The organism is Sphingomonas sp. (assembly GCF_003248515.1).
Lineage (GTDB): Bacteria > Pseudomonadota > Alphaproteobacteria > Sphingomonadales > Sphingomonadaceae > Sphingomonas_I.
Window position 1 is genome coordinate 1 of record NZ_QFOB01000005.1, and the last position, 115,343, is coordinate 115,343.

The 115,343-nt window shown below is 64.4% G+C and carries 95 protein-coding genes, 2 tRNA genes, 1 other RNA gene and 3 pseudogenes (1 of these 101 running past the window's edge); 51 read left to right on the forward strand and 50 right to left on the reverse strand.

Annotated features, from left to right (window positions below; translation table 11 throughout):
* On the reverse strand, positions 1 to 348 hold a 348-nt coding region (locus tag DI605_RS09680), incomplete at its 3' end, for a poly-beta-hydroxybutyrate polymerase N-terminal domain-containing protein (protein ID WP_293972624.1).
* Positions 349 to 462: 114 nt separating this feature from the next.
* Positions 463 to 1,137, reverse strand: coding sequence for a TetR/AcrR family transcriptional regulator (locus tag DI605_RS09685; protein WP_293972627.1), 675 nt, complete (start codon positions 1,135 to 1,137; stop codon positions 463 to 465).
* 396 nt (positions 1,138 to 1,533) lie between these two features.
* Between DI605_RS09685 and DI605_RS09690 the strand changes: the two genes are divergently transcribed.
* The 3 genes and pseudogenes from DI605_RS09690 to DI605_RS21490 form a co-directional block, all read left to right on the forward strand.
* On the forward strand, positions 1,534 to 2,664 hold the full coding sequence (locus DI605_RS09690; protein ID WP_293972630.1) for a LuxR C-terminal-related transcriptional regulator: 1,131 nt from the start codon (positions 1,534 to 1,536) through the stop codon (positions 2,662 to 2,664).
* A 323-nt stretch (positions 2,665 to 2,987) separates the two neighbouring features.
* Positions 2,988 to 3,098, forward strand: coding sequence for a PEPxxWA-CTERM sorting domain-containing protein (locus tag DI605_RS09695; protein ID WP_293972633.1), 111 nt, complete (start codon positions 2,988 to 2,990; stop codon positions 3,096 to 3,098).
* A 128-nt stretch (positions 3,099 to 3,226) separates the two neighbouring features.
* Positions 3,227 to 3,313, forward strand: a pseudogene (locus tag DI605_RS21490) (hypothetical protein); the annotation flags it as partial.
* A 204-nt stretch (positions 3,314 to 3,517) separates the two neighbouring features.
* On the opposite strand, the gene DI605_RS09700 reads toward DI605_RS21490, so the two are convergent.
* The 4 genes from DI605_RS09700 to DI605_RS09715 all read right to left on the reverse strand — a co-directional run bounded on the left by DI605_RS09700 (position 3,518) and on the right by DI605_RS09715 (position 10,675).
* Positions 3,518 to 5,050 carry an MFS transporter gene (locus DI605_RS09700; protein ID WP_293972636.1) on the reverse strand — a complete coding sequence of 511 codons (1,533 nt, stop codon included), beginning with the start codon at positions 5,048 to 5,050 and terminating at the stop codon, positions 3,518 to 3,520.
* A gap of 141 nt (positions 5,051 to 5,191) precedes the next feature.
* On the reverse strand, positions 5,192 to 7,246 hold the full coding sequence (locus DI605_RS09705) for a glycoside hydrolase family 97 protein (protein ID WP_293972639.1): 2,055 nt from the start codon (positions 7,244 to 7,246) through the stop codon (positions 5,192 to 5,194).
* 10 nt (positions 7,247 to 7,256) lie between these two features.
* Entirely contained in the window at positions 7,257 to 8,855 is a 1,599-nt protein-coding gene (locus DI605_RS09710) for an alpha-glucosidase (protein ID WP_293972642.1), read from the reverse strand.
* Positions 8,852 to 10,675 (reverse strand): alpha-amylase family glycosyl hydrolase, encoded by a 1,824-nt coding sequence (locus DI605_RS09715; protein WP_293972645.1) that lies wholly within the window; start codon positions 10,673 to 10,675, stop codon positions 8,852 to 8,854. Before DI605_RS09715 ends, DI605_RS09710 begins: the two co-directional genes overlap by 4 nt.
* 154 nt (positions 10,676 to 10,829) lie before the next feature.
* On the opposite strand from DI605_RS09715, the gene DI605_RS09720 reads away from it, so the two are divergent.
* Positions 10,830 to 11,852: a LacI family DNA-binding transcriptional regulator gene (locus DI605_RS09720; RefSeq protein WP_293972648.1), complete on the forward strand. Its 1,023-nt coding sequence runs from the start codon at positions 10,830 to 10,832 to the stop codon at positions 11,850 to 11,852.
* 254 nt (positions 11,853 to 12,106) lie between these two features.
* On the opposite strand, the pseudogene DI605_RS09725 reads toward DI605_RS09720, so the two are convergent.
* The 4 genes and pseudogenes from DI605_RS09725 to moaA all read right to left on the reverse strand — a co-directional run.
* Positions 12,107 to 14,767, reverse strand: a pseudogene (locus DI605_RS09725) (TonB-dependent receptor); the annotation flags it as partial.
* A gap of 1,053 nt (positions 14,768 to 15,820) precedes the next feature.
* A tRNA-Asn gene (locus DI605_RS09730) sits at positions 15,821 to 15,895 on the reverse strand.
* Between the two features lie 154 nt (positions 15,896 to 16,049).
* Entirely contained in the window at positions 16,050 to 16,826 is a 777-nt protein-coding gene (locus DI605_RS09735; RefSeq protein ID WP_293972651.1) for an NAD kinase, read from the reverse strand.
* On the reverse strand, positions 16,823 to 17,824 hold the full coding sequence (gene moaA / locus DI605_RS09740; RefSeq protein ID WP_293972653.1) for a GTP 3',8-cyclase MoaA: 1,002 nt from the start codon (positions 17,822 to 17,824) through the stop codon (positions 16,823 to 16,825). The genes DI605_RS09735 and moaA overlap by 4 nt, the downstream gene beginning before the upstream one ends.
* A gap of 176 nt (positions 17,825 to 18,000) precedes the next feature.
* Here moaA and DI605_RS09745 point away from each other — a divergent pair, with 176 nt between their 5' ends.
* The 3 genes from DI605_RS09745 to DI605_RS09755 are packed head-to-tail and all read left to right on the forward strand — an operon-like array spanning position 18,001 to position 20,632.
* Positions 18,001 to 18,717, forward strand: a complete 717-nt coding sequence (locus DI605_RS09745; RefSeq protein ID WP_293972656.1) for a DUF969 domain-containing protein — start codon at positions 18,001 to 18,003, stop codon at positions 18,715 to 18,717.
* Entirely contained in the window at positions 18,714 to 19,640 is a 927-nt protein-coding gene (locus DI605_RS09750) for a DUF979 family protein (RefSeq protein ID WP_293972658.1), read from the forward strand. The genes DI605_RS09745 and DI605_RS09750 overlap by 4 nt, the downstream gene beginning before the upstream one ends.
* Entirely contained in the window at positions 19,637 to 20,632 is a 996-nt protein-coding gene (locus DI605_RS09755) for a DUF2891 domain-containing protein (protein ID WP_293972661.1), read from the forward strand. The genes DI605_RS09750 and DI605_RS09755 overlap by 4 nt, the downstream gene beginning before the upstream one ends.
* Positions 20,633 to 21,021: 389 nt before the next feature.
* Here the strand turns inward: DI605_RS09755 and DI605_RS09760 are convergent, their stop codons facing one another.
* The 6 genes from DI605_RS09760 to DI605_RS09785 all read right to left on the reverse strand — a co-directional run bounded on the left by DI605_RS09760 (position 21,022) and on the right by DI605_RS09785 (position 23,693).
* Entirely contained in the window at positions 21,022 to 21,240 is a 219-nt protein-coding gene (locus tag DI605_RS09760; protein WP_293972664.1) for a DUF4170 domain-containing protein, read from the reverse strand.
* A gap of 134 nt (positions 21,241 to 21,374) precedes the next feature.
* Positions 21,375 to 21,977, reverse strand: coding sequence for a phospholipid-binding protein MlaC (locus tag DI605_RS09765; RefSeq protein ID WP_293972667.1), 603 nt, complete (start codon positions 21,975 to 21,977; stop codon positions 21,375 to 21,377).
* A gap of 103 nt (positions 21,978 to 22,080) precedes the next feature.
* Positions 22,081 to 22,527 carry a hypothetical protein gene (locus tag DI605_RS09770; RefSeq protein ID WP_293972670.1) on the reverse strand — a complete coding sequence of 149 codons (447 nt, stop codon included), beginning with the start codon at positions 22,525 to 22,527 and terminating at the stop codon, positions 22,081 to 22,083.
* Complete coding sequence (locus tag DI605_RS09775; RefSeq protein WP_293972673.1) at positions 22,524 to 22,832, reverse strand: hypothetical protein; 309 nt, start codon at positions 22,830 to 22,832, stop codon at positions 22,524 to 22,526. The genes DI605_RS09770 and DI605_RS09775 overlap by 4 nt, the downstream gene beginning before the upstream one ends.
* 13 nt (positions 22,833 to 22,845) lie before the next feature.
* Positions 22,846 to 23,172: a phage holin family protein gene (locus DI605_RS09780; RefSeq protein ID WP_293972675.1), complete on the reverse strand. Its 327-nt coding sequence runs from the start codon at positions 23,170 to 23,172 to the stop codon at positions 22,846 to 22,848.
* Between the two features lie 8 nt (positions 23,173 to 23,180).
* On the reverse strand, positions 23,181 to 23,693 hold the full coding sequence (locus DI605_RS09785) for a hypothetical protein (RefSeq protein ID WP_293972678.1): 513 nt from the start codon (positions 23,691 to 23,693) through the stop codon (positions 23,181 to 23,183).
* Between the two features lie 133 nt (positions 23,694 to 23,826).
* Here DI605_RS09785 and eno point away from each other — a divergent pair, with 133 nt between their 5' ends.
* The 4 genes from eno (at position 23,827) to DI605_RS09805 (ending at position 30,388) form a co-directional block, all read left to right on the forward strand.
* Positions 23,827 to 25,104, forward strand: coding sequence for a phosphopyruvate hydratase (gene eno, locus DI605_RS09790; protein ID WP_293972681.1), 1,278 nt, complete (start codon positions 23,827 to 23,829; stop codon positions 25,102 to 25,104).
* Positions 25,105 to 25,263: 159 nt separating this feature from the next.
* Positions 25,264 to 25,905: an alpha/beta hydrolase gene (locus DI605_RS09795; RefSeq protein ID WP_293972684.1), complete on the forward strand. Its 642-nt coding sequence runs from the start codon at positions 25,264 to 25,266 to the stop codon at positions 25,903 to 25,905.
* Between the two features lie 555 nt (positions 25,906 to 26,460).
* Positions 26,461 to 28,302: a ribonucleoside-diphosphate reductase subunit alpha gene (locus tag DI605_RS09800; protein ID WP_293972687.1), complete on the forward strand. Its 1,842-nt coding sequence runs from the start codon at positions 26,461 to 26,463 to the stop codon at positions 28,300 to 28,302.
* A 223-nt stretch (positions 28,303 to 28,525) separates the two neighbouring features.
* Positions 28,526 to 30,388 carry a sensor domain-containing diguanylate cyclase gene (locus tag DI605_RS09805; RefSeq protein ID WP_293972690.1) on the forward strand — a complete coding sequence of 621 codons (1,863 nt, stop codon included), beginning with the start codon at positions 28,526 to 28,528 and terminating at the stop codon, positions 30,386 to 30,388.
* A 132-nt stretch (positions 30,389 to 30,520) separates the two neighbouring features.
* On the opposite strand, the gene DI605_RS09810 is transcribed toward DI605_RS09805, so the two are convergent.
* The 4 genes from DI605_RS09810 to hrpB all read right to left on the reverse strand — a co-directional run bounded on the left by DI605_RS09810 (position 30,521) and on the right by hrpB (position 36,620).
* Positions 30,521 to 30,826 carry a WYL domain-containing protein gene (locus tag DI605_RS09810; RefSeq protein WP_293972692.1) on the reverse strand — a complete coding sequence of 102 codons (306 nt, stop codon included), beginning with the start codon at positions 30,824 to 30,826 and terminating at the stop codon, positions 30,521 to 30,523.
* Positions 30,827 to 30,972: 146 nt separating this feature from the next.
* Positions 30,973 to 33,630 carry a M1 family metallopeptidase gene (locus DI605_RS09815; protein ID WP_293972694.1) on the reverse strand — a complete coding sequence of 886 codons (2,658 nt, stop codon included), beginning with the start codon at positions 33,628 to 33,630 and terminating at the stop codon, positions 30,973 to 30,975.
* Positions 33,631 to 33,831: 201 nt separating this feature from the next.
* Positions 33,832 to 34,131, reverse strand: a complete 300-nt coding sequence (locus DI605_RS09820; protein ID WP_293972697.1) for an NADH dehydrogenase ubiquinone Fe-S protein 4 — start codon at positions 34,129 to 34,131, stop codon at positions 33,832 to 33,834.
* Positions 34,132 to 34,163: 32 nt separating this feature from the next.
* On the reverse strand, positions 34,164 to 36,620 hold the full coding sequence (gene hrpB / locus DI605_RS09825; protein WP_293972700.1) for an ATP-dependent helicase HrpB: 2,457 nt from the start codon (positions 36,618 to 36,620) through the stop codon (positions 34,164 to 34,166).
* 125 nt (positions 36,621 to 36,745) lie between these two features.
* Between hrpB and DI605_RS09830 the strand changes: the two genes are divergently transcribed.
* Together DI605_RS09830 and DI605_RS09835 are read left to right on the forward strand one after the other, a co-directional pair.
* Positions 36,746 to 38,611 carry a DUF885 family protein gene (locus tag DI605_RS09830; protein ID WP_293972703.1) on the forward strand — a complete coding sequence of 622 codons (1,866 nt, stop codon included), beginning with the start codon at positions 36,746 to 36,748 and terminating at the stop codon, positions 38,609 to 38,611.
* A 4-nt stretch (positions 38,612 to 38,615) separates the two neighbouring features.
* Complete coding sequence (locus DI605_RS09835) at positions 38,616 to 39,194, forward strand: thymidine kinase (protein ID WP_293972705.1); 579 nt, start codon at positions 38,616 to 38,618, stop codon at positions 39,192 to 39,194.
* Between the two features lie 127 nt (positions 39,195 to 39,321).
* On the opposite strand, the gene DI605_RS09840 is transcribed toward DI605_RS09835, so the two are convergent.
* Together DI605_RS09840 and DI605_RS09845 are read right to left on the reverse strand one after the other, a co-directional pair.
* The gene (locus DI605_RS09840) at positions 39,322 to 40,140 is read right to left on the reverse strand and encodes a bifunctional 2-polyprenyl-6-hydroxyphenol methylase/3-demethylubiquinol 3-O-methyltransferase UbiG (RefSeq protein ID WP_293972708.1); all 819 of its coding nucleotides are present in this window, start codon (positions 40,138 to 40,140) and stop codon (positions 39,322 to 39,324) included.
* Between the two features lie 17 nt (positions 40,141 to 40,157).
* Positions 40,158 to 41,168 (reverse strand): polyprenyl synthetase family protein, encoded by a 1,011-nt coding sequence (locus tag DI605_RS09845; RefSeq protein WP_293972711.1) that lies wholly within the window; start codon positions 41,166 to 41,168, stop codon positions 40,158 to 40,160.
* 97 nt (positions 41,169 to 41,265) lie between these two features.
* Here DI605_RS09845 and DI605_RS09850 point away from each other — a divergent pair, with 97 nt between their 5' ends.
* Positions 41,266 to 41,550 carry a chorismate mutase gene (locus DI605_RS09850; RefSeq protein WP_293972714.1) on the forward strand — a complete coding sequence of 95 codons (285 nt, stop codon included), beginning with the start codon at positions 41,266 to 41,268 and terminating at the stop codon, positions 41,548 to 41,550.
* Between the two features lie 135 nt (positions 41,551 to 41,685).
* A complete protein-coding gene (locus tag DI605_RS09855) occupies positions 41,686 to 42,186 on the forward strand; it encodes a GAF domain-containing protein (protein WP_293972717.1) in 501 nt (166 codons plus the stop codon).
* A 55-nt stretch (positions 42,187 to 42,241) separates the two neighbouring features.
* Here DI605_RS09855 and DI605_RS09860 read toward each other — a convergent pair whose 3' ends face one another.
* The 4 genes from DI605_RS09860 to DI605_RS09875 all read right to left on the reverse strand — a co-directional run bounded on the left by DI605_RS09860 (position 42,242) and on the right by DI605_RS09875 (position 45,098).
* Complete coding sequence (locus DI605_RS09860; RefSeq protein WP_293972720.1) at positions 42,242 to 42,772, reverse strand: NUDIX hydrolase; 531 nt, start codon at positions 42,770 to 42,772, stop codon at positions 42,242 to 42,244.
* A 61-nt stretch (positions 42,773 to 42,833) separates the two neighbouring features.
* Positions 42,834 to 43,502, reverse strand: a complete 669-nt coding sequence (locus tag DI605_RS09865) for a hypothetical protein (protein WP_293972722.1) — start codon at positions 43,500 to 43,502, stop codon at positions 42,834 to 42,836.
* A complete protein-coding gene (locus DI605_RS09870; protein ID WP_293973386.1) occupies positions 43,502 to 44,407 on the reverse strand; it encodes a TPM domain-containing protein in 906 nt (301 codons plus the stop codon). The genes DI605_RS09865 and DI605_RS09870 overlap by 1 nt, the downstream gene beginning before the upstream one ends.
* Before the next feature lie 100 nt (positions 44,408 to 44,507).
* Positions 44,508 to 45,098 (reverse strand): LemA family protein, encoded by a 591-nt coding sequence (locus DI605_RS09875; RefSeq protein ID WP_293972725.1) that lies wholly within the window; start codon positions 45,096 to 45,098, stop codon positions 44,508 to 44,510.
* A gap of 148 nt (positions 45,099 to 45,246) precedes the next feature.
* On the opposite strand from DI605_RS09875, the gene mscL reads away from it, so the two are divergent.
* Both mscL and ssrA read left to right on the forward strand, forming a co-directional pair.
* A complete protein-coding gene (gene mscL / locus DI605_RS09880; protein ID WP_293972728.1) occupies positions 45,247 to 45,699 on the forward strand; it encodes a large conductance mechanosensitive channel protein MscL in 453 nt (150 codons plus the stop codon).
* A 23-nt stretch (positions 45,700 to 45,722) separates the two neighbouring features.
* Positions 45,723 to 46,078: a transfer-messenger RNA gene (gene ssrA, locus DI605_RS09885) on the forward strand.
* 164 nt (positions 46,079 to 46,242) lie between these two features.
* Here the strand turns inward: ssrA and DI605_RS09890 are convergent.
* The 4 genes from DI605_RS09890 to gyrA all read right to left on the reverse strand — a co-directional run bounded on the left by DI605_RS09890 (position 46,243) and on the right by gyrA (position 50,807).
* Positions 46,243 to 46,977, reverse strand: coding sequence for a hypothetical protein (locus DI605_RS09890; RefSeq protein ID WP_293972731.1), 735 nt, complete (start codon positions 46,975 to 46,977; stop codon positions 46,243 to 46,245).
* Between the two features lie 153 nt (positions 46,978 to 47,130).
* Complete coding sequence (locus DI605_RS09895) at positions 47,131 to 47,481, reverse strand: DUF952 domain-containing protein (RefSeq protein WP_293972734.1); 351 nt, start codon at positions 47,479 to 47,481, stop codon at positions 47,131 to 47,133.
* A gap of 5 nt (positions 47,482 to 47,486) precedes the next feature.
* Positions 47,487 to 47,990 carry a hypothetical protein gene (locus DI605_RS09900; protein ID WP_293972736.1) on the reverse strand — a complete coding sequence of 168 codons (504 nt, stop codon included), beginning with the start codon at positions 47,988 to 47,990 and terminating at the stop codon, positions 47,487 to 47,489.
* 30 nt (positions 47,991 to 48,020) lie between these two features.
* Entirely contained in the window at positions 48,021 to 50,807 is a 2,787-nt protein-coding gene (gyrA, locus tag DI605_RS09905; RefSeq protein WP_293972738.1) for a DNA gyrase subunit A, read from the reverse strand.
* A 360-nt stretch (positions 50,808 to 51,167) separates the two neighbouring features.
* Between gyrA and DI605_RS09910 the strand changes: the two genes are divergently transcribed.
* Positions 51,168 to 52,424: a hypothetical protein gene (locus DI605_RS09910; protein ID WP_293972741.1), complete on the forward strand. Its 1,257-nt coding sequence runs from the start codon at positions 51,168 to 51,170 to the stop codon at positions 52,422 to 52,424.
* 88 nt (positions 52,425 to 52,512) lie between these two features.
* On the opposite strand, the gene DI605_RS09915 is transcribed toward DI605_RS09910, so the two are convergent.
* Positions 52,513 to 52,992, reverse strand: a complete 480-nt coding sequence (locus DI605_RS09915) for an Lrp/AsnC family transcriptional regulator (protein WP_293972744.1) — start codon at positions 52,990 to 52,992, stop codon at positions 52,513 to 52,515.
* A gap of 141 nt (positions 52,993 to 53,133) precedes the next feature.
* Between DI605_RS09915 and DI605_RS09920 the strand changes: the two genes are divergently transcribed.
* A complete protein-coding gene (locus DI605_RS09920) occupies positions 53,134 to 54,609 on the forward strand; it encodes a hypothetical protein (RefSeq protein ID WP_293972747.1) in 1,476 nt (491 codons plus the stop codon).
* A 69-nt stretch (positions 54,610 to 54,678) separates the two neighbouring features.
* Positions 54,679 to 54,754, forward strand: a tRNA-Ile gene (locus DI605_RS09925).
* Positions 54,755 to 54,802: 48 nt separating this feature from the next.
* On the opposite strand, the gene DI605_RS09930 is transcribed toward DI605_RS09925, so the two are convergent.
* On the reverse strand, positions 54,803 to 56,023 hold the full coding sequence (locus DI605_RS09930) for an NAD(P)/FAD-dependent oxidoreductase (RefSeq protein ID WP_293972749.1): 1,221 nt from the start codon (positions 56,021 to 56,023) through the stop codon (positions 54,803 to 54,805).
* A 159-nt stretch (positions 56,024 to 56,182) separates the two neighbouring features.
* On the opposite strand from DI605_RS09930, the gene DI605_RS09935 reads away from it, so the two are divergent.
* Complete coding sequence (locus DI605_RS09935; RefSeq protein WP_293972751.1) at positions 56,183 to 56,635, forward strand: tRNA (cytidine(34)-2'-O)-methyltransferase; 453 nt, start codon at positions 56,183 to 56,185, stop codon at positions 56,633 to 56,635.
* A gap of 376 nt (positions 56,636 to 57,011) precedes the next feature.
* Here the strand turns inward: DI605_RS09935 and DI605_RS09940 are convergent, their stop codons facing one another.
* The 6 genes from DI605_RS09940 to DI605_RS09965 form a co-directional block, all read right to left on the reverse strand.
* Complete coding sequence (locus tag DI605_RS09940) at positions 57,012 to 57,782, reverse strand: IclR family transcriptional regulator C-terminal domain-containing protein (RefSeq protein ID WP_293972754.1); 771 nt, start codon at positions 57,780 to 57,782, stop codon at positions 57,012 to 57,014.
* Between the two features lie 220 nt (positions 57,783 to 58,002).
* Positions 58,003 to 59,160: an iron-containing alcohol dehydrogenase gene (locus DI605_RS09945; RefSeq protein ID WP_293972757.1), complete on the reverse strand. Its 1,158-nt coding sequence runs from the start codon at positions 59,158 to 59,160 to the stop codon at positions 58,003 to 58,005.
* A 95-nt stretch (positions 59,161 to 59,255) separates the two neighbouring features.
* Positions 59,256 to 59,879 (reverse strand): NAD(P)H-dependent oxidoreductase, encoded by a 624-nt coding sequence (locus tag DI605_RS09950; RefSeq protein ID WP_293972760.1) that lies wholly within the window; start codon positions 59,877 to 59,879, stop codon positions 59,256 to 59,258.
* A 25-nt stretch (positions 59,880 to 59,904) separates the two neighbouring features.
* Positions 59,905 to 60,645 (reverse strand): SDR family NAD(P)-dependent oxidoreductase, encoded by a 741-nt coding sequence (locus tag DI605_RS09955; protein WP_293972763.1) that lies wholly within the window; start codon positions 60,643 to 60,645, stop codon positions 59,905 to 59,907.
* Positions 60,646 to 60,713: 68 nt separating this feature from the next.
* A complete protein-coding gene (locus DI605_RS09960) occupies positions 60,714 to 61,223 on the reverse strand; it encodes a nuclear transport factor 2 family protein (RefSeq protein ID WP_293972766.1) in 510 nt (169 codons plus the stop codon).
* 52 nt (positions 61,224 to 61,275) lie between these two features.
* The gene (locus DI605_RS09965) at positions 61,276 to 61,629 is read right to left on the reverse strand and encodes an SDR family oxidoreductase (protein WP_293972769.1); all 354 of its coding nucleotides are present in this window, start codon (positions 61,627 to 61,629) and stop codon (positions 61,276 to 61,278) included.
* Between DI605_RS09965 and DI605_RS09970 the strand changes: the two genes are divergently transcribed.
* Together DI605_RS09970 and DI605_RS09975 are read left to right on the forward strand one after the other, a co-directional pair.
* Positions 61,554 to 62,297 (forward strand): CocE/NonD family hydrolase C-terminal non-catalytic domain-containing protein, encoded by a 744-nt coding sequence (locus DI605_RS09970; RefSeq protein ID WP_293972771.1) that lies wholly within the window; start codon positions 61,554 to 61,556, stop codon positions 62,295 to 62,297. The two genes, DI605_RS09965 and DI605_RS09970, sit on opposite strands and share 76 nt — an antisense overlap.
* A 43-nt stretch (positions 62,298 to 62,340) precedes the next feature.
* Positions 62,341 to 63,390, forward strand: a complete 1,050-nt coding sequence (locus DI605_RS09975) for a LysR family transcriptional regulator (protein ID WP_367120040.1) — start codon at positions 62,341 to 62,343, stop codon at positions 63,388 to 63,390.
* 6 nt (positions 63,391 to 63,396) lie between these two features.
* Here DI605_RS09975 and DI605_RS09980 read toward each other — a convergent pair.
* Positions 63,397 to 65,475: pseudogene (locus tag DI605_RS09980) on the reverse strand (TonB-dependent receptor); the annotation flags it as partial.
* A gap of 236 nt (positions 65,476 to 65,711) precedes the next feature.
* Here DI605_RS09980 and DI605_RS09985 point away from each other — a divergent pair.
* The 4 genes from DI605_RS09985 (at position 65,712) to DI605_RS10000 (ending at position 71,236) form a co-directional block, all read left to right on the forward strand.
* Entirely contained in the window at positions 65,712 to 65,924 is a 213-nt protein-coding gene (locus DI605_RS09985; protein ID WP_293972777.1) for a hypothetical protein, read from the forward strand.
* Positions 65,925 to 66,576: 652 nt separating this feature from the next.
* Entirely contained in the window at positions 66,577 to 68,775 is a 2,199-nt protein-coding gene (locus tag DI605_RS09990) for a TonB-dependent receptor (RefSeq protein WP_293972780.1), read from the forward strand.
* A 119-nt stretch (positions 68,776 to 68,894) separates the two neighbouring features.
* Positions 68,895 to 70,391 carry a CoA-acylating methylmalonate-semialdehyde dehydrogenase gene (locus DI605_RS09995; RefSeq protein WP_293972783.1) on the forward strand — a complete coding sequence of 499 codons (1,497 nt, stop codon included), beginning with the start codon at positions 68,895 to 68,897 and terminating at the stop codon, positions 70,389 to 70,391.
* 182 nt (positions 70,392 to 70,573) lie between these two features.
* On the forward strand, positions 70,574 to 71,236 hold the full coding sequence (locus DI605_RS10000; protein WP_293972786.1) for a hypothetical protein: 663 nt from the start codon (positions 70,574 to 70,576) through the stop codon (positions 71,234 to 71,236).
* A 243-nt stretch (positions 71,237 to 71,479) separates the two neighbouring features.
* On the opposite strand, the gene DI605_RS10005 is transcribed toward DI605_RS10000, so the two are convergent.
* On the reverse strand, positions 71,480 to 71,980 hold the full coding sequence (locus DI605_RS10005) for a hypothetical protein (protein WP_293972789.1): 501 nt from the start codon (positions 71,978 to 71,980) through the stop codon (positions 71,480 to 71,482).
* A gap of 117 nt (positions 71,981 to 72,097) precedes the next feature.
* Between DI605_RS10005 and DI605_RS10010 the strand changes: the two genes are divergently transcribed.
* The 7 genes from DI605_RS10010 to DI605_RS10040 all read left to right on the forward strand — a co-directional run bounded on the left by DI605_RS10010 (position 72,098) and on the right by DI605_RS10040 (position 79,717).
* Entirely contained in the window at positions 72,098 to 74,332 is a 2,235-nt protein-coding gene (locus tag DI605_RS10010) for a TonB-dependent receptor (protein WP_293972793.1), read from the forward strand.
* 102 nt (positions 74,333 to 74,434) lie between these two features.
* Complete coding sequence (locus tag DI605_RS10015; protein ID WP_293972796.1) at positions 74,435 to 74,731, forward strand: muconolactone Delta-isomerase; 297 nt, start codon at positions 74,435 to 74,437, stop codon at positions 74,729 to 74,731.
* A 10-nt stretch (positions 74,732 to 74,741) separates the two neighbouring features.
* Positions 74,742 to 75,038 carry a muconolactone Delta-isomerase family protein gene (locus DI605_RS10020; protein ID WP_293972798.1) on the forward strand — a complete coding sequence of 99 codons (297 nt, stop codon included), beginning with the start codon at positions 74,742 to 74,744 and terminating at the stop codon, positions 75,036 to 75,038.
* 161 nt (positions 75,039 to 75,199) lie between these two features.
* Complete coding sequence (locus DI605_RS10025; protein WP_293972801.1) at positions 75,200 to 76,888, forward strand: FAD-dependent oxidoreductase; 1,689 nt, start codon at positions 75,200 to 75,202, stop codon at positions 76,886 to 76,888.
* 76 nt (positions 76,889 to 76,964) lie between these two features.
* A complete protein-coding gene (locus DI605_RS10030; RefSeq protein WP_293972804.1) occupies positions 76,965 to 77,708 on the forward strand; it encodes an SDR family oxidoreductase in 744 nt (247 codons plus the stop codon).
* A gap of 279 nt (positions 77,709 to 77,987) precedes the next feature.
* Complete coding sequence (locus tag DI605_RS10035) at positions 77,988 to 78,794, forward strand: SDR family NAD(P)-dependent oxidoreductase (protein WP_293972806.1); 807 nt, start codon at positions 77,988 to 77,990, stop codon at positions 78,792 to 78,794.
* Between the two features lie 125 nt (positions 78,795 to 78,919).
* Positions 78,920 to 79,717 (forward strand): IclR family transcriptional regulator C-terminal domain-containing protein, encoded by a 798-nt coding sequence (locus DI605_RS10040; protein WP_293972809.1) that lies wholly within the window; start codon positions 78,920 to 78,922, stop codon positions 79,715 to 79,717.
* A 15-nt stretch (positions 79,718 to 79,732) separates the two neighbouring features.
* Here the strand turns inward: DI605_RS10040 and DI605_RS10045 are convergent, their stop codons facing one another.
* The 4 genes from DI605_RS10045 to DI605_RS10060 form a co-directional block, all read right to left on the reverse strand.
* Positions 79,733 to 80,434, reverse strand: coding sequence for a TetR/AcrR family transcriptional regulator (locus DI605_RS10045; RefSeq protein ID WP_293972811.1), 702 nt, complete (start codon positions 80,432 to 80,434; stop codon positions 79,733 to 79,735).
* Entirely contained in the window at positions 80,431 to 81,549 is a 1,119-nt protein-coding gene (locus DI605_RS10050) for a M24 family metallopeptidase (RefSeq protein WP_293972814.1), read from the reverse strand. Before DI605_RS10050 ends, DI605_RS10045 begins: the two co-directional genes overlap by 4 nt.
* Positions 81,550 to 81,665: 116 nt before the next feature.
* Positions 81,666 to 82,955: an MFS transporter gene (locus DI605_RS10055; RefSeq protein ID WP_293972817.1), complete on the reverse strand. Its 1,290-nt coding sequence runs from the start codon at positions 82,953 to 82,955 to the stop codon at positions 81,666 to 81,668.
* The gene (locus DI605_RS10060; RefSeq protein WP_293972819.1) at positions 82,952 to 83,914 is read right to left on the reverse strand and encodes an SMP-30/gluconolactonase/LRE family protein; all 963 of its coding nucleotides are present in this window, start codon (positions 83,912 to 83,914) and stop codon (positions 82,952 to 82,954) included. Before DI605_RS10060 ends, DI605_RS10055 begins: the two co-directional genes overlap by 4 nt.
* Before the next feature lie 224 nt (positions 83,915 to 84,138).
* Here DI605_RS10060 and DI605_RS10065 point away from each other — a divergent pair, with 224 nt between their 5' ends.
* Genes DI605_RS10065 through DI605_RS10090 form a run of 6 tightly spaced genes read left to right on the forward strand, consistent with a single transcriptional unit; the run spans position 84,139 to position 89,081 of the window.
* Positions 84,139 to 84,846: a dienelactone hydrolase family protein gene (locus DI605_RS10065; protein WP_293972822.1), complete on the forward strand. Its 708-nt coding sequence runs from the start codon at positions 84,139 to 84,141 to the stop codon at positions 84,844 to 84,846.
* Positions 84,833 to 85,540: a class II aldolase/adducin family protein gene (locus tag DI605_RS10070; RefSeq protein WP_293972825.1), complete on the forward strand. Its 708-nt coding sequence runs from the start codon at positions 84,833 to 84,835 to the stop codon at positions 85,538 to 85,540. The genes DI605_RS10065 and DI605_RS10070 overlap by 14 nt, the downstream gene beginning before the upstream one ends.
* 58 nt (positions 85,541 to 85,598) lie before the next feature.
* Positions 85,599 to 86,522 carry a 3-keto-5-aminohexanoate cleavage protein gene (locus tag DI605_RS10075; protein WP_293972828.1) on the forward strand — a complete coding sequence of 308 codons (924 nt, stop codon included), beginning with the start codon at positions 85,599 to 85,601 and terminating at the stop codon, positions 86,520 to 86,522.
* A complete protein-coding gene (leuC, locus tag DI605_RS10080; RefSeq protein WP_293972831.1) occupies positions 86,519 to 88,012 on the forward strand; it encodes a 3-isopropylmalate dehydratase large subunit in 1,494 nt (497 codons plus the stop codon). The genes DI605_RS10075 and leuC overlap by 4 nt, the downstream gene beginning before the upstream one ends.
* Positions 88,013 to 88,032: 20 nt before the next feature.
* Positions 88,033 to 88,425 (forward strand): VOC family protein, encoded by a 393-nt coding sequence (locus tag DI605_RS10085; RefSeq protein WP_293972834.1) that lies wholly within the window; start codon positions 88,033 to 88,035, stop codon positions 88,423 to 88,425.
* Positions 88,422 to 89,081, forward strand: coding sequence for a glutathione S-transferase N-terminal domain-containing protein (locus tag DI605_RS10090; RefSeq protein ID WP_293972837.1), 660 nt, complete (start codon positions 88,422 to 88,424; stop codon positions 89,079 to 89,081). Before DI605_RS10085 ends, DI605_RS10090 begins: the two co-directional genes overlap by 4 nt.
* A 199-nt stretch (positions 89,082 to 89,280) precedes the next feature.
* Here DI605_RS10090 and DI605_RS10095 read toward each other — a convergent pair whose 3' ends face one another.
* On the reverse strand, positions 89,281 to 90,423 hold the full coding sequence (locus DI605_RS10095) for a beta-propeller fold lactonase family protein (protein ID WP_293972840.1): 1,143 nt from the start codon (positions 90,421 to 90,423) through the stop codon (positions 89,281 to 89,283).
* A gap of 170 nt (positions 90,424 to 90,593) precedes the next feature.
* Here DI605_RS10095 and DI605_RS10100 point away from each other — a divergent pair, with 170 nt between their 5' ends.
* Both DI605_RS10100 and DI605_RS10105 read left to right on the forward strand, forming a co-directional pair.
* Complete coding sequence (locus tag DI605_RS10100) at positions 90,594 to 93,467, forward strand: TonB-dependent receptor (protein WP_293972843.1); 2,874 nt, start codon at positions 90,594 to 90,596, stop codon at positions 93,465 to 93,467.
* A gap of 14 nt (positions 93,468 to 93,481) precedes the next feature.
* Positions 93,482 to 94,705 carry a hypothetical protein gene (locus DI605_RS10105; protein ID WP_293972846.1) on the forward strand — a complete coding sequence of 408 codons (1,224 nt, stop codon included), beginning with the start codon at positions 93,482 to 93,484 and terminating at the stop codon, positions 94,703 to 94,705.
* 511 nt (positions 94,706 to 95,216) lie between these two features.
* On the opposite strand, the gene DI605_RS10110 is transcribed toward DI605_RS10105, so the two are convergent.
* The 3 genes from DI605_RS10110 to DI605_RS10120 form a co-directional block, all read right to left on the reverse strand.
* On the reverse strand, positions 95,217 to 98,267 hold the full coding sequence (locus DI605_RS10110; RefSeq protein ID WP_293972849.1) for a TonB-dependent siderophore receptor: 3,051 nt from the start codon (positions 98,265 to 98,267) through the stop codon (positions 95,217 to 95,219).
* A 408-nt stretch (positions 98,268 to 98,675) separates the two neighbouring features.
* On the reverse strand, positions 98,676 to 100,880 hold the full coding sequence (locus DI605_RS10115; RefSeq protein WP_293972852.1) for a PQQ-binding-like beta-propeller repeat protein: 2,205 nt from the start codon (positions 100,878 to 100,880) through the stop codon (positions 98,676 to 98,678).
* Positions 100,881 to 100,894: 14 nt separating this feature from the next.
* Positions 100,895 to 101,398, reverse strand: coding sequence for a CHRD domain-containing protein (locus DI605_RS10120; RefSeq protein ID WP_293973389.1), 504 nt, complete (start codon positions 101,396 to 101,398; stop codon positions 100,895 to 100,897).
* Positions 101,399 to 101,579: 181 nt separating this feature from the next.
* Between DI605_RS10120 and DI605_RS10125 the strand changes: the two genes are divergently transcribed.
* The 9 genes from DI605_RS10125 (at position 101,580) to DI605_RS10165 (ending at position 112,925) form a co-directional block, all read left to right on the forward strand.
* A complete protein-coding gene (locus DI605_RS10125) occupies positions 101,580 to 102,536 on the forward strand; it encodes a cupin domain-containing protein (protein WP_293972854.1) in 957 nt (318 codons plus the stop codon).
* A gap of 124 nt (positions 102,537 to 102,660) precedes the next feature.
* Positions 102,661 to 103,764: a lactonase family protein gene (locus DI605_RS10130; protein WP_293972856.1), complete on the forward strand. Its 1,104-nt coding sequence runs from the start codon at positions 102,661 to 102,663 to the stop codon at positions 103,762 to 103,764.
* A gap of 232 nt (positions 103,765 to 103,996) precedes the next feature.
* Positions 103,997 to 106,183 (forward strand): PQQ-binding-like beta-propeller repeat protein, encoded by a 2,187-nt coding sequence (locus tag DI605_RS10135; RefSeq protein WP_293972859.1) that lies wholly within the window; start codon positions 103,997 to 103,999, stop codon positions 106,181 to 106,183.
* A gap of 226 nt (positions 106,184 to 106,409) precedes the next feature.
* Positions 106,410 to 108,410, forward strand: coding sequence for a PQQ-binding-like beta-propeller repeat protein (locus DI605_RS10140; protein WP_293972861.1), 2,001 nt, complete (start codon positions 106,410 to 106,412; stop codon positions 108,408 to 108,410).
* A 53-nt stretch (positions 108,411 to 108,463) separates the two neighbouring features.
* Positions 108,464 to 108,880 carry a cytochrome c gene (locus tag DI605_RS10145; protein ID WP_293972864.1) on the forward strand — a complete coding sequence of 139 codons (417 nt, stop codon included), beginning with the start codon at positions 108,464 to 108,466 and terminating at the stop codon, positions 108,878 to 108,880.
* Between the two features lie 37 nt (positions 108,881 to 108,917).
* Positions 108,918 to 109,709, forward strand: coding sequence for a GntR family transcriptional regulator (locus DI605_RS10150; RefSeq protein ID WP_293972867.1), 792 nt, complete (start codon positions 108,918 to 108,920; stop codon positions 109,707 to 109,709).
* Between the two features lie 117 nt (positions 109,710 to 109,826).
* On the forward strand, positions 109,827 to 110,984 hold the full coding sequence (locus tag DI605_RS10155) for a CoA transferase (RefSeq protein ID WP_293972870.1): 1,158 nt from the start codon (positions 109,827 to 109,829) through the stop codon (positions 110,982 to 110,984).
* Positions 110,981 to 111,760 carry an enoyl-CoA hydratase gene (locus tag DI605_RS10160; RefSeq protein WP_293972873.1) on the forward strand — a complete coding sequence of 260 codons (780 nt, stop codon included), beginning with the start codon at positions 110,981 to 110,983 and terminating at the stop codon, positions 111,758 to 111,760. The genes DI605_RS10155 and DI605_RS10160 overlap by 4 nt, the downstream gene beginning before the upstream one ends.
* Positions 111,761 to 111,776: 16 nt before the next feature.
* Positions 111,777 to 112,925, forward strand: coding sequence for an L-lactate dehydrogenase (locus DI605_RS10165; RefSeq protein WP_293972876.1), 1,149 nt, complete (start codon positions 111,777 to 111,779; stop codon positions 112,923 to 112,925).
* Positions 112,926 to 113,709: 784 nt separating this feature from the next.
* On the opposite strand, the gene DI605_RS10170 is transcribed toward DI605_RS10165, so the two are convergent.
* Together DI605_RS10170 and DI605_RS10175 are read right to left on the reverse strand one after the other, a co-directional pair.
* Positions 113,710 to 115,020: an MFS transporter gene (locus DI605_RS10170; protein ID WP_293972879.1), complete on the reverse strand. Its 1,311-nt coding sequence runs from the start codon at positions 115,018 to 115,020 to the stop codon at positions 113,710 to 113,712.
* A protein-coding gene (locus DI605_RS10175; protein ID WP_293972882.1) for an amidohydrolase family protein crosses the window boundary here: on the reverse strand, positions 115,017 to 115,343 show its final stretch. Its footprint extends 1,023 nt past the window's final position; the window shows 327 of its 1,350 coding nt (coding positions 1,024-1,350); the start codon falls outside the window, past its right edge; its stop codon occupies positions 115,017 to 115,019. Before DI605_RS10175 ends, DI605_RS10170 begins: the two co-directional genes overlap by 4 nt.

Sequence of the window (115,343 nt, forward strand, 5' to 3'; positions counted from 1 at the left end):
GGTCAGCAGAAATGCCTGCACGAGAAGATCATAGGGCTGTTCCCGCCAGGCAGGGTCGTCGAAGCGGCGGTCCTGGGGCAGCGGCTCGATTGCGGGAAGCGTGTCGGGATCGCCGGCACGCCGGGCTGCATAATCAGCCAGTCGCATATATTTGCGACCCAGCTTGGCAGCCAGTTGCAACTGCTTGCCCGGAGAGATGGCGAGATGGAGCGCCCAGTCCGACCATGCCTGAACCAGCGTTGCCGGAGACAGGCCATGCGTGGCCTGCGCCATCATCGCAGCCGCTGCATGATCGAGCGTTTCAGCGATGCCGTCGAGGGGGTCGGTTTGGTGCTTATCGATCGACATGCTCGGTCTCCTGCAGCAGAGCTGCCATGCTCACACGCGGCCCAAACCCGCCTACCGCGTTTTCCGCGGGCGTTCTGCGGCCTCCAGAAAGGTCGAGTGACTCCGCTTTGCTGTTTATCGCTGTGGAGGGCATGGCTCGCCGTGAAGCAAAGTTTCGATAATGGTTTCCGCGATGAGAATTCGGGCGGCGTCCTCGGGAATCTCAGGGGCAAGAGATCGCAGGACCGTAGGAAAGCTGGCGGGTTGATTGGCGGCGGCGCTCAGCAACGCGAAAAAGAGCGCAGGGTGACTCGCCCGGATTATGCCTTGCGCGATTCCGGCCTCGTAAAGCGTCCGACAACTTTCATAGGCAGGATGGATCAGTTGTTCCGTAACCAGTGTCGACCGCTCAGACCTATCCGCCGCGTGCCGAACGACAAAATCCCTGACATAGGGGTGGTCTGAATAAAAATAGACTATACGAGGAATGGCATCACAAAGACGGTCGTAAACTGATCGGCTTTCGTCAGAGGCGATTCTGGATATATCGGATATTATCCCAGACGCACTTTTAGTTATAGCGTCAAGGCAGGCATTCCAGAGTTGAGTCTTGCTTCCAAAGTGCACGCGGATCAGGTTTTGACTGACACCGGCCGCCGATGCGATTCCTCTCAGATCCGCGCGCTCAAATCCGTCATGCGAAAATGCGCAGATGGCGGCGGCCAGCAACTCCTGCCTGCCACCGGCCATATCCTTTGGCCTGCGCCCGCGGGGCGGAGCAACAGCAGGGAAGGCGGCCTCGGTCGGCATAAACGGTCCATGATATGTTCAACTGAACATATATGATGGAATGCTCCGGCACAATATTTGTTTCGGGTGCAGTTCGAACGCGAAGCCGAGCCCGGGCTGCCGGGTTGCGGCCTCGCCAGGCGCTCCCAATGGGGCACGGACTGGGCACCCTGGCTCTTTCAGCTTGTCTTCGCCGGAGTCGCATCGCGGGTGATGATGCTTCTCCGTGGAATCTGCCGCCAGCTGCCTCGGCTCTCCGGCAGAGGCGGTAATTGCGGAGCGAGTCGATCAAATGCGACAAGCGCCGCCACCGTCACCTCCGGGCTCTGGTCGATGAGTCCCGACCATAATAGGTTCTACCTCCCTTTTCATGATATCGGATCTGATATCCTGCTGTAAGACTTCAGGAGGTGACCGTTGGCGTTCGCATCCTACAGATCGACCCTCGAAATCATTTATCACGCGGCGCGCGATCCGAGCGGCTGGTCAAACGCGCTCGAGCAGACCGCGGATTATGTCGGCGGCACGGGGGCGTTGATCGCGCATCACGACTTGTCCCGGAACGAGGGCTCGCTGATTGTTGGGCGGCTTCGCGAGGATCTCTCGGAATTGTACTTGCGCCGCTATGGCCGCAATCCGTTCAGTGTCGGCATCGTCCGTTATCCGCCCGGCAGCGTGCAGATCGCTGGACGCCTTGCCGATCCCGCAGCCGTCCGGAAGAGCGCCTTTCACGCAGATATCCTGGCGCCCCAGCGTATCGTCGAGAAATTGATGTTTGCCCATGCGCCGTTCATGACGCAGACGCACACCGGCGGCTTTGCGGTGACCTTGGACCATCGCGGCGCAGACGATGTTGAGCGTCGACGCAGACGAATGGCACGACTGGCGCCGCATCTGTCGACCGCGCTCGAATTGAATCACCTCGTGGCCGCACTTGCGACCAGCGGTCGACAGCTTCAGGCCGTGCTGGAGGCGATGCCGCTCGCAGCGATGATCGTCGATATCAGAGGGCGGATTGAAGCTCTCAATGCCGCCTGCGAGGACATACTATCGCGGGGCGACTGCCTGCGCGTCGAGCCTGGGCTGATCGTGACAACCGTCGATCCTGCCAATGCCGCCGCAATAGCTGCGCTGATAACGTCGGCATCTGGTCCCGATTCTGCTTCGCGCGTCTGTCGCCTCTACGGCACATCGGGCGCTCTCCTTCTCGTCAAAGGCTCACCGCTGCCCGACAGCGTCGTCGAGGCCTGGGAAGGCCGGCCACACGGCGGCCGCGTGCTCCTGCAGATCATTGCCCCCTTCGGTGATCGTGACAATCCTCTCGACCGCAGTTGGCGCGACCTGTTCGGCCTCACGCGATCCGAGGCGCGCACCGCCACCCTGTTCGGGCGGGGGCTCTCTGCCGTCGAGACCGCAGATCGTCTGGGCGTTAGTGTCACGACCGTCCGCACCCACATCGCGCACTGCTTCAGCAAGACCGGCGTGCACTCCCAGGCGGCATTGGCGCGGCTTATGGTCGCAGTCCAGCAACTCGACCGAAGGCCCTGAGCCTCGTTCTGGTCTCAGATTGTGCGTGTCGTCTCATCAGATCTGATGAGGGGTTCCGAAGCGGTTGCTGGCAGGATCGATCATATCGGTCGATCCGGAATCCACGGGGGTCGCCCGCGGATTGTCTGAAAAGGGGGCGGCTATGAAGCGGGGTAGCATGACTGTTGGACGATATCGTTCGGGTTTTCGCCGGGGCATAGGCGCGACGCTTCTCGCAATCGCGCCGCTTGGCATGGGGTTTGGACTGTCCGCACCGGCGGCTGCAACGTCGCTCCTCGAACAGATCTCGCCGACGCCGGCCGTTTATACGCTCAATACGGATTATGCTCTTTCGGGTTCCCGAGCCTGCTTCGTGGGCGATGATGCTTGTAGGTTTCGCCGCGATCGGGACGGCCTTCCGCCGACGAGGAGCGTTCATCGCGCACGCGGCCTGAGCTCCTGCTTGTTCAGCGTGTTTCGCGCCGGCCGCGCGATCAAATCTAGCCTGCGGTGGACTCGGGGCCGCCGCATCGAGTGGCGATTACATCGTGCCCGGCAAGGTGCCGCGGAACGGCTATTTCGAAGCCTTAATGGCCGCCTGCGCGACGAACGTCTCAACGAGACGCTATTTGCGTCTTTGAGCCATACCCGTTCGGTGCTGAGAAATTGGGCACGACCATGACAACCATGTGAGGTAGCGTCGCGATATGGGGGGCTGACGCCCGCTGATGCTGCCAGACGGCCCGTGCAAGCCCGCCCAGATGGACACCATTTCGACTTATAATCGAAGAAACACGGGGAGCACGCCAGCGACCAAGCGGCGCGGCCAGCGCTTGCACGGATTCCCGATCAGTTCGGGAGAGCAGGGCTCAGATTATGTCTTCACTCTCAAGTCAGTGCCCATGCTCAGGATTGTGATCGCCGCAAGCAGCATGACAGCACCGGCAAAGGCCATGGTCCAGATCGGTTCGGCCGGAAAGAAATGATGCATGATCGTGCCCATCACCGTCGCCACCAGCAGCTGCGGAATGACGACGAAGGCGTTGAACAGCCCCATATAAATGCCGAGCTTGGCTTGCGGCACGCTGGATGCCAGCATCGCGTAGGGCATGGCGAGGGTCGACGCCCAGGCGATACCGATCGCTACTTCCGACAAGAGCAGCGCCCGCGCATCGCGCAGAACGAGGAAGGAAAGGAAACCGACCGCACCGAGGGTCAGCGCCAGCGCATGAGTCTGTGCCTGGCCGATGCGGCGGGCCAGTGGCTGAAGCAGGAAGGGGGCGGCAAAAGCGGCGACGCCATTATAGGTGGCAAAGAGGATGCCGACCCAATTGCCGCCCTCATTGTAGGCGGGGCTGCTCGGGTCGGCCGAACCGAAGAAATATTGGGCGACGACAGGCGTGGTATAAATCCACATGATGAACAGCGCCGACCAGGTAAAGAACTGGACCAGCGCCAGCTTCTTCATCATCGCCGGCATGGTCGCGAAATTGCCGACGATGTGGTTCAGCAGATTGTCGGTCCGCCCGCGGGCATGTAGCCTCCGGGCGACGATGCGGGCGATGCCATAGGCTGCGAGCAGGCAGCCGAGCAGATAGAGTTCCTTTTCCAGCGCCCAGCCCCGGACTGCGGCCACGATGGCAAAGCCGGCGATGATCCATAGCGGACCGCCGGCGGGGACAGGTGGCGCTTCCTGCTCGGTCGTCGTTTCAGTCTCGCTGGCAAAGCCGGCCATCTGTTCGGGCGAATATTCGCGGGTGCTGAGCACTGTCCAGAGCACGGCGAGAAAGAGCGCCGCGCCGCCGATATAGAAGCTGATGCGCACCGTGTCGGGGATCATGCCGGCGGACGCGACATTGGAGACGCCCATCTGGTCGAGCAGCCAGGGGGTGGACGAGCCTACCACCGCGCCCGTGCCGATGAAGGCGGTCTGGATAGCATAGCCGGCCATATGCTGCTCCTTTGCCAGCATGTCGCCGACAAAGGCACGGAACGGCTCCATTGAGACGTTGAGCGAGGCGTCGAGAATCCAGAGCATCACAGCGGCGGCCATCAGGCCGGGCGCATTGGGCATGCCGAACAGGGCGAGCGCTGCGAACAGCGCGCCGGCGAAGAAATAGGGCCGGCGCCGGCCGAGGCGGCACCAGGTGCGGTCGCTATAATGACCGATGATCGGCTGGACCAGCAGGCCGGTCAGTGGTGCGGCGATCCACAACAGGGCGAGATTGTCGAGATTCTCCCCCAGCGACTGGAAGATTCGGGACATGTTGGCGTTCTGCAACGCAAAGCCGATCTGGATGCCGAAGAAGCCGAAGCTGATATTACACAGCCCCCGGAAGCCTTGTCGGGGCCGGCCGTCGGACGTCGCTGTCCCCTGTGCCAGCCGCGTTTCATTCATCCCAGCCATCCCCATCCTTCGCCTTAAATTCTTACGTTTGCCGCGCATTTTGACATTTATTTGCCTGCAGATGATCCCGTCGGAGAGTGAGGCGGGCAGAGTGACGAGGCCAGTCTGTAGGGATGCGGCCTCGTAGGAAGGCCATGACCCTCACTGTCTGCGCTTCTCGCCGCTGGCAACGAAGCGGATCGCCTGACCGCCGCCGGGTGCAAGGTCGAGGCTGAGGACGTCGCCCTTCTTCACCTGCTTCTTTTCGATGACGATCGCGTGGCGGGCATCGGTGCGATAGGTGGCACCGGGGCCATCGCGATAGATTTCCGCGGTATAACCGCGGCCCGCGTCGAGGAAGTCGAGCGTCACCTTGCTGGAGCGTGCCTGTTCATCGCCCACGGCGCCCAGATACCAGTCGTCGCTGCCCTTCGCCTTGCGCGCGATGGTGGCATAGTCGCCGACCTCGCCATTCAGCGCCCGGGTGTCGGACCAGTCGGTCGGTACATCCTTGATGAACTGGAAGGGGCCGGGATATTTGGCGTAATTTTCCGGCGTGTCGGCCGCCATCACCACAGGTGAATAGAGGACGACATAAAGAGCGAGTTGCTTGGCGATGGTCGAATGGATGGCGCTGCCTTCCGAGCCCGACAGGCTGAGAACGCCGGGGGTGAAGTCCATCGGGCCGCCCAGCAACTGGGTGAAGATCAGGTTCGCCTCATGCTCGGGCGGGTTCTTGCCGCCGACCCAGGCATTATACTCCATGCCCCGTCCGCCTTCGCGCGCGATCCAATTGGGATAAGTGCGGCGCAGGCCCGTATCCTTGACCGGTTCGTGGCTGTCGATGCTGACATGATATTTGGCGGCGGTCTGCACGACGCGCAGATAATGGTTCACCATCCACTGGCCTTCATGCCACTCGCGATGCTTCGAGCCATCGGCGTCGACCCGCTCGATCTGGCCCGCATCGGTGACATAGCCGGTCTTCACCACTTGCTCGCCATGGTCGGCCGCCCATTTGAACGCGGTGTCGAGCTGGCCGTCATAGTGGCTGGCCGAGCCGCCGGTTTCATGATGGCCGATCAGGGCGACGCTCTTCGACTTCGCATAGGTGGCGAGGCTGTCCGCATCAAAATCTTCGGTCGGCTGCGAGAAGTTCATTTGATTGCCATTGCCGAACCAGTTTCCGTCCCAGCCGACATTCCAGCCTTCGACCAGCACGGCAGGGATGCCGCTGGCGGCGGCGAAATCGATATAGCGACGGACATTGGCAGTGGTGGCGCCATGCTTTGGGCCGCGCGCCCAGGTCCATTCGCCCTTGATCATGTTCCACCAGACGCCGACGAACTTGCCCGGCCTGATCCAGGAAACATCCCCGAGCTTGTTCGGTTCGTTGAGGTTCAGGATCATGTGGTTCATGTAGAGGCCGGGGGCATCGTCGGCGACGGCGATGGTGCGCCAGGGGGTAGAGAAGCCGGCGTCGCGTGACACCTTGGGCGCGCCCGAACCGGGCGTCAGCGCGGCGCGGAAGGTATTCCCTTCGGCGCGGGCGAGATTCATGCCGGCATAGTCGACCAGAGCGGCCTCATGCAGCGCGACATGGGTGCCGTCGGCCAGCTTCACCGTCATCACTGTCTGGGCGGTGCCGACAGCATCGAGTGGTGTGCGGTTGTAGAGATATTCCTCGCGGTTCCACTCATAGGCGGGCTTCCACCAGGCGGTGCCGCCCTGCGCGAAGGCGAACTGGGTCAATTCCTCGGCGATATTGGCGTGATGGAGGTGGGCCTGGTCGGGCAGCGTGTAGCGGAAGGCGACGCCGTCATCGAACAGGCGGAAGGTCACGTCCATCTCGCGCTGGAGATCGCCCTTTTCGTGGAAGACCAGCTTCAGCTCATTATGATGGTCGCGGATCGTGGTCCATTCGCCCCAGGGCTGCGTCCAGCTGCTGTCGCTGCCCGCCTGCTTGCTGTCGGCCAGCGTCAGGTTGCGCTCGATCTTGGGTGCGTCGGTGAACATGAAGCCCAGGCGACTGTCGGCAATCAGTGGTTTGCCGTTGCGCTGCACGGCATAGCTGGGGCGTCCCTCGCCATCGAGACTGATGGTGAGGGTGATATGGCCGTCGGGCGAGGATGCCTTGGCCACCACGTCGGCGCGCGCGGCGGCGGGCGCGAGCGCCAGGGCGATGAGGGGCAATGCGAGCGCGGTCAGTCGCGTCATGGGGACGTCCTTAAACGTGGAAGGCGGCGACGAGGCCGGATGCGGGGGCGAAATTCCAGTCGGTGATGCGGCCGGTCGACAGTTCAACCTGCCAGCGTGCCGCATCGGCCGGGCGCCAGGCGATGGGGCCGGTGCCGAGATTGAAGATGCAGAGGCGCTGCTGCCCGTCCTGTATCCGTTCGAAGGCGAGCAGATCGTCGGGCGTGTCGAGGAAATCGATTGTGCCGCAGCGCAACGCTGGGGTGGCGTTGCGCAGGGCCAGCACTTCGCGCGTCCAGTGGAGCAGCGAGGCGGGGTCGCTCTCTTGCTCATCGACGGCGAGCGCGCGATGCGCCTCTCCCACCGGTAGCCAGGGTTTCCTGTTGGAGAAGCCGAGCCAGGGCGCCGCGCCGGCCCAGGGCATCGGTGTCCGCGCGCCATCGCGCGACAACGTCAGCGGCCAGTTGGCGATCGCCTCGGGATCCCGCAGATCCTCAAACGCGATATCGACCTGCGGCAGGCCCAGTTCCTCGCCATAATAGAGGAAGATATTGCCACGCAGGCAGGCGAGCAGCAGCATCTTCATCCGGCAGTAGACATGGACGTCGATGTCGCCCGCCCAGCGCGAGATGGCGCGCGGCGCGTCATGGTTTTCAAACGCCCAGCTTGGCCAGCCGATCCCCTGTTCCGCCGGCCAGCGCGACAACGCGGCCTTCAGGAAAGGCGCAGTCAGCTTGGGGGCGTAGAGAAAGTCGAAGCCATAGGCAGTGTTGAGGCGGTGATCTCCTTCCGTGAAGGCCTTCATCTCCGCATCGCTGTCATCCCCACCGACTTCGGCGACGGTGAAGCGATCGGGATATTCGTCGAACACCGCACGCACCTTTTCCAGGAACAGCGGAATGTCCGGATGGCTCTGGCTGTAGCGCTTGATCTGGAAATCATAGGGGCGTGTGCGGGTGCGGCCGTCTTCCGGTGCGGGTGGATTGTCGCGCAGATTCGGGTCGGGCATCGAATGGTTGATCGCGTCAATGCGGAAGCCGTCGACGCCGCGATCGAGCCAGAAGCGGACGATGTCCAGCACCGCGGCCTGCACCTTGCCATTGTGCAGATTGATCTGCGGCTGTTCCTTGAGGAAATTGTGCATGTAGTATTGGCCACGCCGCGCGTCCCAGGTCCAGGCCGCGCCGCCGAATACCGACTGCCAGTTGTTGGGCGGGGTGCCGTCCGGCTTTGCATCGGCCCAGACATACCAGTCTGCATGAGCATTGCCGCGGCTGGAGCGGCTCTCGATGAACCAGGGATGTTCGTCGGAGGTATGGGCCCAGACCTGATCGACGATGATGCGCAGTCCGAGGTCATGGGCGCGGGCGATCAGCGCATCGAAATCGGAGAGCGTGCCGAAGATCGGATCGACATCGCAATAGTCCGACACGTCATAACCGAAATCGCGCATCGGGCTCTTGAAGAAGGGCGACAGCCATATGGCATCGACGCCGAGCGAGGCGACATAGGAAAGATGGGCGGTGATGCCGGCGAGATCGCCGACGCCGTCGCCGTTCGAGTCGGCAAAGCTGCGTGGATAGATCTGGTAGATGGTGGCGCCGCGCCACCAGGGGGCCGTGTCGGTCATTGCGGAACATTGCTCCGTACAGCGCAGACGCTGTAGCCAAGGGGGGGGAGGTCGAGGGTGAGACTGCCGGGCGCAGAGGCGCGCGGGGCGCAGGCCACGCCGGCAAGTGTCTCGAAGGCCATGGAGGCGGTGTCCACCTGAACCTGAGCCTTGATCGGGGCGGTCGACGTGTTGAAGGCGATCAGATATTCGGCGCCTGTGTCGGGATCGAAACGCGAAATGGCGAACAGGCCCGGCTCATCGCCGCGTGCGCGGATCGTCTCGTCGCCCCGACGAAGCGCGGCATGGCCGGTGCGCAGCTGCGCGAGCGCCGCAATCTCGCGATAGAGTGGGTGGGTGGGATCGAAGTGTGGCGTGGCGGTGGTCGCATCGCTGCCGAGCAGGCGATTATCGTTGAAACTCGCGACCCGACTGCCGAACATGTCCTCGCGCGCGTCCTGATCGCCGCCGTCGCCAACGAAGCCCTGTTCATCGCCGTAATAGATTGTCGGCACGCCGCGCAGCGTCAGCAGCATGACGTTGGCGAGCATCACCCGGCGCAGCACTTCGTCCTCGCCGGCCTGCGGAAAGGCACGGCGGACGAAGGTGGCAAAACGGCCGGCGTCATGGTTGCTGATGAAGGTGGGAAGTCGGCGCGCGGTGGCGCTGCCGCCCTGGTAGAGGGCGTCACCGGCCAGCATGTGTTCCCAGGTGGCGGTCGCCGCCTTGCCCGCAACGGTTTCCAGCGCGGCCTGGCGGAAGGCGAAGTCGAGCACGGCGGGTAAGCCGCCTTCGCGGGTGTGCCAGGCGAGCGGACCGGCATCGACGGCTTCGACATAGACTTCGCCGAAGATATGGAAATTGGGGATGCCGCGCGCCTTGGCCCGTGCCTGCATGGCGGGAACGAACTGCTGCCAGAAGTGCGGGTCGACATGACGGGCGGTGTCGATGCGGAAGCCGTCGATGCCGAAGCGATCGATCCAGCCGCCGAAAATGTCGATCATGCCGGCGATGACGCGAGGATGCTCGGTCATCAGATCGTCGAGGCCGGCGAAATCGCCCATGGTCGTGCTCTCGCCCGAATAGGTCGTCTCGCCGCGATTGTGATAGTAGCGGACATCGTTCAGCCAGACCGGGTTCTTTACGGTCTGCTCACCCTTGGGCACGAAGGGGGTGTAGGCGTAGGACGGGTCGGTGAGCTTGCCGAAATTGGCGTCGCTATGGTCTGTGTCGCCAGTGAAGCCGGGATTGATCGCCGCGCCCGCAACTCCGCCGCGCCTTTGATAGGGATAGTCGGCGCGCGAATGATAAGGACAGGGTTTGTCCGTGCATTCGCGATACTGGATGACGTCGGCTGTGTGGTTGACGATGATGTCCATATAGACCTTCATCCCCCTCCCATGGGCGGCCTTTACCAGTGCAGCGAAATCAGCATCGGTGCCGAAATGTGGGTCGACATGCTCGAAATCGGTGATCCAGTAGCCGTGATAGCCCGCGCTTTCCTGCCCCTGGGGGCCCTGCACCGGCTTGTTCCGGAAAATCGGGCCGATCCAGATGGCCGTGGCGCCCAGACCCTGAATATAGTCAAGGCGGCGGATCAGCCCCTTGAGGTCGCCGCCGTGGTAGAAGCCCTTGGATGCAGGGTCATAGCCGGTCCGGAGCCGGTCGCCCTTCAAGCCGCCCTTGTCATTGGCAGGATCGGCATTGTCGAATCGGTCGGGCAGGATGAAATAGATGACTTCATCTTCGGGCAGGCGGGCCAGAAACGCCTGATCCCGAGCTATTGCCGGGGCAGAAAGTACGCACAAGACTGCCAGCGGGATTGCCGTTCGTCCGCGCATCCTTTCACCCTCTCGTTTCCACGTTTGCCTGATTGATACAACTTTCTGACCTTATTAGTCGGCGGGATCGAGTTGGGCCAAGGAGGCAGCATACGTATTCAGGGCGAGCGGCCGCTCTATATGCAAGCCTGCCGCGCTGGCGTATTATTGGGCGATGGGAACGAACGACAAGCCGACCTCCTTCGATATAGCCACGCTGGCCGGCGTCTCCCAACCCACCGTGTCACGCGCACTCCGTGGCGACAAGACGGTCAGAGAAGGAACGCGAAAGCGTATCGAAATGATCGCCCGCCAACTAAACTATGCCGTCGATAAGAATGCTTCGTCGCTGCGCCGCGGAAAGAGTAATACGCTGGCGCTTCTGTTTTTCGAGGATCTTCTGCCAGGCGAAAGCTGGATCAATCCATTCTTCTTATCGATGCTTGGTCCAATTCTTCATACCTGCGCCAAGCGTGGATATGACTTGCTTACAAGCTTCCAGCAACTGTCGACGGACTGGCATGTCGATTATGAGGATAGCCGCAAGGCTGATGGGATCATCCTGCTCGGCTATGGCGATTACGAAATCTATCGCACCCGACTGGAGCAACTGGTTGCGCAGGGCACGCATTTCGTGCGCTGGGGATCTGTAGACCAGCGTGCGCTGGGCATGACGATAGGCTGCGATAATCGGCGCGGTGGGCGCGATGCCGGCGAGCATTTGATTGCGCGGGGATGCAGCCGGATTGCCTTCCTGGGCGACGCATCGAGCCATTATCCCGAATTTCGTGACCGTTATGCCGGCCTGTCCGAAGTGCTGCGCGAGGCCGGCCATGGGGTGGATCCCGGCCTGCATGTAGATGCGCTGTCGACCGAGCAATCGGGCTATGAGGCTGCGAGCCGGCTGATCGCGCGTGACGTGACGTTTGACGCGATCTTCGCCGGATCGGACCTGATCGCGATCGGAGCGATGCGGGCGCTCGATGAGCATGGCCTGTCGGTTCCCGGCGACGTTGCGCTGATCGGCTTCGACGACATTCCCGCCGCGGGCCTGACCAGACCGCCGCTGACCACCATTGCCCAGGATTATCTGCGCGCGGGCGAGGTGCTGGTCGATGCGCTGATCGGCCAGATCGACCGAACGCCAGTGATGCCGACCCTGTTGGCGCCACGGCTTGTGACGCGAATGACAGCTTAATAGCGTCCCAGACGCACCCGTGGATCCGTCATCCCGGTGAAGCTGAAATTTTGTGAGTGTGAACGAGGCCGCAGGGAGCCTGCCTTCGTCGGCGTTGCATGGAGGGCGCCCAACTGCCCTATCCCTCAAAAAAACAGGCTGACGCCCCCCCCTGTGTTGGAGGGGGCGCAGGGCTCCGCCAAGGATTGCCCGCGTGCGGTCGGGCAATCCAGGAAGGCGTCAGCAAGAATTTCCCCTATCGGCTCGAAGGCCGATCAGAACTTGTAGGACAGGCCCAGATAATAATCGCGCCCGTATCGCTGATAATCGATGACCTGGCGCTTGTCGTCATTCTGATAGGTGACGAAGGGTTGGTCCGTGAGGTTCTTGCCCTGCAGCAGGATCGACAGGCCGGTCAGCGGACCCGACTGGAATTCGTAGCCGATCTGTGCGTCGAGAATGCCCTCCGCCTTGGCGGTTCGGAAGGTCGGTGCGGCCGAGAGGCCGGCAACTTCGCCCAGGAAGGAGGAGCGATAGCGATAGGAGATGCGCGCCTGGAAGCCGCTCTTTTCATAATAGGCGGTTCCGCTGGCGACCCATTTGGACAGGCCGGGCAGCGTGACAGCCTCGTTCGGATTGCTGCCATATCTGACTTCGCTGTAGGTGTAAGAACCGCTGGCGAAGATGCCGAATCCGTCGAGACTTTTGCTGAACACCTTGAACGGCAGCGACGCGGTTCCCTCCATGCCCATGATCGTCCCCTTGCCGGTGTTGGCCGGGGCCTTTAGCAGGCCAATGTAGCTGCGGTCGGCGATAATCTGGTCGCGGATGCTGGCGGGCAGCGAGGCCAGCACGTTCGAGAAATCATAGGCGATGTTGTTGTTGGGGTCGACGAAGTCGGTCAGATTCTTGAAGTAACCCGCGAGCGAGAGATAGCCGCCACCCGAGAAATATTTCTCGATCGAAAGGTCGATGTTGGTCGACTGATAAGGACGCAGCGCGATGTTGCCACCATTCGAGCTGAACGGGCTGTACTGCGGATCGGAGCCCAAGCCCACATTGGCCAGGTTGAAGCTATATTCCTGGTTGACGCGTTCCTGATCCATACGCGGACGGACCATGGTCTGGGCCGCGCCCATCTTCACGAAGAAGCCCGGCTCCAGCTCAACCGAGAGTTGGGCGCTGGGCAGGAAGTTGGTGAAACTGTCCTTGCCCGAAGCCGGGACGACGGTGACCACGCCATTGGAGAAGTTGGAGATGGTGCCGGTCGACGCTTGGCGGGTGTGGATCACCTGCATACCAATCGCGCCCTTCAGCGGCTTGCCGCCCAAGTCGCCGTCCAGCGTCATCTTCGCATAGCCGGTGAAGACATCTTCCTTCACGACATTGTCGCGGACAAGTGAGGACGGCCGGTTATCATATACGGCATCCAGCACGTTATTGTAGAGATAGAGCGGGTTCAGCGTGAGCATCGCCGGCACGCCCAGATAATCGAGCGAAACATTGGAGCCAAGCAGCGCCGCCTGCGGCACGGGTGTCGATCCCGGCGTGCCGCCCGCGATGGTGCAATCCGTGCCACCGCTCGGGCATAGGAAATAGCTGGTATAGGCGCTGGTTTTCTTGCGCCGACTGTAATTACCGCCGATTTCCCAGTGTTTGAAGATGCTGCCCGAAATGTCACCGATCAGATTGGTACGGAACGACTTCAAGTCGTCGATGAACTTGGGTCGGTTAAGGAATCCTGCCTGCACGACCGCGGTAGTGCCGTTGTAGCCCCAGCCATTGGGATCGGTCAGGCTGATGACGTTGGTATTAGTATAGTCGAGCGTCGGCACGATGCTGAACAGGCCGTTCGACTGGCGCTCGACGCGCACGGTGTCGGACACACCCGAACGCAGATAGCCGGTGCCCGAATAGGTTTCGAGCAGGAAGTCGGTGCGCTTGGCATGCGACCAGCTGGCATCGACGTTCAGCTTCAGCCGATCGTTCAGGTGAATGTCGTTGTTCCAGCCGAGCGAGATCGTGTCGGCCTTGCGCTTGTTATAATCGTTGCGCTGGACGCCATAGACATTCGAGAAAGTGGCGCCGGTGACGAAGCCGTTTTCGACCGTCGTGTTGCTGACGCCGACATCGGTGCCCCAGACCAGGGGGAATTCGATGCCGCGCAGGCGCTGCACTTCTTCGAAGTGTGAACCGAGGACGTCGAAGGTCGAGTGGAAATTGTCGCTCGGCTGCCATTCCAGCGTGCCGACCATGCCGTAGCGCTTCAAGAGGTTCGACTGCACATAGGGCTTGGCACCGCCGATGATGAGGTCGCCGCTTGCATCGGTCGGATAACCCCAGGCGTTGAAGCGCTCATTCTGCGAAGGGGTCTGCGAGGCCGCGAAACCCAGCGACAGGCCCAGCGTGTCGTCGGCGAACTGATCGACATAGGTGGCCGAGGCGCGATAGCCGTAGCGTTCGCCATCGGGGTTGAGCTTGTCCATGCCATTCATCTGGCCGCGCAGAGACACAGCGAGAATACGATCATTCTTGTCGAGCGGGCGCAACATGCGCAGATCGACCGTGCCGGAGATGCCGGCAGCGATCAGCGCGGCGTCGGCGCTCTTGTAAACATTGACGTTCTGGAAGAATTCCGACGGATACTGATCGTATTCGACGCCGCGATTGTCGCCGACGGTGACTTGTTCGCGCCCGTTGAGCAGGGTGGTCGAGAAATCGGGGCCAAGGCCGCGGATCGACAGGCGCTGGTCACGGCCTTCGAGGCGCTGGGCGGTGACGCCGGGCAGGCGGGCGAGCGAGTCCGCGATCGACACGTCAGGCAGTTTGCCCACATCTTCGGCCGAGATGGAATCGACGATCAGGACGGATTCCCGTTTCGTCTTGGCGGCGGATGCAAGCGAGGCCCGAATGCCGGAGACGACGATGTCTTCTGTTGATGCCTGGGTTTCGGGCTGTGTTTGATCTTGGGCAAGCAATGGTGCTGGTAAAAAAGCCCCAAACATAAGCGCAGTGCACAGGAAGGGATTGTGGAAATTTTGCATTAGATGAAGTCCTCCCCAGACCACTTTACTTGTCTTGGCCGTTACGGATTTTCGACCAGCATAATTATCACCCCAAAGCGTGCATAGCTTTCAACATACGTATTCAGTGGCATGGGCTGTCATGAATGTGGCCGTCGAGCAGGTGGTCTGCGATTCGATATGGCACGGCTTAAGATTACGCCGTCTCCCGGCAGCAGAAGCCGCCAATGGGATCTGTCCGGCAGGCTGACGAAGAAGGTGGCGACGGTGGCGAGGACGCCCGTCAGCCGTGTCGACACCATATTCAGGGCAAACACCGCATCCCGCATACGTTCGGGCACGGCAGTTCGATTGTGAGCCGTGGTGTCGGAACCGGGACCCGGACTCAGCCTGCTCGACGGCGTCTAAGCTGGGTGATGGAGGCTTTCCCCATCGACACCAACGTGGCGCAGGGTATTCGCAAGCCGGAGGATAATGTCCGGGAGCGCCGAGTGAGCGAAGCCGAACACAGCATCCCCGGCAAGATTCTCACGAAAGCCGACGCGGACGACCCATATATAATGGTCGACCGGAAAGGAGTGGATATCGACGGAAGCAGCTTCTTGGTCTGTCGACAGCAGGGACGGAAGGTCGGTCCGGCAGCTCGACCAGTTGGCGGTCGAGCATTTCGAGAAATGACGAGACGGGCATGTGCGCTGTCTCAGGCCACGCGCCCCTCGGTGTCACCAAGCTCTACGTCAAGGCGAGCCGGGAAAGGGAGGTGAGGATCGCCGTGTGCAGGCGCGAGCATATCGTGTTGCTTACGGTTGGCCGGGATTGACCGACGAAACGAATCGATATCGTAAATTGGCCGATTTCGCCCGCGTGGTCACCGGAACGACCGGCGAATATCTAAACGCGTGTCCAAATGGGCATCAGGCAAGCCTCCACCGTCGGCTAAAAGCGCATTAAAACCACGGTGTAGGATGGCTCCCCGAGCAGGATTCGAACCTGCGGCCATTCGATTAACAGTCGAATGCTCTACCGCTGAGCTATCGGGGAACAACGGGAGCGGCGCCTATATGGCGAGCCGGCGTGGCAGGCAAGCCTTGGCGAGCACCTAAATTTCAATTCTTGCCCTTCGAAGCGGAGAAGGCACGGCAGCGCCATGATCGGGCACGGGCGGGAGGATCGGGCGGAAGCACCCGGCTACGGCTCAGAAGGCGAATTGCTCGCGCGCGATGCGATCGTCGAGCGCGTGTTCGGGATCGAACATCAAGGTGAGCTGCGTCGCGCGATCCACCGACACGTCGATTCGCGCCACGTCCCGCACTTCGCGCTGGTCCGCCACGGCGCTCACCGGCCGCTTGACCGGATCGAGCACGCGGAAGCTCACCTTGGTCCGGTCGGGCAGGATCGCGCCCCGCCAGCGGCGCGGGCGGAAGGCGCTGATCGGCGTCAGCGCCACGAGCGAGCTGTCGAGCGGCAGGATCGGTCCCTGCGCCGAAAGATTGTAGGCGGTCGATCCCACCGGCGTGGCGACAAGCACGCCATCCGCCACCAGTTCGGGCAGAACGACGCGGCCGTCGATCGAGATTTCGATCCACGCGGTCTGCCGCGTTTCGCGCAGCAGGGAGACTTCGTTGATCGCAGGGATGGAGATGCTGGTGCCTTCCACCGTGATCGCGTCCATGCGCAGCGGCTGCACCTTCACCGTCTTCGCCCGCGCGAGCCGGTTTTCCAGCAGATCCGGGCTGAACTCGTTCATCAGGAAGCCGACGGTGCCCAGGTTCATGCCGAAGATCGGCAAGGCGCGCCGCCGGTCCAGCATCGAATGGAGCACCTGCAGCAGGAAGCCGTCGCCACCCAGCGCCACGACGATCTCGGCCTCCGCCATCGGCACCCATTCGTAGCGGTGCTTCAGTTCCTCCGCGGCGGCCTGCGCGGTCGGGCTGGGGGATACGGCCAGGGCCAGCCGGGGTTCTCCGCTCATCCGCCCGTTACGCTCATATGTCGATCCACGGCGGGCGCCGCGCCACGCGCGTCGATGTGGAAATCATGCGCGAGCGGCTTGGCGGCGAGCGCGCGATCCAGCGCCGCGTCTATCCCCTCGCGCCCGCCCTCTCGCCACGCCGCGCGCAGATCCACCTTCCGTTCGCTGCCCAGGCACATGAATAGTTCGCCCGACACGGTCAGCCGCACGCGATTGCAGGTTGCGCAGAAATTCTCGCTGAGCGGCGTGATGAAGCCCAGCCTGATGCCCAGATCATCCATCCGCACATAGCGCGCCGGGCCGCCCGTCCGGTCGCCAAGCGGCGTCATCGCATGGCGCTCCGCCAGTTTCGCCTTCACGCCGTCCAACGGAAGGAAACGATCCACGCGATCCTCGTCCATCGCGCCAAGCGGCATCGTCTCGATCAGCGTCAGATCATGGCCCCGGGCCGCGCACCAGCGCAGCATCGGCTCGATCTCGTCCTCGTTCAGGCCCTTGAGCGCCACCATGTTGATCTTGATCGAAAGGCCCGCCCCGCGTGCCGCGTCGATACCCGCCAGCACGGGATCCAGATCTCCCACGCGGGTGATGTGGCGGAAGCGCGCGGGATCGAGGCTGTCGAGGCTCACATTGATACGGCGCACGCCGGCCTCGCGCAGCGTGATGGCATGATCGGCCAGCCGCGTGCCGTTGGTCGTAAGCGTCAGTTCGTCCAGCCCGTCGCCCAGCCGCGCGCCGATCATCCGGGCCAGTTCCGGCACGCCCCTCCGCACGAGCGGCTCGCCACCCGTCAGCCGGATGCGCCGCACGCCACGATCGATAAACGCGTCGGAAATGGCGGCGATTTCCTCCAGCGACATTACGGCGCTCCGGGGCAGGAACGTCATCTTCTCGGCCATGCAATAGCGGCAGCGCAGATCGCACCGGTCGGTCACGGAGATGCGGACATAGGTGATGTGCCGGCCAAATGCGTCGATCAGGGCGGGGGCGGCGCTCACATGCGGTAGCTAGGGTGGCATCGGCTTCGCGGCAAGGGTGGGCCGGGCGGGGACGGAAGGGGGCGGGGCAAAAGGAGGGGTGGGGCAAAAGGCGCACGCGGGGGCAGGCGCCTGTTGCGCGCGCCGCGCGGGGCGGCCATCCTTCGCGCGATGCCTCATTTCCGCACCCGGATCCGATGATCGCTCTCTCCGGCCTTGCCGTGATCCTGATCGGCTTCCTGCTCCGTCTCCAGCCCCTCCTCGTCGTCGCGGTCGCCGCTGCCGTCACCGGGCTCGCTGCGGGCATGGGGCCGATCGCGATCCTCGCGGCCTTCGGCAAGGCCTTCAACACGAACCGCTACGTCACCGTCGTCTATGTTCTGCTGCCCCTGATCGGCCTGCTGGAGCGCAACGGGCTGCAGGAGCGGGCTCGGGCCGTGGTGGCGAATATGCGGGGTCTTTCGCTGGGGCGGCTGCTGGCGGGCTATATGCTGCTGCGCCAGCTCACGGCGGGGCTCGGCCTCACCTCGATCGCGGGCCATCCGCAGACAGTGCGCCCGCTCGTCGCCCCGATGGCGGAGGCCGCCGCCGATCCCGAAGGCACGATGGCCGGGGCCGAGCGCGAGAAGATCCGCGCTCTCGCCGCCGCGACGGACAATATCGCGCTCTTCTTCGGGGAGGACGTGTTCATCGCGATCGGATCGATCCTGCTGATGAAGGGCTTCCTCGAACAATATGGCATCATGATCGAGCCGCTGTCGCTGTCCGTCTGGGCGATTCCCACGGCGATCTGCGCTTTCCTGATCCACGGCGGAAGGCTGATGCTGTGGAAGCGGAAGGCCGCCCCTTCCGACCATGCCGGCTCTGTGACAGGAGCGGCCCGCACGGAAGAAGGGGAGGGGGGCGCCCGATGATCTCCCTCGGCTTTCCCTATGCCGTCGCTGGGCTGATGTTCTCGGGGTTCGCGGCCTGGTCGTGCGCGCGCGCCCGCTGGCTGAACGGGCTGATGTGGGCTCTGCTCGCGCTGAGCTTTCTTGCTGGCGATTGGATCGGCGATGTCGGCAATGGCGTGCTGGTGCTCGCCCTCGTGACGGTCGCCACGATCGGCATCAGGCGCCCCGCGCCGTGCCCCGCTCTCGCGGAGGCGCGATCCGCCTCCGCCGCGCGCCAAGGCAATCGCCTGTTCCTTCCCGCGCTGGCCGTGCCGGTCATCACGATCGGCGGCACCTTCCTGTTCAAGGCGATGCCGTCCCTGTTCGATCCGAAGCAGGCCACGCTCATCGCGCTCACGGTGGCGGCGATCGCGGGGCTCGGGCTTGCGACATGGCTGTTCCGCGCCTCGGCGCTGGAGCCGCTGGAGGAAGGCGCGCGGCTGATGGATTCGGTCGGCTGGGCGGCGATCCTGCCGCAGATGCTGGCCGCGCTCGGCGCGCTGTTCGCAGCGGCGGGGCTGGGCGAAACGATGGGCAGTATGCTCGGCGCGATCCTGCCGGAGGGCAGCCTGATCGCGGCGGCGCTTGTCTATATGGGCGGCATGGCGCTGCTCACGATGGCGATGGGCAATGCCTTCGCCGCATTTCCGGTGATGACAGGGGCGGTCGGCCTGCCGCTTCTGGTGCATGTGCATCATGGCAATCCGGCAGCGGTGGCGGCACTCGGCATGCTGTCGGGCTTCTGCGGCACATTGCTCACGCCGATGGCGGCCAATTTCAATATCGTGCCAGCCAATCTCCTCGATCTTTCCAGCCGCTATGCGGTGATCCGCGCGCAGGCACCCACCGCGATCCTGCTGTGGATCGCCAATCTCCTGATCCTCTTTCTGCTGGCTTTCCGATGACCGCTCTTACTGCCGAAACCGCCGCCGCCTTCGCCCGCCTCACGCTGGGGCATGTCGGGCGCGAATATCCCTACAAGATGGATCATGTCCTGTTGGGGGATGGGGATGCGATGCCGCCGCGCCTGCTCCACCCGATCTTTCACGGCAGTTTCGATTGGCACAGCTGCGTCCATGGCTGGTGGCAGTTGCTCACGTTGGCGCGCCTCCATCCGGAGATGCCGGAAGCCGCCGCCATCGCCGTGCGCGCGGATGAGATGCTGGTGCCAGGCAAGGTGGCGGGCGAACTGGCCTATCTCTCCCGTCCGCTCTCGGCCGCGTTCGAGCGGCCTTATGGCTGGGCGTGGCTGCTCGCCCTGCATGGCGAGGCATCCCGCCACATGGCGGCAGGCTGGGGCGATGCCCTCGCGCCGCTGGCCCATGCCTTCGCGCGCCGCTTCGCGGATTATCTGCCCAAGCTCACCTATCCCTTGCGCGTGGGCACGCACGGGAACAGCGCCTTCGCACTGATCCACGCCGCGCGCTGGGCGCGGATCCACGATCCCGATCTGCTCGCCCTGATCGCGGCGCGAGCGCAGCATTGGTATGCGGGCGATCGGGCCGCGCAGGCATGGGAGCCGGCCGGCGACGAATTCCTGTCGGGCACCTTGTGCGAGGCGATGCTGATGTCAGAATTGCTCGCGCCCGATCCGTTCCGCCTCTGGTTCGATGCGTTCCTGCCCGATGTCGCGGCGGGGCGGCCCGAAACCCTGTTCACCCCCGCCTTCGTCTCGGATCGAAGCGACGGGAAGATCGCGCATCTGGATGGCCTGAATCTCAGCCGTGGCTGGTGCTGGCGCACGCTGGCGGATCGGCTCGGCCCGGCGCATCCGGCCCATGCCGGCGCGCTTGCGACGGCCGATGCGCATATCGCCGCCGCATTACCGCATCTGGCGGATGATTATGCCGGGGAACATTGGCTGGCGACATTCGCGCTGCTCGCCCTCACGGCCTGAGGGCCGGTGTCGTCCTGCGCGGGAAGGCGCATTTCCGGGCGGATTCTCAGCAGATCATCCTGTCGCCATGGCGGGCGCATGGGAGGGGAATCCAGATCGGATCGAAGATCGCCGCAGGCGAGTATGCCCCGTTTCCGTCGGTGGGCAGCGGGGGCAAAAGGATCGTTGCCGATGCAGCCGCCGGGCGATCCGGCGGGGTGGCGTGGCGTGCGGCGATATCAGGCGCTCCGGGCTCCCGCCGCATCTCCGGCGGGGTCATGAAGGCTGATATCGCCACAAACGCAACGAATACACCAAACATGGTGTGTTAACGCCATGTAAGGCTCCAGGTTCCCGAAAAGAGGAAAGATTTTCGGGAGGGGGGTGTGGAATGCCGCCCCCGCCGGCGATCAATCCTTCAGATCGGGCTCGAGCAACCGGTGCATGTGGGCGATCACATAGCGCATCTCGGCATCGTCGACCGACTTCTGCGCCGCGCCGCGCCAGGCATCCTCGGCGGACTTGTAGTCGGGATAGAAGCCCACGACATCGAGCGCCGAGAGATCGACGAAATCGAGGCCGCGGGGATCCTTGACCCTGCCGCCGAAGACGAGATGGAGCTTGCTCAACTGCGCGTTCCTTCCTTGAACGTAAAGTGAGCCTGACCCACCTTTGTCGCGGAGGCAGAGCGCGTCTGTCGCGGCAGCCCGGATGCTCCCGCGACAAAGGTGGGTCAGGCTCTCCTGCCGCGCGAACCGTCGGTTCAGCCGCGCGCCTTCATTCGTTTGACCAACGCGTCGAAACCTTCGCGTTGAATGACGCTGTCGAAATCCGCCGCCTGCGCCATGGCGACGTTAATGCCCGCCACGCGCAGATTCGCAACCTTCCATGCGCCACCAACCTGAGAAACCGACCAAACGGCGGCCATCGGCTGGCTTCCGGGCTTGATGACCTGCGTCATCACGTCCACCCCGCCGCCGGGCGCGGGCTGCGCCCGGACCATCTTGATGGTCGCGTCCGCATATTCGAACAGGCGATCGGCATAGGTGCCCACGATATAAGCGGGCAGCGCGGCCTTGTACGCGGCCTTCTGGGCGGGCGTGATCGTGGGCAGCCAGCGGCGGATCAGCCGATCGCCGATCTGGTCGACCGCGACATGGCTGGCCAGCAGGGTGCGAAACTGGGCCTTCGCGGTCGTCTTGTTGCCGGATTTCATCGCGGCGAAGCCGTCCGCCGTCAGCGTCTGGATGAAGCGCTGGGGATCGGAGGAATCCACCGCGGCCTGCGCCGGTGCGATGGCGATCGGCGCGCTGAATGCGGTGACGGTGAAGGCGAGCGCGGTCAGGAGCGAACGTGGGGAGGGCATGAAAAAGGGTCTCTCGGATGAAGATCTGGGAGAAAGCATGAGGCAAGGCTAGCGTTCCCGTCGTGAACGCCAGCCGAACCGTGATTCGCGGCGAAGGGTGGGATCAGCCGGAGACCTTTTCCCGGCCGGCGGCCAGAGCGGCCACACCCGCCGCGCTGGCGGCCTTGGCGGCATCGCCGAAGAGGCTGCTCACCTGGCTGCGCAGCGCTTCCTTGTCGAGCGCGGTTCCCTTCACGGCATCCAGGCCCGCGTCGCGCCCGGCGGTGATCGCGGCCGCCGCCGCCGCCGCAAGCTTGTCGCCCAGCGGCGCGAGCAAAGCCTTTTCCTTCTCGCCGCGCGGGATCAGGGCGCCTGCCGCCGCGCCCAGCGCGATCCCGCCGAGCAGGGCGGCGAGCGGATTCGCCTCGATCAGCGAAACGGTGGAGTGCACGGCGCCCGTGGCCTTCTCGCGCGCGGCTTCATAGGCGCTTGTCACCTTCGTCGCGGCGGTCTTGCCTTCCGGGGCCGCCGCCGTCGCGGTCTTGGCGGCCTTCTTTTCGGTCTTGCTCATGAAGCATCTCCTTGTCTCGATTTGCGACGTCCCGATTTCGGGCGCTTCGATTTCCTGTGAAACAGGCGTGCGCCGATGAGGGCGCCGATTCCCGCCACGATGGCGGATGCGGCGATCGGACGCTCACGCACCGCCTCCACCGCATCGACCGCCACTTCACCGCTCTTGCGCTTGATGCTTTCGATGGCGTCGCTCGCCAGGCTGGCCGGGCGAAGCCGTGCCTCCACCTCGCGGATCACCGCGCGCAACTGATCGCGCGCGGCGGCGGCGCGCGCGCGGGCGGCGGCGAGTTCCGGATCGGTCATGCCGCGCATCCGTTCACTTCAGCATCTCGCTGAACCGCTTCGCGGCGAGCCAGCCGAGCAGGCCGGCCACGATCAGCGCGATCAGCGCGGCCACAGCGAGCCCGCCCGCCGGGCCGATCCATCGCGCCAGCGCCATGCCCAGCGCCGCCACCAGCACGATCACCGCGGCATTGGCGAGGATCAGCGCCACGATGATGAGCGCGGCGCCGATCTTCGCGGCGCCGGCCCACGCCGCCACCGTCTTGCGGACCAATGCGATCTCGGCCTGCGCGAAGGCGCGGCCGGCCTCGATCAGCCGCGCGAGAAGCTCGCGCAGCGATGCTTCGTGACTTGCCCCCACGTCGTGCGTCAGGCCGAAGGCGCGTCTTTATCGGAAGTGGATCCGGTATCGACGCCGGCCCTGGCGAGGCGGGCGATGATGAAGCCCAGCGCCGCCGCCGTGCCCACCGCCACCGCCGGGGCCTTGGCCACCATGTCGCGCGCCTCGTGGAACAGATCGTCCACGTCCTTGCCCTTCAGCGCATCGTTGAAGGAGGCGATGCCATCGGCGGCGCGGCGGGCATAATCGCCATATTGGCTGCCGACCTTTGCATCCACCTGGCCGGCGGCGTCGTTGATCAGGCGGATGAATTCGTCGAGCGCGCCGGTCGTCTTGTCCTTGCTCAGCAGCGCATATTCGCGCGCCCGGTCGTAGCCCTGCGTCTTCACCTCGTCGAATCGCTCGAAGAAGGCGCCGCGCGTCGCGCCCGCCTCGCCGGTGGTCGATCCTCCGGTGCTTGTCGTCGTCTCTTCGCCGGTTTCGCTGGCGCCGTTGATGATGTGATCGGTGCCTTCCGGCAGGGGCGTTTCGGCTGCGGCCATGGGCTGTCTCCTTCTTCGCTTCCAATGCATGGCCGCGCGGGCGCGTTCCATGTCTGCGCTGGCATTATTGCCCTTTTCCGGGGCGCCCGATAGAGGCCGTCCCATCTTTTGAAACTGACCGGAGACCGCCCAAATGACCGCGATCGTCGACGTCCACGCCCGCACCGTGATCGACAGCCGGGGCAACCCCACGGTCGAGGTTGATGTTACGCTGGAGGATGGCAGCTTCGGCCGCGCCGCCGTGCCATCGGGCGCGTCGACTGGCGCGCGCGAGGCGGTCGAGAAGCGCGATGGCGACAAGAGCCGCTGGCTCGGCAAGGGCGTGGATGCCGCCGTCGATGCGGTGAATGGCGAAATTGCCGAGGCGGTGGAGGGCCTGGAGGCTGAGGATCAGGCCGAGATCGATGGCGTGATGATCGAGCTGGACGGGACGGACAACAAATCCCGCCTGGGCGCGAACGGCATTCTCGGCGTCAGCCTCGCGGTCGCCAAGGCGGCGGCCGAGGCGCGCGGCCTGCCGCTGTATCGCTATGTCGGCGGCGTGGCCGCGCATCTGCTGCCCACGCCGATGATGAACATCATCAATGGCGGCGCGCATGCCGATAATCCGATCGATTTCCAGGAATTCATGATCATGCCGCTGGGCGCCGAAAGCCTGCTGGATGCGGTGCGCTGCGGCGCGGAGATCTTCCACACGCTGAAGAAGGAGCTTCACGACAAGGGGCTCGCCACGGCGGTGGGCGACGAGGGCGGCTTCGCGCCGAATCTCGCCAGCCCGAAGGCCGCGCTGGATTTCATCATGCAGTCGATCGAAAAGGCCGGCTATCGCCCGGGCGAGGAAGTGGCGATCGCGCTGGATTGCGCCGCGTCCGAATTCTTCAAGGGCGGCGTCTATGATCTGGAAGGCGAGGGGCGGAAGCTCTCGTCGGCCGAAATGGCCGATTATCTGGCGGAACTGGCCGCCGGCTATCCGATCGTCTCGATCGAGGATGGCATGGCCGAGGATGACTGGGAGGGCTGGAAGATCCTGACGGACAAGCTGGGCGGCAAGGTGCAGCTGGTGGGAGACGACCTGTTCGTCACCAATCCGGCGATCCTTTCGGAAGGCATTGCCAAGGGGCTCGCCAATTCGCTGCTCGTGAAGGTCAACCAGATCGGCACGCTCTCCGAAACGCTGGCCGCCGTCAGCATGGCCCAGCAGGCCGGCTACACCGCCGTCATGTCGCATCGTTCGGGCGAGACGGAGGATTCCACGATCGCGGATCTCGCCGTCGCCACCAACTGCGGCCAGATCAAGACGGGCAGCCTCGCCCGTTCGGACCGGCTCGCCAAATATAATCAGCTCATCCGCATCGAAGAGGAACTGGGCGCGATCGGCCGCTATGCGGGGCGCAGCGCGCTCAAGATCTGATGTCTTCCGTCTTCCGTCTTCCGGAAGCGGGACGGCCCGTTTCCGGAAGACATGTATTTCGTGCACGCAAGCCGAACTGTGCCCCGGTTAAGCCACAATTCGTTGTCTGGCGTTCAGGTTCGGATATCCTTGCAGGCTCCCCGTTTGGAGTCGCCCGCGATGATGTTCGAGGAAGATCTGCGTCGTTCCCCCACCTGTCTGATCGTGCCCGGCCTCGGCAATAGCGGCCCGGCCCACTGGCAGACCATCTGGGAGCAGGAGCGCGCCGATTGCACGCGGGTGGAGCTTGGCTGCTGGGATGCGCCCGTGCGCAATGTGTGGATCGGCCGGATCGATCAGGCCGTCCGCGCGGCCGCCGGACCGGTCGTGATCGTCGCGCACAGCCTTGGTTGCGCCGCCGTTGCCTGGTGGGCGGGGCTATTGGGGCAGGATGTCACAAGCCGTGTCGCGGGCGCTCTTCTGGTCGCGCCGCCGGATGCCGATCGCTACGAATCGAATGACGTGATTGCCCGCTTCGCACCGGTTCCTCTGGCGCCGCTGCCGTTTCCGGCGCTCGTGGTGGCGTCGACCGACGATCCCTATTGCCGGATCGATCGCGCGCAGGAGATGGCGGCCGCCTGGCTGGCCGATTTCGTCATGCTGGAGGATGTGGGCCACATCAATGCCGCGTCGGGGCTTGGTCGCTGGGGCGAGGGGCAGGCGTTGCTCGATCGCCTGCTGGAAGGCGATGTCCGCCGTCGCAGCGCGGCCCGCCCGCCGATCCTTCAGGCCGCTCTTCCGAAACACGCCACGATGCGGTGATCGGGTGGGGCCGATCCGGCCGTGATCCCGTCCGCGGGGATCGCGGTCGCGTCGATCGCGATATCGCTGGGTTTGTGAGCGAACTTCTCGCAATTTCCCCGAGATGAGCCTCAAGCATATGGAAAATCGTGAGTTTGTGCCGATATGGAATGACGAACAAAATGTTAACATGTGATGCGGCCGCGCTGCGAAAGCATGAGCGCGGGCTGCGCTAAGCCCTCGATTTTGCCCGGCTCATCGCACGTCAAGACGCTGAGGCCCCTCGTTGAAAAAATTTACGCCTTGCGCCCGGAATCCGGCGATGACACTATCCGTTGTGTCGAAGCCATGTGGCCGGCACACCAGATTGAGTTTTCCGGGGCGATCACCATATCGTATCCGGCGTGCCGTCCTCGTGGAAGCGGGGGTGAACGGGTCCGCATGCGTGGGCCATGACTCGTCCGTGCCGCTCGCTGGTGTAGGATCGGGGGGCATATTCCCGAGTCGAACGGATAGAGAACACGGGGGCAGGCAATGGATCTCTCGGGTAGCGCAAGCGAAGGACAAGTGAACGACATGGCGACTCTGCTCGAGCCCGAAGCCAAGGTGGCGGCACGCGGCAAGAACGCGCCCTATCCGCTGGATGTCGATCATGGCCGTGACGCGCTCCTCACCGATTTCGGCAAGGAGACGCTGAAGGATCGCTATCTTCTGCCCGGTGAGAGCTATCAGGATCTCTTCGTGCGCGTCGCCTCGGCCTATGCCGACGATGCCGCACACGCCCAGCGCATCTACGATTATATCTCGAAGCTGTGGTTCATGCCCGCCACGCCCGTTCTTTCGAACGGCGGCACGGGCCGGGGCCTGCCCATCTCCTGCTTCCTCAATTCGGTGGACGATAGCCTGAACGGCATCGTCGACACCTGGAACGAGAATGTCTGGCTCGCGTCGCGCGGCGGCGGCATCGGCACCTATTGGGGCCATGTGCGCGGCATTGGCGAGCCTGTCGGCCTCAACGGCAAGACGAGCGGCATCATTCCCTTCGTGCGCGTGATGGACAGCCTGACGCTCGCGATCAGCCAGGGATCGTTGCGGCGCGGTTCGGCCGCCGTCTATCTCGATATCTCGCACCCCGAGATCGAGGAATTCCTCGAGATCCGGAACACGACCGGCGACTTCAACCGCAAGGCTCTGAACCTGCACCATGGCGTGCTGGTGCCCGATACGTTCATGGATGCGGTGCGCGAAAATGCCGAATGGGAGCTGAAGAGCCCGAAGGACGGCTCCGTGCGCGGCAAGCTCAATGCCCGGTCGCTCTTCCAGAAGCTGATCGAGACGCGCCTGCGCACGGGCGAGCCCTATATCGTGTTCCAGGACACGGTGAACCGCGCCATGCCCAAGTTCCAGCGCGATGCCGGGCTCAAGGTTTCCACCTCGAATCTGTGCTGCGAGATCACGCTGCCTACGGGGCGCGATCAGCATGGCAAGGATCGCACCGCCGTCTGCTGCCTGTCGTCGCTCAATCTCGAGACGTGGGATCAGTGGAACGGCGACAAGCGCTTCATCGAGGATGTGATGCGCTTCCTCGACAATGTGCTGGACGATTTCATCGCGCGGGCCGAGCCCGGCATGGAGCGCGCCGCCTATTCGGCCGGGCGCGAGCGTTCGGTGGGGCTGGGCGTGATGGGCTTCCATTCCTTCCTCCAGGCGCGCGGCCTGCCGATGGAAGGCGCCATGGCCAAGAGCTGGAACCTGCGCATCTTCAAGCATATCCAGGCGCAGGCCAATGAGGCTTCGATGGCGCTGGCGATCGAGCGGGGGCCTTGCCCCGACGCGGCCGACATGGGCGTGATGGAGCGTTTCTCCTGCAAGACGGCGATCGCGCCGACTGCATCGATCAGCATCATCTGCGGTGGCACCTCGGCCTGCATCGAGCCGATCCCGGCCAACATCTACACGCACAAGACGCTGTCGGGCAGCTTCTCGATCAAGAATCCCTATCTGGAGAAGCTGCTTTCGGAGAAGAGCAAGAATTCGGATGGCGTCTGGAATTCGATCCTCGAGAAGGGCGGCTCGGTCCAGCATCTCGATTTCCTCACGCCCGAGGAGAAGGACACCTACAAGACCAGCTTCGAGATCGATCAGCGCTGGCTGCTCGAACTGGCTGGCGATCGCGCGCCCTATATCGATCAGGCGCAGTCGCTGAACCTGTTCATCCCGGCCGATGTGGAGAAGTGGGATCTGCTGATGCTCCACTTCCGCGCATGGGAACTGGGCATCAAGTCGCTTTACTATCTCCGCTCGAAATCGATCCAACGCGCCGGATTTGCGGGTGGCGTCGAGGCTGACAATACGCCTGATCTCAAGCAGATAGAGCTTGAGGTTAAGGATTATGACGAATGTCTAGCCTGCCAGTGATCCCCCCGTTTCCGGCGTGACCTCCTGTCGCGGCCGCCCGTGATCGGGCAGTCGCCGGGATGGCATTGCCGGCGGGGCTAGTTGCTTCCGGTCGCACGGAGGCCCGCTTCTGCCCCAAAATGATGGATTAGGGGTGAGATATGGCGCGGCGCCACGTTGAAGGACGGCGGCGGCTCGTATAAGGATTTGCTCGCGATTAACCGTTCGAGCGTATCGGGCCGCCATGCCTGTAAGGACCGCCTCTGCAAAAGACGATGACGTCGAGGCGTTCGCGAAGGCGATCCTCGTCGGCATCCTCTATTTCTGCGCCGCCACCTTCTCTCTGGAATTGAGCCACGGGCTGTTCGGCTTCGCGCCGATCTGGCCCGCCAATGCGATTCTTCTGGCAGCGGTTCTGCGCGGCGGCGGCCAGGCGCGCCGCTATCTGGCGATCAGCGCGATCGCGAGCCTCGCCGCTAATTCGCTGGCGGGCGCCGGCTGGCTGCTGTGCGCCGGCTTCACCGTCGCGAATCTCGCGGAGCCCCTGCTCGCCCGCATGCTGGTTCGCAAGCTTGGGCTCCGGCCGGGCGCTCCCACCGTATCGGGCCGCGAACTCGCCCTTTTCTGCGTCGTCGCGGCGGCTGCCGCCTCGGTCAGCGCGTTCGTCGCCACGCTCTTCGCGCCCGATGATCGGGGCATCTTCTTCGCATCCTGGTTCCTCGCCGATTTTCTCGGCATGCTCATCATCACGCCGATCGCGATCATGGCCGCCGATGCCGTCAACGATGGCGCCTGGCGGCGCGTGCCCGCGCGCATGATCGAGGGCGTCTCGCTGCTGTCGCTCGTGACGGTGCTTACCCTGATCGCCTTCCTCAACAATCGCTTCCCGATGCTTTTCCTGCCGCTGGCCGCGATGATGCCGGTGGTGGTGCGACTGGGCACGATCGGTGTGTCGTTCGGCGTGGTCGTCATCGCCGCGATCGCGGCGATCGCGACCGGGCTCGGCAGCGGCCCGGTGGTGATGGTGCATGTCGGCCGGCTGCAGGAGGCGATGTTCGTCCAGGTCTATCTCTTTGCGCTCTACGCGGCCTGCCTGCCTTCGGCCGCCCTGCTGGGGGCGCAGCGCCGGCTGCTTGAGGATCTGCGCGAGAATAACCGGATGCTGAACATGGCGGAGGCGTCGGCGCAACTCGGCCACTGGCGCTTCCGGGCGAGCGATCGGCATCTCTACTGGTCTTCGGAAACCTATCGGATCCACGGCATGGATCCGGCCGGTCCTCCCCCGGCGCTGGACGCGATCTTCGACGCCTATGTCGAGGAGGATCGCGCCCGCGTCCGCGCGATCGTCGAACGGGCCATCGCGGAGGGATCCTCCTACGAGTTCCGCTCGCGAATCCGCCGCCCTGATGGGGCGATCCGCCACATCTTCGCGCGTGGCGAGATAGATCGCGATCCGAACGGGGAGATGATCTCGGTCTTCGGAATGATCCAGGACTGCACCGAACAATCGGAGCAGGAGCGCGCGCTGGATCATGCCCGCATCGCGGCGGAGGAGGCGGCGGCGGCGGCGCGGCTCGCTTCGGAAACGGATCCGCTCACCGCCCTGCCCAATCGCCGCCAGCTTCTGATCGTGCTGGATCGCGCGCGGGAACAGGCGACGGAGCAGCGCCAGGCACTGTCGGTCGCGATGCTGGATATCGATCACTTCAAGCGCGTGAACGACACATATGGCCATGTGGTGGGCGATCGCGTGATCCAGCGGATCGCGCAGGCGGCCTCTTCGGCCCTGCGCGGGACGGATGTGATCGGTCGCTTCGGCGGCGAGGAATTCATCATCGTCCTGCCGAACGCATCGCTGGATGTTGCCGAGACGATCGCGGGTCGCGTGCGCGCCGCGATCGAGGATGATGTGATGGAGGGCTTCGGCGATTGGCCCAACGTCACGGCCAGCCTGGGCGTGGCCGGCTGGAACCGGGGCGAATCGGTCACCTCGCTGCTCCAGCGCGCCGATGAGGCGCTGTACGAAGCCAAGCGGAGCGGGCGGAACAAGGTGTGCAGCGCGCGCCGCCCGATGCCGGCGGGAAAGCCTGGCGCGGAGGTCCGCTAGAGCGGCTTCGCGGCTGGGTAGAATTACCTGCCGGCCTGTGGAAATAGCGTCCGGCCGGGGATCGTTTCAGGAACCGGCGGCAGAGGCGGCGTGCTTGGGCCGCTCAGGCTCGGGCCGGGTGAGGCGCGCCTCTCAGTTCAGCTCGACCGCGAACAGCGTCACGCCCTGATATTTCTCGTTGCGGGGATCGAAGATGCTGTCCGGCTCGAACGGGCGGTCGGCCACGGCCAGCTCCTGGAGCCCGGTCAGCTTGAACGTGCCCAGCTTCACCTCGCGCGGCGGCTGCCCGTCGCGCTCCACCGTCACCGCGTCGAGGTAAAGCTCGTCGTGGCGCGTATAGAGGATGTGCGGGGCGAGGCGGACCTTCGTCCGGTTGTAGGTGGCCTCGACGCACTGCTTGAGCGCGATGGCCTGGAGGACGAGAGCATTCTGGGACATGGCTGTCCCGTTACTCCCTGCCGGCGGGTCGATTCAAGCGGCTCTTGTGCGTCGCAGCATCCTCCCGCGACGAAATGACCTGTTCCCCGCCATTTATCCCGCGCGGATTTCTTCCTGAATGCCGCGCGGGAGGGTGGATCGCCCGCTCAGCCGGCGGAAGCGGCCTTCAGCGCGGCCGAAACCTCGCCGGCCTTGGCGGCCTTCAGGTCTCCACAATGGCGAATCTCCTCCACGGTGCGCGCGAATTCCAGTTCGCCGGCGCCCATCGCCTTCACCTTCGGGCCCAGCTTCGCCTCGATCTCTCGCGCGCGATCGGCCGAGCATTGCGTGCCCAGCACCTGCGGGAGGCGGCTCGTGATGAAGATGCCGTTGCCTGCGGCGATCTTGTCATAATTGGCGAGCAGCCATTCGGCGGTCATGTCGCGCGTGTCGCGGGTCACGGCGAGGCCGCTGATGAGCGCGATCCGCTCGGTCGGCCGCAGCCGCTTGTCGACCAGCGAGAAGACCCATTTGGCGATGTCGGGATCGCCCGCCGTGGCGATCGCCTGGATGGCGCGCGGGCGGAAGACCGGATCCTCGCTGGTCAGCGCCTTTTCCAGCATCGCGCGCGCGCTGGCGAGGCCGCCTTTCTCCACCGTCAGCGCGAGGGCCGGCGCCAGGAAGGCCTGGTCTACCGCGCCCGCATTGCCCGCCAGATAGGCATCCCCCGCGGCGAGCAGCTTGGCGCGCACCGCATCGTCCTTAGCCTGCAGGGCGAGCAGGCGCACCAGATCCTGGCGCAGCTTCTGCCGGTCCGGATCGTCGGCCTTGTGCGCGCCTGCGGCAGGATCGAAGCCGATCGCGGCCAGCTTCGGCGCGTAGATCGCCTCGATCAGCCGGCGATAATCGGGCAGCGCCGCATCCTCGATCAGCCCGGTCGCGCGCAGCCCGCTCAGGCGGAAGCCGCCATCCACCGCGACGTTGGAATCGCTGGCCGTCGCCATCGTCCGCGCCGCTGCGATCAGCGTGGCCATGTCCGCCTTGCCCGCGCGGAACGCTGCCCACAGGCTGTCGTCGGCCGCCAGCGCCTCGCCCGCCGGTAGCATCGGCCCGGCGGCGATCAGCGCGGCCCAGTCCTGCGTGGAAAGGGTGAAGCGGTAATAGCCGGCCCCGCCCGCATTGGGCATGATCGGGCCGGATCCGGCCGGGCCGATAGCCATGCTCGGCTTGTCGAGCAGGGAGCAGGTGCGTGCCGTACCGGTGCGCACGCACAGCGGAATCGTCCAGGTCAGCGGCGGAGGCGTGGAGCCGAGGAAGGCATAGCGCGACTGGCTGGCGATCAGCTGGCCACCCTGCCGCCTGATATCGACGACGGGCACGCCCTGCTGATCGACAAAGCTCTTGAGCGCGGGCAGCACGCGCTGGTCATGCGCGGCATCGGCCAGCGCCTGGAAGAATTCGTCGGAGGTGGCATTGCCGTAGCGATGGCGCGACAGATGCAGGCGCACGCCGTCGCGGAATTCCTCGTCACCCAGATAGGCCGCGATCATCGCCACCACCTGGCCGCCCTTGCCATAGGTGATCTGGTCGAAGGCGCTGTCGATCTGGCTGTTCTCGCTGATCGTCTGGTGGATCGGGCGGCCCACTTCCAGCGCATCCGTATCCATTGCGGAGAGGGCCTCGTCGATCGCTCCCACGCCGATGTTCAGCTCCGGCCGCCATTCATTGCCGATGCGATAGCCCATCCAGTTGGCGAAACTCTCGTTCAGCCAGATGTCGTCCCACCAGGCCGGTGTCACGAGATCGCCGAACCACTGGTGCGAAAGCTCGTGCGCCACGACCATGCCGAAATTCTGCTTGCGGCGGGTGGTGGCGTTGCCGTCCAGCAGCAGGATGTCGTCGCCATAGATGTCGGCGCCGGCATTCTCCATAGCGCCCGGCATCACCGGCGATCCGATCTGGTCCAGCTTGGGGAAGGGGAAGGGCTGGCCGAAATATTTTTCCAGCAATTCCACGATGCGCGGGCTTTCGGCCAGCGCATAATCCAGCTTCCCGGCCTGTGCCTTGGTGCCGATGATGCGCAGCGGCAGCGGCGCCGTGCGCGCGCCCTCGGCCGGCGCGGCGCCGTCCGCCGTCAGGAACGGGCCTGCCATCATCGCCACCAGATAGGTGGGCAGCGGCAGGGTCGGCTGGAACTGGTGCTTCTCCAGCCCGCCAACCTTCGTCACCTGCGTCTCGGGCGCGTTGCTCACCGCCTTGAAGCCGGGTTTGGTGGTGATCGAAACGGTGAAGGGCGTCTTGAAGCCGGGCTCGTCGAACGAGGGGAAGGTGCCGCGCGCATCGATCGATTCGAATTGCGTCCAGGCGTAGAAATCCGGCCCCACCTTCACATGATAGAGGCTGGAAGGGCTGTCGCCGAAGGCGGCATCATAATCGAAGGCCAGCGTCACCTTGCCGGCCGGCAGCGGCCTGGCGAAATCCAGCCGCGCCGTGCCGGTCTGGTCCACCTGCGCCCATTTGCCCGGCACTTTCCGGCCGCCCACGATCGCGACGGCCTTCGCCATCCTCAGGTCGCGCCCGTGCAGATAGAGGCGGCTGGTTTCCGCCTTCACGATCGTGTCGATCTCCACATGGCCCGAAAAGCGTGGCCGATCGGGAATGATCGTCAGATCGAGGCGATAGGCGGTCGGGCTCGCCTGATCGGGCAGCTTGCCCTTCGGCGCCTGCGGATCGGCGACGATCGCCGTCGGCGCGGGCGGGGCTGCCGCCGTCGCGATGGCGAGCGGGGACGCGAAGGCGAGGGTGGCGAGCAGGAAGGCGCGCAACAGAGATCTCCGGCGAAGTGTATTGCAGGGATAATACATCCCTTGCGGGGAGCCGCAACCTCGAACGGAGGAAAACGGCATGACACGCCTCCAGAAAGCCGGCCTGTGCCGTGATACGGCAGGGACTGGCGGGGGCTGCGTGATATGCGGCTCGGTTATGTCCGCCCGTGCGGACGGGCGAGATGGAAGCGCATTCGCCCGTCAGGCGATGTCGGGGCCCTTGAAATTGTCGGCATAGGCCTGGATCTTCAGCGTCCGGCCGCTTGCGGCGGCGCTGACATGATAGGCAAGACCGTTGCGATCGGCATAGTCCCTAGCCGCCTCCAGCGTCGGGAAGCCCAGGCGCACCTGATCGCGCGTGTCGCCCGATCCGGCCCAGCCCGTCAGCGGATCGGGAAGCTTCGCCTCGGCAGGCTCATATTCCAGGATCCAGGCGCCTTCACGGAAGCGACCGGATTGCATGCTGCTCTTCGCGCGCGGGTGGATACGGGCCTGGATCATGGAGGAAATCCCTATCGTCATCACCGGCCTCGTCAAGAGCCGGAAGCACGCTTCGTGCGCAAAGTGGGCGCGGCGCCGGCCGGATCGTCGGGCCAGGGGTGGCGCGGATAGCGGCCGCGCATCTCCTTCGCCACAGCCGCCCAGCTGCCCGCCCAGAAGCCGGGCAGGTCCCTGGTGGTCTGGATCGGCCGGCCGGCGGGCGAGGTGAGGCGCAGGGTGAGGGGCGTCGTGCCCACCATCGGATGGCGGGCGAGTCCGAACAGTTCCTGCACGCGCAATTCCACCGCGGGGCCGCCGTCCGCCGCATAATCGATCGCATGGCGGTTGCCGAGCGGCGAGGTGAAATGGCCGGGCGCCGCCGCATCCAGCGCGCGCTTGCCATCCCAGCCCAGCAGGGTCTCCAGCGCCTCGAAGAGGGCGGAGGCCGCCACGTCCGCCAATTTTCGCCGGCCGGAAACAAAGGAGGGCAGCCATTCGTCGATCCGCGCGATCAGCGCCGCATCCGAAAGGTCCACCGCCGCCCCCGCATAGGCGGCGCGCTGGCGGAGCGCCGTGGCCGATGCGGGCCAGGGCAGCAGATCGATTCCGTGATCGCGCACGCCCGCCACCAGCGCCGCCCGGATCGCCTCCGGATCGGGCTCCGGATCCGGCCCGCCCGAAAGCCGCGCTGCGCCGAGCCGCCTTTCGCGGGTCGCAACGATCCCGCCCGCCGCGCGATCGAATCGCACTTCACGCTTCGTCTCGATCCGGTCGGCGAACAGGGCCTCGATCGCTTTTGGTTCGATCGGGGCTGCGGAAAGGATGCGCGCGCCCGATGCCGACCCCTGCGTCTCCGCCACGGCGAGCCACTCGGCGCGGGCGAGCGACGAAGCGGTGTCCAGCCGGAAGCCGCGCCCGCCGGCCGAAAGCCAGTCCGCCCCGTCGCCGCCGCGCCGCCGCGAAACACGATCGGGAAAGGCCAGAGCGATGCAGGCGCCCAGATCGTCCGCCGATCCCCCGGCGTCCCGTGCGGCCGGGCCGGCATCCCGCGCGGACGAGGATGCGAGTCGCGCCCAGCGTTGGGCAAGCTTGCGCGCACCTTCCGCCCGCTGGCCGCGCTCGCTCCGCCAGCGCCGCAGCCGTACCTCCAGATCCGGATCGGTGCCGCCCAGCCCCTGTTCGGAGAGCAGCACCGCCGCCTCGGCCGCGATGCCCTCCATGCCCTGTTCGCCCGCGCGCACCAGCATGTGGCCGAGCCGCGGCCCCACCGGCAGCGCGGCGACCTGCCTGCTATGCGCGGTCGGCCGCCCGTCCGCGTCGATCAGCCCGAAGGCGGTGAGCCGCAGGCGGGCTTCGGCGATGGCGGGGGCGGAGGGCGGATCGATCCAGCGCAGGCTGGCTGGATCGGTCACGCCCCACAGCGCGCAGGCCAGCATCAGGCCGGAAAGATCCGCCTCCAGCATCTCGGGCGGATCGTGCGGGGGAAAGCCCGCCATCGCCGCCTGCTCCCACAATCGATAGACGGTGCCCGGCCCCTGTCGCCCGGCGCGCCCGGCGCGCTGCGTCGCGGCGGCCTGACTCACGCGCTCGGTCACGAGCCGGGTCAGCCCCGCCGCCCGATCGTAGCGCGGCCGGCGGGCGAGGCCGCAATCCACCACGATCCGCACGCCGTCGATCGTCAGGCTGGTCTCGGCGATCGCGGTGGAGAGCACGATCTTGCGCCGCCCGTCGCCCTCGGGCTGGATCGCGGCGCGCTGCGCCTGTGGCTCGGCACTGCCCGAAAGCAGGTGGAGCGCCACATCGCCGGGCAATCCCTCCAGCCGCTCGGCCGTGCGCCGTATCTCTGCCACGCCGGGCAGGAAGGCGAGGATGCCGCCTTCGCCTTCGGCCAAAGCGCGGCGGATCGCGGCCGCCATATCGTCCTCGATCCGCCCGCCCGATCTGCCGGGATAGACATGATCGATCGGAAAGCTGCGCCCCTCGCTCTCGATCACCGGCGCATCGCCCAGCAGGCGGGAGAAGCGATCCCCGTCCAGCGTGGCGGACATCGCCACGATGCGCAGATCGGGCCGCAGCGCCTCCTGCGCGTCCAGCGCCAGCGCCAGCCCGAAATCGCCGTCCAGGATGCGTTCGTGCACCTCGTCGAACAAGATGGCGGAGATACCGGAAAGCTCGGGATCGCTCTGGATCATCTGCACGAAGATGCCTTGCGTCACTGCCAGCAGCCGCGTGGCTTCGCTTTGCCTGCTGTCCAGACGTGTCGCATAGCCGATCCGCCCGCCCACCTGTTCGCCCGCATTGGCCGCGATCCGCTCGGCCGCCGCGCGCACGGCAAGGCGGCGCGGCCCCAGCAGCAGCACACGCCCCTCGCACCAGGGGCGATCCAGCAAGGCGGGCGCCACGGCCGTCGTCTTGCCGGCGCCCGGCGGCGCGACGAGCACGGCATTCGGCGCCGCATCGAGGGCAGCCAGCAATTCGGGCAGCACGGACAGGATCGGCAGGTCGGCCATCGCCCCGCCTTTAGGCGCAGGGGCGGCCGGTTGAAATGGTGACCGTTCCTTATCCGTCATGCCATCGTACCTGGCTTCCCCCTCCGGCGATCCGGTTCTAGCGTCACCGCAAAGGGAGCCATTTGATGCACGATTTCTCACGGCGCGAATTTCTGGCCTCGGGTGCGGCCATCGCGGCGCTGGCTGCGCTTCCGGCCTGGGCTCAGGCGGCTGGGGCAGGGGCTGCGGGGGCTCAGGGCGCGGGCGGCGATGCGGCGGCCGAAAGCCTGCTCGCCACGATCGCGCAGGAACTGCTGGCCCAATATCCAGACAATGCCAGCTATTATGGCCTCGATACGGGGGCGGGGGCAGCGCTGAAATCGCGCCTCGCGGATCGATCGATGGCGGCCGAAAAATCGCGCGCCGCCTGGGCCGCGCGCCGGCTTGCGGATCTCCGGGCGATCGATCGCGGCTCCGTTTCGCCCGGAACGGCGCTGGATCTGGATGTCGCGCAGACATCGTTCGATCTTGCCGTGCGGGGCTGGGCCTTTCCCTTCGGCGAGATGGGCGTGCTCAACGGGCAGAACAGCTTCCGCAATTCGCCCTATGTCACGTCGCAGCTGTGCGGCGCTTTCGTCGACGTCCCGGATTTTCTCGACAGCCGCCATGTGATCGAGACGGCGGCCGATGCCGATGCCTATCTCGCCCGGCTCGAGGCCTATGCCGGCGAACTGACGGCCGAAAATGCGCGGATCGCCGCCGATGCGGCGCGCGGCATCATCCTGCCCGATTTCCTGCTGGATATCACGCTGGGCCAGCTCACCATCGCGCGCGCCCAGCCGATCGAGCAATCGGGGCTGGTCCGTTCGGTCGCGGATCGCGCGGCCAAGGCGGGATTGGCGGGTGATTATGGCGCGCGCGCCACGGCGATCGTGCGCGACAAGGTGCTGCCCGCGATGGACGGGCAGATCGAGGCGCTGGGCGCCGCCCGGCCGTCCGCCACGCCCGATGCCGGGGTGTGGAAGCTCAGGGAGGGGCCGGCCTGGTATGACTGGGCGCTGCGCTTCGCCACGACCACGACGCGCACGCCCGAGGAGATCCACGCGATCGGCCAGCAGCAGATCAGGGAATTGCAGGCGCGGATGGACGTGATCCTCCGCAAGCAGGGGATGACGCGGGGCAGTGTGGGCGAGCGGCTGGATGCGATCGGCAAGCGCCCGGATCAGCTCTTCGCCAATGACGACAAGGGCCGCGCCGAGCTGCTCGCCTTCCTGAATGGTCGCATCGCGGACGTGCGCACGCGCCTGCCGCGCGCCTTTGGCACGCTGGTGAAGGGCAATCTCGTCATCAAACGCGTGCCGCCCGCGATCCAGGACGGCGCGCCCAATGGCTATGCCTCGGCCGGCTCGATCGACGGCACCCGGCCCGGCAATTATTATATCAATCTGAAGGATACGCGCATCTGGCCGCGCTATTCGCTGCCCACCCTCTGCTATCATGAAGGGATACCGGGCCATGTCTGGCAGGGCGAATATGCGAACCGGCTGCCCCTGATCCGCACCTATCTCACCTTCAACGCCTATTCCGAAGGCTGGGCGCTCTATGCGGAACAGCTGGCGAGCGAACTCGGCGTCTATGAGGGCGATCCCCTCGGCGAACTGGGCTTCCTCCAGTCGATCGCCTTCCGCGCCTGCCGCCTCGTGGTCGATACCGGCATCCATGTGAAGCGCTGGACGCCTGCCCAGGCGGTCGACTGGTTCCAGGCCAATACCGGCATGCCGCGCGCGCAGCTCGTGAGCGAGGTCAATCGCTATTGCGCGATGCCGGCGCAGGCATGCGGCTACAAGATGGGCCATAACGAGATGGTCCGCCTGCGTGAAAAGGCAAAGGCGGCGCTGGGCGCGCGCTACGATCTGCGCGGCTTCGATGATGTGCTGGTGGGATCGGGCAACGTGCCGCTCACCCTGCTGGAGCGCGTGGTGGACGGCTATATCGCGAAGGCGCGCGGCTGAAGCGATGGCCAAGCTCTATTTCTATTATTCGTCGATGAATGCGGGCAAATCCACCACCCTGCTCCAGGCGAGCTTCAACTATCGCGAGCGCGGCATGCGGACGATGCTGTGGACGGCCGCGATCGACGATCGCTATCGCGCAGGCACGATCACCTCGCGCATCGGGCTGGAGGCCGAGGCATCCGTCTTCGCGGTGGATACGGATCTGCGCGCCGCCGTGGAGGCGCGGCATCGCGAGGCGCCTCTTGCCTGCGTCCTCGTCGATGAGGCGCAATTCCTGACGCGGCTCCAGGTGCTGGCGCTGGCGGGCCTGTGCGACGAGCTGGATATTCCCGTGCTGGCCTATGGCCTGCGCACCGATTTCCAGGGTGAGCTGTTCGAGGGCAGCCGCTATCTGCTCGCGCTGGCCGACACGCTCAGCGAGATCAAGGCGGTGTGCGAATGCGGTCGCAAGGCGACGATGAACCTGCGCGTGGATGGCGCGGGCAAGCCGGTACGCGAGGGGGACCAGACCGAAATCGGCGGGAATGATCGCTATGTCGCTCTCTGCCGCCGGCACTTCATGGCCGCGATGCGCGGATAGGGCGCGCGCACGATCCGTCCCCGGGCCGGTTCGAGCTTGTCGAAAACCGGCAGGGATCGGGCGTGACTGACAGCCCGTGCCCCGCGTCCCGCTTTTGCGCGGCGCGAATGGAGCCGGGGAGAAGGGCCTAACCCTCCAGCACCAGCCCGAAGCTGGTCATTTCATAACCCCGGAACAGCAGTTTCACATGGGGATCGTCATTGTAGGGTGGCAGGTCGATATGGCGGTCCACCTCGCCTTCGCCCCGGCTCCAGTTCACGGTCGTGCCGAAGCCGCATTCCTCCGCGCGCGCGAAGATCCGTTGCAGATCGCGTCGCCGGTAGAGTACGGTCGCGCCGCGCCGTCGCGTCCGCCATGTGTCGTTGAGGTTATGTTCGGTCGTGTGCACGGCCAGACCGCCCGGTTTCAGCGCATCCAGCGCCGCGATCACGAAATCGGCGCCGGCCTTCAGCGTGCCGAGATGCTCGAAGGCGCAGGAGGAGAAGACCACGTCATAGTCGCGGAAATGCTTCGGGATCGCGCGCATGTCGGCATGTTCGTGGCGCACGTTCGCGGCGAAGACATGCGGATCGCAGATGCCGCGCCCGTTCAGCGCCGCCAGATCGGGCGCATGCTGGCTCGTCTCGATCCAGGCGCCCGCAGCCGCCGCGTCCGGCGCCAGATCGGTCGCGGTCACCTCCAGCCCGTGCGCCGCCAGCACCGCCGTCAAAGGATCGAAACCCACGCCAAAGCCCAGCGCGCGCACGCCGGGGCGCAGCAGCCCCCGGCTTTCCAGCACGCGCAGGATATAGATGAATTCCCATTGCTTGCGGTGGGTGCGCACGGGCTCGCGGATCGCGTCTGCCCAGCGCGCATATTCGGGCTCGGCGAATTGCGCGGCGGTGCAGGCCTGCGAAACGGGCGCCGCCAGGGTCGGTTCGCCCGATGCTTCGTGAATGGCGGCCATGCCGGAAATGCGCGGGTTCAGTAAGCGCGCGCCACCGCGAATTCCACCGCCTCCACCAGCGCCGCGCGGGCCGTGCCGGTGCCGAGCCCGCTCAGCGAATCGATCGCGAGCTGGCCGTAATGGCGCGCGCGTGCCTGCGTGTCGGCAATGGCGTTGGTCTCGGCCAGCAGGCGCATCGCATGAGCGAGATCCTCGTCGCTCGTGCGGCGACCCTCCATCGCCTCGCGCCAGAATTTCCGGTCCGCGTCGCTCCCGCGCGCATGGGCCAGGATCACCGGCAGGGTCACCTTGCCGTCGCGGAAGTCGTCGCCGGCATCCTTGCCCATCGTCGCTCCGTCGGAAACATAGTCGATCGCGTCGTCGACGAGCTGGAAGGCGATGCCCAGATTGCGGCCATAGGCATCCAGCGCCTCTTCCACCTGTTCGTCGCGCTCCGCCACCACGGCGGCGATGCGGCAGGCGGCGGCGAACAGCGCGGCGGTTTTCGCGCCGATGATCTCCAGATAGCGCGCCTCGCTCGTCGTGATCTGCCGCTGGGCGGTGAGCTGGTTCACCTCGCCCTCCGCGATCACGCTGGAAGCGTGGGAAAGGATGCGCAGCACGCGCAGCGATCCATCCTCCACCATCAGTTCGAAGGCGCGGCCGAACAGGAAATCGCCGACCAGCACGCTCGCCGGATTGCCCCAGATCAGATTGGCGGTGCGCCGTCCGCGCCGCGTGTTCGATCCATCGACCACGTCGTCATGCAGTAAGGTGGCGGTGTGGATGAACTCCACAGCGGCACTCAGCTTGTGATGGCGCGTGCCCTGATATTCCAGCAGGCGCGCACAGGCCAGCGTCAGCATGGGGCGCATCCGCTTGCCGCCACCGGCGATCAGGTGGCCGGCCAGCTCCGGAATGAGCGGCACCTCCGACTGCATGCGTTCGAGAATGACCGAGTTCACGCTGTGCATGTCGCTCGCGACGAGTTTCATCATCGGATCGAGCGAGGCGGGCTGGGCGCGGCGGAGGGGAGTGACTTGTCCCATGTGCTGCCCTTGGAGCGGCGGCGGCGCAAAGGCAACAGCCGGTGCTTGCGCTCGGGGCCTCGCGACCACAAAAGGCGGCGGAACGAGGAGTAATATCGTGAGCGATGCACAGCTCGACGCCTACCGCCAGAGCATAGACAATATCGATACCGCGCTGATCTGCCTGCTCGCCGAGCGATTCAAGATCACGCAGGCGGTGGGCCATTACAAGGCGAAGGCGGGCCTTCCCCCGGCCGATCCCTCCCGCGAGGCGCGCCAGATCGAGCGACTCCGCACGCTCGCCAAATCGGCCCAGCTGGATCCCGATTTTTCCGAAAAGTTCCTGCGCTTTATCATCGATGAGGTGATCCGCCACCACGAACGGGTGCGCGAAGGCGTCTGATTCGCTCTTCGGAACGCCGGATTCTCAGGTTTACAAGTCGTAAAGTCCGCATTTCTCGCGATTTGCCGGATTTCCATCGGAATTTTAGAGCGTTTCGGCTTACATTTTATCGGAATACTGTGCTAGCGTCGCTGAATGGCCAGTGCAGTGAACAGCCAGCCTTATATGGCGCTCTCCTTCGAGGCGGATCGCCAGCGCGCGGTCGATCGGAGCGGCGTGCTGGGCGGCTGGGGCGCCGGCGACCTCCAGCGGATTGTAGAGCGCGCCGCCAAGATATTCCGCACGCCGATGGCCGCCATCTCGATCATCGATCAGGAGCGGCAATGGTTCGCCGCGCGAGAAGGGATCAAGGTGACGGAAACACCGCGATCCCATGCCTTCTGTGCGCATACCATCCATCGCCCGGGCGAGCCGCTCGTGGTGACGGATGCGATGCAGGATCCGCGTTTCGCCGAGAACCCGCTGGTTACGGGCGATCCCGGCGTGCGCTTCTATGCGGGCATCCCGCTGGTCGATCGCATGGGCTATGCGATCGGCGCGCTCTGCGTGGTCGATACGAAGGCCCGGCCAGAGCCCGAAAACCTGATCGAGCTGACCTTGCTCGCGCATGAGGCCGAAAGAGCGCTTCGGCGCTGAATCGCCCCTTTCGCCGCAGGGCGCGCGCGATGATCGCGCGCTGGCATCGCCCGGCTCAGCCGAGCAGCCCCGGTCCCAGCAGGGCGAGCAGCTTCACATCCATGAACATGCCCTCTGCGCGTCTCGCCGCAACGAACGCAGGCACCTCCGGCAGCGCCACCCGGTGGACGATGATATCCTCGTCGTCCACGCCGCCGCCCGCGCCCATCTTTTGCAGATCGTGCGCGCGCACCAGCGTGAAGGTTTCGGAGACCATCCCCGGCGAGGAGGCGAAACGGCCGATCACCTCGATCCGCCCGGCGCGATAGCCGGTTTCCTCCTCCAGTTCGCGCGCGGCGGCGATTTCGATCGCCTCGCCCTCCGTCTCGTCGCCCACCAGCCCCGCCGGCAATTCCAGGCAGCGGGCGCCCAGTGGCACGCGCGGCTGATCCACCAGCAACACGTGGCCGTCATCGATCGCGAGGATCACCGCCGCATGGATGCCGCGCGCACGGCCGACAAATTCCCAGCGTCCCTGCTTCCTGGTGACGATGAACTTGCCGGTCCACATCGTCTCGATGGGCTGGTCGCTGTCGGGAAAGTCCATGTCGGTCGATCTTTCGCTGTTCCGGGCCGTGCTCCCGCGTCGGCGGGGTGCCGGCTGACCGCTAAAGCACGATCAGCCGGTCGGGTAGCTCGTTGGGATCGTCGCCGCGCGGGAAATGGGTGGCAAGGACATCGCCGATCCGGCCGATCGCGGCTGCTATTCCCTCGCCTGGCCGATCCTCGCGCACGGCCGCGATCAGCACGGCCATCGCCTCGCCCCACAGGGCCGGATCCACCTTCGCGTGGATCGCGGCATCAGCCACGATCTCGGCGCGATGCTCGGCCAGGCTCAGATAGAGCAGCACGCCGGTCGCGCTCGCAGTGCGCTGTTCGGTACCGGTGCGAAACAGCATGATCGCGCGGCGGCGCACGCGCCGCGCTTTTGTCGCGGCGGGCGTCAGCGCCATGCGGATTGCGGGGCGCCCGATGATCCAGCGCGCGATCAGAAACAGGGCCACCGTCTTCACGAGCAGCAGCGTGAGCAGCAGGCGCAGGTCCGGCGCTTCCTCCCATCCGCCCGTCACCAGTTCCAGCCCCCGCAGCGCGAGCGAAGGGAAGGCGGCGGCAATGCTGAGCGGCAGCAGCGCGATCAGCAGTGACCAGTGCAGCACCACATCATGATAGCTGTCGGAGCTGGCCGCCACGATCGCGGCAACCTCTCCGTCGGTGCGGGCCTCGGCCGCGCGGATCGCCTCGGCGACAAGCCGCGAATCGCGTTCGGTGAGCTTCATCACCAGTCTCCCGAGGCGCCGCCGCCTCCGAAATCGCCGCCACCGCCACCGGTGAAGCCGCCGCCGCCCCAGCTGCCGTCCGATCCGCCGCCACCGCCACCCCAGCCGCCGCCGTCATTGCCACCCCAACTGCTGCCGGAGGATCGGTTGCCGCGGCTGGCATGATCCAGCAATTCGCTCGCCGCCCACAGCCAGATCCAGCCATTGCCGTCGCCGCTGCGATAACGCCGCTGGCCCCACGGTCCGGCGGCCCGGTTGGCGCTGCCGCCACGGCCCCGCCGCATCGCGAGGATCACGAAGATCACCACGAAGCCCCAGAAGATCAGGCCGAAGGGCACGCCCCCGCCGCTGGACGATCGCCTGTGCGCCTGATCGAATTGCTTCGCGGCCTTGGCGGCCTCCGCCCTGGCCTGATCGTCCGGCGCGCTCAATTGGGCGATGATCGCATCCGTGCCGGCCTCGATCCCGCCGGCCATGTCGTCATTCTTGAAGGCGGGCACGATGCGGTTGCGGATGATGATGCTCGAAAGCGCGTCGGTCATCACCGGCTCCAGCCGGCGGCCCACCTCGATGCGAACCTTCCGCTCCTTGGGCGCGACGATCAGGATCACGCCATTGTCGGCATCCTTCAGGCCCACGCGCCAGCTCCGGCCGAGCCGATAGCCATAATCCTCGATCGCATAGCCCTGAAGGTCGGGAATGGTGGCGATCACCAACTGGCGCTGCGTCTGCTGCTGAAAGGCCTCCAGTTTCGCTTCCAGCGCGGCCTTGCGATCGTCGGGAATCACGTGGGCATCGTCCACTACCAACCCCGTCAACTTGGGGAAGGTCTGGGCGATGCCGGCCGACGGAACAAGTATCGTCAGGGCGAGTGCGAGCAGGGCGAGGATGGCGGCCAGCCCCACTCCGGCGAAGGTCGGAATGCGGAGCTTCGGGCGCAACGCCTGCGGCCCTGAACCCCGGCCGCCGCCGGGATACGGGGGGAGGGGGGTCACCCGATCGCCCTTAGAAATTCACCTTCGGGGCTTCCTCCGCGCCCGCGCTGGTCGCCTGGAAGGTCGCCATCGGCTTGGCGCCGTAGAAGATCTTGGCGCCCACCGCGTCAGGGAAGGTGCGGATGCGGGTGTTATAGGCCTGTACCGCCTGATTATAATCGCGCCGGGCGATGGTGATGCGATTCTCCGTGCCTTCCAGCTGGCTTTGCAGCGTCTGGTAGCCGGCCTGGCTTTGCAGTTCCGGATAGGCTTCCTGCATCTTCTGAAGCGAAAGGCCCAGCGTGCTCTGCGCGCGATCGAACTGGGCCAGCTTGGCCGGATCGGTCAGGTCGTTGGCGGAAACGCGCACCGTATTCGCCGCGGCGCGCGCCTGCGTCACCTCGACGAGGATGCTTTTCTCCTGTGCGCCGGCGGCCTTCACCGTCGCCACGAGATTGGGCACCAGATCGGCGCGGCGCTGATATTCGTTCTGCACATCCGCCCACTTCGCCTTGGCATTTTCCTCGGCGGTGGGGATGGTGTTGATGCCGCAGCCGGCCAGCGCGAGCGCGGCGATCGGTGCTGCGAAAGCCAGACGGGTCTTGGTGGAAAGCGACATCATGGGTCCTCGAAGGGATTGTTTAGGTTGCGCCGTCTTACTTGGGTAGCACACGGGCGGCAATCAAGATCGAAGCGTTAGCCGGGGTTGATCCCGCGCGCGGGAGCGCGGAGAAGAGATGGGGGGACGGGAACGGCCGGAAGGAGTTTCGATGTTTAAGGAGTTCAAGGCATTCATCAATCGCGGCAACGTGATGGATCTTGCCGTCGCGGTCATCATCGGTGCTGCCTTCGGCAAGATCGTGACCAGCCTGACCGACGATATTATCATGCCGATCATCGGCAAGATATTCGGCGGACTCGATTTTTCGGGCTATTTCCTCACGCTGGGGCCGATCCCGGCCGATTATAAGGGATCGCTGGCCAGCTATGCCGATCTGAAGAAAGCGGGCGTGCCCCTGCTCGGCTATGGCGAATTCGTGACGCAGATCGTCAATTTCCTCATCGTCGCCTTCATCATCTTCCTCCTGCTGCGGACCGTGAACAAGGCGATGGCAGCGGTGGAGCGTGAAAAGGCGCTGGAAGCCGCCGCGCCCGCGCCGGACAGCCCCGAAGTGGAACTGCTCCGCGAAATCCGCGACGAACTGAAAAGCCGCGCGAACTGATCGCAGAGGGGCGGCCCCGCGCCGCCCTTCACATTGGCGAGCCGCCTGCCTATATCGGCCGGGCCGGGGTTCGCCCCGGCTATGGCGATAAATGGTGCGACGTTTCGAAGCAGCGGACCCGGGGGCGGTACCCGGCGGCTCCACCAAAACCGGCCTTGTCCCTCCTGGGAGAAGGCCGGCTCTGAAGGGGCCGAACTAGGATCGACGTGTTTGCGGGATGCGTATTTTCGCCCGGGCTGAGTAACCCGTTAAAGGCTCAAAACCACAAGTGCCAACGACAACGAGGCGCTCGCGATTGCCGCGTAATCAAGGCCTAACGGCTTAGATTACAAGGCTTGAACGCGGTTCGGGCCGCACCGGGCAACAGAAGCGGATTCCGGCGGCCGCCGGGGGGGCCGAGCAACAGAACCCCCCGGACTTTCCCTTTTTCGATCCGGGCTCCGCCCATGCCCGCACCGGGCATTCCATTTGGGATATCCTGCCTGCGGAGCTGGGGGAGCGCGTCGGTGCGCGAATGGCTTGGGCTGATCCCCGAAAGGGCTTTCAGCGCGCGAAGGCCAGCCGCAGCGACATCGTCGCGCGCAGATCCCGGCGCTGCCGCATATCCAGCGCGCGCTGGTCATTCGCATCGATCGTCATCGCCCCCGTCTCGACGCCGAAGGTCATGCCACCGGCCCTGCCGCCCGGCGTGAATTCCGCTTTCAGTCGCGGCCCGCGTTCGGCGATCGACGCGCCGGATGCGATCGTGATCGCCCGGTCGATCGGGCTGCGGCCCGAAACCGATCGATTTTCGAACCAGCCGCCGTCGATCAGGAAGCGTTCGTCATGCTGCCAGCCGATGGAGATGGCGCGGGCGCTGGAGCCCAGCCAGCGCGCCCGATCCAGCGGGATGGTTGGTTTGCGGCGATCGGAAAGGAAGGATGCGCCGATCCGCACGGCCTCATGATCGAACGGGCGCATCAGATAGGCGACGTCCATCCGCCAGCGCGATGCGGCCTGCTGCACCCGGATGAGATTGCGGCTGCGCCCGATGCCGGTCCGCGCGTGGCTCGCGTCCAGCGTCAGCTCGCCGAAGCCGCTGTCGATCGCCAGATGCTGGGATCGTTCGAGGGCATAGGGGTTCTGCTTCGGGATCTGCCGGAAATCGGCGGGCAGGGCGATGCGGGGGTATCGGGGCGGAAGCAGCGGTTGTTGCGCGCGGCCAGCCGCCCCCTCGGCCCGCGCACCGCTTGCGATCAGGATGAGAAGCGCAAAGCCCCCCGGCTTCTTCCAATCCATCCGCGACCCCCCTGCGGGTTGCCCCTCCGCCCCGATTCCATGACGGGGCGGCGCGGGGATTCCCGCACGCGGAGCGGGGGCAGGCGTGTCGGCTTTCGAATTTTGCAGAAGTCGATGCCGGTCCCGCGCCCGTTCGGGGGCGGGGCGGCTGGTTCAGCCCGCGACGGGCAGCGCCACCATGCCATCTGTGTGCCGCTCCAGCGGGCCATAGGCGATCACCACCTCCAGGCTCAGCGGCTGGCCGTAAAGGTGCGGAAAAAGCTGGCCTCCCCGCGATTCCTCCCAGCGGATCGCATCGCCCAGCGCCTCGAGATCGACGGCGGCAACGTGCAGCCCATCCTGCCCCGCAAAATGCTTGTCGACCGTTTCTGTCAGCTGGGCTGCCGTGGAAAGGTGGATATAGCCGTCCGCCAGATCGATCGGTGCGCCGGCGAAGCTGCCCTCATGCTCCAGCGTGTCCATCTGCGCGCTGGTCAGCACCTTGTAGGCGATCGGATCGGCCATGGTCGTCATTCCTTGCTGTGCCTGTCCAGCACCGCGAGACAGGCATCGCGGGCGCGCGCCAGCTTCGGATCATCGATCACCGCCAGCGCATTGCGCGTATGGACCTCGAATACCTTGTCGTCGATCGGCCGCGTATCGATCCGCTGGTAGCAGATATCCTCCGCCCGGATGGCCGGGCCCATCATACCGAGCACGCCGGGGGCGTTGCGGCGCAGCGCGGTGGAAAGCGCGCCGAGCAGGGAATCCCCGGCCGGCCCGTTCGCGCCGGGGCGGAGTGACGCGGCAACGCGCAGCCAGCCCGCGTCCCCGCTCTCGATCGCGATCATCAATATGTCCCAGCGGCTGCCCCGGCCGGTCCCGTCGGCGGAGAGATCGGCCACGGCGCGGGCGGGGCCCTCCGTCTGGATCTGGCGCTCCACCACGGTGCGCCGCTCCGGCGACATGGCCTCGATCAGGCAAGCGCCGACGCAGGCGAAGCCGGAGGCGACGGATCCGGGAGCGAACATCATCGCAAGCCCCGCGCCGCCGCCACCACGGCCCTATTCGCCTTCGCCGCCATCGGCGAGATCGTCGCCCGTATCCGCATCGGGCACCGGATCGGTCGCGGGCGCCGTGACATCGCCTTCCTCGCGCACATCCGCGTCGGCTTCTTCCTCGGCCTCCTCGATCCGGGCGGCGGCGACGACATGTTCGTCGTCGGCCACATGGAACAGGCGCACGCCCGCCGATCCGCGCCCGATCACGCGCGTATCGCCCACGGACATGCGGATCAGCTTGGCCTGATCGGTCACGAGCATCAACTGCTCGCCCTTGTGCGCGGGGAAGCTGGCCACGACCGGGCCGTTGCGCTCCAGATTGTCGATGTTGGTGATGCCCTGGCCGCCGCGCCCGATCCGGCGATATTCATAAGCGGAGGAACGCTTGCCATAGCCGTTGGCGCAGACCGTCATCACGAATTCCTCGGCTTCGGCGAGCTGCGCCATCCGCTCGGGGCTCAGCGTGGGTTCTGCCTCGTTTTCCTTCCACGGCGCCGCGCGCAGATAGGCTTCGCGCTCCTCCGTGTCGGCGTCCGATCCTCTCAGGATCGAAAGCGAGATCACCTCGTCCGTGCCGAGCAGCTTCGCGCCGCGCACGCCGGATGCGGTGCGGCTCTGGAATTCGCGCACGTCCGTCGCGGCGAAGCGGATCGCCTTGCCGTTGCGCGTGGCGAGCAGCACGTCATCCTCTTCGGTGAGCAGGGTCACGCCGATCAGGTGATCGCTCGCATCCTCGCTCTCCTCGTCCGTGCCGAAACGCATCGCGATCTTGCCGGCCGAGCGGATGTTGGTGAATGCATCCATCGAATTGCGCCGCACCAGGCCCTTCGCCGTGGCGAAGAGGATGTGGAGCTTGCCCCATTCCGCCTCGTCCTCGGGCAGGGGGAGCACGGTGGAGATGGTTTCGCCCGGTGCCAGCGGCAGCAGGTTCACCATCGGCCGGCCGCGCGCCTGCGGGGCACCCTCCGGCAGCTTCCACACCTTCATGCGATAGACCTTGCCGGCCGTGGAGAAGAACAGGACGGGCGTGTGCGTCGAGGTGACGAACAGCTTGGTGACGGCGTCCTCGTCCTTGGTCGCCATGCCGGAACGGCCCTTGCCGCCGCGCGCCTGCGTGCGAAAGGCATCGAGGTTGGTGCGCTTGATATATCCGCCGAGCGTCACGGTCACGACCATGTCCTCGCGCTCGATCAAATCCTCGTCGTCGATATCGTCGCCGGCGGGCGCGATCTCGGTCTTGCGGGGCGTGGCGAAGGCGGCGAGGATCGCGTCGAATTCCTCGACCATGATCTCGTAGAGCTTGGCGCGATTGCCGAGGATCTCCAGCAGTTCGCCGATCGAGGTGGCGAGCTGCTGGAGCTCGCCGCCAATCTCGTCGCGGCCCAAAGCCGTCAGGCGATGCAGGCGCAGGTCGAGGATCGCGCGCACCTGGATTTCGGACAGGCGATAGGTTTCGCCCGAAACCTCTTCCTCCACCGCCTCGACGAGGCGGATGTACGGGGCGATTTCGGCGATGGGCCATTCGCGCGCCAGCAGGGATGCGCGTGCCTCGGCGGGCGAGGCGCTGCCCCGGATGATGCGCACCACTTCGTCGAGGTTGGTCACCGCCACGACGAGGCCGAGCAACACATGCGCCCGCTCGCGCGCCTTCAGCAGCTCGAACTTGGAGCGGCGGGTGATGACCTCCTCGCGGAAGCCCACGAACGCCTCGATGATGTCGAAGAGCGAGAGCGTCTCGGGCCGGCCGCCGCGCAGGGCAAGCATGTTGGCGGGGAAGCTCGTCTGCGCCTGCGTGTGGCGCCACAGCTGGTTCAGCACCACTTCGGGCGTCGCGTCGCGCTTCAGGTCGATCACGATGCGCACGCCGAACCGGTTCGATTCGTCGCGAATGTCGCTGATGCCCTCGATCCGCTTGTCCTTGGCGGCCTCCGCAATGCCCTCGACCAGCCCGGCCTTGCCGACCTGATAGGGGATTTCGGTCAGCACGATCGATGTGCGGTCGCCGCGCTTGGTCTCGATCTCGTGGCGCGAGCGCATCACGATCGATCCGCGCCCGGCCGTATAGGCGTTGCGCACGCCGCCCTTGCCCAGGATCAGGCCGCCGGTCGGGAAATCCGGCCCCGGCACGATCTCCATCAATTCTTCGATCGTCAGCGGATCGCCGCCGGAAAGCATGCGATCGATATACGCCTTGCAGGCCGCGATCACCTCGCCAAGATTATGCGGCGGGATGTTGGTCGCCATGCCGACGGCGATACCGCCGGCACCATTGACCAGCAGATTGGGGAAGCGCGCCGGCAGAACCAGCGGCTCCTCGCGCGAGCCATCATAGTTCGGGCCGAAATCGACCGTGTCCTTCTCGATATCCTCCAGCAGGGACATCGCCGCCTTGGAAAGGCGCGCCTCGGTGTAGCGCATGGACGCCGGCATATCCGGGTCCATCGATCCGAAATTGCCCTGGCCATCGATCAGCGGCACGCGCATCGCCCAATCCTGGGCCATGCGGGCGAGCGCCATGTAGATGGAGCTGTCGCCGTGCGGGTGATAATTGCCCATCACGTCGCCGACGATCTTGGCCGACTTGCGATAGGCGCGGCCGGGGACGAAACCGCCCTCCTGGCTCGCATAGAGAATGCGGCGGTGGACGGGCTTCAGGCCGTCGCGCACGTCAGGCAGCGCGCGCGCGACGATCACCGACATCGCATAGTCGAGATAGCTCGACTTCATCTCGTCGACGATGTTGATGGGCGAGATGTCGCTGCCCTCGGGCGGCGGCGGGATGGTGGCCAAGGATGTTTCCGTTTTGGTTGCGGGGGGAGGGGCCGTTCGGCCGGCCCGTGATGACCGTTTAGCGACAGGATCGCGCTTAGGCCAGCCCGCGCAGGCGCGTGTGCGCGAGGCTCATGCGCCGCGGGAGCGGATCCGTCCCGTCTCGCGCAGGGCTTCCCGGACGGCGCGTCGTGAACGAAGCGCCGGGCGGGCGCCGCGAGGCGCCTTCGCTCCCCATTCCGAAACAAAATATGTCCTGAGCGGGTTCAAAGGGCGTTCAGCCGTGCGGAGCCAGCTTGCATGCTTGTCGGCGCCGTCCGCCGGGGTTAACGACGCGACGCACTTACTCGGCCAAGCGACGCCAAGAGGAGATGAAGCCAGATGAAGATGCTTTCCACCACCGCGCTCGGTCTCGCGCTGGCGTTCGGCGCGGTAACGGTGGCCGCGCCCGCCTTCGCGAAGGAAAAGGAGGCCAAGCCGGCTCCGATGGAGCTTTCTCCCAAGGTTCGCACGGCGGCGGTCGCCGCGCAGGGCGCGATCGCCAAGAATGATTTCCCCGGCGCCAAGACAGCGCTGGATGCCGCCGAGCCGGAGATCAAGACGGCCGACGATAAATATATCATGGGCCAGCTCTATCTGCAGGTCGCGCAGAAGGGGCAGCAGCAGGATCTGTTCCCCAAGGCGGTGAACATGATGATCGACAGCGGCAAGGCGCCGCCCGAAATGGTCGCCCAGTTGCAGATGGTGAAGGGCAAGATCGCCTATCAGGCGAAGGATTATGCCACGGCGGAGCAGGCGCTTACCGCCGCGCAGGCCGCGGGCAGCACCGATCCGGATCTGATCCCGGTCCTCGTTTCGTCCCAGCATGAACAGGGCAAGGATCTGATCGCGCTCCAGGCGCTGACGGCCACGATCGACAAGCAGCAGGCGGCGGGGCAGGCGGCTCCCGAAGCCTGGTATCAGCGCGGCATCGCGATCGGTTATGGCGCGAAGCCCGGCCCGGACAAGGCGGCGATCAACGGCATCACTGCGGATCTCGCGAAGAAGTGGGTCTCGGCCTATCCGACGAAGAGCAACTGGCGTGATGCGCTCATCATCTATCGCGACAGTTCGAAGCTCGATCCGGATACGGAACTGGATCTCTATCGCCTCCTTTATTCCACGGGCGGGATGAAGGGCGAGCGCGATTACATGGATTATGTGCTCGCCACCTATCTTCGCTATCCGGGCGAGGCGGCCGCCGTGCTCGCGGCCGGCACGTCCGCTGGTCAGGTGAACCCGGCCGGCAAGAATGCCGCCGAGATCAAGGGTATCGTCACCGCCAAGGTGCCGGCCGACAAGGCTTCGCTGGCCGGCGCCGGCAAGTCCGCCGCCGCCGCCGCGAACGGCAAGGTCGCGCAGAATACCGGCGATGCCTTCCTCGGCTATGGCGAATGGCCCAAGGCCGTCGAAATGTACAAGCTCGCGCTGCAGAAGGGCGGGGTGGACGCGAATGTCGTGAACATCCGCCTCGGCATGGCGCTCGCAAAATCGGGCGACGTGCCCGGCGCCAAGGCTGCCTTCGCCGCTGTCACCGGCCCGCGCAAGGCGCTGGCCGATCTGTGGACGGTCTACGTCGATCATCCGCCGTCGGCCTGATCGCCGGCACGATCGCTGGATCAGGGAAGCGCCGCTCCGGGTCATCCGGGGCGGCGTTTTCTTGTCTCCGGGCTGTGGGGTTCGCCTGTCAGGCCGGGTCGACGGGCACGCCCGGCACCTGCTTCGCGGTGCGGATCGTGAGCGAGGTCTTCACGCTCGCCACATTCGGCGCCGGCGTCAGCTTCGAGGTGAGGAAGAGCTGGAACGCCTGCAGATCGTGCGCCACGATCTTGAGAACGAAGTCGATCTCGCCATTCAGCATATGGCATTCGCGCACTTCGGGCAGGGCCGTCACATGCTCCTCGAAGGCGAGTAGATCGCCCTCGGCCTGGCTTTTCAGGCTCACCATGGCGAAGACGGTGATGCCGAAGCCGAGCGCCGCGGCATCCAGTTCGGCATGATAGCCGCGAATCACGCCGGTCTCCTCCAGCGTGCGCACGCGGCGCAGGCAGGGCGGTGCCGTCAGGCCGACGCGACCCGCCAGTTCGACATTCGTGATTCTGCCTTCGTCCTGCAGCGTTGCGAGAATGGCGCGGTCGATCGGATCGAGGGTCGGGTGGAGCGGCACGGACGTTCCTTGCGGGTAAAGCGGATTGGCGGTAATCATATTGCGCAGCGCGGCAATTTTCCAAGCAAGACTTTGCTTCTCGTATGCGCCCGCCCGCGATATGATGCGGCTTCACGCCGCCGCGCGCTGATGGGGGGAAAAGTGCGCTTCGACGACAGGATCGCGACGTTGCTGGGATGGGAGGCGCATGCGCCTGCCGATCGCGCGCGCATCTGGCGTCAGCTCGCCGATCTGCTGGGCCATGCGTGGGAGATTGACGGGCACCTCGTGGCCGAGGCTGTTGATCGGCTCAAGGAAACCGAACTGGACGTGCCCTTGCCGGATCGGCGCCGGACGATCGGCGCGATCGATCTTGCCCATTCGCCGCCAGCCCTGCTCGCCTATCTCGCGTCGGATCCCGAAGCCTATGGCGCGCTGTTGCCCGTGGCCCCCGTGCCGACGCCCGCCATCATCCCGGCCCGCGCCGAGGAGCCGCCGGCCGAGCCCGATTTCTGGCCGGATGTCTGGGACGAGGATATTCTCGAACTCGGCGCGCCGGAAGGGGAGGGCGATGAAGAGCCCGTCGGCGCCAGCCAGATCAGCGATCTTCTCGCGCGGATCGATGCCTTCCACGCCCGCCGCGAAGAGCCTCAGGCCGGTGCGGGTTTCGCCTTCGAGATAGACGAGGCCGGCGCGCTGCACGCGCTGGATGGCACGCCCCTCTTCGCCCATTGTGCCGAGCCGCCGCAGGGCGTGGACGGGCAGGCGGCCGGCGCGTGGCGCATGAGCGCGGCGTTCACCGATGCGCGCCTGATCGTCGAGAGCGGCCAGCACGAAGGCGAATGGCGCATCTCGGCCGATCCGATTCGCAGCGAGAGCGGGCGGACGATCGGCTATCGCGGCATCGCCCGTGCGCCGCGCGCGGACGAAACGGCGGTGGTGCCGGCTGCCGTCGCCCCGGCGCCGTCCGCTGTGGCCTCGCGGCTCGATGCGGCGATCGATCGCCTGCGCGAGCCGCTGGAAGCGATCATCGATGCGGCCAATCCCGAAATCCTGCCGCCGGGCGACGTGCGCGAGGCGGCGGGCGCTGTCCTGTCGCGTGGTGCCGCGCTGGCGGCCGCGATCGATACGCTGGAACTGGCCGTGGCTGCGGCCGGCGATGGCGGGCTGGATGCGGCCGCCCTGCTCGTGCGGATCGATGCCGCGCTGCAGCCGCTGGCCGAGGCGCGCGGCCTCAAGATCAGCTTCCGTCTCGCGCGGGGCATGCCTCCGGTGGATGCCGATCCGCACCAGGTGGAACGGATGGTCGCGCGGCTGATCGGCGCGATTGTGGCGCTCGGGCGCCGCAACGAGCGGATCGTGGCCCGTCTCGGGCGAGACAAGGCCGATGGACGGATGCTTGCGCTCAGCGTCACCCGGCCCGGGCGCCTCACCGGATGGCCGCCCCAGGCCCTGCTCGATCCGCCCGCCGCGCTGGACGATGCCGATGCGCCGGAGCTTGGCCTTGGCTTCGCGCTGCGGCTTGTCGATCGGCTGGCGCAGGATGCGGGCGGCAGGCTCGCCATCCATCACGATCGGATCATCCTCTCGCTGCCTTTGCCGGCCGAGCCCCGCCCGGTCCGCCTGCGGCGGGTCTAGCCTGTGTGCGGAGGCGTCGGCTTCCGGTCTTGCAAGCAGGGACGCGGCTCCGCTATCGCGCATCCCAACGGGCCTGTAGCTCAATGGTTAGAGCTGGCCGCTCATAACGGCTAGGTTGGGGGTTCGAGTCCCTCCGGGCCCACCATTTCCATCCATCGCTCGCTCACGAATCCCACCGGATCCAGAGGCGCCTTCATGTCTCCATTCGGCCATCAAGGCCCAGCGGCCCCAGCGGATCGCCGACCAGGCCGCTGACCAGCGCCGCCTGAATCCGCGGCACCGGCCATAATTTCGATATAGGCCCGACGAGCCGGTCGCGGATGAAGGGGATCAGGCGGCTGTCCGATTGATAGACTGGCGTGAGCAGCGCCGTCAGGGCCTGATACAACCGCACATGGCGGCGGCGCATCGCCACGGCGCGATGCAGTGCCGCCCCGATCTCGGCGGAGTCCCGCAAGGCGCGCGTCAGCGCATAGGCATCCAGAAGCGCCATGTTGGCGCCTTGCCCGAGCTGGGGGCTGGCGGAATGCCAGGCATCGCCGAGATGGATCATGCCGGGTTCCGCCGGCATGGGCAGCGTCCGGTGTGCGTACCGGGCGAAGGTCAACTGATCGGCAGAGGCGATCTGGTCGAGCAATGGCCGAATGGTGGGCCAAAGGTGGGCGACATCCGCCTTCCACGCATCGAGGCCGGCGCTGCGCCAGGCGTCGAGCCGGTCGGCGCGGAGGGACCAGAAGAAGGCGGCCTGCTTTGTCTCGCCTCCGCCGGGCGGCATGCCGATCGGCATCACGCCCGCCATGATGCTGGCCCGGCGATAGCGCTGCTCCAGCGCCGCAGCGTCGAAACCCGGCGCCTCCGGCCAGTTGAGCGTGGCCCACAGCGCGCCATAGGCAAGAGCGCGGCCGCAGGGCGGCGCCAGCGGCGTTCGGGTGCCGAGCGCGTCGACGATCAGATCGAATGGCCCCGTCGATCGCCCGTTTTCAAGCAGGAGGCGGCGCCGGCCGCCGGACTCCGGCGCGCTGCCGGTCACCGTGCATCCGCTCTCGATCAAGATGCCCTCCGCCAAGACGGCATCGTGCAGCAGGGCGAACAATGTGGCGCGATGCACGCCCACGCCGAACATGCTCCGTCCGCCGAGCGCGGCATAGCGGACGTCGAGAACGACACGGCCATTCGTGCCGCCTTCTCCCCGCAGCTTCTCGATGATCGCGCCATGATCCAGCAGCGGACGGGCGACGCCCATTTCCCGGAGCACGGCGAAGCCGGTCGGCTGGATCATCAGGCCCGAGCCGATGGGGCGAGGGGTTTCGAACCGTTCGAACAGCGTGATCCGGTGCCCGTCTCGATGAAGAAGCAGCGCGGCCGCCAGCCCGGCCGTGCCGCACCCCGCAATGGCAATGTCGATCCGCCGCATCGGCTGGCCTTAGCGGATCATCCGTCTGGCAACAGCACGGATGCGAAGCGTGGGGAGCGCCCATGCGGCAGCCGATCGCGGGATGAGCGATAGCAGGGCGCCTTGGTCCGAATTTCGCGTGGCCTTGCCGGGCTCGCGCGTCGGCGCCAATCAGTGCCGATGCGGATCGCCCTCTTCGAACCCGAAATTGCCGGCAATGTCGGCGCCGTCCTGCGGCTGGGCGCCTGCCTCGGGGTCGCGGTGGATCTCATCGAGCCGATGGGATTCGAATGGGATGACAAGCGGGTGCGCCGCACCGCGATGGACTATATCGATCATGTCGAGATTGCGCGTCACGCCGGCTTCGCCGCGTTCCAGGCCACGATCGGCGCGCAGAGACTGGTGCTGTTCACGACGAAGGGCCTGCGCTCTGCCTATGATTTCGCCTTCAGCGCCGACGATGTCCTTCTCTTCGGCAAGGAAAGCGCCGGCGTGCCGCCGGCCGCGGCGGACGCCTGCCAGGCGCGGCTGCGCATTCCGATGCGGCCCGAAGTGCGATCGATGAACCTCGCCATGTCGACGGCGCTCGCAGTGGGGGAGGCCCTGCGGCAGACGGCGACGCTGCCGGGCTGATCGCAGCGGACGGGCCTTCCTGACAGGTCCTTATGATCGGGGTCAGCCCGTCTTTTGCTGCTGCATCGATCCTTCACGGATTCCTGCCGGATATACCGTGGCGCGCAGGCTTCCGGCACGGCTATCGGTTCGGCGGCGCGTCTGGCATTTGGTCGCATGATGCGGTCTGGCCCGCGAGGTTCTGAGCCGCGCCGGATCACCGGCTTCGCGCCGTGGCGATGGCGCCCGGGCGGGCATCGAAGGTCAGGGGGGGCGTTGCCCCGCACCAGCGTCTCGCCTTCGATGCGGAACAGGCTCACATCCTTTTCCACCGCACACTGGACGAGCAGCGCCGGCAAGCAGATCACAGGCCAAACAGCTATTTCATCCACGCTGCCTAGGCCTTGGTGCTCCTGAAACCAAGGTGCTGGCTTAATGCCGAACCGGCGCGGGCGATCTGGTCCTTGAGCTGGCGGGATCCGAGCGAGCCATCCTGATAATGTCGCGCTTCTACGACATAACTGACGCTGCCCTGAATTGCGGCGTCTGGCCCGAAAATTGGGGCGGAGATACCGACCAGTCCGTGATCGAGTTCGCCGAAGGTGACGAACGCCGGCTGTTCGCGGATCTGACGGAGCTCGCTGCGAAACGCCTCCCAGCTCTTCCCCAGACCGTTGGCGGCGACTTCCTCGCAATTGTCGTCATAGAAGCGGCGAGCCTTACGCCTCTCGACATTGGCCAGGATCACTTTCGAGGCGGCGCCGCGCAACAATGGCATCAGACGCCCCCGTTCGTAGCTGACGGAGATACCTGGGAATCCTATCCCGCGCTGGGCAACGCACATCACCTTCATGCGATAGAATCGACAAAGGAGGGTCATCACATTGACCGGGGCATGCTCGACGAGCCGCTCCATGGCGGGCTCCCCGTAAATCAGCAGTGGGTCGCTCTGGCGAACGAGATGGTCAAGCTCGAAGACCGCCGGGCCGATCGCGTAACGGCCCTGGCCACGAGCTGCGAGCAACTCGGCATTCAAAAGACTGCGAAAATATTCGTAGGCTGTTGCCTGAGCGAGATTAAGCTCCGTCGCAGCGGCCTCCACGGTCCATTCCGGCCGTTCGACACTGAACAGCCGCAGGATCGAAAGCACCTTGTCCGGGGTCTTCACACGCCTCTCTCTCGACGGCTTCACTTCGCTCGTGGCTGCGGTGAGTGGCCGTCCTCGACATTGCGTGGCCGGTTGTCAAACCGGAAGCATGGCAAGGTTCAGCACGGCGCCAGGCAGAACGGCTATCGGGGGTTCGGGCGCGCCATAAGCGAAGCCGCGAACGAGCGAGCCCAAGAGGGCGAGTTCCCGCACGGCGCGCCTTCCCGCACCCCGGACCGCATCATGCCCAGGCTTCACGATAGAGCGCTTGAATCGTATCCGCATCCGGAACGAGGGGATTGTTGGCCGGCGAACCCGAGGCCAATGCCTGCTCGGCCATCAACGGCAGCAATTCTGTCCAATGCTTCTCGTCGATCCCGTACGATCTGGGAGAGGGCACCCCAAGGTCGGAATTGACGTCGCGCAGAGCCTCGATCAGCCGCGCGACAGCGGCCTGGTCACCTTCGCCATGAACTGAGACGCCCATGCTCCGAGCGCAATCCGCATAACGCTGGAGAGCGCCGGGCGCAGACCAGGCCGTAACGACCGGCAGGAGCATCGCATTGGACAGACCGTGCGCGACGTGGAAATGCGCCCCGATCGGACGGCTCATGCCGTGGACGAGGGCGACCGAGGCATTGGAAAAGGCAATGCCTGCCTGAAGCGAGCCGGTCATCATGGCTTCGCGCGCCGCGCGATCGCCCGGATTCTCGCAGACCCGGCGCAGGTTGGGCCAGATCAGGCGCATGGCGGATATGGCCATGCCGTCCGAAAAAGGATTGGCTCGCCTGGAGACATAGGCCTCGATCGCATGCGTCAGTGCATCGATACCGGTGTCGGCCGTCAGCCGCAGCGGCTTGCTCAGAGTCAACTCATAGTCAACGATCGCAAGGGTAGGAAGGTAGGCGAGTCCGGCGCAGAGCATCTTCTCGTCATTCGCCTCATCGGTGATAACGGTCACTCGCGTAGCCTCCGATCCGGTGCCCGCCGTCGTGGGTATCGCAATGATCGGCAGGCGCGGTTCGTCTTCTTGATGCGGAGCCTTGAGCGCGCGCATCGAGCCACCGCACGTCGCGAGCACTGCGACCGCCTTGGCGGTATCGATCGAACTGCCGCCGCCGAATCCGATCAGGCAATCATGGTCGCCGTCTTTCACGAACTCTACGGCGGCATCGACGCACGTCACGGTCGGGTCGGGAACGATGCCGGTGAACGCGCGTGGCATGATGCCCGCGCCGCGCAAGACGTCGAGCAGCCGATCCAGTGCACCGCTCTTCGCCATGAAATCGTCGGTGAGAATGGCTGGGGTGCGTAATCCGAGTTGGGCCAGGGCGTCGGGCAGTTCGTTGAGCGTGCCGGCGCCGATGCGCATCGCCCGCGGAAGATAGATTGCAGACATTCAGACGTGCCTTTTCGATGTCGACTTGGGTGGGCAAGGATGTGGCTGGCGGATCGCGTTCCAGTGGGCGTGGGGCCGCCACCGGCGATGACAAATCATTGCCACGAGCGGACGATATCGGCGACCGCAGGCTCAAACCGGGTGAGCAGATCCTCGGCCGGGATGTCGCCCATCGCGATCGGCCTGGTCGGTCCCGCCAGGATGAACTGAATGTCCGAAATGCCGATCAGCCCGAGGATCGCTCTGAGATAGGGCGAGGCGTGATTATACTGTTCGCCAGGCGCGCCCGGAGAGAAATCCCCGCCTGAGGCAATGATGATGGCTGCCTTCTTGCCGCGGACCAGGCCCTCGTTGGTGGGCGTCACGGTGGAGCCCACACGAACGATCTGATCGATCCACGCCTTGAGCGGCGCGGGTATCGTCAGGTTGTGCATCGGCGTGCCGATCAGGATATGGTCGGCGGCTTGCAATTCGGCGATAAGCTCGTCCGATAATCGCATCGCTGCGGCGCTTTCGGCCGAATGCGTGTCGGGCGCGGTAAACGCCCCGATAATCCAGTGTATGTCGACAAGTGGCGCACCAGCGGTGATCAGGTCCCGTGTCACGACGTCGCCATCCGGATGCGCCCGCCGCCATTCAGCGACGAACCGCTTCGTCAACTGGCGCGAAATCGAATAGTCGAACTGCGGACTGGCGACCACCACCAGCAATCTCGTCATGGGATGCCTCTTTGTTGTGTCGGGCTCATTTGAATGCCCACCCGCCATCCACATTCAGAACCTGGCCGCTGATGAAGGACGCGGCATCGGAGGCCAGAAACGTGACCGTGCCGACGATATCCTCAGGCACGCCAGGACGGGTAATACTCTGATCGCTTACGACTGCGTCGGAAAGCGCCTGAATCTCCGGCCCCTTGTCCATTACGAACAGCCCCGGTGCCACGGCGTTAACGGTGATACCGTAGGAACCGAGTTCGCGAGCGAGCGCGCGGGTCAACGTCGCGACACCACCTTTGGCGGCAATATAGGGCGTCATATTGTGCGGAAGACCGCGATCGACGGTCGCGGAAACGACGTTGATGATCCGACCGGCTTTTGCTGCCTTCATCCCCGGGATGACGGCGCGCGCGCAGAGCCAGGCACTGGTCAGGCACAAGGCAAGGGTGCGATTCCAGTCGGACAAGCTGAAATCCTCCGCCGCCGCAAATCCAAATTGCCCGCCAGCATTGTTTATAAGCACTTCAACGTTGCCGAAAGCGCTCGTCGCGGTGCCCATCGCCCGATCAACAGAGATCTCGTCGGTCGCATCCATCGCAATGGCGAGTGTCTGAGCGCCCGTTGCGGCGAGGCCCGCCGCGACGTGCCTTGCGCCGCCTTCATTGATGTCGGCTACCACGACATGCGCGCCCAGTGCGGTAAATGTCTTCGCATAGGCGGCGCCCAGTCCTTGTGCCGCTCCGGTAATGAAAACATGCTTGCCGGTCATTGGCGTTCCTTCGGATACCGCGCTTGCAGCCGGATGGCTCACAAGCGCGGTCGATGGATCCTGGTGCGTCAGAAAGCTGGCGTGCCAATGGCGGTGATGCCGGCAGCCGGCTGTACGTGGCGCTTGGAGATCAGCCACTTGCCGTCGACCTTCGTGAACTCGTCGTTCGCATGACCCATCGTCACAAAGTCGGCCGGACGCATGTCGCCCTGATCCTTATTCTTGAGAAACCACTGCCATGATATGACGTTGGTGCGAAGAGATGGCGTGCCATTTTTCCATGCGAAGAATTGTTGCCCGAGGATGTGGGTAACCATCTCATATGCTGCGGTGGAATCGTCGAGAAATTTCAAATATTCGGCGCGCCCATTGAATACCATCGGTTTGCCCTTCATCGCATAGGTCACCTCGGTATCTTCAGTGAAGCAGGCCGCCGCTCCAGAGTTGGGTCTTCCTCGATCGATGACTTCGAAATATTCAAGATAGGTCTCGAGACATTCGCGCTCGGCCTGAATCGTAGCCATGAACGATTCCGGCGTCGACAGATCTCCAAGCTGAAAGGCGTCTTCCCGTGCCACGATATCCTCCTCCAATTCGACGTTGTCTTTCACAATGGGGTGACCGTTATCCTCAGGTTATGGAGCTCAGACCGCCGTCGAGCACAAAGTCGGCGCCGGTCACCCAGCTGGCCTCGTCGGAAACCAGGTAAAGCGCGCAATATGCGATATCCTCCGGCCGGCCGGCACGGCCTATCGGATGGAGATCCTCCATTTGCTGACGATATTCCGGTGTAAGCGCGGCGATCAGCCCCGGAGTGATCACGGCCCCCGGAGAGATCGTATTCGAACGTATGCCGAGTGAAGCGCCTTCGGCAGCGAACTGCCTGCTCATTGCGATCACTCCACCCTTTGCCGCAGCATGCGCTGTCGCGCCCAAGTGAGGGTTTCCGCGATGGCCCGACACCGACGCTGTGGTCAGGATCACGCCGCGCTTCGACGCATCGCACGGCCGAGGCCTGGCCCGATCCAAGCGCCATCGCCGAGCGACTCTATCTGGACTGCAACGAGATGGCGCTCGGCGAGCAACCGCCGTCAACGGAAGGGATCCGCGACTATGATTCCGAGGACGGAACGGTGCTGGCATTCGATTACAAGGCCAATCACGATTTCGAGATCGTAGGCGGATGCGGTCTGCATCTTTGGGCGTCGCCGGAAGCCCATGACGAGATGGATCTGTTTGTTGGTCTGACCAAGCTTGACAATGCCGGCCAGCCGATCGGCTTTCGTTTTTACTCGACGTTCAGCGAAGGGCCGATGGCGCTCGGCTGGTTGCGGGCCAGTCATCGCGAACAGGCCGCCGGCAGCAGCGAAATGCGCCCGCTTTACACCCATACCAACAAGCTGCCGCTGATCGCTGGCGATTATGTCGAGCTGGATGTCGAAATCTGGCCGGTCGGCAGCGTGATACGGAAGGGTGAGACGCTGCGGCTCCTGATCGGGGGCCGGGACTTGCATGATTTCAGCACCGGGGCGCCCGAACTTGGCCACTCCCCCGACAACCGCGGGGTTCATCGTATCCGATCGAGCGCCGATCAGCCCAGCTATCTGACCTTGCCGATTCGTCGGATCTCGACCGGACTGTCGGGCACTTGATCGGAGCCTTTGTTACACTTGCCGACTGGTTTACAAGATGCTGATGGACCTCGACATCAGCATGCTGACGGATTTTCGGCTGGTGGCATTGCACGGAGGCTTCGGCAGGGCGTCCCGGTCGACCGGACGGCCGAAGGCGACGCTGTCGAAGCGCGTGATCGAACTTGAGACGAATCTTGGGGTCCGGCTTTTCGACAGGTCGAGCCGGAGCCTGCATCTGACGGAGGAAGGCCAGAAACTGCTGGTCTATGCCCAGCAGCTCGTCGACACCGTCGAAAGCATCCGCGAGGAACTTGGCGCGGGGGCCGGCCACCCCAGCGGAAAGCTGCGGATCGCGGCACCGAGTGTATTCTCGCAAATCTGGCTTGGCCGGGTAACGGCTGAGTTCATCAAGCTCTATCCCGAGGTCGAAATCGAGGCATTCGTGCTCGATCCGCCTGCCGACACCGCGGTAGAATTGTTCGATGTTTTGATCAGGGTGAACCCGCCGCCATCGATGGAATTGGTCGGTCGCGTGTGCGCACGCGACCACGCGCGTGTGGTCACTTCCCCGTCTATGATCGACTTTCTCGAACGGCAGTTGGCCGAGTCTGACGAGCCCGTTCTGCCTGCAATCGCCCCGACCGGAATGACGTCGGTCGGGCCTTGGACGCTGGACTATAAAGGCCGCAGTTGCCGCGTGCAGCCGCAGATCCGTTTGCACCTCCCTTCGCGTGTTATGATGCGTGATGCAGTTCGCGCCGGGTTCGGCTTCGCCGAACTCCCTGCCACCGTGGTCATGGGAGATCTCGATCTTGGTCATCTGGTCGACTTGGGCCCGGCTCCGGTGCCCGACGTCGCGGAGTGTCGCCCGCAGATTGTGGCAACGTCGTCTGCGCCCCGATCGCCGGACAGCAGGTTCGACGTTTGCGCAAAGGGCTGCGGACGACCAAGGTCACAGGTGATACCGCAGCGTTGCGCCAAAGGTTCGCGGCGCTCCCGGGCTGTAGTCGCCGGAGAAATTCGCGTAGCTCACGAAGATCGGGTATTTCGCGCCGTTAAGGTTGCGCCCCCAGATGTCTATTCCCCAGATCTTGTCCGGCGATGTCCATGAAAGACCCGCGCTGAGCAGCTGATAGGGCGCGCGCCGTTGCTCGGGGGAATTCTGAACGTCGAAATAGGCGGTCGATCGGAAGCTCAAGTTCACGTTCGCCACGAGATCGCCGATCCTGGTTTCCGCTTTGTAACGCGCCGCGACATTGCCGGACCAGGGGTCGGCAAACACAACGCGCTTGCCCGAGGCGTCGGCTACGAAGGTCGCGCCCTGCACGCCGTTCACATAAGGCGTGAACGTCGCATTTGGATAGGATCGGTAACGATAGTCGGCGTAGGTCAGATTGGCTGACAGCGTCAATCCGGTCGTTGGCTGAACTTCCAGTGACGCGTCAAATCCCTTGTTGCGCGCGCTTGCGGCGTTGCCGGTGATCGGGAATCCAAGCACGGGGGATACGAAGCGCACCTGTAGATCGCTGACGTCATAATAGAAGCCGCTCAGATTCAGCACCACGCGATTGCCGAACAGCCGTGACTTCAACCCTATTTCATACGCATCAATGAATTCCGCCTTGATCGGTGGCAGTACGGCGCCGCTCGTCGTGGTGATATTATAGTAGCCGCTTTTGAAGCCGCGATTGTAGCTGATGTAGGTGATGATCTTCTGCGTCACCGCGAAATCGACAGTCGCTTTGTAGGTGAACGCGCCCTGGCTATCGCGCGGCGTCGGGTTTGATACGTTACGAGGGGGCGTCAGGACGCCCGCAGCGGTCAGCGTCTGATCGTAGGAATGCGTTAGCCGGTGAATATCGGTCGTATACCGCACGCCGCCTGTAAAATGCGCGCGATCGTTGAAGAATGGCACCGTAGCCTGCGCATAGGCGGCATAGGATATCGTCCGCTGCGCGTTATAATATCTGATCTGACCAGTAGCGCCCTGTCCGGTCGAGGTTCCCTCGATCGCGAAGGGGGTGTAGGCGGCATTATCGTGGAAGTAATATCCGCCGATGATCCACTTTGTTGCCGAGGACTGCAAGGATTGAACGTTTATCTCTTGCGTATATGTTTTCTCATCGAGGCCGAATCTGAAAGTGCTATACGGTATCGGCAGAGCGGTTGCGTTCTGGACGCCGTCACTTTTAAGCCGACGAGCACTCGAAATGCTCGTGATGCTGGCCCAGGGTAAATCCTGCTCGATGCGCAACGATGCGCCGCCCTGCTTGGCGATGCGGTACTGGTTCACCACGTCCTGCGTATCATAGTAACCACCGACGGGCGCGTTGGTATAGGGCGGCTTTTGTGTCCCGGGCAAGGTGGACAGCGTCAAGCCGGCATCCGCGCGCGATCTGTCATAGTCGGCGGCCAATGTAACGGTGGTGCGATCAGTCGGCGTCCAGTACAGTTTGGAGCGTCCGCTGATATTGTTGTTCAGATACGAATCCGAACCGTTGAAGAGATTGTGCCCCCAGCCTTGCGACTGACGAGATCCTGCTACGGAAAGATCGATCGCGAGATTGTCCGAAAGGCCGGTCGTTCCGTAGAAGCTGCCGGACACAGTCCGATAATTGGCGTAACCGGCAGTCAGGTCGAGTGACGGAGTGTGGCTGGGCGTGCGCGTCACAATGCTGACCGCGCCAGCCGCTGCATTGCGACCGAAGAGAGTGCCCTGCGGCCCCTTGAGCATCTCGATCCGTTCGATGTTGTTGAGCGAGAATACGGAGCCGCTCGGCGATGGCAGGTAGACGCCGTCGATATAGGTTGTTGCCGGTGGCTCATTGCCGACGGCGCCGGAGTTCACGCCGAAACCGCGTATATAGGGCGTGACCCCGGTCGACGCGGCCTGATAATTCAGCCCCGCGGTTACGGTGGCGAGATCCGCCACGCTGGTCACGCGCTGTTCCTGAAGTGTGGCGCCAGTGACGGCGCTGATGCTGATCGGGACCTTCTGGATAGATTCGTCGCGCTTTTGCGCGGTCACGATAATGTCAGCGATCCCTGATTGGGTATCGGTCGTCGATTGCCTCTGCGCAGCGGCGGGTTGCGTGGCTGGGACGTGCCCGGACGCGTTTTGAGCGCGCGCCGCGAATGCGCAACCGAGTGCGCACGTCATGGACGTCGATAATATGAGTGCCCTGTTCATGCTCATCTCCCCTCGTTTATTTTATTGATTGTTCTGCACGGCCGAACCGCGCCCAGTGCCAAGGGCCGCAGTCCGCGCTTCACCGTAGCTCCAGCTGCGAAAGGCAGGCGATCGCGGACGGAGTCACCACAAAAATCGCGAAAATCGATAATAATCGATCTACGCAACGTTCATATTGTCAATATAAGATAATATCGTCAATATCATTTCGGTCCGCTGGGGTGGCTTGACTGGATGGGGGCATGGTCGCCGATTTCGAATGCGCCGACCGCGTCGCTCCAGCGGGCAACTCATGGAAACTCTCAATGGACGGTCCGGCGCAGTTCGTGGTGATCGGGGCCGAAGGGCCAATGTGCGATTGCGCCATGCTGCGCGCATGCTCGATTTTGTCCCCTGGCTGGTCGGTTCGCCGACGGCTGCGCTTCTTCGCCAGGCTCAAGGAAGGCGCTGTCTAGGCGAAAGCATATGCCGGCCACCGGGTCGGTCGGCGGGCAAGTCGACAGCACAGGTGGGGCGACAGTTTCATCGGAATCGCGGCTTTACGGTATGGCGCGATGATCGGAAGCTGCATCCCGATCGGTCGGGCCATCTTCCGTTCGTGGATGCGCGTTACGCTTGGCGGCCGAGGTTTTTGATGTGGTACGATCTCCTATTTTGCCGAGGAGCGGCGCGCCCACAGTCAGAGGACGTCGCGAGACGCAAGCCGTTGCTGTCATCGGCTACATTCGTGGACGCCATGTCCACGCAGCGTCGTCGACCCCATTTTGCGTGCCATCTGGCAAGAGTTTGAAGGTGCTTTCACGCTGATCCCGCGTCGCTTGGGCGCGCATTCGGGCGCCCACGGGTTTCCGCTGTCATTCCCCTCGGCCATAAGTAAATATTTGATTATAAAAGAATCTATCCGAAATGTGCGGCGTGTGTGGCCGGTGGTGGCTTTTGTGTTGGTAGGGAAATTCCGACGCATAAAATGAATAAATTATCAAATAGCGATAATCCGGTTTGAGAAATTTGGACGATAATATCTCTCTTTGACATTCGTGAGATGTGAGGGCTAAGCCCGCGATACGCCGGACGAGAGATCCGGCCGTTCGGGCATCAGGAGAGGTTATGAAGGGCGTGAAGACGGCGGTGGCGCTGATGTGTGCGCATTCGATGCTGACACCGGCGTTCGCGCAGGGGCTCAAACCCGACGCGCAAGCGAATGGCGATCCGGTTGGGGCGCAGCCGGCTGTGAATGAGGAGCAATCGTCGGGCCGGCCTCAAGCAGCCGCCGCTGACAGCGATATTGTCGTTACGGCGCTCAAGAATTCCGTATCGCTACAGAGGACGCCAGCAGCGATTTCGGTCGTAACAGGTGACGTCATCGTCAAGCGGAACATCGTGGACCTTCGCTCGATCGGGCCTTTGGTGCCGTCGTTCAAGACCAACTTCGAGGGGACCGCGACGCAGATTTTTGCGCGCGGTGTTGGCAAGCAGGTTGACCAAAGCAATATTCCGGATGCGGTCGGTGTCGTCATTGATGGCGTCGCCATTCCGCAGCATTCCAGCGTTTTCGGCATGTTCGACATAAGCAGCGTTCAGATTCTGCCCGGGCCGCAGGGCACGCTTTACGGAAGCTCGGCAATCGGGGGTGTCGTCAATATTACAACGAACCGGCCATCCAATGACTGGAGCGGCTCGCTTGTAGCAGAAGGCGGCAATTATAATTCCCTCCACATTACCGGAGTCCAGAACGTTCCGGTGACGAGAAACTGGAGTCTGCGAGCCGTCTATAACGGTAATTACCATGGTCCATACAATGACAATGGAACATATACCGATAATATGACCGCATTCAGGCTATCATCTCTTTATAATTCGGACAGCGGATTTGCGTTTTACCTGGGCGGCATGTATGGTCATGATAGGTATCGCCTGTCGCCATCGGTGCCGTTCCCGATCCTCAATGGCAATCCGTACAAGATCATGCCGTTTGATCCGGCGACGGCCATATTTTATCCGCCAAATGGTGGGGCGACAGACGCCGGCAGAGTTCGCGTCGACGTAGCATCGATCACGGCTGAGCTTTCCAAGAAATTGGGGGATGTCACGATCACTTATTCGGGCGGATATGCTCTGCGGCGCACGCCAGGTGCAGGAAGTTCCGACGGATACAATATTTTTGCGGTCGCCGGCTTCATGAATCCCTATCAACTCAACGATGACGGCTTCAACAACGAGATCCGCGCAACCAACGGCACGTCATCGCGCCTGTCGTGGATTTTGGGGGCCTATCAGTCTTATTCCAAGAGCCATGAATTCTACGTTTTTGGGCCCAATCTGTCCGGATATGCGTATGACACCATCCGGCACACATATGCGGCCTATGGCCAGGCAACCTTTTCGATCACGGACTCGACCCGCATAACGGGCGGCTTGCGCGTCTCGAAGGATTCGCTGCGGACCGACGATGATGCCCGGGTGTTCTTTCCGGCCGGCAACTTCCCCAACTTTGACAGAGGCGTGATCCCGTTCAGCTACGATCAGAGTTGGAACCGGCTCAACTGGAAGGCGGCGATCGAACAGGATCTGGGTGCCCGCTCGATGTTTTATGCATTCGTCCAGTCCGGCTTCAATCCAGGTACGTTCAATGGCAACGCGCCAAACCCCGGTGGGCTCGTCAAACCGCAATCGATGGTGGGCTATACGGCGGGAATAAAGAACAGGTTTGGCCCGATAACGCTTAATTTCGAGGCCTATCTTTACAACTATAAAGACCAGATCATCGCGCTGCCCGATCTTGTCAACGGGACAAATGTGCTCGGTAATGCGCAGAAGACGCAGATGTACGGGCTCCAGGCCGACAGCGTGTTCAACGTGACGTCGACGACGCAGTTCAGAGCCAACATGGGCTATCTCCACGCCCGCTTCGACGAGTTCAATTACGTCAGCGGCTCATTGCAGGATTTCGCCGGCAACATTCCCTCTTTCTCCCCCAGGCTTACCGCGAGCATCGGTGCGTCGCAGACGTTCAAACTTGCAAGCGGCGGCTCGGCGGAGGCGCGCGTCGATAGCTATCTGACGACGTCCTACTGGTTTGAATTTACCAACACCCCGGGCTTCAAGCAGGACGGCTATACCAAAACGGACCTGACGCTGACCTACACCTCGCCCGATGGCAAATGGTCGATCGCTGGCTGGGTCAAGAATATCGAAGACAGCTGGACCGCTGCGTCGGGGGGCACGGCGCCGGGGCGGCCTTATCCGGCGGTGGCGTATTTCGAACCCCCGCGCACATGGGGCGGGCGCGTCTCACTCAAATGGTGACGCTGCCAGCCTGTGATCGGAGTGTGGGTAATTGGGGCGATCGCGGCGGAGACGCGGCGATCGCCAGCTGGCTGATGGTTGTACGGGCGTGAGGCGTCGTCGACCGTGAGGGAGTGAGCATGCGATCGGTAATGCATTTCATAGATGGGGCCGCAGCCTCGTTTGGCGGCGGCACAGGCAAGGTGTTCGCGCCGACCACCGGCGAAGTACAGGCCACGGTCGAACTGGGCGATCGGGCGGTGCTCGAACGGGCTGTCGTCAGCGCGCGCGCGGCGCAAGCCGGTTGGGCAAGTATCAACCCGCAGCGCCGCGCGCGCGTCATGTTCGCCTTCAAGGGCCTGCTGGAGGCTCGGATGGATGAGCTTGCCGAGCTGCTCGCGTCCGAGCACGGCAAGGTTGTCTCGGATGCCAGAGGCGATATTCAGCGTGGTCTCGACGTGGTCGAATTCGCCTGCGGAATTCCTCATTTGCTCAAGGGCGAGTTTTCCGAAGGCGCCGGGGCCGGGATCGACGTCTATTCAATGCGTCAGCCGCTCGGCGTGGTTGCCGGGATCACCCCGTTCAATTTTCCGGCGATGATCCCGCTGTGGATGCTGGCGCCGGCGATCGTCTGCGGCAATGCTTTCATCCTCAAGCCATCGGAACGCGATCCGTCTGTGCCTGTGCGGCTGGCCGAATTGCTGTGCGAGGCCGGATTGCCGGCCGGTGTGCTCAATGTCGTTCAGGGCGACAAACAGATCGTCGATGCGATACTCGACCATCCGGATATCAAGGCGGTCAGCTTCGTCGGCTCGTCGGATATCGCGCAATATGTCTATGGCCGCGGCGCAGCGGCGGGCAAGCGCATGCAATGTATGGGAGGTGCCAAGAACCACGGCATCGTGATGCCCGATGCTGATCTGGACCAGACGGTCGCAGACATATTGGGTGCGGCCTATGGATCGGCGGGCGAACGATGCATGGCGCTGCCGGTGGTGGTGCCGGTCGGCGAGGCGACGGCAGACGCGCTGCGCGACAAATTGGTCGGCGAAATTGACAAGCTCAAGGTCGGCATCTCGACCGATCCCGAGGCGCATTTCGGGCCTGTCGTGTCGGCACAACACAAGGAACGGATCGAGCATTACATTCAGATGGCGGTCGAGGAGGGATCGGAGCTTGTGGTCGATGGCCGCGGCTTCGGGTTGCAGGGCTACGAGAATGGCTATTTCCTGGCACCAACCCTGCTCGATCGCGTCACGTCCGGCATGAAAAGTTATCAGGACGAGATTTTCGGCCCCGTGCTTCAGATCGTGCGGGCGCGCAACTTCGAGGAGGCGGTGGCCCTCCCGACCCGTCACCAATATGGCAATGGTGTCGCGATCTTCACGCGCAACGGTGATGCGGCGCGTGAGTTTGCCAGCAGGGTCGAGGTTGGCATGGTGGGCATCAACGTGCCGATTCCGGTGCCGGTATCCTACCACAGCTTCGGTGGCTGGAAACGGTCGGGATTCGGCGACATGAACCAATATGGCATGGACGGGATCCGCTTCTACACGCGGGTCAAAACGGTCACGCAGCGATGGCCGAGCGGCGGGAAGGTGCTCGATCAGAGTTTCGTCATCCCGACGATGCGATGATCGCGCGTCGGGAGCCGACGCGCAACGGGGGAAGGGACGTCGCGGCCCACCGGCATATTGTCTCCGCCATCGGGGATGCGGTTGCCAGTTGTCTCGCGAGCGCGCCGGACAATCCCTTGAGAATTTATGCGCGCCCGGAGGCGTGCGCGGTGCGTGACAACGACAACGGATAGGAGGAAATCATGGCCCTCACCAGACTTGGACATGTTGCATATACCGCGACCGACGCGGCCACGGCGGGCTTCAAGACGCTGCCCTGGGTCGATGAGGTCGTCGGCGCGCTCCAGTCGTATCGAGACCAGCAACCGAGCGCGGAAGATCTTGCCCGGGTGGACAATTACCAGGTGACCCCGCTCGAATATTTCAAGAACCCGCACCTGCGGGTGCGCGCTCTTGAAAACGAGGCCGGGCACATGTTTCGCAACATGATCGCGCAGATGGACGAACATCTCGATGAGGAGATGGCCCGCACGGTCGCGTACGCTGCGGGCCTTGCCCACGGCAAACGGCGCATGTCTTCGTTCATGAATGGGCAGAAGCTCGATGGCGGGCCTGAAGCGATGGCCAAGATGCAGGACACCGGCCATTCGGCTGCTGGCCCGCGACACACCACCGCCCTGTTCGCGCATTACAATGACCAGCTGGTGGAGGTGGCGCGCACCGAGGATTCCTATGGCGCGCATACCGGCAAGGAATCTCCGGCAACGAGCGCATTCTTCGATGGCTTTATCGATGGTTATATGGCGACCGATCCGAAGCTCGTCCGTATCGAAGAGCTCCATCGTGATCGGCCGGATGGGCGGACCGAATTCGTCCATCGCTTCTGGTACGCGCCGGGCGACTGAGGTTTGCGCCGCGGCGCACCGCGTGGGGCGGCGGCGATCTGGCGCGGTTAGGATGAAATCATCATTCGCGAAGCGCACGGTCTTGTCGCGGTTGCGCAGCTCGATCTGATCGAGCTGCGCAACGTGGCCGGTGCCAACGCCTTGGCGCGCGCCAAGCCGCCCGAGCGGGCTTTGACGGGCGCCGGTTTTTGCGGGAAATATTCGTCATAGGTTTGTCTGCGGTGCTCAGCGCCGGGAACGACCTCAAGGAATTGGCGCTCCCGCCTGTTTGAGAAAAACGAGCGCCCGAGCGCAGAATCGCAAATTGTCCGGAAGCTTGAGCTGCCCTCGGTGCGGGTAATCGCTGCATTCGAAGGCCATAACGCTGGATGACAGGTTCAGGTTGGCGCTCGCTCGCCACGCCATGGCGAGCGAACCGCTTATACGCTCGCACCTGACAGAATGAGGCCGGTGACCGCGTGAGTTGGGGCGGACAGCTATCGACCGACGCGTTGCGCGCCGTTCGTCCTGCGCGTCTTGATGTTCGCCGGGATCGACGGCGAGATGTCCCCGCATGACGGGCAGGTCGACGCCCTGAAGCCTGTTGGCCGCGATCCGCACCGAGCTGCCATAGCACCACTGATGCAGGAGGCCGGTCTGGCGGCATCTCGGCGAGGGCGAGGTGTCCCGCGCGGTCGACATGAACCGAAAGCGGCGGACCGGAGCGGTCGACGGACGCAATCGCGGCAGAAGCTTGTTCGTCATTTGGCTTCTGTCGTGCCAAAAAGAGCTAAAAAGTCATATTATTGCAATATATGACTATTTATAATATGCAGATTCCCATAATACGCGAAAAATAACTATCATATATGGGAGGATGTGATGAAGTTGGGGCGTCAGGCATTCCTGCTATCCGCCGGCTCGTTCGTCTCGCTGTCCGCGCCGCCGCTCGCTGCGGTCGCTCAGACCGGCGCAGGCCAAGTCTCCGCCCAGGCTCCTTCTCTCCCAAGCCGGCGATTGGTGCTTGCGAGCGATCCGCCGCAGGATAGCGAGCGACTTCCCGACATCGTCGTGACCGCGCAGAAGCGCTCGGAAAATCTCCAACGCGTGCCCGTCGCTGTGAGTGCTTTCTCGGCGAAGGCGATCGAAACCGCAGGCATCACCAACGCCGATCAACTGGTCAGCCTCGTCCCCGGCCTGCAGATCAACCATGGCAGCAGCAATGCGGCTCCATTCCTGCGGGGGATCGGCACCAACAGTGGCACGATCGGCAATGAGCCGGCCGTGGCAACCTACGTCGATGGGGTCTACCGCCCGTCGCCGGCAGGCTCAGTCTATTCGTTCAACAATCTCGAGCGGATTGAAGTGTTGAAAGGCCCGCAAGGCACGTTGTTCGGGCGCAACGCCGCCGGTGGCGTGATCAACGTGGTGACAAAGGACCCGAGCGTCGAGCCCTATATCAAGGCGAGTATCGGCTATGGCAATTTCGATACCCTGTCGGCCGATGCCTATGCCAGCACCGGGCTGGCCCCCGGTATCGCGATGGATCTCTCGGTGCTCTGGTCGCGGCAGGGCGATGGCTGGGGCCGCAATCTGTTCACAGGCAAGGATGCGTTTCTTAGCAACGAGATTTCACTCCGCTCGAAACTGCTGATCGAGCCGTGGGTGGGGGGGCGAGTGACATTGGTCGGCGACTATGATCGCACCCGGTACGATGTTGGCGCGAGCGAAGCGATTGCAAGCGGACTGAACCGCGTCGGTCTGGCGCATGTCGGGGGATTTTACGACATCAACTCCGAGATCGATCCGTATAACTATCAGAAGCAGGGCGGCGTCTCGCTCAAACTCGAGCAGGCGCTGAACTGGGCGCGATTCACCAGCATCACGGCATGGCGCGCCGTGCGCGCGCCAAGCCTGCTCGAACTCGATGGCTCGCCGTCGCCCTACATCGTGTTCAATTTTACGGGCAAGGAGAAGACTTTCACGCAGGAATTCAATCTCCAGTCAGCGCCATCGTCAACGGTTAGCTGGATCGCGGGATTCTTCTACTTCAATGATGATGCCCGCTACGATCCGTTGATTACCAGGGGATCGGCCTACGGCCTTGGGCCGACGGGCGGCTTCATCGTCAACGCCGGCCAGAAGACGCGGTCGCTTGCCGGATATGCGCAGGCAACATTGCCGCTGTTCGACGATCAGACCCATATTACCGGCGGCATCCGCTATACTTCGGATATCAAGAGGTTGTCGGCCAACCGCACGGTGCTGCTGACAGGGGCTCCGCTCGGCTACTCCTTCGCCGCCGGATTCCCGTTCCGGGTGCACCAACCCAAGCTCACCTATAAAGTCAGCCTCGACCACAGTTTCTCACCCGACATGATGCTCTATGCCTCGTACAGTCGCGGCTACAAGAGCGGGAATTTCAATCTCACCAATCCCACCCAGTTTCCAACCAGACCCGAGACACTCGACGCTTATGAGATTGGGCTCAAGAGCCAATGGTTCGATCACACGCTGCGCGCCAACTTCGCGGCCTTCTACTATAAGTTCCACGATAAGCAGGTGCAGGCATTCGTGGGAACGTCGTCGGTGCAGACCAATGCGGCGGAGGCGGAGTATAAGGGAATCGAGGCCGAACTTACCCTCGCACCAATCGATGGTCTAACGATTGTCGGTAGCCTTACCTATGTCGATTCGGAGTATCTTCGGTATCCCAATGCGGTGTTCTTCAACCGCCTGCCCGCAGGAGGTTTCGCCGCGCCATTCAGCGCGGATGCATCGGGCAATCAGGTTGCCTTTGTAGATCCGCTGACGGCGACGCTCAGCGCACAATATAATCTGCCAACAAGCTTCGGCTCTTTTGCTGGTCAGGCGACCATCAATTATCACGATCCCTATTTCTTCGATCCCCAGGAAGGGGCGCGACAGCCTTCTTATACAACGGTGGATGTAACTCTCTCGTTCACCCCGCCATCAAGCAGATTCTCGGTGATGATCTGGGGCAAGAACCTGACCCAAGCTCGCTACTATTCGCAGCGTGCCTGGTCGACCGCCGGGGATCTCTACAATCCTGGTGTGCCGCGCACTTTTGGTGTCCGGCTCGGCTACAAGATGTAGGCAACGGGCTCACACGTACGCGCATTATTATCACAATATGAAAATATAGTTTGACAGATTGGACGTCGAATTCCAATAAGGCGATATCGAGGAGGGGTGCCAATGGACTTCATGGTTGAAATGGAGATCGGGGTTCCACCGGACCTCGATGCCGAGACGCTGGCTGATCTGACCCGCCGCGAGCGGGAGCGGGCTGTCGAGATTTTCGAAGCGGGGGATTTTTTCCAGCAGGTTTGGGTCGTGCCGGGCCAGCGCTCACGCATCATGATCTGCTCGGCCGCTGACGCCAAGGAACTGCACGAGACGTTTCAGAGCCTGCCCGCGTTCCCATGGTGCAGGTTCAAGGTTTCCCCACTGATCGGGCAGGCGCCCGGTGCGCCCATCTGTCCCGTAGATTGAGGTTGCGACCATGCAGTTTCTGGTTCGAACCGTAAGCCGGCTTCCGGCCGATTTTCCCGCCGACAGGCGCAGTGATTTGCTGGCGCGAGAGCGTGAGCGCTCGCGTGAATTGTCGGGAGCGGGGAAGGTTCTCGCGCACTGGCAAATCCCCGTTGCCGGGGATTCCCTGACCCTGTGGGAGGTATCCGGCGCGCAGGAACTACACGAGCTTTTGATGGCGCTACCGGCCGCCGCGTGGGTGCAATCCAGCGTCACCCCGCTGATCGATAGACGTCTGCGGCAGCACGCCAAGCCGGCCGGATCCTGATCTGGGATCGACTGTTGCGAGGCCGGACGGCCTTGCCTGAAGGCGCCACGTGCATCGCGTGACCGGTGGATTCTTGTTGCGCAGCCTGGACTGGCGCGAGCGCCGTGGCGCGTGATCCCGCTTCTTGTCGTGGCGCATAGCGAATGAAGGATGGGCACGGTATGAAGGCGAAACTGGTGGATGTCATCGTCGCCGGGTCGGGCAGCGCCGGGATGACGACCGCGGTCGTTGCCGCCAAGCTTGGCCTCGATGTGCTGCTCGTCGAAAAGACGCGATATTTCGGGGGCACGACGGCGCTATCGGGGGGCGGCGCCTGGATCCCGAACAATCACCAGATGGACAGCATGGGCGCCAGCGATACCGCGGACGCCGCCATGCTGTACCTTGAGGCGGTCGTGGGCAACTGGCTGCGTCAGGATCTCGCGCAGGCGTTTCTCGCGCAGGGGCCAGAGATGATGGATTTCATGCTCGCCAATACTGCGGTGCAGATGATCGTGCGTCATGGTCCCGACTATTTTCCGGATCGTCCGGGCGGTTCGCAGGGTGGGCGGGCGTTTACGCCGGTATTGTTTGACGGGCGCGAGCTTGGCTCCGATCTTTCGCGGTTGCGACCGCCCCTGGAGCAGTTCAACTCCCCCTGGGGCATGATGATCAACATGGCCGATATCCAACATGCCATGGCGGCCAAACGCAGCCCGAAATCGGCCTGGTATATGGCGAAGTTGTTCGCGCAATATGGCGTCGAGCGTATGCGCTATGGCCGCGGCGCCCGCCTGACGATGGGCAACGCGCTCGCCGGGCGCCTGCTCAAGTCGGCGCTTGATGCCGGGGTCGAGCTTTGGTCGGAAAGCCCGATTGTCGATCTCGTCAAGGAAGGCGGCAGGGTCGCCGGTGCGGTAATCGAGCATGACGGCGTCAATCTGCGCGTGCTCGCGCGTCGCGGCGTCGTCCTCGCCACCGGCGGTTTTTCGGCCAGCGAAGAGATGCGCCGCAAATATTATGCGAGCGCCGAGCGAACCATGACGCTGGTGCCGCCGGGCAATACCGGGGATGGTATTGCTCTCGCGCAACGCGCGGGTGCGGCGATGGTAGAGCGCAATGCCGACAATGGCGTGTGGATCATGATGTCGCGCTACACGAAGCCTGACGGCAGCGTGATGCCGATACCGCGCATACTCAATTTCGGTCGGCCGGGCGTCATTCTGGTCGACCGAAACGGCCAGCGCTTCGCCAACGAGGCAACCCTGTTCGTGGCGCAGAAGATGCGTGAGATCGGCCTGCCGTCCGGCTGGGCGATTTGCGACCATCGTTTCGTGCGCAAGTGGGGGCTGGGCAACATCCTGCCGACCGGGATCAGGCTGCGTCGCATGGTGCGGCAAGGATATGTCCAGCGCGCGCCGACACTCGAAATGCTGGCGCGTCAAATCGGCATCGACCCCGCCGGCCTTGGGGCGACAATCGCCGCGACCAATGCCGCTGCGCGCGAGGGACGAGGAGACCAGATGGGGAAAGGAGAAGGCGGGTTTGACCGCTATCTTGGTGATCCGGCCAACAAGCCGCACCCCAATCTCGGGGCGATCGAAAGCGGCCCCTTCTATGCGCTCGAGGTATTCCCGGGCGACATCACCTCGACACTTGGTTTGCAGGTCAGTGCGAGTGGCAGGGTGCTCGCGGTCACCGGCGTGCCGATCGACGGGCTGTTCGCCTGCGGTCTCGACATGAACTCGATCTGGTCGGGTCTGGCGCCCGCGAACGGTGCCAATAACGGCGCCAACATGACCTTCGGGTATATCATCGCCCGTACGCTTGCTGAGGAAGCGCCACGGCCGGTGGGAATGGCGGTCGCCTGACAGCGATGAACCGACCGGGGGCGGCCGATCGCTCGTGCGGCCGCCCGATCCTCTCATGCGAACAAGGAAGATGATGATGCAGATCGAGAATTGTGTGGCGCTTGTCACGGGAGCAAATCGCGGCCTCGGCAAGTCGTTCGTCGATGCTTTGCTCCTTGCGGGGGCGGCCAAAGTCTATGCGGGCGCCCGCAATCCCGAGAGCGTCGTCGCTACGGACCCGCGTGTCGTCGCTGTCGCGCTCGATGTGACCGACAAGGCGCAGGTGGCCGCTGTCGCCAGTGCCTGCCACGATGTGACTTTGGTAATCAACAATGCGGGCGTCATGCATGCGAGTTCCGTGCTCGACGCCGACGCCGAAGTCGCTCTTCGTTCCGAGTTCGATGTCAATGTCTGGGGCACATTCCACATGATCCGTGCGTTCGCGCCGGTCCTTGCGAGGAACGGTGGCGGTGCAATCGCCGATATCCTGTCGGTCGCGGCGTGGTTCGCCTTTCCGCACAATGCCACCTATGGCGCGTCAAAGCATGCGGCGCTCGCGCTGACCGAGGCAGTGCGTTTCCAACTCAAGGGGCAGGGCACGCAGATGATCGCGGTGTTCTCGGGCTATATCGATACCGACATGGCGGCAGGTGTCAGCTTGCCCAAAGTCTCGCCGCAACAGGTCGCTGAGCGCACTCTTGATGCGGTGCGCTCCGGCGCGGATCATGCCTATGCCGACGATAATACGGAGCAAACGGGCCGAATATTGCGCGAGGATCGCGACAGCTATCGGGCGCGCGTCCAGCAGATGTGGGACGATGGCGCGTTCGCCAAGAAGTGAGCGCACGATGCGGCTCGTCTTCGAAGCGCCGCGCGGCACAGGAATGACCCTCATGTGGTCGCCCCCGCGCCGTCGCCGTTGCTCGCCGCCGGCGGGATCCGGCTTCCCCCCGCTGGGAGATGGCATCGGTCACCAGCGGGGGCATGCTGTACACAACATGCGGACGGGGGGGCGACCAGCCTGATCGCATGACGCGCGGGCCATTACGCGCCGGGAATTGCAGCCCGGCGATATCCGCACCGCCGGCCTTCCGGTGGGCGGACGCTGGAGGAGGATGGGATGAGCGTATATAGCGGGGGATCCGCCGGCTCCGGAGTAGCTGATGGCGCACGCATCGCACTGGTGACCGGCGGAGCCGGCGGGCTGGGTCTGGCGACCGCGCGGCGTTTTGCGCACGATGGGCTACGCGTCGTCGTTGCCGATCTCGATGAAGCTCTCGCGCGCTCGGTAGCGGGTGACCTCGACGGTGGCGGTCATCACGGTCTCGCGCTGGACATAGCCAGCGAGGCGGCGGTGATCGCCGCCTTTGAAACGATCGAGCGCGAGATTGGCCCGATTGCCGTGCTTGCGCATTTCGCTGGCACCGCGGGGAGCGGCGTAACCGAAGTCGGAACATTGCTCGCAGGATCAACCGTGGCCGAGTGGCACCGGATCATGTCGGTCAATGCGCTGGGCACCTTCCTGTGCGTGCGGGAGATGGCGCGCTGCCGCAGCGAGCGGCCAGTCGATCATGCCCGGATTATTACGGTGTCATCGGTCGCCGGTATCCAGGGCGGCGGCCAGTCGGGGGTAGCCTATGCAGCCTCCAAGGCCGCCGTGCTTGGACTTACCCGGACGGCCGCGCGCGACCTCGGGCCGCTTGGGATTACGGTCAACGCGATCGCGCCGGGACCCATTGAGACGCCGATGCTGGCGCGTACCCAGAAGCGGCCAGGTGGCACCTATCCGTGGATCGATGCGGTGCCCCTGCGGAGGGTGGGGATGCCGGAGGAGATCGCCGAGGCGGCATCCTTCCTGGCTTCCGAGGGCGCTGCGTTCGTAACCGGAGCGACGATCGACGTTAATGGCGGCCTGTTGATGAACTAGATCCCATCTGTTTCATTGTGGTGGGTTGATTTTTCAATATGTGAATTTTTTGCCATGTACGGCAGATGCAAGTGCGATAATGAGGGGAGTATGAGAGGATCCGCTGTCCGAAGCTTCGTGCTGGTATGAGTACCGCCGACAAACTGCTCAACGCTCTTGCGCTGTTCACGTACGAAGCGCCGGAATGGACTGTTGAGGCAGCCGCCGATGCCTTGTCGGTGTCGGGCAGCACCGCCTATCGCTATTTCAGCAGTTTGACGAAAGCCGGTCTGCTCGATCCCATTACCAATGGCCGATACATCCTCGGCCCGGCGATCATCGCCTATGACCGTCAACTCCGGCATTGGGATCCGCTGATCAAGGTTGCTCGCCCGGCGCTGGAAAAGCTTATCCAGCGTAACGGAGGCGAGGGCATCGGATTATTGTGTCGCCGGTTCCGCCAGCAGGTGATGTGCGTCCATCAATATCACGAGAAACAGGTGGACAAGGCGGTCAGCTACGAGCGTGGCCGGCCCATGGGATTGTATCGCGGGGCCGCCTCGCTCGTCATTCTGGCACATTTGCCCGGGCGCACGCGCCGCGCGCTTTATGCATCCGATGCCGCCGCGATCGGGAAGGCCGGGCTTGGCGATAACTGGGATGAATTCCGCGCAAAGCTCCGGGTGATCAAGAACGATAATGTCTGCATCACGCACGGCCAGCTCGATCAGGGAATGATCGGCATTTCGGCGCCCATCTTCCACGCTGAGAAGCAGATCGCCGGCAGCGTCAGTATCGTATTGACCGACGAAAGCGTCGGCGAGAGTGAAGTCGCTGGCGCCGCCGCATTGGTCCAGGCGGCCGCGCGTGAGGTTGATGTCGGGCTGGGCCGGATCGAAAACCTGCCCGCACTGAGGCCTGCGCTTGGGGCGATCATCGGCTAGATCCGGCCTTTTCCCTCAGGAGACGTCGGGGATGGCGCAATAACAGTGCATGAATTGGTCGACGACACGCGTTGCTTCGCTAGCTGCCCTGTCCGCATCGAACGTATCGAAGCCGTAGAGAATGCGGTTGTGATAGCCTCCGACGCAGAGGTCGAGCAGCATCCCGGCTGCATGGGCCGGGGCCTCTGAACGCAGCAACCCAGCCGTCATCTGGCGTCCGACGAAGTCCGTCAGCATTGCGCGGTCGAGCGCCGGCGCGCCGTTGAAGAAAATCCGGGCGATCTCCGGAATTCGGTCTGCCTGGGCGATCACCAGCCGCTGGAAGCCGATTGCTTGCGGATCGGAAATGCGCGTGATGAAGGTCTCGCAAAATCGCGTCAGCACCTCGCGGATGTCGCGCTGTGTGACCAAAATGGTCGCCATGCAGCCGGGAAACGCACTCGCGACGGTATCGAATACCGCCCGCAGCAACTCTTCCTTCGAGCTGAAATGGTTCCATAAGGTTCCCTTGGATCCGCCAAGGGTCTTGGCGATCTCCGACATGGTCGTAGCTTCATAACCCTTGTCGAGAAAACTGTCCTTCGCGATCGCCACGATCGCGGCGCGCCGCTCTGCGTCTCGCTGCGCGCGCTGATCGCGAGCTGGAGATGATGGTTCAGCCAAGGCGCCGCGCACTCGTACGCCGTCTGACTCCCAGCCGGGATCGAAAGCGCTCACGGGATGATCGGAAGCGATATGTCATGAGTACCCAGTTGCTCCGCACGCGCGGAGCCGATCGCGACCGATTCACCCCAGAACGCCATTTCGCCGCTGGTCTTGTCGCGGACCTGCACCTTTACCGCGTAGATATGGTGTTCACGGATCTCGTAGGCGAGGATCGCCGGGTCGTCGGTCTGGTAGACGATCATCGGACGATCTTCGCCCAGCGCGCGTGTATGGATGACCGGAACCAGATCATAGCGGCTTGCCGCCGAATATTCTTTGTAGACGGCAATGACCTCGCGCATCGTCACGCCCGGCGTCATCGACGCGAGCACGCCTTCGAAGGTCTCGGCTGCGTCATCGAACATCCGGCGCAGATTGTCGGACGGAGCCCCGAGACAGGCCATGCGGGTTATCTGGCCGAGATATCCCGCCGGGCTGCGCGCTTCGATCTCGCAGTAAAGCGGCTCACCCGCCTTGAGTGCGCTGCCGGTGGGGAAGGGGGCGAGACTGTAGCCGAAATTGGTGCCTGCGGACCACATGAGGAAATTGGTGGGAATGGCGCCATTCTCGATCAGATTGCCCACCATGCGACCATAGACGACCCGCTCGGCAATTCCGGGACGGGCTTCGGCGAGCAACAGATCGAAGGCAGCTTCGGCCAGCCCGATCGCCTCGGCCACGGCGGCGCGCTCTTCGGCGCTCTTGGTGGCGCGTACATCGTCGAGCAAGGCGGTCGCGTCGACGATCTCGCTCGCAGGGAATGCCGCGCGGATCTTGTCCAGAAAGCCGGAGGGAACCAGCCCGTCCGGAAAGCGCGGGCTGCCTATGAGGCCGGGAAGGCCGATGCGCCCGGCGCTGTCGAGCTCTCCGAGCCTGTCGATGACACCGTCTCCAACCGCCCAGTGGGTGGCACGCACGTCGCTCACCCAGCTTTGCCAGGCCAGCCAGAACTCTCTGGAAGGCACCGGCCCGACAATGGCGGTCACCTCGCCGGATCGGGGAAAAACCACGGCGACCGGTGCGTTATTGCCCCCCACGCTCGACAAATAGGTGCCATGAGCCTGCAACTGGTCCCAGAAGCCCGGATTCGGCGCCGTCACCAGCACATCGATCCCGGCGGTCGCCATCGCCGCCCGCACGCGCGCCCAGCGCGCGTCACGATCGGCGAGGGTCAGTTCGCGTTCGCGTCGATAGCCGGATCTGTCTGGTATCGGGGCAGTTACGGTCATGGGGCATCCTTCAACTAGGTGCGCGCTGCGCGCGGCTTGAGGGTGAAGGCGAGGCCGCAGGCGAGCAGAGCGAGCGCGGCGAGGATCATCAGTCCGTGGGCATAGGATCCATTGCGATCGAAAGTCTGCGCGAGCAGCCAAGGCCCCGTGCCGCACCCGACAGCGAACCCGAACAGCACGAAGGCATAGATCTTGCCGAACGCCCGTTGCCCGAACAGTTTGAGCACCAGCACCGCCGCGATCGCGGTTTCTCCGCCCGAGCAGATGCCGATCACAGCGGCGGCAATGGCGGCTCCGGCTTCGCCACTTGGCTGCCACAGCAGGGCGATCGCCACTTCGGGCAAGCCGAAGAACAGGGCTGCGACAAGGTCGCTGCGGAACCGGTCGGCAGCGATCCCGGCAAGGACGCGGCCGGCAATCATCGAGATGCCCGCAATCGACACGGCGAGGACAGAGGATGAGTCCGGGAAACCGCGATCCTTGAGCAAGGCAAAGAGATGCACCATCAGCCCGGTCAGGACATTTGCGATCAGAAACAGCGCAAGGGCGATGGTCCACAAGGATGGTGTACGAAGCGCGGTCGCGAGCGAGGTCCCGCTCTCGGCAATCGTGCGTGGGGCGCCATCCGGGCGTGCGGCCTGATGCTGCGGCGGCCAGCGTATCAGGAAAAGTTGCGCGGGAAGGGCGATGGCCAGCAGGATCGCACCGAATACGACGAACGCTGCGCGCCAGCCCCACTGCGCGATGACCGCCTGTGCGATCGGCGGCATGATCGTGGTCCCGATCGCGGATCCCAGGAGCATGATCCCGATCGCCGCCCCGCGTGCATGATCGAACCAGGCCGAGATGATCTTGGCATAGGGCACCTGGGTCTGGCTCGCCGCCACCATGCCGAGTGCGGCGAACAGGCTGTAGAGCAGGATTTTGGACGGCGTGATCAGCGAGAGCGAAGCGATCGCGCCGGTGAAAAGCACCGTGCCGACAATGACGGTCACCCTGGGATCGTAGCGGTCCACGATCTGCCCGACCGCGAAGAGCGAGAGCGCTTCTGTGAACATCGTCACCGCGAATGCGGATGATACGACTTCGCGACCCCAGCCGAAACTGCTGCCGATTGGCAGGAGGAAAACACCGAACGAGATGGTGAGTGTCGTGACGCTGCAGATCATCGCGATCGAGCAGCCGGCCAATACCATCCACTGGCGCCCATTCCAGCGCGGTGGCGTACCGGTTGCCGCAGCGACGGCCGATTGGGCGTCGAGGCCGCCAGCGGCCTCTGCCGCACGATCACCGGGAGAGGTCACCAATGCACCATCGGCAGGCCTGCGACGGGTGCGGTGAAACTGGGAATGCTGGTTGCACGCAGCCCGCCAAGCATCACCGTCCGGAGATCGGGGCCGCCGAAGGTCACGCTGGCCAGCCAGGGGCAAAGCGTGCCGCCCGTGGCATAGAGCGTCTCGAACGATACGGCATTGCCGGTCACGAATTCGGCCTCGAAGGCATCGGTCGCGGCCGGATCGCCGTCGTCGAGCAATTCCAGCGCTTCGCCATCTGGAGTGATCGCGACGAGCCGGTCGGCGAACACCATCGTTGCCCAGAGATTGCCGAACGCATCGAACGTGATCCCGTCGATCACGCCGCGCCCCAGATCGGACGGACCATAGACCTCACGGGGCCCCAGCCCGTTGGCGGTCAACCGGAAACGTGAAACGCGCTTGCCGGTCGTCTCGGCGACATAGAGCCATTCCTCGGCGGCATCGAGCCGCACTTCATTGGCGAACATCAGTCCGTCAGCCACGATCCGCGCTCCCCTGTCGTCGACCAGTACGATCGCTCCGTCGCTGACCGAGCGGCTGATCGCGTCGCTCCACGGATTGATCCTGGTTGAGATTGTCACCCAAAGCCGGTTCTGACGGTCGCGAAGCACGAAATTGACCTTGCCTGGCCACACGCCGTCGATCGTTTCGAGTAGTACTCGGGTGCGGCCGTCGCGGGTCATCCGTTCCAGCCGATCAGTTCCGAAATTGGCGATGAGGATGTCGCCATTCTTGTCAAAGGCGAGGCCGTTGGGGAGCGTGCCGGTGAGCAGGCTGGCTGCGGGGTCGGTCGCAAGATCGAAGCCGTTGCTGATCTTCTGCGTAATCAACTGCTGGCTGCCATCTGGCGCGATCTTCATGACGCCACCACGCGCGTCTGCCGACCAGATCGTCCCGTCGCGTTCGGCAAGAATGCATTCGGGACGTTGCAGGTCGCGTCCGATCATGCGGGCCGCCGATCGATCGATCTTCCATCCTTTGAGCGGATTCCCGGTCACGTCCCCCCCGATCTAGGCGCCCGCTCTGTTTGAGCGGATTCTCTCCAGTTGCATCCTACGATATTCGCTCCGCACATGATTGACAATATAGTCATATAATGAGAATTAAGATGGAATATTCATTCGGCGGCATCGAGCGTGTCCGCGCTGGAACAGCCGGAGGAGAGGGCGGCATGGCGACTGATAACGAGGCTTCCGCCGAGCTGCCGGGCCTTCTGCTCGAAGCAGGCGGGGAGGCGTCGCGGCCGGGCATCCTCCTGCTCCAGGAAATCTTTGGATTGAACGCCAGCATGCGCCTGATCGCGACGGCCTGGCGTAACAGCGGCTATGATGTTTTCGCGCCGGATCTTTTCTGGCGCCAACAGCCCGGCGTCGAACTGGACCCGGCCAGTGCCGAGGACCGCGAGCGTGCCCAGGCGCTGATGCAGGGGCTCGATGAGAGGCTGGCGATCGCTGATATCGCAGCGGGTGTCGCGATGCTGCGAGGGCGCGGACGATCGAGCGGCAGGGTTGCCGCGGTCGGATACTGCCTCGGTGGACGATTGGCCTATGTGTCGGCCGCAGCCGGGGTCGTTGATGCGGCGATCTCTTATTATGGTGTTGCGATCCATCGTTCGCTCGATCTTGCGGGGCAGGTGAAAGTGCCGCTGCTGATCCATGTCGCGGGGGAGGATCATCTGTGCGACGCCGAGGCGCAGCGCGAGCTATACGAGGCGTTCGCCTTTCGCCCCAATGTCACCCTTCATACGCACCGTGGCGTCGGGCATGCCTTTGCCCGCCCCGCCAGCCCGCATTGGAACGAAACCGCAGCGGAAACCGCCAACGAAATGAGCCTGGCGTATCTGCGTAGCTCGATTGGCACGGGCGATGACCGTCGCTGAACTGTCCCTGGAAATCGCACAGGCCAGCCGCATTCTGGCCTTGCACGGGATTCTCGATGCGTTCGGGCATGTAAGCTGCCGCGATCCCCGGAATGATGCGTGCTTTCTCATGTCGCGCTCGCTGGCACCGAAGCTGGTCACGCCTGACGACATCGTCAGCATTGACCTCGAAGGAGAGGCGCCCGACCGCCCCGATACGCAGTTGTTCATCGAGCGCTACATTCACGCCGAAATCTACCGGGCGCGCCCCGATGTGCGCGCGATCGTTCACAGTCATGCCGCCGCAGTGCTGCCGTTTACCGTGGCGAAATCCTCACGTGTGTCGCCGCTCTGTCACGTCTGTGGATTCCTGAGTGGTATCCCTGAAACCTACGATATCGCCGATCACTTCGGGCCAGCTACGGATCTGCTGATCCGCGATCCGGGCAAGGGCCGATCGCTTGCCGCCCATCTCGGCGGCGCCAACGTTATCATGATGCGCGGGCACGGTTTCACAGCGGTGGGTGGAAGCGTGCCGCAGGCGACGTTCCGGACCTTCTACACCAACCGCAACTGCGAAATTCAGCTGATGGCGCAACACCTTGGCGCGATGAACGCGCTCAGCGACGCGGAAGCCGCAGCCTGCGAACTCGCGGTCAACGGGCAGATCAATCGCGCCTGGAGCCTGTGGGTCAGCGATCTTGCGGGCGACTGAATCCGGCCCGCTGGCGAGGCGCGGGCATGGCGTTGGCTCCGCCGTAACGGAGAATATCATGTCGAAGGTCATCATCAGTTGCGCGGTCACCGGCGCAATCCACACGCCGACCATGTCGAAGGCGCTGCCGATCACGCCGGAAGAGATTGCCGAGCAATCGATCGCGGCGGCCGAGGCGGGGGCCGCGATCCTCCATCTTCACGCGCGCATTCCCGAAACTGGCGAGCCGAGCGGCGATCCGGATATTTTCGCGCGGTTCCTGCCCGTCATCCGTCAGCGGGTCGATTCCATCATCAATATCACCACCGGCGGCGCGCCCTCGATGCCAGTTGCCGAGCGGCTGCGCGCGGCGATACGCTTCTCACCCGAAATGTGCTCACTCAACATGGGAACGATGAATTTCGGGATCTTTCCGGCCGCACGGCGGATCACCGAGTGGAAGCATGGCTGGGAGGAGCCCTATCTGCTGAACTCTGACGATTTCATTTTCCGTAATACATTTCGTGATATCGCCTATATTCTCGAAGCGCTGGGTGAGGGCGGCACCAAATTCGAGCATGAGTGCTACGATATAGGGCATCTCTACACGCTCGCACATTTTCTGGATCGTGGGCTCGTCAAACCGCCATTCTTCGTCCAGATGATTTTCGGTGTGCTGGGCGGGATCGGCCCCGATCTTGATAACCTGCTGTTCATGAAGCGCACCGCCGATCGGCTGTTCGGTGATAGCTATCAATGGTCGGTGCTCGCGGCAGGGCGTCATCAGATGCCGTTCGTTACGCAAGCCGCGCTGCTGGGAGGCAATGTCCGCGTCGGGCTTGAAGACAGCCTGTTTATCGAGCGGGGCAGGCTTGCCGTATCGAATGCCGAACAGGTCACCAAGATCGTGCGTATTCTTGCCGAAATGGGTCATGAACCGGCCAGCGCCGCGGATGCGCGTGCGATGCTCGGACTCAAGGGTGGTGACCGCGTGGCGATATGACGGCGGCTATCGCTGCGGAGGTGGCCGCCGGCACCTCGCGCCCGCGGACTCTATACGAGAAAATATGGGCCGATCATGTCGTTACGCGTCATGCTGACGGCACCTGCCTCATCTATATCGATCGTCATCTCGTCCATGAGGTCACGAGTCCGCAGGCGTTTGAAGGGCTGCGGGTGGCCGGGCGGCGTGTCCGGCGGCCCGACCTGACGCTGGCGGTCCCCGATCATAACCTGCCTACGACACCGCGTGTCGATGCGGCCGGGCAGCCTGTACCGATCGCTGATCCGGCCAGTGCCGCCCAACTCGCCGCGTTTCGCGTCAACGTCGCCGAATTCGGCATCCCCAATATCGATGCGCTTTCACCGCTTCAGGGCATTGTCCATGTCGTCGGTCCTGAACAGGGTTTCACCCTGCCGGGCGCGACGCTGGTTTGCGGCGACAGCCACACCTCCGCTCACGGTGCGCTCGGCGCGCTCGCGTTCGGGATCGGTACCAGCGAGGTAGAACATGTGCTCGCGACCCAGACGCTGCTCCTGCGCCCATCGCGTACGATGGAGGTGCGCGTCGCCGGGGCGCTCGGTTTTGGAGTGACCGCGAAGGACGTGGTGCTTGCGATCGTCGGGCGACTTGGGGCGGCGGGGGGGAATGGCCATGTTCTCGAATTTACGGGGGATACGATCCGCGATCTGTCGATCGAGGGACGGCTTACGGTCAGCAACATGTCGATTGAGGCCGGTGCGCGCGCCGGCCTGATTGCGCCGGACGACAAGACATACGATTTTCTGAAGGGGCGCCCGATGGCGCCCGATGGGGAAATGTGGAGGCGGGCGGTGGATGCCTGGCGGCACCTGCCGAGCGATCCGGGCGCGCCTTATGACGCCCGCGTGCTGCTGGATGCCACCGATATCGCGCCTTCGCTTACGTGGGGAACGAGCCCCGAGGATGTCGTGCCGATCACCGGGACCGTGCCCGATCCGGACAGCTTCGCCGACCCAGCCAAGCGCGATACGGCACGCCAGGCGCTCGATTATATGGGGCTCCGCCCGGGAATGGCGATGCAGGACATTGCGGTTGAGCATGTCTTCATCGGCAGTTGCACCAATGGCCGCATCGAGGATTTGCGGGCCGCGGCGGCAGTGGTCGAGGGACGGCAGATCGCGCGCGGCATCCGCCAGGCGCTGGTCGTGCCGGGTTCCGGTCTCGTCAAGCGTCAGGCCGAGCAGGAAGGGCTCGACCGGATCTTTCGCGATGCCGGGTTCGAATGGCGTGAACCCGGATGCTCGATGTGCCTTGCCATGAACCCCGACAAGGTTCCGCCCGGAGAACGATGCGCCTCGACCAGCAATCGCAACTTTGTCGGCCGCCAGGGGCCGGGCGCGCGCACCCATCTCGTTTCGCCGGCCATGGCCGCGGCTGCGGCCGTCACCGGGCGGCTTGCCGACGTTCGCGATCTTCTGGGCGCACGTTCCAATGGCGGCGGGCGGGGCTGAGTTTGCTGCGGGGCGCGACGATGACGATAGAATTCAATCACACGATCATCTGGGCAACCGATCCGGCCGCCTCGGCCCGGTTTCTGAGCACCGCGCTTGGCCTGTCCGATCCGGTGCGCTTCGCACGCTTCCATGTCGTCGATGTGGGCGGAGGAGTCTCCCTCGACTTCGCGAGATCTGATCGACCGATCCAGACCGGACATTATGCATTTCTGGTGAGCGACGATTCGTTCGACGCGGTGATGGGCCGCCTCGTGGAATGCGGTGTGCCATTCTGGGCGGATCCGTTCCAGTCGATGCCGGGGCGTATCAATCATGCAGACGGCGGCCGAGGCGCCTATTTCCTCGATCCCGATGGGCACAGTTTCGAGATCATCACCCGGCCATACGGCTCAAGCGGAGAGTCATCATGACAAGCGGTCTGATCGTTCTCAATTGGCCAACTCCGAACGGCAGGAAGGTGTTTATCATGCTGGAGGAACTTGGCGTCTCGTATGAGACCAGGTTCGTCAACATTGACAGGAACGAGCAGTTCGATCCTCAATTTCTTGCTGTCTCACCCAACAACAAGATTCCCGCACTGATCGATGCCGAGGCGGAAGGCGCCCCGATCCAGATATTCGAGAGTGGCGCGATCCTGATCTATCTCGCTGAGAAATACGGCAGGTTCCTGGCCCGGTCGGGGCAGGCGCGCGCTGCCGCGCAGGCGTGGTCGTTCTGGCAGGTCGGCGGGCTGGGGCCGATGATGGGACAGGTCGGTTTCTTCGCCTTCTATGCGAAGGAACGGGTGCCCTTGGCGATCGAGCGCTACACTGGCGAGGTAGGGCGCCTCCTGGGCGTGCTCGAGACGCGGTTGGCCAAGGCCCCCTACCTCGCTGGCGACGCCTATTCGATCGCGGACATGTGTATCTACCCTTGGGTCGTCGGCGCCTATACGCGGGCGAAAGAGGTGCTGGCCGCTCAGATCGCGGACAAGCCGGCGATCTCGCGCTGGCTCGAGGCGGTGGGATCCCGACCCGCGGTTATGCGCGCGATGGCGATAGAGCCGACTGACGGTATCACGCACTGATCCTGTTGGAACTGCGATCGATCTGCGCGGACCCAGGTAGAGACCCGGTGATCGCGGCCCGAATACGACGGTGGCCGGGACTCTGGCTCGGCCCGTATTCGCCTGAGAGGAGTTTCAGCACGGGCCCCTGCCGGTGTCGTCGCGACTGACCATGCGGGGCTGCAGGTCGCCTTCCACCTTCGGCCCGCGTCGCGCCGGATCACCGGCTTCGTGCCGTGGCGATGGCGCCCGGGCGGGCATCGAAGGTGAGCGGGGCGTTGCCCCGCACCAGCGTCTCGCCTTCGATGCGAAACAGGCTCACATCCTTTTCCACCGCACACTGGACGAGCAGCGCCCTGCCGTCGTCGCTGAAGGCGGCGCCCTGGCAATTGTGGCCGATATCGGCCTCGGCGATCTGGGTCAGCGTCGGCCCGCTCACGCGGAACAGGCGCAGGCGGCCTGTCACGGTGGCGAAATTGGCGGCCGTGCGGGTGAAGGCTGATCCGTTGCCCATCACCGCCGCCAGCAGCCGGCCATCCGGCGACAGCACGACATGCTCGGGGACAGTTCCCACCGCGACCGCCGCCACCATCTGGCCGCTGCGCAGATCCACCGTGCTGATGGCGCCCGCCGTGCCCGAAAGCGGGGTGCCACCGAAATTCGCGTTGTAGAGATAGCGGCCATCCTTCCCGATGATCGCCCCATAAGGCTGCGTGCCAACGGTGATATCGCGGACTCGCGACAGGCCGCTGGAGGAAACGGCCAGTTCGGTGATCTTGCCGTCACCGAAGCGCACGGCATAAGCACGCTTGCCGCCGGGCGCGAAGATTACGTCCCGCGGCCCTGCCTTCGCATCCAGCTTGATCGAGCCGATCTGCCGTAGTGCCTGCCCGCGATCGACGGCGAGGAGCGCGATCGAATCATCATTCGCGCTGGTGACCAGCGCGAGTGAGGCATTGGGGTTCAGCGTCACACCCATGGCGCCGGGCGCGGTTTCCAGCGTCTGGACGAGACGAGGGTGGCGAGGGTCGCCGATGTCGATCAGCGAGACGGCACCACGGGGCTGCAACTTGCCTGCATCATCCAGCCGCTGCGACACGGCGACCAGCGCGAACCTGCCGGAGGGCGCGACGGCGACGGACACGGGTGGCCCGTTCAGCGTGGCCGGCGCGCTGACCCGGCCGAGTATCTCCGGGCCCTCGCGGCCGAAGGCCAGCGTGACGATTTCGTCCGGAAAGGGACCGGCCACGGGATCGCCCTCGCGCACCTGTTTTCCGTCATGCGCCGACACCGCAATCTGTGCCGTGGCGGGCGGGAAACCAAGTAGAAATAGAGTGGCGGTGAAGAAAAGGCTGGTTCGCACCTGGAATATCCTCTCTTTTTTGGCGGATTTCCGGCGCTGGTACGGATCGACCCCACCATATCCGCGCTTGTGCAGTGTAATATACAAGACAAGTATGTTGCATATAATCTCAAGCGAAGCTAACCCATGCGCAGAAGCGGCGCAAAGCCGCTCGATGGGAGAGGAAAATCATGCGCAATCGACGCCACAGCCATGCCTTGGGCGCGTCCGCCCTCGCTATCGTGACCGCCACCCTCCTTCCTGCCGTTGCCCCCGCGCAGAATGCGCCGGCACCGGCAGCTCCGCAGGCGGGTGCCCTGCCATCCTCCGCGACGCCGCCCAGCGCGGACGAGGTCGCCGAGATCGTCGTTACCGGAACCAGCATCCGCGGCACCGCGCCGGTCGGCTCCAATCTCGTGTCCGTCAGCACGGAGGCGCTTGCCGCGACCGGCCAGCAGACCGTGACGGGCGCCCTGCAATCGATCCCCTCGCTCAGCGGCACGACGGGGCAGGGCGTCACCTCGGCCTTCTACCAGCCCTCCATTCACCAGCTTGGCGCCAGCGCCTCCAATTCCACCCTGGTGCTGATTGACGGGCATCGCGGGCCGACCGGCGGCACCAACCACACCTTCCTCGATCCGAACATCGTGCCGTTCAACATGCTGCAGCGGGTGGAGGTTCTCGCGGAGGGCGCCTCCTCGGTTTACGGATCGGATGCCGTGGCCGGCGTAATCAACTTCATCACGCGCAAGCGCTTCGATGGCGTGCGCGCCGATGGGCAGATCACCGTTCGGGATGGCATGCTCGGCCATCAGGGCGGCCTGCTGATCGGCAAGAGCTGGGATACCGGCTCGGCGGTGATCGGCGCGACCTACATCCATCAGGATAATCTCCGCGCGAAGGATCGCAGCTTCACCTATCCCGATCAGACCGGGCGCTCCGTGGGCAACGGCCTGTTCGGATCGAACTTCCTTTCGCCCTTCTGCGATCCTGCCCAGATCGGCACCAACGTCAATCGTTGCACCACCTGGGGAATGATCGATCTGCTGGGCAAGGAGAACCGGCAGAATGTGATGGGCAAGATCACGCTCGACATGACCGACAAGCTCACGGTGGGGCTCGATCTGCTCTACGGGCGCCGACGCGGCGTGACGCTCGGCGGCAACACGACGCTGCAGGCCACGGCATTCCAGTCCGGCGCGCAGGCCAATCCCTTCTATACGGGAACGGGCACGAGCCAGACGATCCGCTACGATACCACCTCGCTGTTCGGCCCGGCGCGCAATCGCAGCGATTCCGACAGCATGTATGCGGCCTTCACCGCGAGTTATGCGCTCACCTCCAACTGGTCGATCGATTTCCTGGCCAGCGCGGGGCGGGATGAAAGCTCCACCTTCAGCCAGAATGCGGTGAACGGATCGGCGGCATTGCTGGCGCTCAACGGCACCACGAACGGCGCCGGCAACCTGACGACGCCCTCCATTCCCGGCACCACCACGATCGTCACGCAATTGCCGCTGACGGCGGCCAACGCGCTGGATGTGTGGAATGCGGCGGGCAGCAATCGCACCTCGGCCGAAACGCGCGCACGGCTGCTCGACAATACCAACATGCTTCGCAATACGACGGGCTATCAGCAGGCGCGCCTGAGCGTCAGCGGATCGCTGTTCGATCTGTGGGCTGGGCCGGTGAAGGTCGCCGTTGGCGGCGAGATCTTCAATACGCAGCTTGGCCAGTTCGTCAGCCGTTCCAATGCGGGGCCGGCACGCACCAATTCACAGCAGCTGCGCTTCGATTTCGATCGCAAGGTCTATTCGGGCTATATGGAGCTGAACGTCCCCCTCGTCAGCGAGGAGATGGAGGTTCCGCTCGTCCACAAGCTGGATCTGTCGCTGGCCGGCCGCTACGATCATTATGACGATTTCGGATCGACCACCAATCCCAAGATCGGCTTCAACTGGGATGTGGCGCGCGGCTTCCGCTTCCGGGGCAATTATTCCACCTCCTTCGTCGCCCCGCCGCTCACGATCCTGGGCGATCAGTTCGGCGCGTTCGGCACCGCCACCTGGGTGCCCGGCGTGCGCAACGTGACGGTGGATACCGCCCTGTTCCCGGATGCGCGCGCAGCAATCAACAATGCCGCCGGCAATGCCAATGCCTGCCCCACGTCGCAGCAGGTCTGTTCTCTTGCTTCGGTGAACGGCATCCAGGTGACGCGCGGCGATCCCAAGGCGGGGGCGCAGGATGGCGATGGCTGGTCGCTCGGCGTGGATCTGGCGCCGCCGCAGGTGCCGGGCCTGCGCGCGGCCGTCACCTATTGGCGGACCAACTTCAAGGGCGGCGTGACCGGCAGCCAGATCGAGCAGGTGCTGGGCATCCAGTCCGCCAATTATCTCGCCACCTTCTATCCGAATTGCGCCACGCAGGGGCAGATCGAGGCGCAGACGGTGGGCATCCCGCAGGCGGGCCAACTCGCCTCCTGCACGGCCTATATCTATCAGACGCTCAACACCAACTGGCTGAACCTGCGGATCGGCGGCATCGATTACCAGCTCGATTATGATCTGAAGACGGCCACTTCGGGCACGTTCAGCGTGGGTGTCTCGGGAACCGAATTCACCAAATATACCCAGGCATTCGGCAGTGGCGCGACGTACGATATCCTGAACACCGCCGGCAACAACGGCACCTTCGCTTCGATCAAGCGGCGGATGCGCGGCTATGTCGGCTGGGGCAATGACGATTTCGTCCTGCGCGTATTCGCAAACCATACGGGTTCGTTCCGCAACTGGGCATCCACGTCCACGCGCAATCCGCTGACGCGCGACGCGAACGGCAATCCCAATGGCGGCGGCGACAAGGTGAAGGCGCTGACGACGTTCGATCTGAACGCGGTCTATGAATTCAACGGGGGCTTCCTCAACGGATCGCAGCTCTCGATCGCGGCGACGAACGTCTTCGACAAGGATCCGCCCTTCTACAATGCGTCCAGCGGCTATTACAGCCTAGTCCACAATCCCTATGGCCGCACGGTGACGCTGAGCCTCACCGTGAAGCTGATGTGAGGAGCGGAGAGACGATGATGCTTCATGGCATATCGGGCGCGGCGATCGCCGCAGCCCTCGCGACGGCCGCCATCGCCCAGTCCGCGCCGCCCGCGCGCGGGCCGGCGGAAAATGGCCAGCCTGCCTGGTTCCTCAAGGGCAGCTTTCCCGATCCGCAGGGCTTCACCGCCACGGCGCATGGCGGGATGGTGACGGTGCTGCCTCGCCCGACGACACCGCCCAGGCTGGATCTGCCCAATCCGCCACCCTGCCGGAAGGCGCAAAGCTGCGGCAATGTGCTGCCCGATGCGCCCAAGCGCAGCGAGATGCAGCGCGTCCAGTGGGCGCAGACGCTCGGCTATCGGTTCAGCTATCCGATCGATCTGCCGGCGGGCACGGGTGGTGTTCCGGCCGTCGCGCTCGATTCCGGGGGCAATATGTGGGTGTTCCAGCGCAAGCCCACTGGCATGGCCCAACTCTTCAAATATGATCGCGCGCACAAGCTGATCCTCACGGTGGGCGAGGATGTAATCCCGCATCACAACAAGGCTCACGGCATGGCCGTGGATGCCGAGGATAATGTGTGGATCGTCGATACCGGCCTCGCCACCGTCACGAAGCTCAGCCCGGACGGAAAGGTCCTGCTGCGCCTGGGGCAGCGCGGCCATCGCGGCGACTGGGACGAAGCCAGGGGGCAGCGGCTGTTGTGGGAGCCGGTGATGGTCGCCTTCGGCCGGAATGGCGATGTCTATATCGCGCAGGGCCATGGCAATGAGAGCCCCAACGACACGCAAAGCGACGATCCCGCCAACCAGTCCGGCGCGGCGCGCGTGCTACAACTTGATCGCAACGGCAAGTTCGTGCGCCAGTGGTTCGGCAATGATGTGGGGCAGGGCAAGTTCGCCAATGCCCATGCGATCGGCATCGATCCCGTCAATGGCGATGTGTGGATCGGGGATCGCGAGGATTATCGCATCCTGATCTATTCGGCGGACGGCCATTTCCTGCGGCAGATCCCGACGCGTAACCTGATCTGCGCGATCCAGTTCGATCATCAGGGCAATCCCTGGATGGCAAGCGGGCAGGATGGCCAGTTCCTGAAGCTTGACCGATCGGGCCGGATTCTGGGCGCCGTGGGCAATGGCATGGGCATCGGCCCCGGCGAATTCATCGAGGCGAGCTATTGGGTGTTCGACAAGCAGGGCAATCTCTACGCCGGGGATACCAGCGTCAGCCGCGTCACCGTGATGACGAAATAAGCGCGCGGCGCTTCGGCGGCGTGGGTCCGGAAGGGGCCGCGTCGCCCGCCCTCTCGTCAGGGCCGCGTCGACCCACGCCATCCTCCGGCGGAAGGGCGGACATTGGCCCCCCGATCCGCTGCGCCGGAATGTCCACGGTCGCGCCGCTCTCCTATCGCGCGAGATGCTGTCCGGGATCGTGCGACATGCCGATCGGACCGGCGCAGAGCGCTGCGCTCGTCACGAACGGGCTGGCTGTTTCCCGTGAGCCACGTTCGATCGGAAATTCCGGGCGGTTGCCGTCCGGGTAATTGTGACGAGCTATCCGCGCCCTTCCATCACGGATCGGCCGAGAGGGCGTGATGTCTTCCTCCGCGACGCAGGCTCTTGTCATCTTGTTCGTCCGGAATCCGGGTTCGGGATCGCGGATCTGGGAATGCCCCCGTTTCCCCAAAACGCCCGTCTCCCCAAAAAGAAAGTCCCGACCCTTGCGGGCCGGGACCAGGGGGTGACCGCTCGGGGAGCGACCGGATCAGAAGTTCAGACGGATACCGGCCCGGTAGGTGCGGCCCAGAATGTCGTACAGAAGCGGATTGAAGCCATAGGTCACGCCGTTCGCCGGTGCCGGCTCGGGCGCCTTGTTGAAGGTGTTGTCGACCTTGAAATAGGCCGTGATGTTGCTTGTGATGTTATAGGATCCGCCGAGATCGACATAGAAGGCGCCTTTCATCTTGTTATTGTCGATCGTCGATGTGTTGCCGGTCGGATCCGTGGTCGGGCAGCTGCCCGGCGTGCACTGGATATATTCGTTCGAATAGACGCCATCGGAGAACCAGCGCTCGGTGACGGAGAGCGAGAATTTGTCCGTATCCCAGCTCTGGATCGCGAACACCTTCCATTTCGGCGTGGAGCCGAGGTTCACGCCCGCGCGCTCCACCGGGATCGTGCCCGGCAGGCCGGACGTCTCGGTATAGTGCAGCACGCGCGTGGCGAGGCCCCGGATCGTGAACGAGCCCGGCAGGCCGACGCCGCTCAACGGGCGGCGATAGCTGGCCTCGATATCATAACCGTTGGTGCGGACCCGCGCGAAGTTGAACAATTGCTCGTTCACGAACAGCGGGCCGGCGGCGGCATCGATATTGAAGGAGGAACAGAAGCTGGTGATGTTCTGCTGGTAGCAGAGATTGATCGCCTGCTGCCCGCTGAACTGGGTGATGATCCCCTTCACCTTGATGTTGTAATAATCGAACGAGGCGTTGAAGCCGGGGAGGAAGCCCGCCTGGCTGCCGTTGAAGACGATGCCGCCCGTGGTGTTGCGCGATGTTTCGGGCTTCAGCGAGGGATTGCCCACCTGGTTCAGCGGCGCCTGCACGAAGGTGCCTGCGGTGGGCGACTGGCCCGGCGCGCGCGGATCCAGATAGGTGGCATTGGCGAATTGCGGCGCCCGGAACAGTTCCGAAAGGTTCGGCGCACGCACATCGCGCGAAGTCACGCCGCGCAGGCGGACGCCCTTCAGCGGCGTGTCCCATGTGCCGCCGATCTTCCAGCTGTTGATCCAGCCCGACGTGCTGTAGCGGGTGCGACGGAAGCCGCCGTTGATGTTCATCCGGCCGATCATGTCCTCGTTCGAGATCGGCACGTCGAGTTCGATATAGCCCTCGTTGACGTGATACCGGCCGGTTCCGTTATGATAGTTGCCGGCGTACCAGTTGTTGCCGGAAGTGGTGTTCTGGGTCGGATCGGCGGGATATTCGGCGGTGTTCGGGGAATCCGCGAACACTCCGTTGCCATAGGGATCGGCCTTCGTGCGATACCATTCGCGGCGATATTCATAGCCGAAGGCGAGCGAGACGGGGCCGGCCCAGGTTTCGAACGGCTGGCCGTTGATGTTCAGCGCCGCCGCATTCTGGCTCTGCCACGTATGCTGATAGGGTCCGATCTTGGGCTTGATATAGTTCAGCGCCGCCTCGGTCGGCGTATTGTCGCCGATGATGTTGATCGGCACACAACCGGCCGCGCGCGCCGCCACGTTGGCGCAGGCGATCGTGCCGTCCGCCAGGCGCACGGCCTGATAGGCGGCTCTGAACCGGTTGATGTTGACCATGTTCAGTACGTTGATGTCGGTATAATTATGCCCGTATTCGTAATAGGCGTCGTAGCTCCACTCGGTGCCGAGGCCCTCGAACTTGCCGGCCGCGCCGATCACGCCGCGCAGGCTGGTGCGCACGGGGCGAACCTTGATGAAATCGCCCAGATTGGCGAGCGCCGATCCATATTGGAAAGATGTGATATTGTTGTTGGTGCAGGCCTGCTGGATGGAGGTCGGCACGAAGGGGTTGGCATTGGGATTGTTCACGCCGCACTGGATCGTGAGGTTGGCCTGCTGGGCATAGCCCGGGTTCGGCGAATTCTCCGATTTCACGCGGGATGCGTTGAAGGTGAAATAGATCTCGTTTTCCGGCGCGAAATCATAGCCGACGCGCGTATAGGCGTTGAAGCGCTCGAGCTTGGAGGCGAGGCTGGTGCCCGCGCCCACCACGCCGCTGGTATCGCCGCCGACGCAGAAGGATGGCGTGCAGTTCGTCACCGCGCCGGTGCCCGTGGCGGTGCCGTTCGAACCATATTGGAATTGGTAGGGCTGGCCGCCCGCGCCGAAGGCGATCCCCTGCAGCGGGCCGGAGGTTATCAGGCCGTATTTCGAATATTGATATTGCTGCGCATTCTGGATCACCTTGATGCGCGGCTGGCCGGCCGGCGTGTTGGTGGTGCCGGTCTGTACGAAGGCCGGCGAGACATACCAGTTCCGGCCGTTGGCGCCGACGATGCCGAAGCCCGGATTGGGCACGCCACCCTGATAGCTATATTCGCCGCTGACCGCGATGTGCAGGCGATCGTCGGCAAAGCTGCCGCCCCATGCCGCCTGGGCGGTCACGCCCTTGTCATCGCCATAATCGGTGATGCCGGCCTGGATATTGGCCTTGAAGCCCTTGAAGCGCTTGTTGGTCACGAAATTGACGACGCCGCCTACCGCGTCGGAGCCGTAGGAGGCCGATGCGCCGCCATTTACGACGTCGACGCGCTCGACAAGCAGTTGCGGAAACTGGCTGACGTCCGGCACGCCCGAATAGTTCGCGCCGACGAAGCGCTGGCCATCGAGCAGTGTGAGCGTGCGGATCGCGCCAAGGCCGCGCAGCGAGAAGGAACTGAGCCCCTGCACGCCGCTCGATGTGGTGGCGACCGAGACGGCGCGGCCGGTGGAGCCCATCAGCGAAGGTAGCTGGGTAATCGCGTTGAAGATGTTGGGTTGTGAAAGCTTGGCGATGTCCGCCGCGCCGATCACCTGCGTCGGCGTCGGAGCGCTGAATCCGCTGGACGTGATGCGTGAACCGGTGACGACGATTTCGGCGGCCACCGCCGCCGTCGGTGGCTCGGCCGCCGGCTGCGTGGCCGGCGCGGCCGGGGCGGCCGTCTGGGCGTGGGCCGGCATGGCGAGCAGGGCCATCGAGAGCGCCATGCCGCTGACGGCATGCAGGCGTCGGCGATGCGTGGAGCCACGATCGTGGGAAATATCGAGTAGCAGCATCAGGATCCCCTCATTCCCGATCGGTGAGGAGGAGAGTCCATGAGCGCCAGGACGCGCCGGTTAGGCGCGTTTCCTGCCGGCGGTATTTCCGTTCCGGCAGTGCCCCTCGAGCTTTGGCGACCTCTCCAGTCGATCGTTACAATCTATGTCGACCATCTTTTTGATGTTGTCGACAACATTCTTATCTTGTGTACAAGAATTTTTCAAAATGAAAGCGGAAATGGCGATGCGGTCCTTTTCCGGGGAGAGGCGGTCCGTTGCGACGGAGGCGTTCCAGCCTGCGCGGCGTGCCGAACGGGGCTGGCGCCGATCCGGCGGGGAGGGGGCGTCGCGATCGGAGGCATTCACGATCGGGGCGCATCCGCCGCGGCCACGATGTTCAAAGCCGCCGGCGGATCGCGCCCCGCCTCACTTCGCCTCCGGCAGCCCGAACACGTAAACGGCATAGCCCGTTACGGGGCGATGGACCTCGGTCAGCATCGTGCCGGGCTTCAATTGCGGGCTGCCGCCGCCGAGCGCCGTCGTCACCGCCACATATTGCTTGCCGTCGACCGTGAAGGAGACGGGGAAGCCCTGCACGGTCGTGCCGAGTCGCGTCTTCCACAGCGTCGCGCCGGTCCGCACGTCGATCGCGCGGAACACGCGGTCGAAATCGCCGACGAACGCCACGTTTCCGGCCGTCGACACGACCGAGGTAAGGAAGGGCGCGCGCTGCTGCACCGTCCAGATCGGCGTGAGATCCGCCGCACGATAGGCGGAAAGGCGGCCAAGATTGCCGGCGCTTCCTGGCATCTCGAAATAGACTTGGCTGCCATTGCCCAGCATCAGCACGCAGCTCTGGCTCAGCGGGATCACCACTGCGTCCGTTGGCTGATGATAGCTCATCGCCTGCCAGTTATGGCCGCCTTCGGGCCCGGGGCAGGAGGAGAGCCACTGGTCCGATTTCTGGTCGATCACGTCCTTTCGGTAGGTCGGCCGCCCGGTCTTCGGATCGATGCTGGTGAAGACGTTCTGGAAGACGGTCTGGGTGGAGCCCAGATATTTGCCCGTTTCGCGATCGAGCTTCCACAGAATGCCCGCCTTGCCGATCGTGAGCAGCGACTTTTCCGAGCCGTGATCGATCAGGACGCGCTCGAATACCTCGTCGAGATCGAATGTCTCGCCGGGCGAATGATTGAACGACCATTTGAGCTTGCCGGTCGAAGGATCCAGCGCGAGCGTGGAGTTCGCATAATCGGTGGCGCCGCTGGAGGAACCGCGCTCGTCGCGCCGCCAGGGCTTGGCCTGCGCCGTGCCCCAATAGGTGGTGTCGAGCACCGGATCGTAGGTGCCCGCGATCCACGTCTCGCTGCCCTTGCGATCATTGTCGGGCATCCCGCCCCAGCTGTCGCCGCCCTTCTGGCCGGTGAGGGCCACGGTCGTGAACGTCCAGTCGCGCTTGCCGGTCGCGGCATCATAGGCGCTGATATAGCAATGGTCGGGCGTGCCCTTGCGGCCGCAATTGGTCATGCCCACGATGACCTTGCCCTTGATGATCATCAGGCCGCCGGTAGAGAAGCCGACGCCCGGCTTCTCGTCGGTGATATGCGCCTTCCACACCTCTTCGCCCGTCCGTGCGTCAAGCGCGTAGACATGGCCCTGCGGCGTGTTGACATAGAGATTGGTGCCGTAGAGCCCCATCGAGCGGGTTTCTTCGGAGGAGGGGCCGGGGCCGGCGCTCTTGGGGAAGGGGCCGAGGCGGTTTTCCCAGAGCAGTTCGCCATTCCGCGCGTCCAGCGCCTGGATGATGTTGCCCACGCCCCACATGTACATGATGCCATCATGCACGATGGGGGTGTCCTCCATCGTGCCGTTTTCGGGCATCGACCACATCCACTTGAGCTGGAGGCCCTTCACGTTGCCGGTGTCGATCTGCGCGAGCGGGCTGTAGCTCCAGCCCTGATAATTGCGGCGGAACATCAGCCAGTCGCCGGCCGGTGGATCGCGCAGCATCGCGTCCGTTACCGGCACGTAATTCCGGATGTCGCCCTTGACGCTCAGGCCCAGTTTGGTCGGCAGCACGAAGCGGCCCGGATCCGAATATTTGACGACCTGGCCGGGCGCCGCGAACCCCGCCGATGTGGCGGGGGCCGCTTCCGGATTTTCACTCGCGGCCGTCGCGGGCGGCGGCGCGGCGGCAAAGGCATCGCCGGGCGCCTTTCCGGATGCCACCGTGCCCAGCAGGGCCAGGGAGGCGGAGTCCAGCGGCCCCGCGCCCACCGCGCCGCCATTGGCATAGAGGATGTAGGAGACGATCGCCGCATAGGTGGCGTCGTCCAGGCTTGCCCCGCGCCCATAGGGCATCGAAGCGTGGATCTTGCTGTAGAGCGCGGCCACCGGCCGCTTGCCCCACACAGCATAAAAGGATTTGCCGGCCAGCGGCGGCGCGTCGTTCGCGCCGATCATGTCTGGCTGGTGGCAAGCCGCGCATTGCTCGGCATAGGCGATGCGCCCGGCCTCTACCTGTGCGCGCGTGAACAGCCCGGTGATCGTCCCCTGGCCGAAGGCGAGCCCGGCCGCGAGAGCGCCGCCGGCACCGGCGACGAGAAGCGCGGTGGCGCGGCGTATCTTCATGGTGCGAAAGGCCCTCATCGTGCGGATACGGCATATTGCGGGATGAACCAGGGGCCTTGCTGCGGCACGCCTTGCTCCGCACGGGGATGATCCGGCAGCAGCCAGCCCCACAATGTTCCCTTCGGCCCCCAGCTATAGCCGGGCGGCGCCTTCTCGCTATCGATCTGCACGTAGAGCAGCCCCGCCCGAAGCGCCTGTGTCTGCGCCTTCGTCAACCTGATCGATCCGTTCACCGTGCCTTCGGTCGCGGCTGTCACGTCGATGTCGAAGATCGTCCGTCCGGGCACGCCGATGGCCGGGCTCAGCAGCACATGCGCGACCGTTGCGTTGGACGGCAGGCCGCGAAACTGGCCCTTCACGATCAGTCTGTCGCCTTCGATCTCCGCCGTCGCCTCGCCCCGTCCGGCAATGAAGGCCTTGGTTTCGTCATCCAGCGGCATGGGGCCGAGATCAGCCCTATAGCCGGCAGCCGCCGCGCATTGCGCGCCGAGAAAAATCACGGATAGTGCTGTGAGCATCCAGCGCACGTTCGCCTTCCCTCCCTCGCCGGTTTGGTGCGGGCGTGCGCACGTTTCCGGATTTTCATTGTCGGCTTGACGCGATCATGGATCGCATACAAGATGATACCTGTCCATACAACAATATCGCAATGACGATGATGGCGGGTGCGGTTTCGCGCCATTCCTGTGGGAGATTGGGATGAAGGGCCTTCTGTATCTGGGCGCCGCCGTCGCGGCGATTGGCGTGGCCGTCGGGGCTTCCGCGCAATTTTCGGGGCGCGAGGATCCGATGCCCGTGACCCAGCCGAAAATGCCGGTCGATTACTGGGCGCCCAAACCCACGACCCCGACCGCCTATGCCGCGCCCAACAGGGTGCACTGGAAGCTGGCCGACGTGCTCGCGCTCCACAAGGGGAAGACGGATTGGGTGCAGCCGATCGTTCGCAATCCGGAGCAGGATGGCGATTATGTGTCGCTGGGCGTGGGCAAGAAGACGAAAGCGAAATTCTACGCGGATGATCGCGTGGTCTTCATCGTCTGGGATGGCGCGGTAAAGGTCTCGATCGACGGGGTCGAGCCGTTCACGGCCACCAAGGGCTTCATGGTGAGCGTGCCGTTCCGCCATATCTACACGGTCGAGAATGTCGGCACCAAGCCGGCGCTCTGGTTCGAGGTGCGACAGGCCGGCTCGGCACCGCTCTATCCCGCCAGCGAGACGCCCGATCCGGTCGCGGGCAAGACCTATACCAAGGTCACCGGCAATCCCGGGCCGGCCAGGGATCGCGATACGAACCCGATCTATGTCGATTTCTTCAAGACGATCGCGGTGGGCGACAAGCCCTATAACGGAAAGTTCGTGTGGGACGATCACTTCACGTCGAACATCCTGCGCGGGCCTAAGGCGGATGCCGTGCCGCCGGATACCAACAAGGGCCATTTCCACACGGACTGGACGGAATTCTGGTTCATCATGGAAGGCCGGATCGGCTACAAGATCGAAGGGTTTCCCTATTTCGTGTCGGAGCCCGGCGATATCGTGACGGCCGCCAAGGGCCGCTGGCATCGTGCCGGCAACGATCCGAGCGCACCGATGTCCACGCGCATTCCGCTCAATCCCCGTCCGGTGATCCTCCACAATTTCGAGCCGGCGCACTGATCTCGATCAACGGCGGCCGGCCGGCATGAGGCGGGCGGCGGCGGGATGAACCCATGCCCGCCGCCGGCGTTCATGCCGGCGTCACCGTGGCCGTTCGCGGCTGGAATGAGGGAAAGCCGACTGGATGGACGATTCCCTGCTGTGGACGCGCCGGGCCGTTATGGGCGGCGGACTGGCGATGCTGGGGGCTCGCGCGGCCTGGAGCGCCCCCCCTGCGGAGCTGATCGCCGGCACCTACATGCAGGAGGGGGGGAAGGGGCTCTATCCCCTGATCTCCGGTGAGAGCGGCTGGGCGGTGGGCGAGCCCGTTTCCTCGATCGTCAACATCTCGTTCGGCACGCGGGAGCCGCGTTCCGGGTTTCATTATCTGATCGCGGAGGGCGCGATCGGGCGTCTCGGCCTCTATGATCGCGGGCTGCGGCCGCTGGCCGAACGATCGATGCCGGGCTCCGGGCCATGCCATGTCGCGATCAGCCCGGATCGGTCGGCCGTGGCGGTCGCCAATTATGGCAGCGGCTCGATCCTGCTCTATCCGCTCGACAGGGTGACGGGCCTGCCGGGTGGCGAGGGGCAGGAGGCCCAGCATCACGGGACCGGCCCCGACGCTCAGCGCCAGACCGGGCCGCATGCGCATTGGGTGGGCTTCACGCGCGATTCGCGCTGGCTTCATTCGGTGGATCTCGGCGCGGATTCCATTTTCGCCCACGGCTATGATGCGTCCACGCAGAAGCTGGGCGAGATGCGGATCGCGTTCCGCGCGCCGGCGGGGGCCGGGCCTCGCCATTTGGCGCGGCATCCGCGCCTGCCCGTCTGCTATCTCGTCGCCGAACTGGCCAATACGCTGACCGTGCTTGCCGCCAGCGAAGACGGCACCTTCCGGCAGACGGCTGTGATGTCCACGCTGCCGCAGGGTTTCGCCGGCGCCTCGCAGGTGGCGCATATCGCCCCGAACGCCGCCGGCACGCGGCTGTACGTCTCCAATCGCGGGCATGACAGCATCGCCGTCTTCGCGCTCGCGCCGGACGGGGCCGCGAGCCTGATCCAGCATGTCGATTGCGGAGGGCATTGGCCGCGCTTCTTCCTGCTGCTGGAGGATCGGGGCGAATTGCTGGTCGCCAACGAACGCTCCGGCACGGTGACCTGCCTAGCGATCGCGCAGGACGGGCGGCTGCGGTCTATCCCCGGAAGCCTCGATGTTCCGGGCGTCGCCTTCCTCGACATTCGATAGGGAAAATCTCGGACGATAGGGAATATCGCCGAGGTGGTCGCCCATGCCGATGACCTCCGGCTTGCACGCCGCGCCCGAGGCGGAGCCCGCCTCTACCACGCTTTTCCAGAGCCACATCCCACCCGCCATGCCCGGGCACTAACAGCCTTGAGCATTATGCATGCAATGTTCTATTGGTGCATACATAAAGAGAATCCGTCACGGTTTTGAAGGGGCGATGGGGGATGCTGGGATGAGGACTTGGCCCTGGATGGTCGCGGGTGCCCTCGCGCTGACGGCGACGACGGCGCTGGCGACGGGCATGCCGGCGGGTGACTGGTGGAGCTTCGGTCGTGACGAGGCGGGCGCGCGCTATTCCGAACTGGAAGAGATCACGCCTGCCAATGTTTCGAAGCTGATCCCGGTCTGGACGTTCGAACTGAAGCCGGCCGACAGCACTAGCACGCGCCTGCTGGTCAGCAACACTACCCCGCTTGTCGTGAACGGGATGCTCCTTCTTGCCACGCCTCATGGGCGCATCGTCGCGCTCGATGGCGCCAGCGGCGCGTTGCGCTGGTCGATGGCGTTGCCGGATGGCGACATGATCGCGGGTCGCTCGATGGATTACTGGCCCGGCGACGCGAAAAGCCCGGCACGCCTGTTCTTCGGCACGCGATCCGGCCGATTGCTGGCGCTGGATATCGCGACCGGCCGACCGGCCGAGGGCTTCACGCCCATCGACCTGCGCACGCCCGAAATCATGAACGGGACGAGGGACGGCGAGAATCCCGGCAACTATGCCTATGAGATCAACAGCGCGCCGGTGCTGGCGGGCGATGTGCTGGTCACCGCATCCCGCCTGCAGGAATCGCCGGCGCGCGGGCCGGCCGGTGACATTCGCGGCTGGGATGCGCGCACGGGCAAGCTGCTCTGGACCTTCCATTCCGTGCCGCGTCCGGGAGAGCCCTTTCACGAAAGCTGGGGTGGCGACGGGTGGGAAAGGCGCACGGGCGTCAATGCATGGAGTGCCCTCTCCGTGGATGAGGCTCGCGGCATCGTCTATGTGCCGTTCGGGGCGCCGGCTTATGATCGCGTCGGGATCGATCGGCCGGGGGCGAACCTCTTTTCCAGCGCGCTGGTGGCGATCGATGCGCGCACGGGGCGCTATCTCTGGCATTTCCAGGCCGTGCATCACGATATCTGGGATCTGGACATGCCTGTCCAACCGACGCTGATGGACGTGAAGCGTGGCGGGAAGACGATCCCGGCGATCGCGGCGATGAACAAGTCGGGCTATCTGTTCGTGCTGGATCGCGTGACGGGCAGGCCGGTCTTTCCGGTGACGGAGAGGCCCGTTCCGCCCAGCAGCATCGCCGGGGAGCAGGCGTGGCCCACCCAGCCCATTCCCTCCGCGCCCCCGCCGGTTACCCGGCAGGCGATGACGGCCGCCGATATCGCGACCGTGACGCCGGAACTGGAGCAATATTGCCGCGCCCGCGTCGCGCGCGAGGGGGCGACCTTCGCCGTTCCGTTCGAGCCGCTGCGCGCCGATCATCCGGTGATCCGATTTCCCGGCAGCGGCGGCGGCCCGAACTGGGGCGGCGGCGCCTATGATCGCAAGCGTGGCCTCTTCATCATCAATACCAGCGAACTGCCGAGCATCGAGCAGCTTGGCCGCGACGAGAAGGGCAATTGGTACAATGTCGCGCCGAAGCCCTCATGGTTCGGGATGGAGGGGCTGAAGCTGCCCTGCCAGCAGCCGCCCTGGGGCAACCTCACCGCGATCGATGTGGCGAGCGGGCGGATCGCCTGGCAGACGCCGCTGGGCATCACGGACGGCCTTCCCGAGGACAGGCGGAAGACGGGGCGGCCCAATGTGGGATCGCCGCTCGCCACCGCGACGGGACTGCTGTTCATCGGCGCATCCGATGATGCGCGCTTCCGTGCGTTTGATTCCGGCACGGGGCGCGAATTGTGGGCCTTTCGGCTCGGCGCCTCGGCGCATGCGGCGCCCGTCAGCTATCGCGGGCGGGACGGGCGCCAATATGTAGCGATCGTCTCGGCGGGCGGATCCTATCTGGGCAGCCCCAATACGGCGAGCCGGCTGGTCGTCTTCGCCTTGCCCCGCCCCGGAGAAAAGGGCGTCGCGGCGGCGGCTTCCGCCTCGCAGCCGGAGGTGAGGGAGAGGCCCCTGCCAGTGCCAGGGCCGGCCGCTGCGTCCGCCAATCCGGCCGAGTTTGCGCCGGGGCCGATGAAGGCCTTCGCCGACAGCCACTGCACATCCTGCCATGTGCCCGCCCAGGTGACGAGCCAGCGCAAGACGCGGGCGGACTGGGCGGCGACGGTGGAGAAGATGGTCGGTTTCGGCGCCAGGGTGCCGGACGACCAGTTCGATCCGCTCGTCGACTATCTGGCGGCGAACTATCCTGCGGCGCCGTAGCGACGGAGCGGGGCGCGCGCTCAGGTTCGCGAATGGCGAGAGCTCGGCCCGATTGGCTGACGATAGAATGCATGCATATTACCAATGATGCATGCAAGATATTGACTCGGCCCCCGCTCTGATGCGAACAGTCCGGCAGACCGATGGTCGGCTCCCCGGGGCCGGCAGAGCAAGAAAAATCGGCGATCCGGCGAACGATCGACGAGATAGTGGAGGGAATGTCCGCATGGCGCCGCTGACGAGAAGGACGATGCTGTCTTTGCCGCTCGTCGGATGGGTTGCCGCGAAAATGCCGGCCCTGGCTCAGATCAGCCCCCGCACGCGCGCCGCCGGCGACACCGATTGGCCGGGCTATGCCAATGATCTCGCCAATTCGCGCTATGCGCCCCTCGATCAGATCAACGGCACCAATTTCAACGATCTGGAAGTGGCGTGGCGTTTCAAGACGGATGCGCTGGGGCCGCGGCCCGAATTCGTATTCGAAGGCACGCCGCTGATCGTGAATGGCGTGATCTACTGCACCGCCGGCAGCCGCCGCGACATCGTGGCGCTGGACGGCGCCACGGGCGAACTTCTGTGGGTCCATCGCGAGGATGAAGGCGCGCGCGCGCTGAAGGCGCCCCGGCGGCTTTCCGGGCGCGGCCTTTCCTATTGGACGGATGGGAAGGAGGCGCGGCTCGTCTATGTGACGATTGGCTATCAGATGGTGGCGCTGGATCCCGCCACCGGCGCGCGCATCCCCACCTTCGGCGACAATGGCATCGTCGATCTGAAGAAGGAGGACGATCAGGAGATCGATCTCGAAAATGGCGATATCGGCCTGCACGCCACGCCGTGCGTGGTGAAGGATACGGTCGTCATCGGCGCGGCGCACACCGCCGGCAACGTGCCCAAGACGCGCGACAATGTGCGTGGCTATGTGCGGGGCTATGATGTGCGCACCGGCCGGCGGAAGTGGATCTTCCACACGATCCCGCTGAAGGGCGAATATGGCTATGACACCTGGCTCGACGGCACCGACAAGATCGGGAATGGCGGTGCCTGGGCGCAGATGTCGGCCGATCCCGAACTGAACCTCGTCTATATCGGCGTGGAATTGCCGACGGGCGATGTCGGTGGCCAGTATCGACGCGGCAACGGCCTGTTCGGCGAGAGCATCGTTGCGCTCGATATCGATACGGGCGTGCGCAAATGGCATTACCAGACGGTGCATCACGGGCTGTGGGATTATGATATACCCTGCGCGGCGATCCTGATGGACGTGCCGATCAACGGTCGGGTGGTGAAGCTGCTGGCCCAGCCCAGCAAACAGAGTTTCCTCTATGTGCTGGATCGGGTGACGGGGAAGCCCGTCTGGCCGATTCCGGAGCGGAAGGTGCCCAAGGGTGACATGCCGGGCGAATGGTATGCACCCACCCAGCCTGTTCCCAGCAAGCCGCCCGCCTATGACGTGCAGGGCATTACGCCGGACGTGCTGATCGATTTTACGCCCGAGCTTCATGCCAAGGCGCTGGAGCATATAAAGAATTACCGGATCGGCCCACTCTTCACCCCGGCTTCGATGTTCGATGAGAAGGGAACGTGGGGCACGCTCACCGCGCCGAACCTGACGGGCGGATCGAACTGGCCGGGCGGATCGGCCGATCCCGAGACGGGCATCGTCTACATCTATTCCAAGACGCAGGCCGATGTGATGAGCGAGCTGCCCAACAGCGATCTCGAAAAATCGGATTTCGCCTTCATCAACGTGCGCGGCATGCCCAATGCGCCGAAGCGTGGCGAGGTGACCTATGGCAACCTTACCGTGGAGGGCCTGCCGTTGCTGAAGCCGCCTTATGGCCGGATCACCGCGATTGATCTGAAGAAGGGTGCGATCGCCTGGCAGGTGGCGCATGGCGAGACGCCGGATGAGGTGCGCAACCATCCCAAACTCAAGGGGATGAAGATCCCCAAGACGGGGCGGCCGGGCTTCGTCGGCACGCTGACGACCCGCACGCTCGTGATCGCCGGCGAACCCGGCCTGTTCACGCTGCCTGATGGCCGCAAGGGCGCGATGCTTTGTGCCTATGACAAGGCGACGGGCGAGCAGAAGGGGGCTGTCTACATGCCCGCCGCGCAGAATGGCGCACCGATGACCTACATGCTGGACGGGCGGCAATATATCGTGATCGCGATTGGCGGCGGCAATTACAGTGGCGAATTGCTCGCGCTCCGGCTTCCCTCCTGATCGTACGCAATCATGTCAGCTTGCATTCAAGATGGCCCCGTCAGGATCGCGCCATGAAGCCTGTCCAGACCCTTGCGCTTTGCGCGATCGCCATCGTCCTGCCGGGCCTCGCCATCGCGCAGGCGGCGGGATCCGCCGCCTCGTCGGGCGTCTACTCGCCGGCACAGGCCGCGCGCGGGCAGGCGAAATACAGCGCCGTCTGCGCATCCTGCCACGGAGAGGATATGGCAGGCGTGGATGTGGCGCCGGCCCTCACCGGCGGCACCTTCGCCGGCAACTGGAAGGGGCAGACCGCCGGGGATCTGGCGACCCGTATCCGCACCACGATGCCGCTGGACAATCCGGGCAGCCTGGGTGCCGCGGCGTCGGCCGATCTCGCGGCGTTCATCCTTTCCCGTAACGGCTATCCGGCGGGGCAGGTGGAGTTGCCCCGCGATGCGACGCTGCTCCAGCAGGTCAAGATCGATTGAGCGGCCGGATCGACCCAAGGGTCAAGATGGGCGCGGCTTGCCTGTCCTACGGACGCTGGTTACCGTCGATCTCATGGGAAAAGTGAAGCCTGAGGCGGCCGTGGCGGCGAGCAGCGAGACCGGGCAGAAGCCGCGCAAGGGCGATCGCCATCAGGAAGCGGTGAAGCTGCTGCGCGGCATGATCCTCGCGGGGGATCTGGCCCCGGGCGAGCCGCTGCGCGAGCAGGCGTTCAGCGAACAGTTCGGCATGTCGCGCACGCCCGTGCGCGAGGCGTTTCGCACGCTCGCGGCCGAAGGGCTCATCAGCCTGCTGCCCAACCGCACCGTGCAGGTGGCGCTGCTGGACGAAGAGGCCGTGGCCGAGGTGTTCCTCGTGCTGGGGGCGCTGGAATCGCTGGCGGCGCGGCTCGCCTGCGAGCGGATCAGCCGCGATCAGCTGGAGATCCTCGACGAGTTGCAGGAGGATCTGGCGCATCATTTCCAGACCGGCGATCGCACCCGCTATCTGGAAGCCAACCGGCTGATCCACGAGTTGATCGTGGAGGCGGCCGCCAGCCCCTCGCTGCTGCTGGCCTGGCGCCTGCTGCTGCCGCGCGCCGAGCGCGCGCGCCATGTGACGACGCGTGCGCACGAGCGCTGGGGCGATGCCTTCGAGGAGCACAAGCATATCCATGCCGCGTTGATGAAGCGCGATGGCGAAACGCTCCGCCGGCTGATGGAGGAGCATTTCGCCAACGGCGCGGAGAGCATCAAGCGCGAGCAGAAAAAGACGCGGGCGCGCAAAAGGTGGGAAGCGTTCGACGAATCCTCTTCGGAAAAAGAGGATTAGCACCCGATTTCGGCGTGCTCTGTACGCTTGTATGCAATGTTATCGTGATGTATGCACTTGCTCGTGAAGAGAGCAGGGTGATTGCTCTCGTCCAGGATGATGGACGGGGAGAGATAGATGCTACCACTTGCGGGCGTGCGCGTGCTCGACGTGTCGCAGGTCATGGCCGGTCCGTTTTGCTGCATGCTGCTGGGCGATATGGGCGCGGACGTCATCAAGGTGGAGCCGCCGGTGGTGGGCGATTCCTCGCGGCGATCCATGGGCTTCCGCCTGAAGGGGGAGGATAGCCCCGGCTTTCTCGCGCTGAACCGCAACAAGCGCAGCATCGTGCTCGATCTGAAGGCCGAGGCCGATCGCGAGACATTCTATGCGCTGGCGAAAACCGCGGACGTGGTCGTCGAAAATGGGCGTCCCGGCGTGGTCGATCGGCTGGGCATCGGTTACGAGACGCTGAAGGCGCTGAATCCCCGGCTGATCTACGCCAGCATTTCCGGCTTCGGGCCGAAGGGGCCGTGGGCGAACCGGCCCGGCTATGATCTGATCGCGCAGGCGATGTCCGGAGTCATCAGTTCCACCGGCCTGCCGGGGCATGAGCCGGTGAAGAGCGACATTCCGGTGGGCGATCTGGGGGCGGGGCTGTTCGCGGCCTATGGCATCCTTTCCGCGATCATAGCGCGCGAGAAGACCGGTGAGGGGCAGCTCATCACGGCCTCCCTGTTCGAAGCGGCGCTGGGCCTCTCCATCTGGGAGACGGCGGAGCTGTGGGGCACCGGCAAAAGCCCCGGTCCCCTGGGCACGGCCAATCGCATGTCCGCCCCCTATCAGGCGGTGAAGGCGTCGGACGGGTATTTTGTGTTCGCGGCGGCCAACCAGAAATTGTGGTTGTCCCTGTTGCAGGTGCTCGGCCGGCCGGAGCTGAACGAGGATCCGCGCTTCCGCGACAACAGCGTGCGCGTCGCCAACGCGAAGATCCTGATCGCGCTGCTGGAGCCCAGCTTCCTCGAACGGACGGTGGAGGAGTGGGTCGATGCGCTGCTGGCGGTCGGCGTGCCCGCCGGGCCGATCAACAGCTATGATCGCGCGCTCGACAGCGATCATACGGCCGCCTGCGCGATGGTGCAGGATATTCCCCATCCGGTGGAGGGCAGCTTCAAGTCGCTGGGTTTCGCCGTGAAGATGACGGGCACGCCACAGAAGATGCGTCTGCCGCCGCCCCTGCTGGACGAGCATGGCGCGGAGATCCGCGCGGAACTGGCGGCGGGAGCACGTGCGTGAGCGACGATGGCCAGGTTCGCTATCGGCAGGAAGGCGCCGTCGGCCATATCCTGTTTGATCGCCCCGCCGCCTATAATGCGCTCACCTGGAGCATGTGGCGCGAGCTGGGCGCGGTGTGTGCCCGGATCGCCACCGATCCCACGGTGCGCGTCGTCACGCTGCGGGGCGCGGGCGGCAAGGCGTTCGTCTCGGGCACCGATATTGCCGGCTTCCAGTCCTTCACCAGCGGCGCGGAAGGCGTGGCCTATGAAGCCGAAATGGATGGCTATGTCGGCGCGGTCGAAACGCTGCCGCAGCCGACCATCGCGATCGTCGATGGCTGGGCGGTCGGCGGGGGCCTGGCCCTGTCCTTCGCCTGCGATTTCCGGATCGCCGCGGAAGGCGCGCGCTTCGGTTCGCCGCTTGCGCGAACGATCGGCAACTGCCTTTCCGCGCGCGGCTATCAGCGGCTGATCCAGCATGTCGGCATTCCGCTGGCCAAGCGACTGCTGCTCGCGGCCGATCTTGTGCCGGCAGCGGACCTGCACGCGCAAGGGCTCCTGACAGAGCTTGTGCCCTCAGGCGAGATGGATGCGGCGGTGGAACGGCTCACCGACAGGCTGGTCGCCTGCGCGCCGCTCACCCAGCGGGTGAGCAAGGAGGCGATCCATCGCCTGTCCACGCAGACGATGCCGGACATCGGCGATCTAATATCCCTGATATATGGCAGCGAGGATTTCGCGGCGGGCGTGCGCGGCTTCCTGACCAAGACGCCGCCGGAATGGCACGGCCGCTGAGGAGAGAAGAACGATCGTGACGCCGGCTTCCATCGAGGATTTCCGCACGCTGGCGCGCCGGCGTCTGCCGCGCTTCCTGTTCGATTATATCGACGGCGGTTCCTATGACGAAGGCACGATGCGCGCCAACATCGCCGATCTGCAGGCGCTGAAGCTGCGGCAGCGCGTGATGGTCGATGTCTCGCATGTCGATCTTTCCACGCGCCTGCTGGGGCGGGACGTGTCCTTTCCCGTCGCATTGGCGCCGATCGGGCTGGCCGGCCTGTATGCGCGGCGTGGCGAGGTGCAGGCGGCGCGCGCGGCGGAAGCGGCGGGCGTGCCGTTCATCCTCTCCTCCTCGGCTTGCTGCGGGATAGAGGAGGTGGTGGCGGGCGTCGGGCGTCCGCCGATCCTGCAACTCTACATGATCCGCGATCGGCCGTTCATGGTGGATCTGCTTCAGCGCAGTGCGGCGCTGGGTGTGGAGACGCTCGTGCTCACGGTCGATCTCATCATGCATAGCCCGCGGCGACGCGATCTGCGCTCCAGCCTCACGGGATCGCAGGGCCTCGCGGCGCGGATGCAGCGCGCCTTCGAGATCGGCACGCATCCGGGCTGGGCCTGGGATGTGGGCGTGCGAGGGCGGCCACATACGCTGGGCAATTTCGCGCCGGTCATGCCCGATGGCGCGGGGCTCGCGCAGTTCACGGCCTGGGTCGCGCGCAATTTCGATGCCTCCATCACCTGGGCCGACATGGCGTGGCTGCGCGAGAATTGGCGTGGTCCGATCGTGGTGAAGGGCGTGATGGACGCGGCCGACGCCGCCGCCGCCTGCGCGGCGGGCGTGGACGGGATCATCGTTTCCAACCATGGCGGCCGCCAGCTGGATGGCGCGCCCTCCTCGATCGCGGCCCTGCCGGGGGTGGTGCGGGCCGTTGCGGGCCGGTGTGATGTCCTGCTGGATGGGGGCATCCGCTCGGGAACCGATATCCTGCGGGCGATGGGGCTGGGGGCGAAGGGCGTGCTGCTGGGCCGCGCCTGGGCCTTCGCGCTGGCGGCGCAGGGGCAGGCCGGCGTGGCTCGCATGCTGGAACTTCTGCGCCACGAACTGGCCGTGGCGATGGCCCTGACCGGCCAGACGAACGCGCGATCGATCTCCCCCGAGGCCGTGCTGCGCGAGGGATAAACGGCGCAAAGGCGAGGCTTGATATTTATCCCGGCGGAAATGTCCGGGATTGGTGGTTAGCAAACGTTGCTTCTGCCGGTCACTTGGGCCGACCTTTGTTGGTCACTTCATGTCTATATCATATCGTCGACCCCGGCAGTGACGGCGACGAGATTCTCGCGATTCATGAGGTAGAGAGCGAGTTTCGCGTCCGGCCCGACCGCGTCGGTGTGTCACAAAAACCGCAGGTCGCCATAGATCTGGAAACAGCCACAGCATCATATTGTGCGGCCTGCGGAGCTGTGTCAGCGCTATTGAGCGAGTGACTGGAAGGTGTGCAATGAGAGTCGCGATTGTTGCTTGTTTGGCTTTGCTGCCGTCTCCATTGTTTGCTCAAACGTCGGGCGGAGAAGCTTGGTATTACTGCGCCTCACAAACATCCGACTCGAAGACGTTGTATTATTCTAGAGCTTTTTCCTACAGAAAAAATGAGCTGGATTCTGTGCAGGTCGGATGGACTGATTACCTCAGTGCCCATTCAAAAGGGAGTGCGTCGGAATTTCGCGGCGGCTGCTCAAGTAGAGATAAGGCCTTGGAGCAAGCAGCCGTTGTCACTGCATTTGACAGCTACATCTCGGACCTGAAGGGTAATTCGGATGTTAAGGAAGTGCGGACCGACTGGCAGTATCATTAATTCCCTTGGTTATTGGACGGCATGGCCGCTGGTCACGAATGTCCGCTATTGAGGCGAAAGCGGGCATCATCTCCACCCCTCCTGAGAGGATGCGCGTCGGCCGCCGCCGGCTCAGGCTTCCGATGGCGTGTAGAGCAGCTTCGAGGCGTTGATCCTCAGATACATGAGCCCCGCCAGGGCGGAGAGGATCGCGAGCACATACATCGCCGCATCCCAGCCGCTCCATTTCAGGATATAGCCGGTGATCACCGCCGCGAGCGCGCCGCCGATATTGCCGAACGTGTTCATCACGGCCGAGACGGATCCTGCGAAGATTCCGCCCACGTCGAGCGTCAGTGCCCATGAAATGCCCACCGTCAGCTCCAGCCCGAACACGGCCAGCGCGAACCAGCCGACGCTGGCGAGCGGGGAGGCGGACCAGACCGCAACGGGGATGGCGAAGGCCGCCAGCGTGAAGCCCGCTACCGCCACCGCGCGGCGTGCCAGCGTCACGCGGCCCGTGTGCTCGATCAGCCGATCCGAAATCCAGCCGCCGGCGACATCCCCCACCACGCCTGCCATCAGCGGCAGGCTGGCGAAGAAGCCCATCTGGACGATGTCGAAGCTGCGCACCTCGTTCAGATATTTGGGGAACCAGGTGAGGAAGATGTTGATGCTGTAGGCGTAGCAGAAATACATGGCCGAGATCAGCCAGAGCTGCGGATTGGCGAGCAACTGCCGCCACGGCACGGGCATCCGCGCGCCGGATGTGGCCTGGGCGCCCAGCGCCTCGGCGATCATCGTGCGCTCCGCCTCGTTCGTGCCGGCATGGTCGCGCGGATTGTCGCGATAATAATAGAACCAGAAGGCCGCCCAGATCAGACCCAGCATGGCGAAGATCAGGAAGGGGCCGCGCCATCCGAGGTGGATCATCAGCCATACGACGAGCACCGGGGTTAGCGCGCCGCCCAGCCGCGCGCCGGCATGGGTGATGCCCTGCGCGAAGCCGCGTTCGGAAGGCAGCATCCAGCGCGAGAGCGATCGCGTCGCGTTGGGAAAGGCGCCGGCCTCGCCGCAGCCGAACAGGAAGCGGCAGGCCATCATCGATCCGGCCGACCATGCCCCCGTCGTCAGCGCCGTGAAGGCGGACCACCAGACGACCACGCCCGTCAGCGCCCGGCGCGGACCGATCCGGTCACCCAGCCAGCCGCCGGGAATCTGGAACAGCGCATAACCGATCTGGAACACGCTGAAGATCCAGCCCATCGTGATAACGGAAAAGCCGAACTCCTTCTGGATCAGCGGCGCGGTGGTCGAAATCACCACGCGATCCATATAGGTTATCATGTAGGCGAGCACCGTCAGCCACAGCACCACATGGCGCACGCGCGTGGGGCGCGCGCCATGCACGGGCGCGGCGGCGGGAAGGGCGGCGTCGGTCACGGGCGGACCGATGGCACTTTATTGCCGGCCACATAGACGGCCGCGATCCGGCGCGTGTTGAGGATATCCTTCGTAGGATCGGCATCCAGCACGATCAGATCGGCCCATTTGCCCTGCGCCAGCGTGCCGATATCGGGATTGCGCAGCCACCGGGCCGCGCGGCTCGTCGCCGCCTCGATCGCCTGCGAAGGCGTGAGCCCCGCCTCGACCATGCCGGCCAGTTCCCAATGCTCCGAATAGCCTGGCACGCGGCCGGGCGGCCCGGCATCGGTTCCGAAGCCGTAGGGGATGCCGGCGCGCACCTCTTTCAGGAAATTGACCTT

Coding starts and splice junctions, on each gene's coding strand:
- DI605_RS09685 (WP_293972627.1), bottom strand. CDS start 1,137: ATGCCGACCGAGGCCGCCTTCCCTGCTGTTGCTCCGCCCCGCGGGCGC.
- DI605_RS09695 (WP_293972633.1), top strand. CDS start 2,988: ATGCTCTTTCGGGTTCCCGAGCCTGCTTCGTGGGCGATGATGCTTGTA.
- DI605_RS09700 (WP_293972636.1), bottom strand. CDS start 5,050: ATGGCTGGGATGAATGAAACGCGGCTGGCACAGGGGACAGCGACGTCC.
- DI605_RS09705 (WP_293972639.1), bottom strand. CDS start 7,246: ATGACGCGACTGACCGCGCTCGCATTGCCCCTCATCGCCCTGGCGCTC.
- DI605_RS09710 (WP_293972642.1), bottom strand. CDS start 8,855: ATGACCGACACGGCCCCCTGGTGGCGCGGCGCCACCATCTACCAGATC.
- DI605_RS09715 (WP_293972645.1), bottom strand. CDS start 10,675: ATGCGCGGACGAACGGCAATCCCGCTGGCAGTCTTGTGCGTACTTTCT.
- DI605_RS09720 (WP_293972648.1), top strand. CDS start 10,830: ATGGGAACGAACGACAAGCCGACCTCCTTCGATATAGCCACGCTGGCC.
- DI605_RS09735 (WP_293972651.1), bottom strand. CDS start 16,826: ATGAGCGGAGAACCCCGGCTGGCCCTGGCCGTATCCCCCAGCCCGACC.
- DI605_RS09745 (WP_293972656.1), top strand. CDS start 18,001: ATGATCGCTCTCTCCGGCCTTGCCGTGATCCTGATCGGCTTCCTGCTC.
- DI605_RS09750 (WP_293972658.1), top strand. CDS start 18,714: ATGATCTCCCTCGGCTTTCCCTATGCCGTCGCTGGGCTGATGTTCTCG.
- DI605_RS09755 (WP_293972661.1), top strand. CDS start 19,637: ATGACCGCTCTTACTGCCGAAACCGCCGCCGCCTTCGCCCGCCTCACG.
- DI605_RS09765 (WP_293972667.1), bottom strand. CDS start 21,977: ATGCCCTCCCCACGTTCGCTCCTGACCGCGCTCGCCTTCACCGTCACC.
- DI605_RS09770 (WP_293972670.1), bottom strand. CDS start 22,527: ATGAGCAAGACCGAAAAGAAGGCCGCCAAGACCGCGACGGCGGCGGCC.
- DI605_RS09775 (WP_293972673.1), bottom strand. CDS start 22,832: ATGACCGATCCGGAACTCGCCGCCGCCCGCGCGCGCGCCGCCGCCGCG.
- DI605_RS09785 (WP_293972678.1), bottom strand. CDS start 23,693: ATGGCCGCAGCCGAAACGCCCCTGCCGGAAGGCACCGATCACATCATC.
- eno (WP_293972681.1), top strand. CDS start 23,827: ATGACCGCGATCGTCGACGTCCACGCCCGCACCGTGATCGACAGCCGG.
- DI605_RS09795 (WP_293972684.1), top strand. CDS start 25,264: ATGATGTTCGAGGAAGATCTGCGTCGTTCCCCCACCTGTCTGATCGTG.
- DI605_RS09800 (WP_293972687.1), top strand. CDS start 26,461: ATGGCGACTCTGCTCGAGCCCGAAGCCAAGGTGGCGGCACGCGGCAAG.
- DI605_RS09805 (WP_293972690.1), top strand. CDS start 28,526: ATGCCTGTAAGGACCGCCTCTGCAAAAGACGATGACGTCGAGGCGTTC.
- DI605_RS09810 (WP_293972692.1), bottom strand. CDS start 30,826: ATGTCCCAGAATGCTCTCGTCCTCCAGGCCATCGCGCTCAAGCAGTGC.
- DI605_RS09820 (WP_293972697.1), bottom strand. CDS start 34,131: ATGATCCAGGCCCGTATCCACCCGCGCGCGAAGAGCAGCATGCAATCC.
- hrpB (WP_293972700.1), bottom strand. CDS start 36,620: ATGGCCGACCTGCCGATCCTGTCCGTGCTGCCCGAATTGCTGGCTGCC.
- DI605_RS09830 (WP_293972703.1), top strand. CDS start 36,746: ATGCACGATTTCTCACGGCGCGAATTTCTGGCCTCGGGTGCGGCCATC.
- DI605_RS09835 (WP_293972705.1), top strand. CDS start 38,616: ATGGCCAAGCTCTATTTCTATTATTCGTCGATGAATGCGGGCAAATCC.
- DI605_RS09840 (WP_293972708.1), bottom strand. CDS start 40,140: ATGGCCGCCATTCACGAAGCATCGGGCGAACCGACCCTGGCGGCGCCC.
- DI605_RS09845 (WP_293972711.1), bottom strand. CDS start 41,168: ATGGGACAAGTCACTCCCCTCCGCCGCGCCCAGCCCGCCTCGCTCGAT.
- DI605_RS09855 (WP_293972717.1), top strand. CDS start 41,686: ATGGCCAGTGCAGTGAACAGCCAGCCTTATATGGCGCTCTCCTTCGAG.
- DI605_RS09860 (WP_293972720.1), bottom strand. CDS start 42,772: ATGGACTTTCCCGACAGCGACCAGCCCATCGAGACGATGTGGACCGGC.
- DI605_RS09865 (WP_293972722.1), bottom strand. CDS start 43,502: ATGAAGCTCACCGAACGCGATTCGCGGCTTGTCGCCGAGGCGATCCGC.
- DI605_RS09875 (WP_293972725.1), bottom strand. CDS start 45,098: ATGATGTCGCTTTCCACCAAGACCCGTCTGGCTTTCGCAGCACCGATC.
- mscL (WP_293972728.1), top strand. CDS start 45,247: ATGTTTAAGGAGTTCAAGGCATTCATCAATCGCGGCAACGTGATGGAT.
- DI605_RS09890 (WP_293972731.1), bottom strand. CDS start 46,977: ATGGATTGGAAGAAGCCGGGGGGCTTTGCGCTTCTCATCCTGATCGCA.
- DI605_RS09895 (WP_293972734.1), bottom strand. CDS start 47,481: ATGGCCGATCCGATCGCCTACAAGGTGCTGACCAGCGCGCAGATGGAC.
- DI605_RS09900 (WP_293972736.1), bottom strand. CDS start 47,990: ATGATGTTCGCTCCCGGATCCGTCGCCTCCGGCTTCGCCTGCGTCGGC.
- DI605_RS09910 (WP_293972741.1), top strand. CDS start 51,168: ATGAAGATGCTTTCCACCACCGCGCTCGGTCTCGCGCTGGCGTTCGGC.
- DI605_RS09930 (WP_293972749.1), bottom strand. CDS start 56,023: ATGCGGCGGATCGACATTGCCATTGCGGGGTGCGGCACGGCCGGGCTG.
- DI605_RS09935 (WP_293972751.1), top strand. CDS start 56,183: ATGCGGATCGCCCTCTTCGAACCCGAAATTGCCGGCAATGTCGGCGCC.
- DI605_RS09945 (WP_293972757.1), bottom strand. CDS start 59,160: ATGTCTGCAATCTATCTTCCGCGGGCGATGCGCATCGGCGCCGGCACG.
- DI605_RS09950 (WP_293972760.1), bottom strand. CDS start 59,879: ATGACGAGATTGCTGGTGGTGGTCGCCAGTCCGCAGTTCGACTATTCG.
- DI605_RS09955 (WP_293972763.1), bottom strand. CDS start 60,645: ATGACCGGCAAGCATGTTTTCATTACCGGAGCGGCACAAGGACTGGGC.
- DI605_RS09975 (WP_367120040.1), top strand. CDS start 62,341: ATGGACCTCGACATCAGCATGCTGACGGATTTTCGGCTGGTGGCATTG.
- DI605_RS09985 (WP_293972777.1), top strand. CDS start 65,712: ATGGTCGCCGATTTCGAATGCGCCGACCGCGTCGCTCCAGCGGGCAAC.
- DI605_RS09990 (WP_293972780.1), top strand. CDS start 66,577: ATGAAGGGCGTGAAGACGGCGGTGGCGCTGATGTGTGCGCATTCGATG.
- DI605_RS09995 (WP_293972783.1), top strand. CDS start 68,895: ATGCGATCGGTAATGCATTTCATAGATGGGGCCGCAGCCTCGTTTGGC.
- DI605_RS10000 (WP_293972786.1), top strand. CDS start 70,574: ATGGCCCTCACCAGACTTGGACATGTTGCATATACCGCGACCGACGCG.
- DI605_RS10005 (WP_293972789.1), bottom strand. CDS start 71,980: ATGACGAACAAGCTTCTGCCGCGATTGCGTCCGTCGACCGCTCCGGTC.
- DI605_RS10010 (WP_293972793.1), top strand. CDS start 72,098: ATGAAGTTGGGGCGTCAGGCATTCCTGCTATCCGCCGGCTCGTTCGTC.
- DI605_RS10015 (WP_293972796.1), top strand. CDS start 74,435: ATGGACTTCATGGTTGAAATGGAGATCGGGGTTCCACCGGACCTCGAT.
- DI605_RS10020 (WP_293972798.1), top strand. CDS start 74,742: ATGCAGTTTCTGGTTCGAACCGTAAGCCGGCTTCCGGCCGATTTTCCC.
- DI605_RS10025 (WP_293972801.1), top strand. CDS start 75,200: ATGAAGGCGAAACTGGTGGATGTCATCGTCGCCGGGTCGGGCAGCGCC.
- DI605_RS10030 (WP_293972804.1), top strand. CDS start 76,965: ATGCAGATCGAGAATTGTGTGGCGCTTGTCACGGGAGCAAATCGCGGC.
- DI605_RS10035 (WP_293972806.1), top strand. CDS start 77,988: ATGAGCGTATATAGCGGGGGATCCGCCGGCTCCGGAGTAGCTGATGGC.
- DI605_RS10040 (WP_293972809.1), top strand. CDS start 78,920: ATGAGTACCGCCGACAAACTGCTCAACGCTCTTGCGCTGTTCACGTAC.
- DI605_RS10050 (WP_293972814.1), bottom strand. CDS start 81,549: ATGGCGACCGCCGGGATCGATGTGCTGGTGACGGCGCCGAATCCGGGC.
- DI605_RS10060 (WP_293972819.1), bottom strand. CDS start 83,914: ATGATCGGACGCGACCTGCAACGTCCCGAATGCATTCTTGCCGAACGC.
- DI605_RS10065 (WP_293972822.1), top strand. CDS start 84,139: ATGGCGACTGATAACGAGGCTTCCGCCGAGCTGCCGGGCCTTCTGCTC.
- DI605_RS10070 (WP_293972825.1), top strand. CDS start 84,833: ATGACCGTCGCTGAACTGTCCCTGGAAATCGCACAGGCCAGCCGCATT.
- DI605_RS10075 (WP_293972828.1), top strand. CDS start 85,599: ATGTCGAAGGTCATCATCAGTTGCGCGGTCACCGGCGCAATCCACACG.
- leuC (WP_293972831.1), top strand. CDS start 86,519: ATGACGGCGGCTATCGCTGCGGAGGTGGCCGCCGGCACCTCGCGCCCG.
- DI605_RS10085 (WP_293972834.1), top strand. CDS start 88,033: ATGACGATAGAATTCAATCACACGATCATCTGGGCAACCGATCCGGCC.
- DI605_RS10090 (WP_293972837.1), top strand. CDS start 88,422: ATGACAAGCGGTCTGATCGTTCTCAATTGGCCAACTCCGAACGGCAGG.
- DI605_RS10100 (WP_293972843.1), top strand. CDS start 90,594: ATGCGCAATCGACGCCACAGCCATGCCTTGGGCGCGTCCGCCCTCGCT.
- DI605_RS10105 (WP_293972846.1), top strand. CDS start 93,482: ATGATGCTTCATGGCATATCGGGCGCGGCGATCGCCGCAGCCCTCGCG.
- DI605_RS10110 (WP_293972849.1), bottom strand. CDS start 98,267: ATGCTGCTACTCGATATTTCCCACGATCGTGGCTCCACGCATCGCCGA.
- DI605_RS10115 (WP_293972852.1), bottom strand. CDS start 100,880: ATGAAGATACGCCGCGCCACCGCGCTTCTCGTCGCCGGTGCCGGCGGC.
- DI605_RS10120 (WP_293973389.1), bottom strand. CDS start 101,398: ATGCTCACAGCACTATCCGTGATTTTTCTCGGCGCGCAATGCGCGGCG.
- DI605_RS10125 (WP_293972854.1), top strand. CDS start 101,580: ATGAAGGGCCTTCTGTATCTGGGCGCCGCCGTCGCGGCGATTGGCGTG.
- DI605_RS10130 (WP_293972856.1), top strand. CDS start 102,661: ATGGACGATTCCCTGCTGTGGACGCGCCGGGCCGTTATGGGCGGCGGA.
- DI605_RS10135 (WP_293972859.1), top strand. CDS start 103,997: ATGAGGACTTGGCCCTGGATGGTCGCGGGTGCCCTCGCGCTGACGGCG.
- DI605_RS10140 (WP_293972861.1), top strand. CDS start 106,410: ATGGCGCCGCTGACGAGAAGGACGATGCTGTCTTTGCCGCTCGTCGGA.
- DI605_RS10145 (WP_293972864.1), top strand. CDS start 108,464: ATGAAGCCTGTCCAGACCCTTGCGCTTTGCGCGATCGCCATCGTCCTG.
- DI605_RS10155 (WP_293972870.1), top strand. CDS start 109,827: ATGCTACCACTTGCGGGCGTGCGCGTGCTCGACGTGTCGCAGGTCATG.